113 protein-coding genes, 3 tRNA genes, 1 pseudogene and 1 riboswitch (1 of these 118 running past the window's edge) are annotated in these 110606 nt (G+C 69.5%); of the genes and pseudogenes, 58 read left to right on the top strand and 59 right to left on the bottom strand.

The window, feature by feature from the left end; all coding sequences use genetic code 11:
* On the top strand, positions 1-3240 hold the 3' portion of the coding sequence (locus G5C66_RS19850) for an ATP-binding protein (protein WP_241248697.1). It extends 117 nt beyond the left edge of the window; the window shows 3240 of its 3357 coding nt (coding positions 118-3357); its start codon lies beyond the left edge, outside the window; the stop codon is at positions 3238-3240.
* A 10-nt stretch (positions 3241-3250) separates the two neighbouring features.
* Here the strand turns inward: G5C66_RS19850 and G5C66_RS19845 are convergent, their stop codons facing one another.
* The gene (locus tag G5C66_RS19845; RefSeq protein ID WP_165112648.1) at positions 3251-4372 is read right to left on the bottom strand and encodes a calcium:cation antiporter; all 1122 of its coding nucleotides are present in this window, start codon (positions 4370-4372) and stop codon (positions 3251-3253) included.
* 22 nt (positions 4373-4394) lie between these two features.
* On the opposite strand from G5C66_RS19845, the gene G5C66_RS19840 reads away from it, so the two are divergent.
* The 3 genes from G5C66_RS19840 (at position 4395) to G5C66_RS19830 (ending at position 8324) form a co-directional block, all read left to right on the top strand.
* The gene (locus tag G5C66_RS19840; protein ID WP_478354325.1) at positions 4395-6185 is read left to right on the top strand and encodes a gamma-glutamyltransferase family protein; all 1791 of its coding nucleotides are present in this window, start codon (positions 4395-4397) and stop codon (positions 6183-6185) included.
* Between the two features lie 393 nt (positions 6186-6578).
* The gene (locus tag G5C66_RS19835) at positions 6579-7871 is read left to right on the top strand and encodes an HNH endonuclease (RefSeq protein ID WP_165112647.1); all 1293 of its coding nucleotides are present in this window, start codon (positions 6579-6581) and stop codon (positions 7869-7871) included.
* A gap of 117 nt (positions 7872-7988) precedes the next feature.
* Positions 7989-8324 (top strand): DUF1048 domain-containing protein, encoded by a 336-nt coding sequence (locus tag G5C66_RS19830; RefSeq protein ID WP_165112646.1) that lies wholly within the window; start codon positions 7989-7991, stop codon positions 8322-8324.
* 148 nt (positions 8325-8472) lie between these two features.
* On the opposite strand, the gene G5C66_RS19825 is transcribed toward G5C66_RS19830, so the two are convergent.
* The gene (locus G5C66_RS19825; RefSeq protein WP_165112671.1) at positions 8473-10098 is read right to left on the bottom strand and encodes a GMC oxidoreductase; all 1626 of its coding nucleotides are present in this window, start codon (positions 10096-10098) and stop codon (positions 8473-8475) included.
* Between the two features lie 288 nt (positions 10099-10386).
* Here G5C66_RS19825 and G5C66_RS19820 point away from each other — a divergent pair, with 288 nt between their 5' ends.
* The 12 genes from G5C66_RS19820 to gcvP all read left to right on the top strand — a co-directional run bounded on the left by G5C66_RS19820 (position 10387) and on the right by gcvP (position 22268).
* A complete protein-coding gene (locus G5C66_RS19820; RefSeq protein ID WP_165112645.1) occupies positions 10387-11730 on the top strand; it encodes a CNNM domain-containing protein in 1344 nt (447 codons plus the stop codon).
* On the top strand, positions 11730-12788 hold the full coding sequence (locus G5C66_RS19815; protein WP_165112644.1) for a hemolysin family protein: 1059 nt from the start codon (positions 11730-11732) through the stop codon (positions 12786-12788). Before G5C66_RS19820 ends, G5C66_RS19815 begins: the two co-directional genes overlap by 1 nt.
* 16 nt (positions 12789-12804) lie before the next feature.
* Positions 12805-13497 carry a CDP-alcohol phosphatidyltransferase family protein gene (locus G5C66_RS19810; protein ID WP_338144246.1) on the top strand — a complete coding sequence of 231 codons (693 nt, stop codon included), beginning with the start codon at positions 12805-12807 and terminating at the stop codon, positions 13495-13497.
* Positions 13490-14434 (top strand): DUF881 domain-containing protein, encoded by a 945-nt coding sequence (locus tag G5C66_RS19805; protein ID WP_165112643.1) that lies wholly within the window; start codon positions 13490-13492, stop codon positions 14432-14434. The genes G5C66_RS19810 and G5C66_RS19805 overlap by 8 nt, the downstream gene beginning before the upstream one ends.
* Entirely contained in the window at positions 14431-14763 is a 333-nt protein-coding gene (locus G5C66_RS19800; protein WP_008359542.1) for a small basic family protein, read from the top strand. The genes G5C66_RS19805 and G5C66_RS19800 overlap by 4 nt, the downstream gene beginning before the upstream one ends.
* Positions 14756-16039 carry a DUF881 domain-containing protein gene (locus G5C66_RS19795; RefSeq protein WP_165112642.1) on the top strand — a complete coding sequence of 428 codons (1284 nt, stop codon included), beginning with the start codon at positions 14756-14758 and terminating at the stop codon, positions 16037-16039. Before G5C66_RS19800 ends, G5C66_RS19795 begins: the two co-directional genes overlap by 8 nt.
* A gap of 93 nt (positions 16040-16132) precedes the next feature.
* Entirely contained in the window at positions 16133-16519 is a 387-nt protein-coding gene (gene gcvH / locus G5C66_RS19790) for a glycine cleavage system protein GcvH (protein ID WP_338144245.1), read from the top strand.
* A gap of 100 nt (positions 16520-16619) precedes the next feature.
* Positions 16620-17102 (top strand): FHA domain-containing protein, encoded by a 483-nt coding sequence (locus G5C66_RS19785; protein ID WP_165112640.1) that lies wholly within the window; start codon positions 16620-16622, stop codon positions 17100-17102.
* A gap of 3 nt (positions 17103-17105) precedes the next feature.
* The gene (ftsR, locus tag G5C66_RS19780) at positions 17106-17858 is read left to right on the top strand and encodes a transcriptional regulator FtsR (protein ID WP_206444331.1); all 753 of its coding nucleotides are present in this window, start codon (positions 17106-17108) and stop codon (positions 17856-17858) included.
* A 29-nt stretch (positions 17859-17887) separates the two neighbouring features.
* Positions 17888-18355, top strand: a complete 468-nt coding sequence (locus G5C66_RS19775) for a bifunctional nuclease family protein (RefSeq protein ID WP_165112639.1) — start codon at positions 17888-17890, stop codon at positions 18353-18355.
* 178 nt (positions 18356-18533) lie between these two features.
* Entirely contained in the window at positions 18534-19151 is a 618-nt protein-coding gene (locus G5C66_RS19770) for a MerR family transcriptional regulator (protein ID WP_206444330.1), read from the top strand.
* 77 nt (positions 19152-19228) lie between these two features.
* Positions 19229-19320, top strand: a riboswitch (glycine riboswitch).
* A gap of 86 nt (positions 19321-19406) precedes the next feature.
* Positions 19407-22268 (top strand): aminomethyl-transferring glycine dehydrogenase, encoded by a 2862-nt coding sequence (gene gcvP / locus G5C66_RS19765; RefSeq protein ID WP_206444329.1) that lies wholly within the window; start codon positions 19407-19409, stop codon positions 22266-22268.
* A 77-nt stretch (positions 22269-22345) separates the two neighbouring features.
* On the opposite strand, the gene G5C66_RS19760 is transcribed toward gcvP, so the two are convergent.
* From G5C66_RS19760 to pepN, 4 genes are all read right to left on the bottom strand, one after another.
* The gene (locus G5C66_RS19760; protein ID WP_165112637.1) at positions 22346-23569 is read right to left on the bottom strand and encodes an SGNH/GDSL hydrolase family protein; all 1224 of its coding nucleotides are present in this window, start codon (positions 23567-23569) and stop codon (positions 22346-22348) included.
* Positions 23570-23725: 156 nt separating this feature from the next.
* The gene (locus G5C66_RS19755; protein WP_165112636.1) at positions 23726-26647 is read right to left on the bottom strand and encodes an AAA family ATPase; all 2922 of its coding nucleotides are present in this window, start codon (positions 26645-26647) and stop codon (positions 23726-23728) included.
* Positions 26647-27846 (bottom strand): exonuclease SbcCD subunit D, encoded by a 1200-nt coding sequence (locus G5C66_RS19750; RefSeq protein WP_165112635.1) that lies wholly within the window; start codon positions 27844-27846, stop codon positions 26647-26649. The genes G5C66_RS19755 and G5C66_RS19750 overlap by 1 nt, the downstream gene beginning before the upstream one ends.
* Before the next feature lie 160 nt (positions 27847-28006).
* Entirely contained in the window at positions 28007-30460 is a 2454-nt protein-coding gene (pepN, locus tag G5C66_RS19745; RefSeq protein WP_165112634.1) for an aminopeptidase N, read from the bottom strand.
* Between the two features lie 37 nt (positions 30461-30497).
* Between pepN and G5C66_RS19740 the strand changes: the two genes are divergently transcribed.
* The gene (locus tag G5C66_RS19740; RefSeq protein WP_165112633.1) at positions 30498-30935 is read left to right on the top strand and encodes an OsmC family protein; all 438 of its coding nucleotides are present in this window, start codon (positions 30498-30500) and stop codon (positions 30933-30935) included.
* Positions 30936-30945: 10 nt separating this feature from the next.
* Here the strand turns inward: G5C66_RS19740 and G5C66_RS19735 are convergent, their stop codons facing one another.
* Complete coding sequence (locus G5C66_RS19735; protein ID WP_165112632.1) at positions 30946-32007, bottom strand: S-adenosylmethionine:tRNA ribosyltransferase-isomerase; 1062 nt, start codon at positions 32005-32007, stop codon at positions 30946-30948.
* A complete protein-coding gene (locus G5C66_RS19730) occupies positions 32004-32699 on the bottom strand; it encodes an SDR family NAD(P)-dependent oxidoreductase (protein WP_165112631.1) in 696 nt (231 codons plus the stop codon). Before G5C66_RS19730 ends, G5C66_RS19735 begins: the two co-directional genes overlap by 4 nt.
* Positions 32700-32760: 61 nt before the next feature.
* Between G5C66_RS19730 and soxR the strand changes: the two genes are divergently transcribed.
* A complete protein-coding gene (gene soxR, locus G5C66_RS19725; protein ID WP_206444328.1) occupies positions 32761-33234 on the top strand; it encodes a redox-sensitive transcriptional activator SoxR in 474 nt (157 codons plus the stop codon).
* 27 nt (positions 33235-33261) lie between these two features.
* Here the strand turns inward: soxR and G5C66_RS19720 are convergent, their stop codons facing one another.
* Positions 33262-33990 carry a peptidylprolyl isomerase gene (locus G5C66_RS19720; RefSeq protein ID WP_165112629.1) on the bottom strand — a complete coding sequence of 243 codons (729 nt, stop codon included), beginning with the start codon at positions 33988-33990 and terminating at the stop codon, positions 33262-33264.
* A gap of 189 nt (positions 33991-34179) precedes the next feature.
* On the opposite strand from G5C66_RS19720, the gene G5C66_RS19715 reads away from it, so the two are divergent.
* The gene (locus G5C66_RS19715) at positions 34180-34650 is read left to right on the top strand and encodes a GNAT family N-acetyltransferase (RefSeq protein ID WP_338144244.1); all 471 of its coding nucleotides are present in this window, start codon (positions 34180-34182) and stop codon (positions 34648-34650) included.
* Here the strand turns inward: G5C66_RS19715 and G5C66_RS19710 are convergent.
* The 5 genes from G5C66_RS19710 to G5C66_RS19690 form a co-directional block, all read right to left on the bottom strand.
* Entirely contained in the window at positions 34605-35135 is a 531-nt protein-coding gene (locus G5C66_RS19710; RefSeq protein WP_165112628.1) for a DoxX family protein, read from the bottom strand. The genes G5C66_RS19715 and G5C66_RS19710 overlap by 46 nt on opposite strands.
* A complete protein-coding gene (locus tag G5C66_RS19705) occupies positions 35132-35323 on the bottom strand; it encodes a hypothetical protein (RefSeq protein WP_160023619.1) in 192 nt (63 codons plus the stop codon). Before G5C66_RS19705 ends, G5C66_RS19710 begins: the two co-directional genes overlap by 4 nt.
* Positions 35324-35421: 98 nt before the next feature.
* Positions 35422-36546 (bottom strand): endonuclease/exonuclease/phosphatase family protein, encoded by a 1125-nt coding sequence (locus G5C66_RS19700; protein WP_165112627.1) that lies wholly within the window; start codon positions 36544-36546, stop codon positions 35422-35424.
* A 9-nt stretch (positions 36547-36555) separates the two neighbouring features.
* Positions 36556-37305, bottom strand: coding sequence for a VOC family protein (locus G5C66_RS19695; protein ID WP_165112626.1), 750 nt, complete (start codon positions 37303-37305; stop codon positions 36556-36558).
* A gap of 103 nt (positions 37306-37408) precedes the next feature.
* Positions 37409-37684: a Fe-S cluster assembly protein HesB gene (locus tag G5C66_RS19690; RefSeq protein WP_165112625.1), complete on the bottom strand. Its 276-nt coding sequence runs from the start codon at positions 37682-37684 to the stop codon at positions 37409-37411.
* Positions 37685-37893: 209 nt separating this feature from the next.
* On the opposite strand from G5C66_RS19690, the gene G5C66_RS19685 reads away from it, so the two are divergent.
* Positions 37894-38328 (top strand): SPW repeat protein, encoded by a 435-nt coding sequence (locus G5C66_RS19685; protein ID WP_008359591.1) that lies wholly within the window; start codon positions 37894-37896, stop codon positions 38326-38328.
* Positions 38329-38415: 87 nt separating this feature from the next.
* Here the strand turns inward: G5C66_RS19685 and G5C66_RS19680 are convergent, their stop codons facing one another.
* Positions 38416-38838, bottom strand: coding sequence for a PPOX class F420-dependent oxidoreductase (locus tag G5C66_RS19680; RefSeq protein ID WP_165112624.1), 423 nt, complete (start codon positions 38836-38838; stop codon positions 38416-38418).
* Positions 38839-38989: 151 nt separating this feature from the next.
* Here G5C66_RS19680 and G5C66_RS19675 point away from each other — a divergent pair, with 151 nt between their 5' ends.
* The 3 genes from G5C66_RS19675 (at position 38990) to G5C66_RS19665 (ending at position 41955) form a co-directional block, all read left to right on the top strand.
* On the top strand, positions 38990-40411 hold the full coding sequence (locus G5C66_RS19675; RefSeq protein WP_165112623.1) for an alpha/beta hydrolase family protein: 1422 nt from the start codon (positions 38990-38992) through the stop codon (positions 40409-40411).
* A gap of 65 nt (positions 40412-40476) precedes the next feature.
* Positions 40477-41355: an LLM class F420-dependent oxidoreductase gene (locus G5C66_RS19670; protein WP_165112622.1), complete on the top strand. Its 879-nt coding sequence runs from the start codon at positions 40477-40479 to the stop codon at positions 41353-41355.
* A gap of 96 nt (positions 41356-41451) precedes the next feature.
* Positions 41452-41955 (top strand): DUF5994 family protein, encoded by a 504-nt coding sequence (locus G5C66_RS19665; RefSeq protein ID WP_165112621.1) that lies wholly within the window; start codon positions 41452-41454, stop codon positions 41953-41955.
* Between the two features lie 27 nt (positions 41956-41982).
* Here G5C66_RS19665 and G5C66_RS19660 read toward each other — a convergent pair whose 3' ends face one another.
* From G5C66_RS19660 to G5C66_RS19645, 4 genes are read right to left on the bottom strand one after another with little or no spacing between them, the layout of a single operon-like run.
* Positions 41983-43602: a carboxyl transferase domain-containing protein gene (locus tag G5C66_RS19660; protein WP_206444326.1), complete on the bottom strand. Its 1620-nt coding sequence runs from the start codon at positions 43600-43602 to the stop codon at positions 41983-41985.
* Positions 43493-45316 (bottom strand): alkyl/aryl-sulfatase, encoded by a 1824-nt coding sequence (locus G5C66_RS19655; protein ID WP_241248678.1) that lies wholly within the window; start codon positions 45314-45316, stop codon positions 43493-43495. Before G5C66_RS19655 ends, G5C66_RS19660 begins: the two co-directional genes overlap by 110 nt.
* A complete protein-coding gene (locus G5C66_RS19650; protein ID WP_165112619.1) occupies positions 45316-46500 on the bottom strand; it encodes an acyl-CoA dehydrogenase family protein in 1185 nt (394 codons plus the stop codon). Before G5C66_RS19650 ends, G5C66_RS19655 begins: the two co-directional genes overlap by 1 nt.
* A gap of 1 nt (position 46501) precedes the next feature.
* Positions 46502-48058 (bottom strand): AMP-binding protein, encoded by a 1557-nt coding sequence (locus G5C66_RS19645; RefSeq protein ID WP_165112618.1) that lies wholly within the window; start codon positions 48056-48058, stop codon positions 46502-46504.
* Between the two features lie 111 nt (positions 48059-48169).
* On the opposite strand from G5C66_RS19645, the gene G5C66_RS19640 reads away from it, so the two are divergent.
* From G5C66_RS19640 to G5C66_RS19620, 5 genes are all read left to right on the top strand, one after another.
* Positions 48170-48775 (top strand): TetR/AcrR family transcriptional regulator, encoded by a 606-nt coding sequence (locus tag G5C66_RS19640; RefSeq protein ID WP_165112617.1) that lies wholly within the window; start codon positions 48170-48172, stop codon positions 48773-48775.
* Between the two features lie 177 nt (positions 48776-48952).
* On the top strand, positions 48953-50221 hold the full coding sequence (locus G5C66_RS19635) for an MFS transporter (RefSeq protein WP_338144243.1): 1269 nt from the start codon (positions 48953-48955) through the stop codon (positions 50219-50221).
* Positions 50218-50586: a DUF202 domain-containing protein gene (locus tag G5C66_RS19630; protein ID WP_165112615.1), complete on the top strand. Its 369-nt coding sequence runs from the start codon at positions 50218-50220 to the stop codon at positions 50584-50586. The genes G5C66_RS19635 and G5C66_RS19630 overlap by 4 nt, the downstream gene beginning before the upstream one ends.
* A complete protein-coding gene (locus tag G5C66_RS19625; RefSeq protein ID WP_165112614.1) occupies positions 50583-50846 on the top strand; it encodes a DUF202 domain-containing protein in 264 nt (87 codons plus the stop codon). Before G5C66_RS19630 ends, G5C66_RS19625 begins: the two co-directional genes overlap by 4 nt.
* Positions 50847-50885: 39 nt before the next feature.
* Entirely contained in the window at positions 50886-51398 is a 513-nt protein-coding gene (locus tag G5C66_RS19620; RefSeq protein WP_165112613.1) for a hypothetical protein, read from the top strand.
* 29 nt (positions 51399-51427) lie between these two features.
* Here G5C66_RS19620 and G5C66_RS19615 read toward each other — a convergent pair whose 3' ends face one another.
* The 4 genes from G5C66_RS19615 to G5C66_RS19600 form a co-directional block, all read right to left on the bottom strand.
* Positions 51428-52417 (bottom strand): ATP-grasp domain-containing protein, encoded by a 990-nt coding sequence (locus G5C66_RS19615; protein WP_165112612.1) that lies wholly within the window; start codon positions 52415-52417, stop codon positions 51428-51430.
* Complete coding sequence (locus G5C66_RS19610) at positions 52414-53598, bottom strand: peptidase MATCAP family protein (protein WP_338144242.1); 1185 nt, start codon at positions 53596-53598, stop codon at positions 52414-52416. The genes G5C66_RS19615 and G5C66_RS19610 overlap by 4 nt, the downstream gene beginning before the upstream one ends.
* A 38-nt stretch (positions 53599-53636) precedes the next feature.
* Positions 53637-54143: a pyridoxamine 5'-phosphate oxidase family protein gene (locus tag G5C66_RS19605; RefSeq protein WP_241248676.1), complete on the bottom strand. Its 507-nt coding sequence runs from the start codon at positions 54141-54143 to the stop codon at positions 53637-53639.
* An 89-nt stretch (positions 54144-54232) separates the two neighbouring features.
* Positions 54233-55426 (bottom strand): M20 metallopeptidase family protein, encoded by a 1194-nt coding sequence (locus tag G5C66_RS19600; protein WP_241248675.1) that lies wholly within the window; start codon positions 55424-55426, stop codon positions 54233-54235.
* Between the two features lie 60 nt (positions 55427-55486).
* On the opposite strand from G5C66_RS19600, the gene G5C66_RS19595 reads away from it, so the two are divergent.
* A complete protein-coding gene (locus tag G5C66_RS19595; RefSeq protein WP_165112611.1) occupies positions 55487-55867 on the top strand; it encodes a hypothetical protein in 381 nt (126 codons plus the stop codon).
* Here the strand turns inward: G5C66_RS19595 and G5C66_RS19590 are convergent.
* Both G5C66_RS19590 and G5C66_RS19585 read right to left on the bottom strand, forming a co-directional pair.
* Positions 55864-57225 carry an FAD-binding oxidoreductase gene (locus tag G5C66_RS19590; RefSeq protein WP_165112610.1) on the bottom strand — a complete coding sequence of 454 codons (1362 nt, stop codon included), beginning with the start codon at positions 57223-57225 and terminating at the stop codon, positions 55864-55866. The genes G5C66_RS19595 and G5C66_RS19590 overlap by 4 nt on opposite strands.
* A 103-nt stretch (positions 57226-57328) precedes the next feature.
* Positions 57329-57637, bottom strand: a complete 309-nt coding sequence (locus G5C66_RS19585) for an SbtR family transcriptional regulator (protein WP_206444325.1) — start codon at positions 57635-57637, stop codon at positions 57329-57331.
* A 92-nt stretch (positions 57638-57729) separates the two neighbouring features.
* On the opposite strand from G5C66_RS19585, the gene G5C66_RS19580 reads away from it, so the two are divergent.
* Both G5C66_RS19580 and G5C66_RS19575 read left to right on the top strand, forming a co-directional pair.
* Positions 57730-57975, top strand: coding sequence for a zinc-binding dehydrogenase (locus tag G5C66_RS19580; protein ID WP_338144241.1), 246 nt, complete (start codon positions 57730-57732; stop codon positions 57973-57975).
* Positions 57976-58047: 72 nt separating this feature from the next.
* Entirely contained in the window at positions 58048-58824 is a 777-nt protein-coding gene (locus tag G5C66_RS19575) for a methyltransferase domain-containing protein (RefSeq protein WP_165112609.1), read from the top strand.
* On the opposite strand, the gene G5C66_RS19570 is transcribed toward G5C66_RS19575, so the two are convergent.
* From G5C66_RS19570 to G5C66_RS19555, 4 genes are all read right to left on the bottom strand, one after another.
* The gene (locus tag G5C66_RS19570; protein WP_338144240.1) at positions 58825-59844 is read right to left on the bottom strand and encodes a tyrosine-type recombinase/integrase; all 1020 of its coding nucleotides are present in this window, start codon (positions 59842-59844) and stop codon (positions 58825-58827) included.
* Positions 59845-59930: 86 nt separating this feature from the next.
* Positions 59931-60320, bottom strand: a complete 390-nt coding sequence (locus G5C66_RS19565; RefSeq protein WP_206444324.1) for a DUF1304 domain-containing protein — start codon at positions 60318-60320, stop codon at positions 59931-59933.
* Between the two features lie 97 nt (positions 60321-60417).
* Positions 60418-60762, bottom strand: coding sequence for a TraR/DksA family transcriptional regulator (locus tag G5C66_RS19560; RefSeq protein WP_165112608.1), 345 nt, complete (start codon positions 60760-60762; stop codon positions 60418-60420).
* Complete coding sequence (locus G5C66_RS19555; RefSeq protein ID WP_165112607.1) at positions 60759-61139, bottom strand: MmcQ/YjbR family DNA-binding protein; 381 nt, start codon at positions 61137-61139, stop codon at positions 60759-60761. Before G5C66_RS19555 ends, G5C66_RS19560 begins: the two co-directional genes overlap by 4 nt.
* Positions 61140-61322: 183 nt before the next feature.
* Here G5C66_RS19555 and G5C66_RS19550 point away from each other — a divergent pair, with 183 nt between their 5' ends.
* Both G5C66_RS19550 and G5C66_RS19545 read left to right on the top strand, forming a co-directional pair.
* Positions 61323-62258, top strand: coding sequence for a zinc metalloprotease (locus G5C66_RS19550; protein ID WP_165112606.1), 936 nt, complete (start codon positions 61323-61325; stop codon positions 62256-62258).
* A gap of 179 nt (positions 62259-62437) precedes the next feature.
* On the top strand, positions 62438-63778 hold the full coding sequence (locus G5C66_RS19545; protein WP_206444323.1) for a lipase family protein: 1341 nt from the start codon (positions 62438-62440) through the stop codon (positions 63776-63778).
* Here the strand turns inward: G5C66_RS19545 and ddaH are convergent.
* Positions 63769-64539 (bottom strand): dimethylargininase, encoded by a 771-nt coding sequence (ddaH, locus tag G5C66_RS19540; protein WP_165112605.1) that lies wholly within the window; start codon positions 64537-64539, stop codon positions 63769-63771. The genes G5C66_RS19545 and ddaH overlap by 10 nt on opposite strands.
* 13 nt (positions 64540-64552) lie before the next feature.
* On the bottom strand, positions 64553-65047 hold the full coding sequence (locus G5C66_RS19535) for a GNAT family N-acetyltransferase (RefSeq protein WP_165112604.1): 495 nt from the start codon (positions 65045-65047) through the stop codon (positions 64553-64555).
* 86 nt (positions 65048-65133) lie between these two features.
* Between G5C66_RS19535 and G5C66_RS19530 the strand changes: the two genes are divergently transcribed.
* Positions 65134-65760 carry a class I SAM-dependent methyltransferase gene (locus G5C66_RS19530; protein WP_165112603.1) on the top strand — a complete coding sequence of 209 codons (627 nt, stop codon included), beginning with the start codon at positions 65134-65136 and terminating at the stop codon, positions 65758-65760.
* A gap of 1 nt (position 65761) precedes the next feature.
* Here G5C66_RS19530 and G5C66_RS19525 read toward each other — a convergent pair whose 3' ends face one another.
* The 6 genes from G5C66_RS19525 to G5C66_RS19500 form a co-directional block, all read right to left on the bottom strand.
* A complete protein-coding gene (locus G5C66_RS19525; protein ID WP_165112602.1) occupies positions 65762-66244 on the bottom strand; it encodes a GNAT family N-acetyltransferase in 483 nt (160 codons plus the stop codon).
* 21 nt (positions 66245-66265) lie between these two features.
* Positions 66266-66736, bottom strand: coding sequence for a VOC family protein (locus G5C66_RS19520; RefSeq protein ID WP_165112601.1), 471 nt, complete (start codon positions 66734-66736; stop codon positions 66266-66268).
* Positions 66737-66775: 39 nt separating this feature from the next.
* Positions 66776-67258 carry a DUF6069 family protein gene (locus G5C66_RS19515; protein ID WP_165112600.1) on the bottom strand — a complete coding sequence of 161 codons (483 nt, stop codon included), beginning with the start codon at positions 67256-67258 and terminating at the stop codon, positions 66776-66778.
* Positions 67259-67374: 116 nt separating this feature from the next.
* Complete coding sequence (locus G5C66_RS19510; RefSeq protein ID WP_165112599.1) at positions 67375-69735, bottom strand: ATP-binding cassette domain-containing protein; 2361 nt, start codon at positions 69733-69735, stop codon at positions 67375-67377.
* Between the two features lie 51 nt (positions 69736-69786).
* Positions 69787-70209, bottom strand: coding sequence for a VOC family protein (locus tag G5C66_RS19505; protein WP_165112598.1), 423 nt, complete (start codon positions 70207-70209; stop codon positions 69787-69789).
* A gap of 5 nt (positions 70210-70214) precedes the next feature.
* On the bottom strand, positions 70215-70658 hold the full coding sequence (locus tag G5C66_RS19500; protein WP_165112597.1) for a helix-turn-helix domain-containing protein: 444 nt from the start codon (positions 70656-70658) through the stop codon (positions 70215-70217).
* Positions 70659-70769: 111 nt separating this feature from the next.
* Between G5C66_RS19500 and G5C66_RS19495 the strand changes: the two genes are divergently transcribed.
* Positions 70770-70940: a hypothetical protein gene (locus tag G5C66_RS19495; protein ID WP_165112596.1), complete on the top strand. Its 171-nt coding sequence runs from the start codon at positions 70770-70772 to the stop codon at positions 70938-70940.
* 8 nt (positions 70941-70948) lie between these two features.
* Here the strand turns inward: G5C66_RS19495 and G5C66_RS19490 are convergent, their stop codons facing one another.
* A complete protein-coding gene (locus tag G5C66_RS19490) occupies positions 70949-71617 on the bottom strand; it encodes a response regulator (RefSeq protein ID WP_165112595.1) in 669 nt (222 codons plus the stop codon).
* The gene (locus G5C66_RS19485) at positions 71614-72798 is read right to left on the bottom strand and encodes a sensor histidine kinase (protein ID WP_165112594.1); all 1185 of its coding nucleotides are present in this window, start codon (positions 72796-72798) and stop codon (positions 71614-71616) included. Before G5C66_RS19485 ends, G5C66_RS19490 begins: the two co-directional genes overlap by 4 nt.
* Before the next feature lie 131 nt (positions 72799-72929).
* On the opposite strand from G5C66_RS19485, the gene G5C66_RS19480 reads away from it, so the two are divergent.
* The 5 genes from G5C66_RS19480 to G5C66_RS19460 all read left to right on the top strand — a co-directional run bounded on the left by G5C66_RS19480 (position 72930) and on the right by G5C66_RS19460 (position 77543).
* Entirely contained in the window at positions 72930-73853 is a 924-nt protein-coding gene (locus tag G5C66_RS19480) for an ABC transporter ATP-binding protein (RefSeq protein ID WP_165112593.1), read from the top strand.
* Positions 73850-74695, top strand: coding sequence for an ABC transporter permease (locus G5C66_RS19475; RefSeq protein ID WP_165112592.1), 846 nt, complete (start codon positions 73850-73852; stop codon positions 74693-74695). The genes G5C66_RS19480 and G5C66_RS19475 overlap by 4 nt, the downstream gene beginning before the upstream one ends.
* A gap of 171 nt (positions 74696-74866) precedes the next feature.
* Positions 74867-75820 (top strand): MetQ/NlpA family ABC transporter substrate-binding protein, encoded by a 954-nt coding sequence (locus G5C66_RS19470; protein ID WP_165112591.1) that lies wholly within the window; start codon positions 74867-74869, stop codon positions 75818-75820.
* Entirely contained in the window at positions 75817-76863 is a 1047-nt protein-coding gene (locus G5C66_RS19465) for an ATP-binding cassette domain-containing protein (protein WP_165112590.1), read from the top strand. The genes G5C66_RS19470 and G5C66_RS19465 overlap by 4 nt, the downstream gene beginning before the upstream one ends.
* Positions 76863-77543 carry a methionine ABC transporter permease gene (locus G5C66_RS19460; RefSeq protein WP_165112589.1) on the top strand — a complete coding sequence of 227 codons (681 nt, stop codon included), beginning with the start codon at positions 76863-76865 and terminating at the stop codon, positions 77541-77543. The genes G5C66_RS19465 and G5C66_RS19460 overlap by 1 nt, the downstream gene beginning before the upstream one ends.
* A gap of 10 nt (positions 77544-77553) precedes the next feature.
* Here G5C66_RS19460 and G5C66_RS19455 read toward each other — a convergent pair whose 3' ends face one another.
* The 5 genes from G5C66_RS19455 to G5C66_RS19435 all read right to left on the bottom strand — a co-directional run bounded on the left by G5C66_RS19455 (position 77554) and on the right by G5C66_RS19435 (position 81220).
* A complete protein-coding gene (locus G5C66_RS19455; RefSeq protein ID WP_165112588.1) occupies positions 77554-78345 on the bottom strand; it encodes a methyltransferase domain-containing protein in 792 nt (263 codons plus the stop codon).
* A gap of 47 nt (positions 78346-78392) precedes the next feature.
* Positions 78393-78692, bottom strand: coding sequence for a hypothetical protein (locus tag G5C66_RS19450; protein WP_165112587.1), 300 nt, complete (start codon positions 78690-78692; stop codon positions 78393-78395).
* A gap of 90 nt (positions 78693-78782) precedes the next feature.
* Positions 78783-79559, bottom strand: coding sequence for an SDR family oxidoreductase (locus G5C66_RS19445; RefSeq protein ID WP_165112586.1), 777 nt, complete (start codon positions 79557-79559; stop codon positions 78783-78785).
* 9 nt (positions 79560-79568) lie between these two features.
* Positions 79569-80000 carry a DUF4919 domain-containing protein gene (locus tag G5C66_RS19440; protein ID WP_165112585.1) on the bottom strand — a complete coding sequence of 144 codons (432 nt, stop codon included), beginning with the start codon at positions 79998-80000 and terminating at the stop codon, positions 79569-79571.
* A 197-nt stretch (positions 80001-80197) separates the two neighbouring features.
* Entirely contained in the window at positions 80198-81220 is a 1023-nt protein-coding gene (locus tag G5C66_RS19435; RefSeq protein ID WP_165112584.1) for an LLM class flavin-dependent oxidoreductase, read from the bottom strand.
* Positions 81221-81963: 743 nt separating this feature from the next.
* On the opposite strand from G5C66_RS19435, the gene G5C66_RS19430 reads away from it, so the two are divergent.
* Together G5C66_RS19430 and G5C66_RS26930 are read left to right on the top strand one after the other, a co-directional pair.
* Entirely contained in the window at positions 81964-82650 is a 687-nt protein-coding gene (locus tag G5C66_RS19430; protein WP_165112583.1) for an alpha/beta fold hydrolase, read from the top strand.
* Positions 82651-82675: 25 nt separating this feature from the next.
* Positions 82676-83572 carry a transglycosylase SLT domain-containing protein gene (locus G5C66_RS26930; protein WP_165112582.1) on the top strand — a complete coding sequence of 299 codons (897 nt, stop codon included), beginning with the start codon at positions 82676-82678 and terminating at the stop codon, positions 83570-83572.
* Positions 83573-83737: 165 nt separating this feature from the next.
* Here G5C66_RS26930 and G5C66_RS19420 read toward each other — a convergent pair whose 3' ends face one another.
* Complete coding sequence (locus G5C66_RS19420) at positions 83738-84241, bottom strand: GNAT family N-acetyltransferase (RefSeq protein ID WP_165112581.1); 504 nt, start codon at positions 84239-84241, stop codon at positions 83738-83740.
* A 52-nt stretch (positions 84242-84293) separates the two neighbouring features.
* The gene (locus G5C66_RS19415) at positions 84294-85322 is read right to left on the bottom strand and encodes a zinc-dependent alcohol dehydrogenase family protein (protein WP_165112580.1); all 1029 of its coding nucleotides are present in this window, start codon (positions 85320-85322) and stop codon (positions 84294-84296) included.
* 138 nt (positions 85323-85460) lie between these two features.
* On the opposite strand from G5C66_RS19415, the gene G5C66_RS19410 reads away from it, so the two are divergent.
* From G5C66_RS19410 to G5C66_RS19395, 4 genes are all read left to right on the top strand, one after another.
* Positions 85461-86987: a UDP-N-acetylglucosamine 1-carboxyvinyltransferase gene (locus tag G5C66_RS19410; RefSeq protein WP_165112579.1), complete on the top strand. Its 1527-nt coding sequence runs from the start codon at positions 85461-85463 to the stop codon at positions 86985-86987.
* 172 nt (positions 86988-87159) lie between these two features.
* Complete coding sequence (locus tag G5C66_RS19405) at positions 87160-88005, top strand: glycerophosphodiester phosphodiesterase family protein (protein WP_338144239.1); 846 nt, start codon at positions 87160-87162, stop codon at positions 88003-88005.
* The gene (locus G5C66_RS19400; protein ID WP_165112577.1) at positions 88002-89354 is read left to right on the top strand and encodes an MFS transporter; all 1353 of its coding nucleotides are present in this window, start codon (positions 88002-88004) and stop codon (positions 89352-89354) included. Before G5C66_RS19405 ends, G5C66_RS19400 begins: the two co-directional genes overlap by 4 nt.
* Positions 89355-89596: 242 nt before the next feature.
* Complete coding sequence (locus G5C66_RS19395) at positions 89597-89983, top strand: RNA polymerase-binding protein RbpA (protein ID WP_008359714.1); 387 nt, start codon at positions 89597-89599, stop codon at positions 89981-89983.
* Positions 89984-90047: 64 nt separating this feature from the next.
* Here G5C66_RS19395 and G5C66_RS19390 read toward each other — a convergent pair whose 3' ends face one another.
* From G5C66_RS19390 to kdd, 7 genes are all read right to left on the bottom strand, one after another.
* Positions 90048-90530, bottom strand: a complete 483-nt coding sequence (locus G5C66_RS19390; RefSeq protein WP_165112576.1) for an FxsA family protein — start codon at positions 90528-90530, stop codon at positions 90048-90050.
* A complete protein-coding gene (locus G5C66_RS19385) occupies positions 90527-91279 on the bottom strand; it encodes a polyprenol monophosphomannose synthase (protein ID WP_165112660.1) in 753 nt (250 codons plus the stop codon). The genes G5C66_RS19390 and G5C66_RS19385 overlap by 4 nt, the downstream gene beginning before the upstream one ends.
* A gap of 662 nt (positions 91280-91941) precedes the next feature.
* Positions 91942-92346, bottom strand: a complete 405-nt coding sequence (gene kal / locus G5C66_RS19380; protein ID WP_165112575.1) for a 3-aminobutyryl-CoA ammonia lyase — start codon at positions 92344-92346, stop codon at positions 91942-91944.
* Entirely contained in the window at positions 92343-93083 is a 741-nt protein-coding gene (gene kamE / locus G5C66_RS19375) for a lysine 5,6-aminomutase subunit beta (RefSeq protein ID WP_165112574.1), read from the bottom strand. Before kamE ends, kal begins: the two co-directional genes overlap by 4 nt.
* Positions 93080-94651, bottom strand: a complete 1572-nt coding sequence (gene kamD / locus G5C66_RS19370; RefSeq protein WP_165112573.1) for a lysine 5,6-aminomutase subunit alpha — start codon at positions 94649-94651, stop codon at positions 93080-93082. Before kamD ends, kamE begins: the two co-directional genes overlap by 4 nt.
* Positions 94648-96189, bottom strand: coding sequence for an amidohydrolase (locus G5C66_RS19365; protein WP_338144237.1), 1542 nt, complete (start codon positions 96187-96189; stop codon positions 94648-94650). Before G5C66_RS19365 ends, kamD begins: the two co-directional genes overlap by 4 nt.
* Positions 96186-97229, bottom strand: coding sequence for an L-erythro-3,5-diaminohexanoate dehydrogenase (gene kdd, locus G5C66_RS19360; protein WP_165112572.1), 1044 nt, complete (start codon positions 97227-97229; stop codon positions 96186-96188). Before kdd ends, G5C66_RS19365 begins: the two co-directional genes overlap by 4 nt.
* Before the next feature lie 110 nt (positions 97230-97339).
* Between kdd and G5C66_RS19355 the strand changes: the two genes are divergently transcribed.
* On the top strand, positions 97340-98719 hold the full coding sequence (locus G5C66_RS19355) for a KamA family radical SAM protein (protein ID WP_241248674.1): 1380 nt from the start codon (positions 97340-97342) through the stop codon (positions 98717-98719).
* A gap of 42 nt (positions 98720-98761) precedes the next feature.
* Here G5C66_RS19355 and G5C66_RS19350 read toward each other — a convergent pair whose 3' ends face one another.
* The 3 genes from G5C66_RS19350 to G5C66_RS26925 all read right to left on the bottom strand — a co-directional run bounded on the left by G5C66_RS19350 (position 98762) and on the right by G5C66_RS26925 (position 100736).
* Positions 98762-99220, bottom strand: a complete 459-nt coding sequence (locus tag G5C66_RS19350; protein WP_442940959.1) for an Lrp/AsnC family transcriptional regulator — start codon at positions 99218-99220, stop codon at positions 98762-98764.
* Between the two features lie 77 nt (positions 99221-99297).
* Positions 99298-99999 (bottom strand): PDC sensor domain-containing protein, encoded by a 702-nt coding sequence (locus G5C66_RS19345; RefSeq protein WP_165112570.1) that lies wholly within the window; start codon positions 99997-99999, stop codon positions 99298-99300.
* Positions 99996-100736 (bottom strand): GntR family transcriptional regulator, encoded by a 741-nt coding sequence (locus G5C66_RS26925; protein WP_165112569.1) that lies wholly within the window; start codon positions 100734-100736, stop codon positions 99996-99998. The genes G5C66_RS19345 and G5C66_RS26925 overlap by 4 nt, the downstream gene beginning before the upstream one ends.
* Before the next feature lie 86 nt (positions 100737-100822).
* On the opposite strand from G5C66_RS26925, the gene G5C66_RS19335 reads away from it, so the two are divergent.
* From G5C66_RS19335 to G5C66_RS27105, 8 genes are all read left to right on the top strand, one after another.
* Positions 100823-101893 carry an ABC transporter ATP-binding protein gene (locus G5C66_RS19335; RefSeq protein WP_165112568.1) on the top strand — a complete coding sequence of 357 codons (1071 nt, stop codon included), beginning with the start codon at positions 100823-100825 and terminating at the stop codon, positions 101891-101893.
* A 27-nt stretch (positions 101894-101920) separates the two neighbouring features.
* Positions 101921-103108: an extracellular solute-binding protein gene (locus G5C66_RS19330; protein WP_165112567.1), complete on the top strand. Its 1188-nt coding sequence runs from the start codon at positions 101921-101923 to the stop codon at positions 103106-103108.
* Positions 103105-103965, top strand: a complete 861-nt coding sequence (locus tag G5C66_RS19325; RefSeq protein WP_165112566.1) for an ABC transporter permease subunit — start codon at positions 103105-103107, stop codon at positions 103963-103965. The genes G5C66_RS19330 and G5C66_RS19325 overlap by 4 nt, the downstream gene beginning before the upstream one ends.
* Positions 103962-104774 (top strand): ABC transporter permease, encoded by an 813-nt coding sequence (locus G5C66_RS19320; RefSeq protein ID WP_165112565.1) that lies wholly within the window; start codon positions 103962-103964, stop codon positions 104772-104774. The genes G5C66_RS19325 and G5C66_RS19320 overlap by 4 nt, the downstream gene beginning before the upstream one ends.
* A gap of 24 nt (positions 104775-104798) precedes the next feature.
* Positions 104799-105707, top strand: a complete 909-nt coding sequence (locus G5C66_RS19315; RefSeq protein ID WP_165112658.1) for a 5'-3' exonuclease — start codon at positions 104799-104801, stop codon at positions 105705-105707.
* A 101-nt stretch (positions 105708-105808) separates the two neighbouring features.
* A complete protein-coding gene (locus G5C66_RS19310) occupies positions 105809-106246 on the top strand; it encodes an SsgA family sporulation/cell division regulator (protein ID WP_165112564.1) in 438 nt (145 codons plus the stop codon).
* A gap of 199 nt (positions 106247-106445) precedes the next feature.
* The gene (locus G5C66_RS19305) at positions 106446-107810 is read left to right on the top strand and encodes an MFS transporter (RefSeq protein WP_338144236.1); all 1365 of its coding nucleotides are present in this window, start codon (positions 106446-106448) and stop codon (positions 107808-107810) included.
* A complete protein-coding gene (locus tag G5C66_RS27105) occupies positions 107807-107908 on the top strand; it encodes an MFS transporter small subunit (protein WP_420901748.1) in 102 nt (33 codons plus the stop codon). The genes G5C66_RS19305 and G5C66_RS27105 overlap by 4 nt, the downstream gene beginning before the upstream one ends.
* Before the next feature lie 17 nt (positions 107909-107925).
* Here G5C66_RS27105 and G5C66_RS19300 read toward each other — a convergent pair whose 3' ends face one another.
* Positions 107926-108747, bottom strand: coding sequence for an aminotransferase class IV (locus G5C66_RS19300; RefSeq protein ID WP_165112563.1), 822 nt, complete (start codon positions 108745-108747; stop codon positions 107926-107928).
* 168 nt (positions 108748-108915) lie between these two features.
* Between G5C66_RS19300 and G5C66_RS19295 the strand changes: the two genes are divergently transcribed.
* The 3 genes from G5C66_RS19295 (at position 108916) to G5C66_RS19285 (ending at position 109199) form a co-directional block, all read left to right on the top strand.
* Positions 108916-108988: transfer RNA gene (locus tag G5C66_RS19295), tRNA-Gly, on the top strand.
* Positions 108989-109023: 35 nt separating this feature from the next.
* A tRNA-Cys gene (locus G5C66_RS19290) sits at positions 109024-109094 on the top strand.
* A 33-nt stretch (positions 109095-109127) separates the two neighbouring features.
* Positions 109128-109199 (top strand) — tRNA-Val (locus tag G5C66_RS19285).
* 69 nt (positions 109200-109268) lie between these two features.
* On the opposite strand, the gene G5C66_RS19280 is transcribed toward G5C66_RS19285, so the two are convergent.
* On the bottom strand, positions 109269-110201 hold the full coding sequence (locus G5C66_RS19280; RefSeq protein WP_165112562.1) for a hypothetical protein: 933 nt from the start codon (positions 110199-110201) through the stop codon (positions 109269-109271).
* Positions 110182-110606, bottom strand: a pseudogene (locus tag G5C66_RS19275) (hypothetical protein); the annotation flags it as partial. The pseudogene G5C66_RS19275 and the gene G5C66_RS19280, both read right to left, overlap by 20 nt.

The raw sequence follows: 110606 nt of genomic DNA, 5'->3' as shown, positions 1-110606 counted from the left end.
TCGCCGACCGCGACGCTGCTCACCGGCGGCTCCGGGTCGGGCAAGTCGACCCTGATGGACGCCTACATCGCGCTGATCATGCCCCACACGACGCCCTTCAACGGTGCCTCCAACGGCGGTGTCGTCGGGCGGCCCAGGGGTCAGGACCAGCGCAACATCCTCTCCTACGCCCGCGGCAAGATCGATGAAGCGAAGACCGCCGACGGCACCAAGATCCGGGTGCTGCGCGGCGACGGCCGCGACACCTGGTCGGCGATCGCGATGACCTGGGCCGACCAGACCGGCGCCCGTTTCACCGCCGTCCGTGCCTGGTACGTCCCCGCGTCCGCCAAGAACCTCGACGACGTGACCAAGCTCCGTGCCGTGGCCGAGGCGGGCTTCGACGTACGTGACCTGGAGCCGGCCGCGGCCCACCGGTTCACGCGCACCTCGGTCACCGAGATCGGGCTGACCCCGATCGACACCGACCGCGACTTCACCGCGCGGATCCAATCCGCGCTCGGGATCGGTGCCGCCGGCGACGGGGAGAAGGCCGTCAACCTGCTGGGCCGGATCCAGGCCGGGCAGCAGATCACCACCGTCGACGACCTCTACAAGAAGATGGTGCTCGAGGAGCCCGAGACGCTCGCGACCGCCGACGCCGTCGTGGCCCACTTCGACGAGCTCTCCGCGACCCGCGAGCGGATGGTCACCGCGCAGCAGCAGGTGCGTGCGCTGACCCCGATCCGCGAGCACCGCGTCGCCATCGAGGGTGCCGCCGCCAGGCTGGAGGTCATCGAGGGGATCGGCACCTTCGCCGACGAGACGACGCCCGCCGGCCTGTGGCGGGCCGGCAAGCGGGTGGATCTGCTCAGCGAGCTGGAGGCCGACCTCAGCGCCCGCAAGAGCGCCGCGGAGAAGACGGTGGCCGAGAAGCAGGCGCTGATCGACGCCGCCGAGTCCGAGCGCGACGGCCTCGCGGTCACGGTCGCCGCCTCCGGCGGCCGCCGGCTCGAGGAGGCCACCCGCGAGATCAAGTCGGCCGAGGCGCGAGCCGATCAGGTACGCCGCACCCGCGAGTCGCTCGACAAGGAGCTCGCGGTCCTCGGCGCGGTCGTCACGACGCCCGCCGACTTCGAGACCCTTCAGGCGGCCGCCCAGGAGGCGCTGGTCGACGACGACGCCCGCGCGACCGCCCTCAATGCGTACGCCGGGGCGCGGTCGGCCGAGGCAGAGGCGATCAAGGCGGTCGGCCGGCTCGAGGCCGAGCTCGCCGACGCCGAGAAGACGAAGAACAACATCCCCGAGCCGCTGCGCGCGGCGCGTGCGGTGCTGGCCGAGGCGGCCGGGCTGAGTCCGGCGGAGATGCCGTTCGTCGGCGAGCTGGTCGAGGTACGCACCGAGCACGAGGCTTGGCGCGAGGCGTTCAACCTGGCGCTGGGCGGCTTCGCGACCACGATGCTCGTCGACGCGGCTCACGTCGGCGCCTTCCGAGCCGCGATCGAGTCGGTCCGGCAGCGCACCCGGATCCGCTACGAGGCCGTCCCCACCGGGATGGCGGACACCGCCATCCTCGACGAGGGCACCCTGCCGGGACGCCTGGACTACCGCCGGGGCGTGTTCACAGGCTGGCTCAAGAAGCGGCTGACGGAGCGCCACGGCTACGTCTGCGTGCCGACGCCCGCACTCCTCGGCCAGCACCGGATGGCGCTCACCGTCACCGGCCAGGTCTCGCAGGGGTCGCGTGGAGCCCACGGCGGCCACGGCGCCGGCAACGTGCTCGGCTTCACCAACACCCGTCGCGTCGCCGAGCTCACCGAGCTCCTCGAGAGCGCACGTCGGGACGCGGAGAAGGCGACGGCGGCGGTCGGCGAGGCCGAGCGGGCCATCAAGGAGCTCGACCTGCGGCGTACGTCCTACAAGGCCGTCTCCGCGCTGACCTGGGACCAGGTCGATGTCGAGGGCGCCGAGGCCGAGCGCGACCGGTGGGCCGCGGTGATCGCGGAGGTCACGGCCGACAACCCGGAGATCGCCACGCTCCAGGATCGGCTGAAGAGCGCCCGCGCCAAGGTCGACTCGCTGCGTGAGGGCATCGGCGCCGCGAAGAGCGCGGTCAAGGACCTCGACGAGCGGTGGAGTGACGTGGTCGAGCAGGTCGACCGCGCCAAGGACGCGCTGGAGGAGGCGGCAGCCTCGGGCACCGAGATCGCCCCGGCTCAGGCGGACTACCTCGAGCAGCTCTTCAAGGCCGCCGGAGGCGAGGACGCCGGTCGCCGCGAGGACGCGCTGGCCGAGCTCGACGCGGTCTTCGCCCGGGCCGGCGAGAGCCTCGACGCCGACCGCGCCAGCGCCCAGGAGACGATCGGCGCCGCCCGCGTCCAGCTGCGGCAGACCTTCGAGTCCTTCCTCGAGCGCTGGCCCAACCCCAACCTCCACACCGACCCCGACGCCTCGTACGCCGACTTCGACCGGCTCCTCGACGAGCTGCAGACCAGTGGTCTGCACGAGCTCGAGGTCGAGTGGCGCGACTCGCTGCTCAACCTGTCGGGCAACGACCTCACCAACCTCGACTCGACCCTGTCGCGGGCGGTGCGCGAGATCCGCGACCGGATCGACCCGATCAACCAGATCCTGGCCGAGCTGCCGTTCAACGACGACGACCACCGGCTCCGGATCGACACCCAGGAGGGCCAGTCGGCCGTCCGTGGCCGATTCCGCAAGGAGCTGCGTGCCGTCCGTGACCTCATCGGGCGGGCCTCGACCAACGAGACCCGCGAGCAGGCCTACACCCGGATGTCGCGGCTCATCGACCGGATGCGCCGCACGGCGCCCGACTTCGCCGACCTGATCGACGTACGCAACCACGTCCGTGTCAGCGCCGAGAAGGTCACCGCCGACACCGGTGAGCACGTGGCCCTCTACGACCACATCGGCGAGAAGTCGGGTGGCGAGTCGCAGGAGCTGGTGGCTTTCATCGTGGGTGCCGCGCTGCGCTACCAGCTCGGCGACGCCGGTGCCGAGCGCCCGCGCTACGCCCCGGTCTTCCTCGACGAGGCGCTGATTAAGGCCGACGCGCGCTTCACCGGCCGTGCCATCGGCGCCTGGCGGGGTCTCGGGTTCCAGCTCATCATCGGTGCGCCGAACGACAAGCACAGCGCCATCGAGCCGCACGTCGACGTGCAGTACACCGTGCTCAAGGACGCCGAGGGTCACTCGTTCCCGAAGCTCGAGGTGGGCCTGGAGGAGATCCCGGCGGGGTGAGCGGTGCCGGCTACGGCTGCATCGAGAGGAACAGGAACGCGGCCAGCAGGACCAGGTGGACGAAGCCCTGGAGGGCGTAGACGCGGCCCTGGACGACGGTGAGGCCGGTGACGAAGACGGTGATCACCAGCAGCACGATCTGGGTCGGCTCCAGGCCGAGCACGAGCGGGCCGCTGAGCCAGATCATCGCGACCGCGATGGTCGGGATGGTGAGGCCGATCGAGGCCATCGCCGAGCCGTAGGCGAGGTTGAGGCTGGTCTGCACCCGGTCGCGGGAGGCGTTCCGGACCGCGGCGATCGACTCGGGCGCGAGGACGAGGAGGGCGATCACGACACCGACGACGGCGTAGGGGAAGCCCAGGCTCTTGACGGTGCTCTCGATCGTGGGGGAGAGCACCTTCGCCAGGCCGACCACCGAGACGAGCGAGACCAGGAGCAGGGCCAGGCTGAGGGCGGCCTCGCCCGCCGACGGCGGGTCGGCGTGACCGTCCTCGTCGAGGTCGACCAGCCCCGTCATCCGGCCGTGCTCGTCGCTGGTGACCGGGAGGAAGAAGTCACGGTGGCGCACCGTCTGGGTGAACAGGAAGGCGACGTAGAGCGCCAGCGACGCGATGGCGGCGAAGGCCAGCTGCGAGGGTGAGTACTGCGGCCCCTGGGCCGACGTGGTGAACCTCGGCAGCACCAGGGTGAGCCCGGCCAGGGCGATCACCGTGGCGACCGCCGAACCGGTTCCGGCGGCGTTGAAGCTGACCAGACCGTGCTTGAGGGCGCCGACCATGAGCGCGAGCCCGACGATGCCGTTGAGGGTGATCATCACCGCGGCGAAGACGGTGTCGCGGGCATAGGTGCTGGTGCTGTCGCCACCGCTGGTCATCAGCATCACGATCAGCCCGACCTCGATCACCGTCACGGCGATGGCCAGGATCAGCGACCCGAACGGCTCGCCGACCTTGTGGGCGACGACCTCGGCATGGTGGACGGAGCTCAGCACGGCACCGATCAGCACTGCCGCCACCGCCGCGAGGATCGTCCAGTGGTCGTGGCGGAGCCACGAGAGCACCAGCACCACCAGAGCGAGGATCGGCACGACGACTGACCACTGCAGGCGGCCCCGGACCGCTGGCGCACTCATGAGGTGACCGTAGCCTGAGGACGTGCTCTCGACCTACACCCCTCCGGCCGTGTTCAAGACCCGTCCCGACCTGCTGGGGAGGTTCGGCATGGTCGGCTCGACCCACTGGCTCGCCAGCGGCGCCGCCCAGGCGGTCCTCGAACGCGGCGGCAACGCGTTCGACGCGGTGGTGGCGGGAGGGTTCGTGCTGCACGTGGTCGAGCCGCACCTCAACGGACCGGGCGGCGACCTGGTCGGGATCTTCGCACCCGCCGGCGGCGAGGCGACCGTGCTGATGGGCCAGGGGCCCGCGCCCGCGGGTGCCTCGGCGGACCACATGCGTGCCGAGGGACTGGAGCTGGTCCCGGGCGCGGGCGCGCTGGCCGCTGCTGTGCCGGGCGCGGTCGACGCCTGGCTGATGCTGCTGCGCGACCACGGCACCTGGGAGGTCGGCGAGGTGCTCGCCTACGCCATCGACTACGCCCGCAACGGCCACCCGATCCTGGGCCGCGCGGTCTCCACGATCGCCACTGTCGCCGACCTGTTCCGCGACCACTGGCCCACCTCGGCCGCCCACTGGCTCGTCGACGGCCGGCCGCCCGAGCCCGACACCATGGTCCGCAACGAGGCCTACGCCGCCGTGCTCGACCGTCTCGTCGCCGCCGGCGACGGCGCCGCGACCCGCGAGGAGCGCATCAACGCCGCGCGTGCTGCCTGGGGGAGCGGGTTCGTCGCGGAGGCGATCGAGCGGTTCGTACGCACGCCGCACCGCCACTCCTCCGGAACCGATCATTCCGGGGTGATCACGGCGGCCGACATGGCCGGGTTCTCGGCTGCGTACGAGACGCCGGTGACGACCGAGTTCCGCGGCCACACGATCGCGAAGGCGGGGCCGTGGACGCAGGGGCCGGTGCTGCTGCAGACGCTCAACCTGCTCGAACCGCTCGACGACGCCCTGCTCGACCCGAGCAACCCCGCCGGCGCGCACACGATCCTGGAGGCGACCAAGCTCGCCTTCGCCGACCGCGACGCCCACTACGGCGACGGCGCCGACCCGGAGGTGATCGCGACCCTCCTCTCCAAGGAGTACGCAGCCACCCGCCGCCCCCTGATCACCGACCTCGCCTCCGCCGAGGTGAGGCCCGGGCTGGGCGTCACGGCCTTCCCGCCGCTGCGCGAGAGCTACGACCCAGCCGCCGCGGCGTCCGGGGTCGGGGAGCCGACCGTCTCCAGGGAGGGCGAGACGCGCGGTGACACCTGCCACATCGACGTGGCCGACCGCTGGGGCAACATGATCGCGGTGACCCCGTCGGGTGGCTGGCTGCAGTCCTCGCCGACGATCCCCGAGCTCGGGTTCTGCCTCGGCACCCGGCTGCAGATGACCTGGCTGGAGCCGGGGCTGCCGTCGACGCTGACCCCGGGGCGGCGGCCTCGGACCACTCTCACTCCGACCCTGGTCCTCCGCGACGGGCACGCGGTCACAGCCGTCGGTTCGCCGGGTGGCGACCAGCAGGATCAGTGGCAGCTGCTGTACCTGCTGCGCACTCTCGTCGGTGGCTATTCGCCTCAGCAGGCCATCGACGCGCCTGCACTCCACTCGACGTCGTTCCCCGGGTCGTTCTGGCCGCGTACGTGGGACCCTGCTGGTGCGGTGCTCGAGGATCGGCTCGGTGCTGGGGTTGTCGAGGAGCTGCGGCGTCGTGGGCATGCTGTGACGCTGAGTGGCGGCTGGTCTCTGGGGAGGCTCTCTGCGGTTACTCGGGATCCTGAGACTGGCACGCTTTCTGCTGCCGCTAATCCTCGGGGGGCGCAGGGGTATGCGGTCGGGCGGTAACGTTTCCCGCTGGTCGAGCCGCTTCCCCGCTGGTCGACCCCGCTGGTCGAGCCGCCGGAGCCGCTAGGCGGAGGCGTGTCGAGACCAACACATTTCTCTTCTCGGGAAAGCTCGGTTGAGCGACTGTGTTTTCGGGGCCGGGGTTCGCCGCCGACCCTTGCTTTGATTGTTTCTCGATCCGCCGCCGCGTCAAGGACGGGCTTCGCCCGCCGCTTCGCGGTGGCCTTCGGCCATCCTTGACCCGGCACCTGATCGAGAAAGATTTCGCCTGTATCGGGGCGGCGGCGACAGAGTGGCGCAGCACTCATGTGCCTTTTTCGCTGACGGCGTAATATGGGTCTGACCAGCATAAATGAGTCGCGTCTTGTCGCTGTCTCGCATATAATAAGACGCATGTACGAGACCATCGACCGCCTCCTCGACGGACCACCGCCCGGTGCGTCCGAGGGCGAGTTGGTCGACTGGATCACCCGTCTCGAAGCGGTGAAGTGTCGGGCTGAGGCTGTTCAGGCAGAAGCAGCGGTACGACTCGAGGACGCCGCCTGGACCCGCCAGGCCGAGGCCGGCGTTCCGGCCCGGAAACTCGGCGAGGGCGTCGGTTCGCAGGTGGCGTTGGCGCGGCGGGTCTCGCCGGCCAAGGGTGCCAAGCTGCTCGGGCTGGCGAAGATCCTCCTTACAGAGATGCCCCACACCTTCGCCTTGATGAAGGCCGGCCTGTTCTCGCAGTGGCAGGCCACCATCCTCGCCCGCGAGACCGCCTGCCTGTCGGTGGAGGACCGGCGGGTCATCGACCATGAACTGTGTGCCACCGGACCCGAGGGGGAGCCTGCGAAGGCGGTGGCGATGGGGCTGCGCCAGCTCGAGAACGCCGCCAAGAAGCTGGCCATCACCCTTGACCAGGAATCCGTCGTCGCGCGCGCGGCCAACGCCGCCAAGGACCGTCGTGTCAGCGTGCGGCCGGCGCCCGACACCATGACGTGGCTCGGCGCCCTCCTGCCGGTCAAGGATGGTGTCGCGGTGTTCGCGGCCCTGGACCAGGCCGCCAAGACCGCTGCCGCCGCTGGTGATGAGCGGTCCCGTGGTCAGGTCATGGCCGACACCCTGGTCGCACGGGTCACCGGCCGTGAGACCGGGGTCAAGCCGCGGATCGAGGTCAAGATCGTGATGACGGCCGACGCACTGGCCAACGACGCCGACCAACCGGCGATGGTCGAGGGCTACGGACCCGTCCCCGCCGCCTGGGCACGTGACGCCCTCAGCGATGCGGAGGTATTCGTCCGCAGGTTGTTCACCGACCCCGCCGGACAGTTGGTGGCGATGGAATCCCGGTCCCGCAAAGCCCCTGACGGGCTCGCGGAGTTCGTCGCCACCCGTGACGGGGGGATCTGCCGGACCGTGGGCTGTGATGCCCCGATCCGCAACATCGACCACGTCGAACGCCACGCCGACGGCGGCGCCACCAACGCTGCGAATCTTCAAGGTTTGTGCGAGCGATGCAACCAAGCCAAGGAAGCGATCGGGTGGCAGGCCAGACCAGGACCCGACGGCTCCATCACCACCATCACACCCACCGGCCACGCCTACACCAGCCCGCCACCCGAACCCTGGCGACCAGATCCGCCACCGCTTTCTCCGGGAGAGTTCGCGCTGCGCGACGTACTCCTCGACCATCGCCTCGCGGCCTGACCCAGCGCCGAGGGACTTTCTTCGGATCAGTGCTTGACCTTGACGCTACGTCAGGCCTGCACGCTTCTTCCACAGCCCCAAACAAGGGGCCCGAACCACCGAAGAAGGAGCAACGACATGAACAACATCCTCACCCGCCTCATCGGCGACAAGAAGGACTGGAAGCGCATGGAGGCCCGCGCCGCCGAGCTGCCGACCGACTACCGCACCGTCTACGCAGAGATGAAGAACTACATGTGGCGCTTCACCACCAGCGACGGCATGGACATCGTCGACATCCTCCGCGACATCCTCGACCTCTTCGAGACCGAAGCCGCCACCGGCCGCAAGGTCATCGACGTCACCGGCCCCGATCTGGCCGCGTTCTGCGACGCCCGACTGCCCGAGCAGCACGACGCCTACCGCGACAAGCTTCGGAACAACCTCAACGCGGTCGCCAACAAGCTGTCGTGACGTCCGAAAACGTAAGAGTCCCGCTGGCGTCTCGGGTCACCAGCGGGGCAAGAACAATGTTGCCGCATCACCAAAGAGGTTGTCACCCCTTTTCGAGAAATTCTGCAGAATTTTGCATTGCAGAGTTCTGTGGCTCGTCAGGAGCTGCTCAGATGACCGACCCGACGTCCTTGGCGACGATGTTGTCCATGGCGCGCTCGGCGATGGCGGCGATGGTCATCGAGGGGTTGCAGGCGCCGGTGGTGCCGGGGATGAGAGCCCCGTCGAGGACGTAGAGACCGTCTTGTCCCTGGACCCGGCCGTCGAGGTCGCAGACGGTGCCCATGTTGGCGCCGCCGAGGGGGTGCCAGGTGCTGTTGACGATGGTGTTGGTGTCGATCAGGGCCCCGAGGCCGCCGCTGATCCGCGAGACCCGCTCGTGGATGGCGCGGTAGCTGGCCGAGTCGCCGCCGAAAGGGAAGCGCAGGGTGACCGAGTCGGTCAGCGAGCTGTAGCGGAAGCTGCCGCGGTCGGCGCTGACCCCGAAGCCGACCAGCATCGTGGCGCCCAGGTCGAGGCCGAGGGGGAGGGGCGGCACCGACGCCTGGATGACGGTGTTGGCCGTGGCCGGATCGGCCCAGTCCTGGCTCTGGTAGACGACGGGTCCGCCCTGCGTACCGGTGAGGTTCTCGTCGAAGGGGCGCCACATGTAGATCCGGTCGCCGTTGGTGCCCCAGCCCTGACCGAGCTGCTCGGGCAGGTCCGGGATCGTCCCGGTGGCCGAGGCGCGGACCAGGAGCTTGCTGGTGTTGAGCGAGCCGGCCGCCATCACCAGCGCCCGCGTGGTCAGGATCTTCTGCTCGACCACGTCGCCAGCGTCGTCGGTGCGGTCGACGTGGACCTCCCAGCGCCCGTCGGCGGCACGGGCCACGGACGTCACGTTGTGCCGGGTGGCGACGTTCACGCGTCCGGTGGCCTCGGCCTGCTGGATGTAGGTGACGTCGACGGAGTGCTTGCCGCCGTTGTTGACGCCGAGGGCGCAGTCGCCATTGGTGTAGGACGGCGCCATCTCGCCACGCAGCTCCGCGAGCGCGTAGGACCAGTCGATCGGCATCGGGATCTTCTGCAGGTCGTAGCCCGCGGCCTCGACGCGCTCACCGAACATACGCGAGACCCGGTAGTTGTCCGAGGTGATCAGCTCGTCGGGCGCGGTCGCGGCGCCGAGCATGCGCGCGACGCGCGGGTAGTGGACGCGGTCCATGAGCTCGTAGTCGAGCTCGTTCGGGAACCAGGTGTTGAACACCTCGGCGGAGGGTTGCAGCGTCATGCCCTGGTAGACGAGGGAGCCGCCGCCGACCCCGGCCGCACACATGGCGAGCATGTTCTGGCCGAGGACGGGCTCGAGCAGGCCGACGTACGGGCCGAAGTCCAGGGGAGTGCCGAGCAGTCGCTGTAGCGGTTTCAGGGCCTCGGGTGTGGTGGTGTGGAACAGCGCGCGCTTGTCGAGCGAGCGCACCGTCGGGAAGGTCTGTGCGTCCGGTCCGGTCGGCCAGCGCCGGCCGCGCTCGAGCACGGTGACCGGCACGCCGGCCTCCGCCAGGCGCAGCGCGGCGACCCCGCCACCGAACCCGGACCCGACGACCACGGCCCGATGCTCCTCCCGGACCAGTCGTACGCGGCGGGGCGAGGAGGCCGCTGCCGGACCGGCGAGCAGGCCCGTCGCAGCGGCACCGGCGGCGCCCGCCGCACCGGCCAGGAACGTACGTCTGGAGGTAGACGTGGGCGACGAGGACATGGTCACGGGGGCTCCCTTGGCTCGTGAGGCGTCGGCTGTTGCCGCGTAAGAGTTGACGAACGGAGGGGGTGTGTCAAGGCTCACGGCGCCGATATGGACAACAGTGTCCGGTACGTGACACGGCCGGATGAGCGCGGCCCGGCAACGCAGATGGCGCAACCACGCCCATGTAGGCTGACGGCACTTCCAACAGCTAAGGACGATCTGAACCCCGATGGACGGACCGCAACCCGGCCAATATCCATGCCTCTTGTGTGAACCGAGGCTGCACCGATCGAGGTCGGCCCGGTGACCGAGATCCTGTTCATCTTCCTGGCCCTGCTGCTGGTCGCCGCCTGTGGCGTCTTCGTCGCCGCGGAGTTCTCCCTGGTCACCGTCGACCACTCCCAGGTGGAGATGGCCGCCGAGCAGGGGGACAAGCGCGCCGACGGCGTGCTGCGCGCGATGAAGGAGCTCTCCAGCAACCTCTCCGGCGCGCAGGTCGGCATCACGGTGACCAACCTCGGGATCGGCTGGATGTCGGAGCCTGCGATCGCCGAGCTGATCGACGCGCCGCTGCTCGCCACCGGGCTTCCGGAGGGTGCGGTGACGCCGATCGCGCTGACCGTCGCGCTGATCCTCTCCACGATCGTGACGATGCTCTTCGGTGAGCTCGTCCCCAAGAACCTCGCCCTGGCCCTGCCGCTGCAGACCGCCCGCGTCACCCAGGGTCCGATGCGGGCGTTCACCCGGCTCATGCGTGGTCCGATCAAGGTGCTCAACGGGACCGCCAACGCCATCGTCCGCCGCCTCGGCATGGAGCCGCAGGAGGAGCTGCGCTCCGCGCGGAGCTCGGCCGAGCTCTCCTCGCTCATCCAGCGCAGCGCCCACGAGGGGACCCTCGACGCCGACACGGCCGAGCTCATGGAGCGCTCGGTCGAGTTCGGCACCCGCACCGCCGGCGAGATCATGACACCGCGCGTACGCGTCCACAGCCTCGACCACAACGACCGTGCCGAGGCGCTGATCGAGCTCACCCGGCGTACCGGCAACTCCCGCTTCCCGGTGCTCGACGACAACGAGGCCGTGGTCGGCACCGTGCACGTCAAGGCCGCAGTGGCGCTGCCGGTGCACGAGCGGCCCACTGCCAAGGTCAAGCACCTGATGGTGCCGCCGGTGGTCGTGCCCGACTCGCTGCGCCTGGACCCGCTGATGGCGCTGCTGCGCGCGGAGGGGTTCCAGCTCGCCGTGGTGCTCGACGAGTACGGCGACCAGGCCGGCATCGTCACCCTCGAGGACGTGATCGAGGAGATCGTGGGCGATATCGCAGACGAGCACGACCCGCTCAGCGCCCGCGCCCGGCTCCGCCGCGACGGGGGCTGGTCGCTGTCGGGGCTGCTGCGTCCTGACGAGGTCGAGGACATCACCGGTGTCGCCCTGCCGGAGGGGGAGGACTACGACACCGTCGCCGGGCTGATGCTGAGCCTGCTGGGCCGGATCCCCGAGAGGGGTGCGACCGCCGAGCTCACCGTGCCCGGCAACCCGCCGCCGGACTCCGATGACGACGACGTGTACGCGAGGTACGTGAAGCTGACCGTGGAGGTCATGGACGGGCGCCGGATCGACCGGATCTCGATGCAGGTGATCGGCTGATGTCGACGACGATGGGGCTGCTGCTCGGCCTGGTGCTGCTGCTCGCCAACGGCTTCTTCGTGGGCTCGGAGTTCGCGCTGGTCTCGGCGCGTCGCAGCCAGATCGAGCCGGCCGCGCAGGCCGGGTCGCAGATGGCCCGGATCACCCTGCGGGCGATGGAGAACATCAGCCTGATGATGGCCGGCGCCCAGCTCGGCATCACCGTCTGCTCGGTGCTGCTCCTGGCGATCACCGAGCCGGCGCTCGCCCACCTGCTCGAGCCCGGCTTCGACCTGATCGGCCTGCCCGAGGCCTTCCACCACCCGGTCGCGTTCGTGATCGCGATGCTCGTGGTGACCTACCTGCACGTGGTCGTCGGCGAGATGGTGCCCAAGAACATCGCCCTGGCCGGCCCCGACCGGGCCGCCCTGGTGCTCGGCCCGGCCATCTACGCGGTCGTCTACGTGCTGCGCCCGATCATCGTGGCCTTCAACTACGCCGCCAACCTCTGCATCCGGGCGCTCGGCATCGAGCCCAAGGACGAGGTGAGCTCCACCTTCACCCGCGCGGAGGTGGCTGCGATGGTCGAGGAGTCGCGGGGCGAAGGCCTGCTGGAGGAGGACGAGTACGGCCGGCTGACCGGCGCGCTCGGCTTCACCGAGAAGACGGTCGCCAAGGTCACCATCCCGGTCGCCGACTGGACGATCGTGCCGCGCGGCGCCTCGGGCGCCGACATCGAGGCGGTCTGCGCCTCGACGGGCTACAGCCGGTTCCCGGTCGCCGACGACAACGGCGACCTCGTCGGCTACCTGCACATCAAGGACGTGCTCGAGCCCGACGACGTACGCCGCCGGCAACCGGTCCAGGACAAGTGGATCCGGCCGTTCGCGACGGTCACCCCCGACGACGCGCTCCACGAGGCGCTCGAGACCCTGCAGCGCCGCGGCGCCCACATGGCTCGGGTCGTACGCGAGGACGGCAGCGCCATCGGGCTGGCGACCCTGGAGGACGTCATCGAGGAACTGGTCGGCGAGATCCGCGACGCCGCCCATGCCGATGACTCCACCGCAACCGACTAAGCACTAGGGTTTGTCCGTGCCCAACCGTCGATCCGGTGATCCCCACCTGCGTCCTGGCCGCGACGCCCGGCAGCGACCGCTGGGCTCCGTCGACCGCAACCAGCCCGTGCTCGGCAAGCTGCTCAGCATCCTGCGGCTGCTCTACGCGCCGGTGATGCTGTGGGCGGTGCTGGTCGCGAAGGACGACACCATCGCGCTCGCCGCGTTCGGTCTCGCGGTGGTCACCGACCTCCTCGACAGCTGGCTCAACCGCAAGCAGCTGGGCCGCCGCCGCACGGGCGAGCTGCTCGACGTGGTCGCCAACACCGTCTTCGTCCTGGCCGCGACGTTCGCGCTCTGGCAGATCGACGTGATCCCGTGGCCGATCGCGCTGCTGGTGCCGCTGCGGTTCGTCGGCCTGCTCGCGATGGTCCCGGCGCTGCGCAGCCGCGGGGTGCGTACGCTGCCGGTGCATCTCCTCGGCAAGGTGGCCGCCTTCTGCCTCCTGGCCTCCTTCCCGCTGCTCTACCTCAGCCATGACATCCCCGAGACGCTCGACCTCGGCCTGGAGCCCAGCCTGCCGATCCAGCTGGCGCAGGCGTTCGGCTGGGCGTTCGCGCTGTGGGGCGTCCTGCTGCTGTGGTGGAGCCTGGTCCTCTACGCCCAGGAGGTGCGTCGCCTGATGGCCACCACGCCGCCGCTGGAGAAGGGCGGGGCAGCCCGTGCCTGACCAGATCCCCGGCGAGGACCTGCGCGCCTACGTCACCAAGCCGCTCCTGGACCGCATCACCGACCAGTCGATCGACTCCGACTACAAGGCCGCCGCGGCGCGGCGCGACCCGTCGGAAGAGGAGCCCGGCCGCCGGCGCCGGCCGGGCGTGTGGGCGATGGTGGTCGTCGGGCTCTTCGCGCTGCTGGCCACCACCGCCGCCGTGCAGACCTCGCGCAACGAGGACGTCCGCCAGACCAGCAGGCAGGTCCTGGTCGACCGCATCGAGCAGCGCCAGGACCGGATCGCCGACCTCCACCGCCAGATCGCCGCGCTCCGGGAGGACAACCAGCGCAGCGATGCGGCGCTGAACTCCCTGGGGCTCCGGGCCGAGTCGGCCTCCTCGACCGCGGTGTCGACGGCCGAGAAGACCGGGTTCGCCCCGGTGACCGGTGCCGGGATCCGGATCACCATCGACAACGCCGCCGACGGCAACGAGGGCGGCACCGTCCGCGACTACGATCTCGCCGTGATCGTCAACGGGCTGTGGGAGGCGGGTGCGACCGCTGTCTCCGTCGACGGCCAGCGGGTCACGCCGCGCAGCGGGGTGATCACCTCCGGCGCCACCCTCCGGATGAACGACGTCTCGCTCTCGCCCCCATATGAGGTGTCGGCGATCGGCGACCCGCGTACGCTGGCGGCACGCTTCGCCGAGACGGTCTCGGGCGCGATGATCCACACCACGACGCAGGACTACGGGATGCCCTACGACGTCGAGAACATCGACCGGCTCACCCTCCCCGCGGCGCCGCCAGATCTGCTCGAGCTGACCTACCTCAAGCCCAAGTCCGAGGACGAGGGAGCCAAGCGGCCCGACAGGTCCAAGGGATCGGCGAAGCCCACCGACAACACCGACGAAGACACTGAAGAGAACAGCGAAGGGGACCGCGAAGAATGATCGCCGTCATCGGCCTAGTGATCGGCATCGTGCTGGGACTGTTCTTCCAGCCTGAGGTGCCGGTCGGTCTGGCGCCCTACCTCCCGATCGCCGTCGTCGCCGCGCTCGACGCCGTCTTCGGCGCGCTGCGGGCGTTCATGGACGGCATCTTCGACGACAAGGTCTTCGTCGTCTCGTTCATCAGCAACGTCGTCATCGCCGCAGGCATCGTCTACCTCGGTGACCGCCTCGGCGTCGGCGGCCAGCTCTCCACCGGCGTGATCGTCGTCCTCGGCATCCGCATCTTCACCAACGTCGCAGCCATCCGGAGGCACATCTTCCATGCCTGAGCGGAAGCGGAGGCCGGCGGTGAAGCGGACCGCTGCCAAGCGGACCCCCGCGAAGAAGACCTCGGCCGAGAAGCCCGTCGCGCCCGCGGACGAGCCGGTCACCGACGACGCTGCCACGCCCGAGGTCGAGGACGAAGGTACGCCGCCTGCTGAGCAGTCCTCGGCCGACGAGGCCGTCGAGGCGACCGACGAGACCACGAGCGATGGCGTCGACGAGAGCGACGACACCGACGAGGCTGTCGCTGACGAGGATGTCGCTGACGAGACCGCGGAGGACGACGCCGCTGCGGACGAGCCCGCGAAGGACGATGTCGCTGAAGGTCCCGAGACAGTCGGGGACGCCGAGGAGTCGGAGAACGAGGCCGAGGCGGCCGAGCCCGAGTCCGCCGTCGAGTCCGACGAGACGGACGAGGTCGACGCGGTCGAGGACGAGACACCCGAGACCACAGAGTCCGAGGACACGCCCGAGCCGCAGGAAGCTGTGGACGAGAAGGCCGACGACGCCGAGAAGGTCGATGCGCCTGTCGCTGGCGAGAAGGCCGACGAGCCCGAGGATGAGCCGGCGCCGCTGGTCGGCCGGGCGCGCCTGTTCGACGCGCTGACCCACTTCCGGCGCGGCCAGGTGGCGGTGGCGGTCCTGCTCTGCCTGCTCGGCTACGCGGCCGTGGTGCAGGTCCAGACGAACACCGAGGACTCCACCTACGCCGGCCTGCGCGAGCAGGAGCTGATCGACATCCTCTCCGGCCTGGCCGGCACGACGCAGAAGGCCCAGGAGCAGATCGAGGAGCTCGAGGCGACCCGCGACGAGCTCGAGGACCAGACCCTCCAGCAGCAGACCGCGCTCCAGCGAGCCGAGGAGCAGGTCGACACGCTCCGGGTGATCGCCGGGACCGTGCCGGTCAGCGGGCCGGGCATCACGATCGAGATCGACCCCGGCGCCGACCCGCTGCGGCTGACCGCCCTCCTGGACCTGATCGAGGAGCTGCGTACGAGCGGTGCCGAGGCGATGGAGATCGAGGGTGCCGACGGCGAGGCCGTACGCCTGGTCGCGTCGTCCTCGATCGAGGTCAGCCAGCCCACCCCGGGACTCAACGTCAGCGGCGAGCTGATCAGCCCGCCCTACCGCCTCCAGGTGATCGGCCCGCCCGACACGCTGGCCGGTGCGATCGACTTCTACCAGGGCCCGCAGGACCAGCTCGAGGAGCAGGGCGCGGAGGTCGAGGTCGAGTCGGAGGAGAAGATCGACATCGAGTCGATCCACACCGTGTCCCGCTGAACGTTTCGCCGGTGCGGCGCAGTAGGGTTTCGTCAACCGGCTCGCGGGACGATCTTCCGTAGCCAGACCAGTACGCCTGATGAGGAGATGCCCGTGTACCCCGAGGACCTGAAGTACACCAGCGAGCACGAGTGGCTTCGCAACCCTGGCGAGACCGAGGGCTCCGTACGGATCGGGATCACCAACTACGCCCAGGACGCCCTCGGCGACATCGTCTACGTCTCGATGCCCGCCGTCGGCGACACCATCAAGGCTGGCGAGAGCTGCGGCGAGCTGGAGTCGACCAAGTCGGTCAGCGACATCTACGCGCCGATCTCCGGTGAGGTCGTCGCGGTCAACGCCTCGCTCGACGCCACGCCCGAGCTGGTCAACGACGACCCCTACGGCGGCGGCTGGCTCTTCGAGGTCACCCCGGCCGATCCCGCCGAGCTGGAGAGCCTCCTCGACGCCGCGGCGTACGAGGCGTCACTCGACGCGTAACCGACCGAACACCTGGGCCGACCTGATAGGTTGCGGTTACCATCCCTCAACGTTCACTTGAGGGTGTGTGCCCGGCCCTCGATGAACCTGGAGCTACAAAATGTCCGTGTGCCCCGCTTGCGGCAGCCAGAACCCCGACGAAGCGCGGTTCTGCTCGCAGTGTGGCGTAAGCCTGACCGGGACCGACCAGACCTCGACGATTCAGCTCGGGGCTGACGCCGACACCTCCGACCGGGTGCTCAGCCCGATCGAGGCGGCGACCGTCGAGGCCCTGCCGCGGGGCAACGGGATGCTCGTCGTGCAGCGCGGCCCCGGTGCCGGTAGCCGTTTCCTGCTCGACCAGGACACCGTCGTCGCGGGTCGTCACCCGGACAGCGACATCTTCCTCGACGACGTCACCGTGTCCCGTCGCCACGCCGAGTTCAAGCGCACCGGCGACACCTTCGAGGTCTCCGACGTCGGCAGCCTCAACGGGACGTACGTCAACCGCGACCGCATCGAGCAGGTCGTCCTCAAGGACGGCGACGAGGTGCAGGTCGGGAAGTTCCGGCTCGTGTTCTACGCCGGACACGAAGGGGCGTAGTCGATGGCCGCCGCCGCGATGCCTGACCCACAACGGCCGGCTAGCGACTCGGGGGAGCGGCTCAACATCGGGCAGGTCCTGGATCAGTTGCGTCCGGACTTCCCGACGGTCACCATCCCGAAGATCCGGTTCCTCGAGGACAAGGGACTGATCAAGCCGGAGCGCACGCCCGCGGGCTACCGCAAGTTCTCCCGCCGCGACGTGGAGCGCCTGCGCTACGTCCTGCGGATGCAGCGTGACCATTACCTGCCGCTCAAGGTCATCGGCGAGCACCTCGACGCGATCGACCGTGGCCTCGAGCCGCCGGCGATCGAGCCGACCGTGCCCACCGTCCCGACGGTCGCCCTCACGCCCGACGGCGCGCCGGGGGCGGAGTCGTTCCGGCGTACGGACCACATGCGGATCTCGCGGCGCGAGCTCCTCAAGGTGGCCGAGGTCGACGACGCGCTGCTGACCGAGCTGGAGAAGATGGGCCTGGTGGTGCCGCTGCGCAGCGGTCACTACGACACCGACGCGCTCGCGATCGCGCGCACAGCCAAGGAGCTGGCCGAGTTCGGCATCGAGCCCCGGCACCTGCGCGGCATGAAGGCGGCCGCCGACCGCGAGGTCGGTCTGATCGAGCAGATCGTCGCGCCGCTGCGGCGGCCCGGCAACGCCGGCGCGCAGGGCCGCGCCGAGGAGATCGGCAGCGAGATCGCCGCGCTCGCGGTCCGTCTGCACGCCACCTTGGTGAAGTCCGGGCTCCGCGACCGTTGAGTGCGTGCGCGGGCGGGTAGGCTGGTCCCATGCGCGAGGTCGATGTGCTCGGAGTCCGAGTCGAGATGCCCTCCAACCAGCCGATCGTGCTGCTGCGCGAGGTGGCGGGTGAGCGATATCTGCCCATCTGGATCGGCGCCGTGGAGGCGACCGCGATCGCCTTCGCCCAGCAGGGCGTGGTGCCGCCGCGGCCGCTGACCCATGATCTGCTCAAGGACGTCGTGGAGGCGACCGGCAACGAGCTGACCGAGGTGCAGATCACCTCGGTCACCGACCGCGTCTTCTACGCCAACCTGGTTTTCGCCTCGGGGGTCGAGGTGAGCGCACGACCCTCCGACTCGATCGCGCTGGCGCTGCGTACGGGCACGAAGATCGTGGTCTCCGACGAGGTGCTCGACGAGGCCGGGCTGGCTGTTCCGGCCGAGCAGGAGGACGAGATCGAGAAGTTCCGCGAGTTCCTCGACGAGATCACGCCCGAGGACTTCGAGTCGCATTGAGGGAAGAACCCTCAAGTTCAGCCTGAGGGTTAGCCTGGGCGACACGCCGGAGGGGGTTCTTTGACCAGCGACCTTGCGGCGCTTACCTTGTAGTTGTCTCTGTTGTAACTCCAACGGTGTGGTCCCCCCGCCGCAGCCGTTCATTCCCCGAGTGGAGTTACGCTCAACGGAGTAGACGATGGAGGACATCGTGTTCGACCACGAGCAGAAGCCCGGCCACGGCGCCGACGACGCGCAACGCGCGGCGGAGCAGGCCGACGAGCAGGGCCTTCTCTTCACCGACGATGTCTCGCCCCTGCCGAGCGACACCGGTTACCGCGGGCCGACGGCCTGCAACGCGGCCGGGATCAGCTACCGCCAGCTCGACTACTGGGCCCGCACCGGTCTCGTAGAGCCCAGCGTGCGCGGTGCCACAGGCTCCGGCACCCAGCGGCTCTACTCCTTCCGCGACATCCTGATCCTCAAGGTCATCAAGCGGCTCCTCGACGCGGGCATCTCGCTGCAGCAGATCCGCGCGGCGGTGCAGCACCTGCGCGAGCGCGGCACGGACGACCTGACCCGCGTCACCCTGATGAGCGACGGCGCCTCGGTCTACGAGTGCACCAGCAACGACGAGGTCATCGACCTGCTCCAGGGCGGGCAGGGCGTCTTCGGCATCGCCATCGGCGGAGTCTGGCGCGAGATCGAGGGCACCCTCTCCGAGCTTCCCAGCGAGCGTACGACCGAGGACGGCGAGCAGGTCGCCTCGATGTCGGACGAGCTCGCCGCACGCCGCGCCGCCCGCAACGCCGGGTAGGACTCAGTCGACACCGGGCCTCGGGGCCCCGCGAAGGCGGGACGTCGAGGCCCGGTCCTTTATGCTGGGGTTGCTGACCATCCCGCACGGGAGAGCCCCAACTCGTTGGGGCGCCGAAGGGGCAAATCCTCCCCGGAAACTCTCAGGCACCCACGACTGTGCGGACCAGGCAACTCTGAAGCGGCGACGGTGCGGTGACAGAGGGGGAGGGCTTACGAGTTGTCTTAGATGCCCTCAGGAGCCACTGTGTCCGACATGCCCACCTTGTCCGAGCTCGATGCCGCGTCCCCGTTCGTGGAGCGCCACGTAGGGCTCTCGGCCGCCGACGAGGCAACCATGCTCTCGCGGCTCGGGTACGACTCGGTAGCAGCGATGATGGACGCCGCCGTCCCGGCCGGGATCCGCTCGGTCGAGTCGCTGGACCTGCCCGCTGCTCTGTCCGAGGCGCAGGTCGCGTCGCTGGCGCGCGAGATCGCGGCGTCCAACAAGCCCGGCGAGGCGATGATCGGGCTGGGCTACCACGCCACCGTGACGCCGCCGGTCATCCGGCGCAACGTGCTCGAGGACCCGAGCTGGTACACCGCCTACACGCCCTACCAGCCCGAGATCTCCCAGGGCCGGCTCGAGGCGCTGATCAACTTCCAGACCATGGTCGGCGACCTGACCGGCCTGCCGGTGGCCAACTCCTCGCTCCTGGACGAGGGCACCGCAGCCGCTGAGGCGCTGGCGCTCGTTCACCGGGCCAACCGGAAGGGATCGGGTCCGTTCGTCATCGACGCCGACGCGCTTCCGCAGTCGATCGAGGTCGTGAAGGTCCGTGCCGAGGCGATGGGCCTCGAGGTCGTCGTGGCCGACCTGTCGCAGGGTCTGCCCGAGGGCGACGTGATCGGCGTGCTGGTGCAGTACCCCGGTGCCTCCGGCCGCGTGCCGGACCTGAAGCCCATCGTGGACGCCGCCCACGAGCGGGGTGCGCTGGCCGTCGTCGCTGCCGACCTACTCGCGCTGACCGTCCTGGAGGCGCCCGGCACCCTCGGCGCCGACGTCGTCGTCGGCTCGACCCAGCGCTTCGGCATCCCGCTCTTCTATGGCGGCCCGCACGCCGGCTACATGGCGGTCCACGAGGGGATCGAGCGGCACCTGCCCGGTCGTCTGGTCGGCGTCTCTGTCGACGCCGAGGGCCGACCGGCCTACCGACTTGCCCTGCAGACCCGTGAGCAGCACATCCGCCGCGAGAAGGCGACCTCCAACATCTGCACCGCGCAGGTGCTGCTCGCCGTCGGCGCTTCGATGTACGCCGTCTACCACGGCCCCGCCGGTCTGAAGACGATCGCGACCCGCACCCACCGCTACGCCGCCGTGCTGGCCGCCGCGCTCCGGTCGGCCGGGCTTCCGCTGGTCTCGGACACGTTCTTCGACACGCTGGGCGTCACCGTGCCCGGGCGGGCGGCCGATGTCGTCACCGCGGCGCGCCGCTTCGGCGTTCATCTGCGTCTGGTGGACGCAGACACGGTCGGCATCTCGACCTCCGAGGCGACCACCCGCTCCACCCTGTCGGCCGTGCTCAACGCCTTCGGCGTCTCGGGCGTGGACCTGGAGGAGATCGACCGCACCACGGCCAGCGCGCTGCCCGACGGTCTGCTGCGTACGACCGACTACCTCACCCACGAGGTCTTCAACGCGCACCACAGCGAGACCCAGATGCTGCGCTACCTGCACAAGCTCTCGGCGCGCGACTACGCCCTCGACAAGGGCATGATCCCGCTCGGATCGTGCACGATGAAGCTCAACGCGACCACCGAGATGGAGCCGATCTCCCTGCCTGGCTTCGCCGACCTGCACCCGTTCGTCCCCGCCGAGGACGCCGCCGGCTACGCGCGGCTCGTCGGCGAGCTCGAGGGCTGGCTGGCCGAGGTGACCGGCTACGACGAGGTCTCGATCCAGCCGAACGCCGGTTCGCAGGGTGAGTTCGCCGGCCTGATGGCGATCCGTGGCTACCTCGACGCGCAGGGCGAGGGCCACCGCGACATCTGCCTGATGCCGTCTTCCGCACACGGCACCAACGCCGCCTCCGCCGCGATGGCCGGCATGAAGGTCCAGGTCGTGAAGTCGGCCGAGGACGGCACCGTCGACCTCGACGACCTGCGAGCGAAGCTGGCCGACCACGGCGACAAGGTAGCCGCGATCATGGTCACCTACCCCTCGACCCACGGCGTCTACGAGGAGGGCATCACCGAGGTCTGCTCGCTGGTCCACGAGGCCGGCGGCCAGGTCTACATCGACGGCGCCAACTTCAACGCGCTCCTGGGCTACGCCAAGCCGGGCGAGTTCGGCGGCGACGTCTCCCACCTCAACCTCCACAAGACCTTCTGCATCCCGCACGGCGGTGGTGGTCCCGGTGTCGGCCCGGTCGCGGTCCGTTCCCACCTGGCGCCCTACCTGCCCTCGCACTCGCTGCACCCGGACGCCGCGAAGCGCTCCGGCATCGGCGCGATCTCGGCCGCTCCGTACGGCTCGGCCGGCATCCTGCCCATCTCGTGGGCCTACATCCGGCTCATGGGCGCCGAGGGTCTGACCCGGGCCACGGCGGCCGCCGTGCTCTCGGCCAACTACGTCGCCGCGCGCCTCAACGAGCACTTCCCGGTGCTCTACCGTGGCGAGACCGGGCTGGTCGCCCACGAGTGCATCCTCGACCTGCGGCCGATGACCAAGGAGACCGGCGTCACCGTCGAGGACGTCGCCAAGCGACTCATCGACTACGGCTTCCACGCCCCGACGATGTCCTTCCCGGTCGCCGGCACGCTCATGGTCGAGCCCACCGAGTCCGAGGACCTCGCCGAGCTCGACCGGTTCATCGACGCGATGATCGCGATCAAGGGGGAGATCGACCGGGTCGCCTCGGGGGAGTGGACCGCCGAGACCTCGGTCCTGCGCGGCGCCCCGCACACCTCCCGTGCGCTCGTCGGCGAGTGGGACCGCCCCTACTCGCGCGAGGAGGCCGTCTTCCCCGGCGGCATCGACCCCGACAAGTACTGGCCGCCCGTCGCCCGCATCGACAACACCTACGGTGACCGCAATTTGGTCTGCTCCTGCCCGCCGGTGGAGTCCTTCGCCGAGTAGGCGCCGAGACGTCACGTCGGTCGGCCGAGCCGTCACCCAGGTGACGGCTCGGCCGACCGAAGTGACGGCTCGACCGGTCAGTTGAGGGTCATGACGGGCTCGCCGTTGGCGGTGAGCCCGGTGCCGTGGGTGCAGGTGCCGGACCTCGGCGCGCCGGCGTTGTACGCCTGGCGCAGGCAGCTGCGCAGGGCCAGCTGGCCCCAGTAGTTGGGGTGCAGGCTCTCCTGGATGTAGTAGTTGCCGCTCGAGGTGGAGACGGTGCGGATCTGGTTGACCCACTCGGTCTTGTCGACGGCGCCGGACACCCGCCAGCTCGACAGCCCCTTCTCCTCGAGAAGGCCCACGGTGTTCTCGCACAGACGGCGACCGGCGAACGCGCCGGTGACGTCGACCCGTTTGATGTTGGTCAGCCCGGAGTCGGTGGCCGCACCCGCGATCGTGTTGTTGATCGTCGGCAGGATGGTGGTGTACGCGTAATCTGCGTCCGCGTTCCAGAAACCGCAGCCGCCGGTGTTCTGGCGGGTGTAGCCGGACTCGCTGTAGCGATAGACCGATGAGGTCGCCAGCGGCGAGGGAACGTTCTGGACGATCAGGGTCCACGCGGTGTCCGCGTAGCCGGCGTTGCGCATGGCGGTGCGTACGTTCTGGAAGGCGGTGGCGATCCGCGCGCGCACAGCGGCGACGTTGCTGGACGCCATCGCGTTCGTCACGACCGCGTCGTCCTTGCAATAGTCCTTGCTCCAGGACGGAGAGACCAGGAAGTTCTGGACGCACTGGGTGACGATGCTGCCGAAGTTGAAGTCGTTGCCGCCGATGCTGATCGCCACCGCCTTGACGTTCTGGCTCGCCGCGAAGCTCTGCAGCATGAGGGCCTGGCCCTGGTTGCCGCCGCTGGCGTAGAAGTCGATGCCGGGCTTGAAGTAGCCCTCGCGGGTCGTCGTGGTGGCGACCGTCGCGCCCGAACAGGCGAGGTTGAGCCCGTTCACGCCACCGCCGATGTACGCCTCGGCCGCCGTGCTGCGGTGGCATCGGTTGATCGTCTCCGCGGTGTGCGTGGCGTTGTCGAAATAGGTCGCGCTGCCGCCTGCGTCGATGAGCGACTCACCGGAGTTGGTGTTGCCGGCCCAGCGTCCGGCCTCTCCGGAGATGTAGCTGTCTCCCACCGTGACGAGCCACGGGGTGCCGGCGCCGGGGCCGTCGGCGTGGGCGGGCGAGGCCACCAGCGATGTCGCCGAGAGCAGGGACGCGGGGAGCAGAAGGGTGGCGGCGACCTTGGCGACGCGGGTGGTGAGACGGGGCACGGAAACCTCCGGTTGGTCTGGGACAGGCTTCCGCGGCGCGGAGCCGCCTCAGATTAGTGACGTACGTCACTCCGGGGAACGGCTGGACGGTAATACATGTCGATCCGAAGGTTAATTCTTCGGTGATGTCGTCGCGCGACCCAAGATCTTCCGGCCTCAGGCGCCGAGGACCTGAAGGGTGGATCCCTCCCGGCCCTTGGTGACCGCCAGCTGGGTGGGGATGCGTTCGCGCATCTCGGTGACGTGGCTGACGACGCCGATGATGCGGCCGCCTTCGCGGAGGGTGTCGAGGACGTCGAGGACGTCGTCGAGGGTGTCCGCGTCGAGCGAGCCGAAGCCTTCGTCGACGAAGAGGGTGTCGAGCATCTGGCCGCCGGCCTCGTTCATGATCACGTCGGCCAGGCCGAGCGCCAGGGCAAGGGAGACGACGAAGGTTTCGCCGCCTGACAGCGTGGCGGGGTCGCGCGACTCGCCGGACCAGTCGTCGCGGACCAGGAGCGCGAGGCCGCCGCGGCGGTCGCCGGCGCCCTTGGCGGCGGAGTGCTCGAGGGCGTAGCGCTGGTCGCTCATCTTCGCCAGCCGCTCGTTGGCCGCCGCGACGACCTGGGTCAGGCGGTAGGCGACGACATAGGCCGAGAGGCTCATCTGGAGCTGGTTGTCGCTGCTCTTCCCCTCGGCGAAGGCGGCGATCCGGGCGGCGACCTCGAGATCGTCGCGTACGGGCGCCCAGGCCGAGAGCGCGCGGGTCAGGTCGCGCTGCAGCGAGTCGAGACGGGCAGCGCGGTTGGCGGCGGTGTCGGCAGCCGAACGGGCGACGTCGGCGGCTTCGGCGGCCTTGCGATGGGCGAGGGAGAGCGCCGGCAGGTCGGGCTCGTCGGTGGCCAGGATCTCGGCGGCGCCCGGGGAGTCGAGGGTCGCCCGCGCGGCCGCCAGACTGTCGGCGTACGTCTTGATCTGGCTGTTCAGGGCGGCGACCTGGTCAGGCGGGAGCGCGGCGGCGAGGGCGCTCTCCGGGCTGTCGAAACCCGCCCGGACCGCGGTCGCGGTGAGGGTGCGCTCGGCCCCGGCGAGCGCTTCGGCAGCGCGGGTGGCGGCCTCGAGGTGCTCGAGGGCGGTCGTTGCCGCCCGGTGGTCACGGTCGAGGGTGGCGAGCAGGGCGTCGAGATCGGGGTGCTCGTCACGGACGCCGCTCAGCTGCTCCTCGAGACGCTCCCGTTCCTCGGTGAGGTGACGGAGCGTGGTCTCGAGCTCGGCGGCGCGGGTCTCGAGCTCGGTACGGAGCGCGGCGGAACGCTCCCGAGCCTGCTCGGCGGCGGCGAGCTCGGCGCGCAGCCCGGGCTCGCGGGCAGCCGTACGCTCCAGACCCGCGAGGCGCTCGGCCAACGACTCGGCCGGCTCGTCGCTCTCTCCGGCGGCCTCCCGGGCGAGGTGGAGACGGGTGGTGAGGTCGCGCACGTGCTGGTCGCGGGCATGCTCCTCGGCGCTGGCGTTGTCGTAGGCCGCCTGCGCGGTCTTCTCCGCCGCGGCGTCGGGCGCTCCGTCGGCCGGCGAGGCCTTGTGGGGGTGTTCGTGGGAGCCGCACACCGGGCAGTCCGCGCCCACCGCGAGGGCGCCGGCGAGCTCGGCGGCGATGCCGTCCAGCCGCGCCTGACGTACGTCGAGATAGTGGGTGCGCGCCTCCATGGCGGCCGTCCGCGCCGACTCGTGCCGGGCTCGGGCATCGGCGAGCTCCCGGGTCAGTCGGCTGACCTCGGTGACGGCGGTGACCTGGGCGCGGAGCACCGGGATCGCCGCGGCCGCCTCGGTCGCCTCGGCGAGCTCACCGGTGAGGGTCTCGGTCTGCTGCGGCAGCTCCTCGGCGAGGCGTGCCTGCTCCTGTGTCTGGGCGAGCACGCGGTCTCGCTGCGCACCGGCGGTCGCGAGCTCCCGGGCGACCTCGCTGAGGCGGCGCTGGACCGGGACGAGCGCGCGGGCCTCAGCCAGGCGGGTCGAGATCCGGTCGACGGCCGCCTTGGCCTCAGCCAGGGTCAGGTCGCGCGGCGCCAGCGCGGCTGCTGAGGCGTGCTCGCGGCGGGCCTGGTCGGCGAGCTCGCTGACCCCGGCCACGGCCTCGGCACGCTGGGCGGCCTCGACGCGGCGTACGCGTTCCTCCTGCTCGTCGGCGGTTGCGACGAGACGGCTCTCGGCGGCCGCGGCGGCGCGGAGCCCGCGCTGCTTCTCGGCCATTGCACGGGCCTCGTCGAGTGCTGCGAGGGTATCCGCCTCGGCGGCCAGCGCCTCCATCGCGGCGCCCGAGGTCACCGCCTGAGCCTCGGTCGCCTCGTCGGTCAGAGCCCGTGCCCAGGCGGCGATGGCGCCGTCGCCGGCGGGAAGACCGAGATCGTGGACGTCCCAGTCGTCGGGAAGGGTGACGGCCGCGGTCTCGCTGATCCGGCTGACCACCTCGGCGACGCCGGCGTTGAGCTCCTCCGAGCGCCGCCGGAGCTCGACGCGGCGCTCCCGCAGCCAGCGCTCGACGTCGGCGAAGCGCTCGGTGCGGAAGAGCCGCTCGAGCAGCCGCTTGCGCTCCTCGGCACTGGAGCGGAGGAAGGCCTGGAAGCGGCCCTGGGGGAGCATCGCGACCTGCACGAACTGGGTCAGCGTCATGCCGAGAAGGTCGGAGACCAGGTGGCCGGCCTCGTCGAGCCGGGTGGTGAGGGTGCGCCGCTCCTCGCCGACCAACTCCATCAGCACAACGGATGCCTGTTGGGTCGTGGTGCCGGAACCGCGCCGTTTGGGTCGCTCCCACGACGGGGAGCGGGTGATGCGGAAGCGCCGCTGGGCGAGGGTCGCCTCCAGCACGACGCGGGTGGCGACCTCGGCCGGAGCCCGGTCGCTGCGCAGCCGCTTGGCGACGGAGCGGTCGCCGGGCACGTCCCCGTAGAGCGCGAAGCAGACCGCGTCCAGGACGCTGGTCTTGCCGGCGCCGGTGGCGCCCGAGAACAGGAAGAGACCGGCCTCGGAGAGCTGGTCGAAGTCGACGTTCACCGTGCCCGTGAACGGGCCGAACGCGGTCACCTCCAGATGGTGGAGGCGCATCAGAAGAGCACCTCGAGCCACTCCTCTTCCTCGGCGTCGCCGGCCGCGGAGTTGAGGGTGTCGACCTCCGGGTCCTCGCAGCAGGCGTCGACCGCGGTCTGCAGCAGCGCCAGCTCGGCCTTGCCTGCGCGCTCTCCGCGCAGCTCGGCCACGAACTCGGTCACCAGGTCGATGTCGCGCCGAGGCTGGGACGGGTCGGGCCGGGACAGCGCACCCAGCACCGGCGCGGTGGACTCGAACCCCAGCACGAGGGTGTGCGGGAAGCGCCGGCGCAGCCGCTCCATCGCCTGCGCAGGGCGGATCCGGTCGGTCAGGGTGATCTGCAGCCAGGACTGCTCGTGGACCTCGTGACGCGGGTCGCTCAGCAGCTCCTCGAGCGTGCCACGCAGGCGGGCGAGCTTGCGCGGCACCGGCGCCTCCACGAACTCGCTGGCCACGAAACCCGACTCGTCGAGGTCGATGAGCCAGGAACCCTTGAGGTGGTTGGCCTCGGAGAAGGAGTAGGCCAGCGGCGAGCCGCTGTAGCGCACCGTCTCGGTGATCGTGTGGCGTCCGTGGAGGTGGCCGAGGGCGGCGTATGAGACGTCCTCGAAGAGGCTGGCCGGCACCATCGAGACCCCGCCGACGGAGATGTCGCGCTCGGAGTCGGAGGGCTCCGCGCCGGTGACGAACGCGTGCGCCATCACGACGCTGCGGCCGCCCCTGCCATCGAGGTCGGCGCGGACCCGGCGCATCGCCTCGCCGAGCGCGGCTTGGTGAGAGCGCGACTCCAGGCCCCAGGCCGCCCGTGCGGCGTCGGGGTCGAGGTAGGGGAGACCGTAGAAGGCGACCTCGCCGTGCTCGTCGGGGAGCATCACCGGACGGCCGACGCCGGCCAGGTCGGTGCGGATGAAGATGCCGGCGGCATCGATCAGCTCGGACCCGAAGCCGAGCCGCTGGGCGGAGTCGTGGTTGCCGCTGGTGATCACGACCTTGGCCCGCGAGGCGGCCAGCCGAGCCAGGGCCTCCGAGGCGAGCCTGACCGCGTCGACCTGCGGAAGCGCACGGTCGTAGACATCACCCGAGACGCACACCACGTCGACCTCTCCCTGCTCCACCACGGAGAGGAGATGGTCGACGTACGCCGCCTGGTGCCCGAGCATGCCCTCCCTGTGGAAGGACCGGCCCAGGTGCCAGTCGGAGGTGTGCAGGATCCGCATGAAACGAAAACTATCGGTGAGCACGGACATTCGAGCCTGCGACCCGCGACGAAGTCGCGGGTCGCAACGCGAGAAGGTCGAGCGAGCGCAGCGGGTGAGCTTGCGAACCCGCGAAGCGGGTCGAGACCCAGTAGTGTCCGAGGAGGCAGCGCGCGCTCCGTCAGCGGCGCGGGTAGGTGACCTTGACGGCCAGCTGCCGCTGCAGGTTGTCGGCGGCATCGGACACCCGCCGGCGTACGCCTGGGTCCAGATCCAGCTCGATGACCGCCCGCGCGGCAGCGAGGGTCTCCTCGGTCACCGACCCGCTGGGGAAGAACGCCTCCGCGGCCTCGGCCAGGCTCCAGCCCGAGCGCTTCTCCGAGGTGGCGGGAAGCTCGGTGAAGTAGCGCTCGACATAGTCGGCGGTGAGCTCCGCGGGGCCGGTCCAGAACGCCCGCCCGGCGGCGAGGATGTCGTAGTTGGGCAGGTCGGTCTCACCGGTGAACACCGACCAGCCGTACGCCTTCGCCTCCGCGTCGGGGATGCTGACCAGCGCGCCGTTGAGGTGGATGCGGGCATCGTTGGCCGGTTCGGCGTCGTAGGCCGCCTGCAGGTCCTCCCGAGACGCGAAGCCGTTCTCGGCGAGCTTGGCGAGGATGCGCCAGCGCAGGTCGAGGTCGGTCTCGATGCCGGCCGGGGGAGCGGCCAGCCACTCGCGCAGCAGCGTCTCGGAGGTCGCCGAGCGGATCGCCGCACGGTAGGCCGACAGCTGCAGCTCCGAGCCGGGTGCGACCTCCTCGAGCTTGCGCAGAGCCGCCTCGTGGAGCCGCTCACGAGCCCCGGAAGGTGCCAGCGGCACCACCGATCCGAAGAGCCATGGCATGGTGCGCCGCGGGCTGTCCTCGACGTCCTCGATCGGCAGCGACGCCTCGGCGATGTCGATGACGTCGGCGGGGTCGACCGCCGCGTTGAACCAGGCGCTGCGCAGGTTGTTCCACACCCCCGCGCGCAGACCGCCGTCGGTGATCGACGGCAGGGCACCCTTGAGCGCCTGGACCGTCTCCCAGTCGGGGATCGCCGCGGCCCAGGTGTCGTCGTACGGGTCGAGCACGACCGCGTTGGCGGCGACCTGGAGCGGCGTCTGGTCGCCGGTCACGGTGATGTCCTCGACGGTCCACTGGGTGCCGTTGAGGATCGCCGCACGGAAGGTGTGGGACCGGTTGGCGGGGTGCAGCGAGGGAGCGGTGCGGTTGACGACCATCTTGGCCGGGTCCCAGGAGAGCGTGTCCGGGCCGGCGGTGAGCAGCCACTGGGAGGTGAAGGTGTCGAGGTCGAACTCGACCCCCGCCTCGGCCGCGGCACGCGCCCAGGAGGCGAACAGGTCGTGCATCGTCGCGTTGCCGAACCGGTGCCGGGTGAAGTGGTCGATGGCGCCCGCGAAGAAGACGTCGTCGCCGAGGGCCGCGGCCAGCTGGCGCAGGATCGCGGATCCCTTGGAGTAGGAGATCCCGTCGAAGTTCTGCAGCGCGGAGACGGCGTCCTCGGCACCGTTGCCGGCGACCGAGTGGGTCGAGCCGCGCTGGTCGGCGGTCAGTCCCCACTGGCGGCGGGCGTAGGACATGTCGGCCCAGGCGTCGTCGTACGCGGTCACCTCGGCCGTCACCCGGTTGCCCATGTATTCGGCGAACGACTCGTTGAGCCACAGGTCGTCCCACCACTGCGGGGTGACGAGGTCGCCGAACCACTGGTGAGCCATCTCGTGGGCGACCGTGGTGGCGCGCTGGATCCGCATGCCGCGGGTCACCCGCGAGGTGAAGACGAGCGGGTCGCGGAAGGTCACGCAGCCCGGGTTCTCCATCGCGCCGGCGTTGAACTCAGGCACGAACGCCTGGTGGTAGTTGCCGAACGGGTAGCGGATGCCGAAGAGCCGGTGGAACTCGTCGAAGCACTGCTTGGTGAGGGTGAAGAGCTCCTCGGCGTCCTTGTCGAGGTCGGCGGCGATGCTCTGCCGCGAGCTCAGCGACAGCGGGATCCCGTCGTGCTCGTCGTGGATCATGTGCCACGGGCCGGCGACGAGCGTGACGAAGTACGTCGAGAGCGGCTGGCTCCGCTCGAACTCCCACTCGCCGGGCGACGTCTGCGTGCCCGGCGCGTTGCCGATCACCGTCCAGTCGCGAGGCGCGGTGACGTGGAAGGTGTAGGGCGCCTTCAGGTCGGGCTGGTCGAAGCAGGCGAAGATCGTGGGGGCGGCGTCCATGAAGCACATCCCGTAGACGTACGCCCGCCCGTCGGCCGGGTCGACGCTGCGGTGCAGCCCCTCGCCGTCGTTGCGGAACGGCATCGTCGCCTCGACGACGAGCTCGTTGGCGCCTTCCACCGTGGTGATCGGGAGGCGCCCCTTGGCGAGCGTGGCCGGGTCGACCGGGCTGCCGTTGAGGCTGATCCGCGCGACCGAGACCGGCTTCAGATCGACGAACGTCGGCCCGCCTTTCGAGGTGAACCGGATCGTCGTCACCGAGTGGAAGGTCTCCTCGTTGGAGGCCAGGTCGAGACGTACGTCGTAGTCCTCGATCTTCAGCAGACCGGCACGGGCGGTGGCCTCGTCACGGCGCAGGGGCAGGCTCTGGGTGCTCACGTCGCACAGGCTAACGGGCAGATGGCACTCTTACCCCATGACTTCTGATGCGGCAGACCAGCGCTCGGTATCTCTGGAGAAGATCGGCGAGCACCGCTTCCGTGCGACCAACGTGCGCGGCGGCACCGTGGTGATCGGCCACGGCGACGACCCCGACTTCACCCCGGTCGAGCTCCTCCTCGCCGCACTCGCCGGCTGCAGCGCCCTGGACGTCGACTTCATCACCGGCAAGCGCGCCCCGATGGAGACCTTCGAGGCCCTCGCCGCGGCCACCAAGATCCGCGACGAGCAGGGCAACCGCCTCGTCGACATCTCGGTCACCTTCGACATCACCTTCCCCGAGGGCGAGGCCGGCGACGCTGCCCGCACCGTCCTCCCGGACGCGATCAAGAAGTCCGAGACCCGGCTGTGCACCGTCGGCCGCACCGTCTCCGTCGGCACCCCCGTGAGCTACGGCGAGGGCGCCCTGTCCTGACCCTCGGCTCTCAGGGGAGCAGGAGGGCCGAGTCGCCGAACTCGTGCCACAGGTAGCCCTCGGCGACAGCCGCGTCGTAGGCCGCCTGGGTCAGCTCGGGACCGGCGACGGCCTCGACGAGCAGCAGATGGCTGGCCTGCGGGTCGTGCCACCCCGTGATCAGCCCGTTGACGACGTACGGCGGGTTGGCAGGTGTCACGACGCGGTCGGTCCACCCGCTGGCCGCCCTGACCGCGCCGGTCGCCGGGACGACCGCCGACTCCAGGGCCCGGGTGACCGTCGTGCCGGCCGCGACGATGCGGCCACCGGCGTACCTGGTCTGCTCCACCAGCCTGGCCGTGGTCTCGGAGACCTCGAACCACTCGGCGCCGGGTGCCTCGCCGGCCTCCTGGGAGGAGACGCCGGTGTGCAGGGTGACCGGTGCGATCTGGATGCCGCGGGTGACCAGCTCGGTGACCAGCGGATGGGTGAACGGGCGAGCCGCCGAGGGCATCTCGGCGCTCCCCGGGCGGTGCCCGAAGACGGTCTGGTAGGCGTCGAGCGGGTAGCGCCGGTCGAGGTAGCCGTACGCGATCGGCCGGCCGGACCGCGCCAGCTCGGCGTCCACGTCGCCGGTGACCTCCGCGCGCCACAGCCGGTTGCCCTCGCCGGTGGGGGAGGACGGACGGCCGTCCGGGTAGGGCTCGACCAGGGTCACCCGCAGGCCCGCGGTCACGACCACGTCGCCCTCGGCCGCGTCGAGCACGGACCGCGAGGCGTCCGGCGCGGAGCGGATCTCCACGGCCCAACCGGCGTCGAGGCGCTGGGCGAGATGGAGCACGACGCGCCCGCGCCCGACCATGTCGGCGTCGAGCTGACGTGCCTCGGTGACCGAGTCGTTGACCACGACCAGGTCGCCGGGGGAGAGGTGGTCGGCAATGTTGCGGAACCGGGCATGTCGGACGCCGTCCGGGGCTGCCACGAGCAGGCGTACGCCGTCGCGCTCGAGGCCGCGCCACTCCGCGGGTGCGGGGGCGGTGGTGTCGTCGGGGAAGGGGAACGTGGTGGTCGGCCGTTCGGCGAGCATGGTCATCGGGTTGCTCCTACTGCGAGGTCGGCGGCGCGGTAGCGCCCGGAGGGCTCGTCGCCGGTGAGCAGCGCGAGCAGGTGCGGAACGACCGATTCCGGGAGCGGGCGGTCGGAGATGTCCTCGCCGGGGAAGGCGGCCTGGTGCATGGCGGTGCGCATGTCGCCGGGGTCGACGGCGTACGCGCGGATGCCGTTCTCCTCGCCGAGGGTGAGGATCAGGTGGTCGAGCGCGGCCTTGCTGGCTGCGTACGTCCCCCAGGTCGGGTAGTGCTCGACGGCCGCGTCGCTGGAGATGCCGACGAGGGTGCCGCGTGAGGCGATCAGGTAGGGGAGGAGTCGCTGGGTGATCGCGAGCGGAGCGAGCAGGTTCGTCTCGAGCACATCCGAGAAGAGGCTCTCGGGGACCTCGGCCAGGGGAAGCATCGGGCCGAGCTCGCTGGCGTTGTGGACGAGCAGGTCGAGGCGCCCGTGCCGCGCGACGGCGGCCGCGATGGCGTCCTGATGGTCCCCGTCGCGTACGTCGCCGGCCAGCGTGGTCACCCGAGGGCTGGCCGGCAGGGCGGTGTGGAGGCGGTCGGCGTCGCGGGCGTCGGTGACGACGTTCCACCCCTTGTCGATGAGCGTCGTGGCCAGGGCGAGCCCCAGCCCGGCGGAGCCGCCGGTGACGACGGCTACTTCGTTGTGTGATCGGTTCATGCTCGCTAGCATTCAACCTAAAGTGAACTTGAGATCAAGGGCTGCGACAGAAAAGAGTGACATGGACACCCACGACCTGCTCACGATGGGCGAGGTGACCCGCCGCAGCGGCTATGCGGCCTCGGCGGTGCGCTACTACGAGAGCCAGGGCCTGATCCAGGCCCGGCGATCGGCCGGGGGACAGCGTACGTTCGAGCGCAGCGTCCTGCGCCGCCTCGCCTTCATCCGGGCGGCGGCCAACGTCGGGCTGTCGCTGGACGAGATCAAGGCCGAGCTCGACTGCCTGCCGGGGGACCGGACGCCCACCAAGGCCGACTGGGCCCGGATGTCGAAGCATTGGCGGCGCCGCCTCGAGGAGCAGATCCACGCCCTCGAGCGGCTGCGCGACAACCTCGACTCCTGCATCGGCTGCGGCTGTCTCTCGCTGCAACGATGCCGCATCTCCAACCCCAACGACGCCGCGGCCGCGCAGAGCGCCGGCGCCGCGTACCTCCCCAAGGTTCTGCGCCGCGACCCACCCCGCCGCCGAGCCTGACCCCCGGCCGGTCTCGGCGAGGAGTGATCAGCCGACGGTGATCGTCTCGAACTCGACGGGCGTCTTGGGCGCGCCGGTGCCGTCGGCACCGGCCTCGGCCACGCCTGCCTCGCCGACCTTCTGGAGGGTCTTGATGCCGGCCTCGTCGAGGGTGCCGAAGACGGTGTAGGCGGGCGGGAGCTGGGTGTCGCCGAAGACCATGAAGAACTGGCTGCCGCCGGAGTTGGGCTGGCCGGTGTTGGCCATCGCGAGGGTGCCGGCGGGGAAGGTGTCGCCGTCCTTGAACTCGTCGGGGATCGTGTAGCCCGGGCCGCCGGTGCCCTGGCCGGTCGGGTCGCCGCACTGCAGCAACGCGAAGCCGGGGTTGTTGCCGAGACGGTGGCAGCTGGTGCCGTCGTAGTAGTCCTGCGAGGCCAGCGAGAGGAACGAGTTGACGGTGCAGGGCGCCTTGTCGGCGTCGAGGGTGATCGCGAGCGGGCCGACGGAGGTGTTGATGGTAGCGGCGACCTTGCCGGTGTACTGCGCGGTCTTCTGCGGCTGGTCGACCTCCTTCGAGGCGCCCATCGGGTCCTCGGCGTAGTCGCACTCGGTCGATCCGGCCTTCACGATCGACTTCCAGTCGCTCGACTCGCTCGACTTCGGGCCCTTGCTCTCCTGCGCGGCGCCCGAGTCCCCGGAGTCGCCGGAGGAGCCACAGGCGGAGAGCGTCAGGAGCAGGGCAGCGGCGGCAGCGGCCGGAAGCGTACGAGTCAGCATGCCCAGATGCTAGGGGAGCCGCCCGAATCCTCCCGCGACCGACCCCGCCCGGCGATGCCGCCGGCATCCGCCACCAGCCTCGGAGCCGCGCACTATCGCACAGCCTGGTTGCCGACCGCGATACTGCACCAGCCGCACCGCACCGACCCGCCACGACAGGGGAGGGGCTTGCTCGGTTACCCTCCAGCCGTGCCACTGCTCTCCCTGCGCTTCGAGCTCGACGACCTGACCAGGCCCGAGGTGATCCGGATCCTCGAGGAGCATCTCGAGGACATGTACGCGGTGACGCCGGCCGAGTCGGTGCACGCGCTCGACCTCGAGGCGCTGAAGGTGCCCGAGATCGCGTTCTGGTCGGCCTGGGAGGGCTCGGAGCTCGTCGGCTGCGGCGCGTTGAAGTCGCTTGGTGAGGGCGACTACGAGCTCAAGTCGATGCGTACGACGGCCGCCGCCCGTGGCCGGGGCATCGCGACGGCGATGCTGCGCCACCTCATCGAGCAGGCCAGGTCACAGGGTGGCCGCCGGGTTCTCCTGGAGACCGGGACGGAGGCGTTCTACGAGCCCGCCCGGCGTCTCTACGCGGGCAACGGCTTCACCGAGCGCCCGCCGTTCGGCAGCTACGTGCTCGACCCCAACTCGGTCTTCTTCGAGCTCTCGCTGTAGTCCGCTTCGGGAGGGGTGCCCCGACGGAAGAGGAGATCGTCGAGAGCGAGCTTGGTGCGGCGCACCAGGATCAGGTAGACCGCGATCGCCAGCCAGCCCAGGTCGCGCAGCGTGTCGGCCAGGTAGGTGGGGTCGGCCGAGGCGCCGCCGCCACCGCCGAAGCAGCCGCACTCGATGTTGAGCCCGCGCGCCCACGCCGCGGTGATCCCGACGATGAAGGAGCACAGACCGAGCGCGGTCGCCACTGCCGCCGTCCGGGTGAACAGTCCGAGGATCAGCAGGGCGCCGAGCACGACCTCGGCGATCGGCATCGCGATGGCGTACGCCGGAGCGAGCTGCCACGGCAGCAGCTGGTAGCCCCGCACCGCCTGCTCGGTCATCGCCGGCTCGGGCAGCTTGGCCAGCCCGGCGGCGAGGAACACGAAGCCGAGGTAGACGCGGCCGGCGAGACCGATCCAGCCCAGCAGGTCTGCACGGGTCCTCATGAGAGCACCACCCAGGACGTGCGCAGCACCCCGAAGACGACGAAGGCGGCCACGACCGCGTAGCCGGCCCACAGCAGCGGCGCCGGGGAGACCTCGTCCCGGATCTCTCGTCGCACGAACCACACCCCGAGCGCCAGCACGGCCACGGAGACCGCGACCAGCCCGACGACGTACCACACCTCGTTCACCTCGCCAGCGTGCCACAGCCGAGGCCCGCAACCACCGCTCTCACGCCCGCCTTCAGCGCATCTTCAGGCTCGCAGGCGGACTTCTCAGGATCCGGCGGTCACAGGTCGGTGAAGTCGGCGTAGAGACACGCGTGATCGGAGGCCGCGTGCTGCTCTGCGGTCAGGGTCGGGAACAGGTCCCACGGGTCCTTGGTGCGCGGCCCGTGCCACACGCCCTTGCGGAAGACGCCACCGCCGGTCTGCTTCGCGCGCAGCGCGGGGGAGAGGAGCAGGTAGTCGATCTTGTCGTCCTCGTTGCCGGAACCGTACGTTCCGCGGCGGTGGTTCCAGTCCCAGTTCTCGTGCTCGCTGGCGTCGACGAGCCCATCGACGGAGAGCAGCGGCCTCAGTGACTCGCTGCCCGGGGAGTCGTTGAGGTCGCCGGCGATGCAGATGTGCTCGATGCCCTCCTCGAGCAGCCCGCGGTAGATCTCCGCGACCCGGGTGGCCTGCCGGCCGCGTCGCTTGGCGCCCAGCGGGTCGCCCTTCTCCGAGTAGCCCTTGGACTTGAAGTGGTTGGCCAGCACGACGATCCGCGCTCCACCCGGGGTGTCGAGGTGGTATTCGCAGCAGTCGCGGGAGAAGATCACGCCCTCCTCGTCGCGGTCGAAGATGTGGGTGCGGATCTGGGCGAGGCGGTAGCCGTCGCCGACCATCACGCCGACGTCGATGCCCCGCTCGTCGTTGCCCTCCACGACCATCACCTGCTCGTACGCCTCCGCCCCGACCTCCGGCAGCAGCGTCTGGGAGAACATGTGCAGCCCCGGCCGGTCGTCGGCCTCGACGACCACCGCCACCTCGGCGCGGAGCTCGGCGAACACGCGCGCGGTGTTCTCGGTGGCCACCTCGTCGACGGCCGCGGTCTTGAGCTCGATGAAACCGACCCAGTCGTTGCGACCCTTCGCGACCAGCTGCACGTCGCCCGACCGCGGCCGCTTCAGGAGCGCGCCGCGCATCTTCCGCAGTCGCGCGAACTCACCCTCGTCGCTCTTCAGCAGGCCGAGCTTCCCGAGGTTGTCGAGGATCTCCTGCTCGTTGCCCGCGTAGCTGGGCTGCGCCAGGAGCGTGGAGGCGCGGGAGTGGGCGGCCAAGACCGTACGCCGCGTCTTGGCGTCGGCGGCCTCGCTGTCCATGGCCTTCGGCCGCGCGAAGAGGTTCTCGACGTTGAACGAGGCGAGGCGCATGCCTCCAGGCTAGGCCACCTTCCCGGTCACCGGGTCGCGATCGGTGAGGCAGTAGACCTGCCCGTACGGAGCGCGCATCACCGTCCACCACTCGAAGACGCCGACCGTCTCGGCGCCGAGCGCCTCGTGCCGACAGGTCTCCGAGGCCCGGTGGGCGACGGCGAGGTCGGGATGTGCCCGGACCTCGCCGGTCTCCTCCTCGAGACGCTGCAGCAGGATCCGCAGCCCGCCGTGCGGGTCGGGGTCGGCGAGGCGTACGAACTCATGGGCCGTGGCCTTCTCCGGGGTCCGACCGGTGACCGCGGCCCAGAAGGCCACCTCCTCGTCCCAGCGGTCGCGGGGGATGTCGATGCAGATCTGGTCCACGACCCGCTCGGGCTCCGAGCGTGCGAAGCGCGGCGCGGACCCCTCGCCGATGGTGTGACAGAAGAGGAGCCCGCCGGGGGAGCGCATCACCGGCACACCGTCGTACGTCCAGGCCGGCTGCGCCCCCAACGAGGTCGACCGCTCGACGGCGGCCTCACGATCCGTGGCGTCGAGATCGATGTGGATCCTCGGCTCGCCGTCGCCGAGGGCCTGCATCTTCAGCCAGGGATCGCCGGTCTGCGGCACCAGGGTGAGGAACTGTCCGTCCTCGCCGCGAGGCGGCGAGATCGCCCATCCGGTGGCGGCCGACCAGAACCCGACCGCCTCCTCCCACCGCGGGCGCGGGACGTCGAGGAAGAGATGGAACCAGGCAGGTACGCCAGCGCTGCTCATGTCCGCCGACCCTACGCGTACGGCAAGGCATGTGCAGGCACACAAAGAGACACGCCGGGACACACCGCGAGCGCGGCGCGTCCCGGCGTGTCCGGGGTGGGGATCAGCCCTGCTGAGAGATCCCGAACTGTACGTTCCCGGAGGCGTCCATCCCGGCGTCGAGGATCTTGTCGTCGAGCTCGGCGGCGGCGCCCTGGTCGAGGAAGACCCGTGCGCCCTCCTGCTCGATGACCTGGTCCTGGGCCTCGGCCTCGGGGACCAGCGCGGCGCTCAACGCACCGTCGGGTTCTGCGTTGGAGGCGAGCCGGAGGCCGGCGCCCTGGGACTGCTCGGAGATCGAGCGGACGATCGTGGTGGCGTTCTCGGTCAGCTGAAGCATGTCGAGATCTTCCGTGGTTGGGTTCGGAGTACCCGCTCCACCATTCCTCACAGATCGGCCTCGTTCAAGCCCGAGGCTCCGCGGGGCCCGCAACCAGGCCGTTGGGAGCCGCGATTTCGGCGGGGTCAATCGGGGCCTCCCGGGCCTAGAATGTTGGCCGAGGACAGTCGTTCTTCCTTTGGCATTTGGGCTGAGGAGGTGAATTCAAAATGTCGTCTGAAAACCTGTCCATTCAGGAACACCCCGACATCGCGGCACTTCGGGACCGGTTCGATCTGACCGGCTCCTCCGCCACCGCTCAGGTGGTCGACGGGGTCACGATGTTGGCCGGCCTCTATCTGGCAGTCTCGCCGTGGATCGTGGGCTTCAACACCACGGCATCACCGCTGATGATGAGCAATCTGATCATCGGCCTGACGGTCGCTCTGCTGGCGCTCGGGTTCGCGTCGGCGTTCGGCCGCACACACGGTCTGGCCTGGACCGTTCCGCTCATGGGGGCATGGGCGATCGTCTCGCCGTGGCTCATGAACGGCGTCGACACGACCGGAGGGATGATCGCCTCCAACGTGATCGTTGGAGCCGTCATCATGCTGTGCGGGCTCGGCTCGTCCGGGTTCGGCACGTTCTTCAATCCGCGGAGGTAGCGTCCACGGAACCGTCCCGAATCGACCGGCCGAGCGAGGAGCGCTCGGCCGGCCTCAGGTGCCTCGGATGGGCTCCGTTGACCGCGCTCAGCCGATGTCCGCGCCGTACACCTTCGTGACGGCGATCGTGATGAGCACGCGGCGGTCCTTGACCATCACCTCGCGGTATTCGTCCCAGTCGGGGTGCTCTCCGGCGCCGCGGCGGTAGTAGTCGACGAGCGCGTCGACCTCCGGTCCGTTCGGATCGGTGCCGGGACCGGTGAGCGTGACGGTGCCCTCGGCGGTGGCCCAGGAGCGCCCACCCGGTCCGTCGACCTCGATCGCCGCCCGCGGGTCGCGGCGGAGGTTCTTCGTCTTCACCAGGCCCTCGCGGGTCGAGATCAGGACCTCGCCACGCTCGCGGTCGTAGAACTGCCACACCGGCGAGAGCTGCGGCAGCCCGTTCGCCTTGATCGTGGCCAGGATCGCATGTCGGGTCGTGGCGAGCAGGTCGTGCGGGTCGAACGTCATGGTGGAGCGCCTCCTCATCGGGCGTTGCCCATCTGGTCGTTGCCTTCTAGAAGGCAACCGGACGCGACTTCCTTCCCCGGTTCCAAATTCGGAGGTGCGTCCGCCTCGGGTGGGCTAGGTTGCCGAGAACCCGCACCGAAGGAGACCCCACATGCGTGCACTGATCGGCCGGATCCTGGTGGCGATGGGACTGATGTCCCTGCTCGTCGCCGCACCCGCCACCCCCGCGACCGCTGCCGAGGACGACATCCTCGACCGCCTCCTCGCCATCGACGGCGTCAGCCTGATCCAGGAGAAGCCCGTCACCGGCTACCGCTACTTCGTCCTGAGCATGACCCAGCCGGTCGACCACCGGCAGCCCGACGGCGAGACCTTCCAGCAGCGCTTCACCGTGCTCCACAAGGACACCGCCCGCCCGACCGTGTTCCACACCAGCGGCTACAACGTCTCGACCAACCCCGGCCGCAGCGAGCCGACCCGGATCGTGGACGGCAACCAGGTCTCGATGGAATACCGGTTCTTCACCCCGTCGCGGCCTGACCCGGCCGACTGGGACGACCTCGACATCTGGCAGGCGGCCAGCGACCAGCACCGCATCTTCAAGGCGCTCGAGCCGATCTACTCCGCCAACTGGCTCGCCACCGGCGGCTCCAAGGGCGGTATGACCGCGACCTACTTCGAGCGCTTCTACCCCCAGGACATGGACGGCATCGTCGCCTACGTCGCGCCGAACGACGTCGTCAACCGCGAGGACTCCGCCTACGACGACTTCTTCGCCACCGTCGGCACCGAGGACTGCCGCAACCGGCTCAACGGCGTCCAGCGGGAGGCACTCGTCCGCCGCGAGGCGCTGAAGGCGAAGTACGCCGACCTGGCGGCCGCCGAGGGCTACACCTTCGACACCGTGGGCAGCCTGGATGCTGCGTACGAGATGGTGGTGCTCGACTACGTCTGGGCCTTCTGGCAGTACGCCGGCACCTCCCAGTGCGCGAACATCCCGGCTGACGCGGCGACCGCCACCGACCAGGCGATCTGGGACTCGATCGACTACTACTCGGGCTTCAGCTTCTACACCGACCAGGGCCTGAGCCCCTACACGCCGTACTACTACCAGGCCGGCACCGAGCTGGGCGCGCCGACGATCGGCTTCCCGCACATCGAGGGCGAGCTGATCCGCTACGGCTACCAGCCGCCGCGCAGCTTCGTCCCGCGCGAGATCGACATGCGGTTCGACCCGTCGGCGATGCGTGACGTGGACTCGTGGGTGCGCAAGCACGCCCACCAGATGCTCTTCGTCTACGGCGAGGCCGACCCGTGGGGTGCCGAGCGCTTCCGCCCCGGATACTTCGCCGAGGACTCCTACGTCTTCACCGCCCCGGGCATGAACCACGGCGCCAACGTGGCCGGTCTGGTCGCCGACGAGCGTGAGCTAGCCACCGCCCGGATCCTGGAGTGGGCCGGTGTCGCGAGCGCCGCGGTCGAGGCCGACGCGGCGAAGGCGAAGCCGCTGGCTGCGTACGACGCGAAGCTCGACAAGCGCGACCTGCGCGAAGAGCGGCGGATGCGTCCGTGAACCGACGCTGAACTGAAGAAAAGGGCCTTGTCTTCGAGCGCGCTCGAAGCCCTAGCGTCTGAGGTATGGATCTTGGACTCCACTACTTCACCTTCACCCACCCCGAGTGGGAGAAGACGCTCGCCGACAAGCTGACCGAGACGGCCCGGATCGCTGACGAGGGTGGCGTCGACCTGCTCACCGTCATGGACCACTGGTTCCAGATGGAGCAGGCCGGCGGCCCCTTCGAGCCGATGCTCGAGGGCTACACCACGCTGGGCTACCTGGCCGGGATCACCGACAACGTACGTCTCAGCCTGCTCGTCACCGGAGTGACCTACCGCCACCCGGGGCTGCTCGCCAAGACCGTCACCACGCTCGACCGGCTCTCGGGCGGCCGTGCGCTGCTCGGGATCGGCGCCGCCTGGTACGAGCGCGAGCACCAGGGCCTCGGTGTGCCCTACCCGCCGACCGCCGAGCGGTTCGAGCGTCTGGAGGAGACCCTCGAGATCTGCCGCCAGATGTGGTCCGACAACGACGGCGCCTACGAGGGCAAGCACTACCGGCTCGCCGAGACGATCTCGCTGCCGCAACCGGTCAACGGCACGGTCCCGGTCCTGATCGGCGGCGGGGGAGAGAAGAAGACCCTCCGCCTGGTCGCCAAGTACGGCCAGGGCACCAACCTCTTCGGCGCGGCCGGCCCCGAGGCGGTCGCCACTGTCAAGCACAAGCTCGACGTGCTGCGCGGCCACTGCGACGACCTCGGCACCGACTACGACGCGATCGAGAAGACCATGCTCTTCCAGGGTCCCGCGGTCGAGGACCCGGACGCCTTCCTGACGTCCATGGAGGAATACGCCGCCCTTGGCATCACGCTCGTGGGGCTGATGCCGACGCCGTACGTCGACCCGGTGCCGTGGGCCACTGCTGCGGTCGACCTCGTGCCCCGGCTGCGGGAGATCTAGGCGGTTGGGTTCGACCCGACAGCGAGGTACACTTATGTTAACCAAGCTGTCGGTTTGGCTCGCCGAGCTCGCAGGGCAGCACGAAGGGTGGACGTCATGACGACGTCACCGATCCAAGAGCATCCGACCGCCGTTCGAGCCGAGCTTCGGATCCGACTCGACAACAGCTTTCAAGCGGGGCCGGTCGACGGCGCCTGGTGGCCGCAGTCGCGCGACCTCCAGACAGAGGCCGCCGATCTGGTCGACCACTTTCCCCACCGCATCGGCCGCATCTCGCGACTGTTGTTCTCCAGGCCCGACTGGGACTCGATCGTGGGCCAACCGAGCATCCGCAAGATCCGTGCTGCCCGTGGAATCGTCAAGGTCGGCTCGTTCCCGTCCGACGACACCCACATCATGATCTTGGCGATGGCGACCGGTGACCGGCTCCGCCTACTGGTGGTGCCTCACGACACCGCGCCCGAGCTCGCCGCGAGGATCATGGAGCAGGCCGCCGACGACCGAAACACCCACCGCCCGGCTCAGCTGTTGGGGCTCTCCGGGCCCGACCAGAGCCAGATCGGTGAGCAGATCTGGGACGACGACGGCGGGGCCTCGTAGCAGCGGGCAACCGCGGAGTGGTCATTGTCACGACCGACCGCCGGCCATGGCTCGACGCAGGGTCGCGGCCACGACCGCGCGGGTCTCGGCGGGGTCGATGACGTCGTCGATCTCGAACACCCGCGCGGCATTGAGCGCGCTGGCCTGCTTGCGGTACTCCTCGGTCAACGTGGCGACCCGCTCCTCGCGCTCCGCCTCGGGCATCGCGGCGAGCTCGGTGGCCATGGAGAGGCGTACGGCGCCCTCCAGGCCCATCGGGCCAAGGTGGGCGTCGGGCCAGGCGACGGTGAGCAGCGGGCGGTGGGTGCTCCCGCCGAGCATCGCCTGCGCGCCGAGCCCGTAGCCGCGGCGCAGGATCACCCCGACCATCGGGGTGGACAGCTGGGCGCCGGCGACGACCATCCGTGAGGCGTGCCGGACCAGACCGCCACGCTCGGCCTCGGGGCCGACCATGAACCCCGGGGTGTCGACGAGCGAGACCAGCGGGAGGCCCCATCGGTCGCAGAGCGCGAGGAACTCGGCGGCCTTGACCGAGGCGTCGCTGGTGAGCGCTCCGGCCAGGTGGGTCGACTGGTTGGCCACCACGCCGACCGCGATCCCGTCGATCCGCGCCAGCGCGGTGACCAGCTCGGGAGCGAACGCCTCACGCAGCCAGATGACCGAGTCGTGGTCGGCGAGCGTCTCGACGACGGGGCGTACGTCGAAGGCCTCCCGGTCGTTGTGGGGGAGGATCGTCCGCAGGGCGGCCTGGTCGACGGCCTCTCCGCTCTCCGCGCTCGGTTCGAGGCAGGAGAGGACGCTGCGTACGGCCTCGACGGCGGCCGCCTCGTCCTCGACCAGCACGTCGATGACACCGTTGGCGGCCTGGTCCTTCACCGGCCCGATCTCCTCGGGGGCGAACGTCCCTAGCCCACCGCCGGCGATCATCGCCGGGCCGGCCATGCCGAGGTTGGCGTCGGGCGTGGCGATGCGGAGGTCGGCGCAGCCGGCCAGGACGGCGTTGCCGGCGAAGCAGCGCCCGGAGACGACCGCGATCCGCGGCACGACCCCTTCGAGCTCGCCCCAGAGTGCGAACGAGCCGACGTCGAGCGCGGAGACCAGCGGGATGTCGGTGTCGCCGGGTCGACCACCGCCGCCCTCGGTGAAGAAGACGGTCGGCAGCCGCATCCGCCCGATGATCTCGATCAGCCGGTCCGACTTACGATGCCCGCGCATGCCCTGGGTGCCGGCCATCACCAGGTAGTCGTAGGACAGCACCGCGCACGGCTTCCCGCCGATGGAGGCGGTGCCGCCGATGATTCCGTCGGCGGGAGTCTCGACGACGAGCTCGGCCAGGCCGCGACGCTGCTCCTGGGCCGCGGTGATGAACCTCCCGTACTCGACGAACGAGCCGGATCGACCAGATCGGCGATGTTCTCCCGAGCCGTACGCCGCCCCTTGGCGTGCCAGCGGGCGACCTTGTCGGCCCGCGCCGCGTCGGTGGTCAGGAAGCGGCGGGCCTGCAGCTCGGTGAGCCCGGTCGCGGGTGTGTCGTCGGTCACGCGGACACGATAGGGAACGCCGGGTCGGGCGCCTCGAGCGCCCCCAGCAGCTGCTGGAGCACGCCGAGGTCGCCGGAGTGCTCGATCCCGTCGAGACTCCGTGCACCGAGCAGGCCGGCGAGCTGTGGTCGGGTGAGCGTCAGCGTCAGACCGGCAGCCGGGTCCGCGGCGCCGTCGCGGCGGTGCACGAGTACGCCATTGCGCAGCCGGGCATGCCACCAGCCGCCCTCAGGAGAGTCATCGTGATCCAGCAGGTGCCAGTCGATGCGCAGATCGAGGTCCCAGGCACGAGGGCCGTCGAGCCGGATGGCGAGGGAGTCGAGCAGCTGCGACACCGAGAGCGCGGCGAGCAGACCCCGACCGCCTCCGCGTGGCGGGACCTTCGGGCCGTCGAGGAGCTCGCGGGCACCAGTGAGATAGACGTTGCGCCAGGTGGAGTTCTCCGCGCCGTACCCCAGCCGGGTGTAGACCTCGGCCAGCAGTGTCCGCGCCGCGCTCACCGAGGGGTCGGCGAAGACCACGTGGTTGAGCAGAGTCGCGGCGAACCGCAGGTCGCCGGTCTCCCCGCTTGCGACGAGCGCCGTGGCCTGCTCCACGGCGGCATCCGCGCCACCGAGGAGCCGCACCCAGTGCTCGCCCTCCTCGGCCGGGGGCAGCTCCCACAGATGGGCCGGGTTGGCGTCGTACCAGCCCAGGTAGCGCTGGTAGATCCCCTTCACGTTGTGGCTCAGCGAGCCGTAGTAGCCGCGGGTGGAGGGCTGTGCGTCGAGCGCCGGTGGGAGGACGAGCTCCTCGGCGATCTCCTTCGGCCTCAGGCCACGGTTGATGAGACGCACGGTCTGGTCGTGCAGGTAGGCGTAGACGTCGCGCTGGCCGGCGAGGAAGGACTCGATCCGCTCCGCACCCCAGGTCGGCCAGTGATGGGTCGCGAACGCGACGTCGGAGCGCCCGGCGTACAGGTCGATCGCCTCGGTGAGGTAGCGCGCCCACAGCCGTGCGTCGCGCACCTCCGCGCCACGCAGGGTGATGATGTTGTGCAGGGAGTGGACGGCGTTCTCGGCCAGGAGCAGCGCCCGCCGGCCGGGTAGGTAGATGTTCATCTCCGCCGGGGCCTCGCTGCCCGGGGTCAGCTGGAACTCCATCTCGACGCCGTCGATCACGCGCGTCTCGCCGGTGCGGGTGATCGAGTCGGTGGGTGCGGCCGGCCCGATGGTGCCCGACGCGAGTCGTGGACCCAGACCGCAGCCGAGGTGTCCGTCCGGAGCGATGGGCAGCATGCTGCCGTACATGAAGGCTGAGCGCCGGTTCATCGCCGGGCCGACGTAGACGTTCTCCGAGACCGCGTGCTCCAGGAACCCCTCCGGCGCGAGCACGGGTACGTCACCGTCGCTCGCCGCGAGCACGGCGGCGATCCCGCCGAAGTGATCGGCGTGCGGATGGGTCAGCACCACCCCGGTCACCGGCCGCTCGCCACGGTGCTCGCGGTAGAGCCCCAGCGCGGCCGCCGCGGTCTCGGCGGTGGTGAGGGTGTCGATGACGACGATCCCGCGCTCGCCCTCCGCGATCGTGAGGTTGGCGAGGTCGAGGCCACGCACCTGGTAGATCCCGTCGGTGACCTCGAACAGACCCTGCAGCGAGGTGAGCCGGCTGTGTCGCCACAGCCCGGGGTGGGCGGTGTCCGGCGCGGGGTAGTCGAGGAAGGCGTCGGCGTCCGCGTCGAACACGACCGTGCCATCGGCCTTGGTCACGAGACCGGGCTCGAGCGCGGCGACGAAGCCGCGGTGGGCGTCAGCCCCCTCCTGGGTCAGCTGGTCGGTCATCATGCCCCCAGCGACTTCACGAGATCACGGATGACGCCGTTGCGCTGGATCTCCGAGGAGCCGGTCAGCACCCGGAACATCCGCAGCCGCCGCCAGATCACCTCGATCTCCGCGCCCCGGACCATCCCGGCCTTGCCGTGCAGCTGCAGTGCCGCATCGGCGATCTCGAAGGACCGCTCGGCCACGAACAGCTTGCACATGAACGACTCGATCCGCGGCCGCCTGCCGGCGTCCAGGTCGGCCAGCGCGTCGTAGGTCATCGACCTGGCGGCGTAGTAGTCGGTGGCCATGTCGGCGAGCCGGTGCTGGATCGCCTGCTTCTCCAGGAGCAGCCCGTCGAAGACGGTGCGGTTGGCGGCGTGGTCCAGCGCCAGCGCGAGCGCACGGCGGGCCGCGCCGAGCGCGGTCGGGCAGTGCAGCAGCCGGTTGGCGGTGACCCGGCCGAGCGCGATCCGCAGCCCTTGACCGATCTCACCCAGCAGGTTCTCCTGCGGCACGAAGCAGTCCTCGAGCACGATGTCGCTCTCGATGTTCTGGCCCGACAGCGGCAGGTCGCCGGGCAGCACCCGGCAGCCGGGGGAGTCGAGGTCGACGAAGAACGCGGCGTACGACTCCTCCTCGCCGGACATCCGAGCCACCAGGATCGCGAAGTCGGCGAAGGTGCCGCCGGTGCTGAACACCTTGTGCCCGCTGACCAGGAAGCCGCCCGGGGTCGGGGTGGCGGTGGTCCGCATCCGGCGTACGTCGGAGCCGGCGTCGTCCTCGGTCATCGAGAAGCAGCAGGCGCGCTCGCCGCGTACGACCGGCATCAGGTACTTCTCGATCTGGTGCTCGGTCGCGTGTTCGAAGATCGCTCCGACGCGGAGCGGTCCGCCCATGTCGCCGAGCACGCTGGTGGCGAGCTGGCGGCCGGAGGCGCCGATCTCCTCCTTGAGCGCGGCCAGCTCGGTGTAGCTCAGACCTTGGCCGCCGAGCGAGGTGGGTAGGTGGATGCCGTAGAAGCCGAGCTCGCGGCTGCGCTGCCACACCGGCTCCAGCATCGAGCGGTCCAGCGGCGTCTCCGGGGCCAGGCCGAGGCCGCGCTCGTAGTCGGCGAGCTCGCCGTCGAGGTAGTCGCGCAGCCGGGTGACCAGCTCGTCCAAGCGCGGGTTTTCGGGATAGCACGGGGTGAGGGAGAAGGTCATCTCAGCCGACCTTCCGCTCGGCGCCGGCCCAGTCGCGCTCGCGCAGGGCCCGCCGGTCGACCTTGCCGTTGCGGTTGAGCGGGAGCGCGTCGGCGAACTCGACGATCCGGGGCACCTTGACACCTGAGAGCCGGGTGCGGCAGAAGTCGCGCAGCTCCTCCTCGGTGGCGGTGGTGCCGGCGACGAGGGAGACGTACGCCTTCACCGTCTCGCCCCACTTCTCGCTGGGCACCCCGACGACACAGGCCTCGCTGACCGCCGGGTGCTCGTAGAGCGCGGCCTCCACCTCGGAGCAGTAGACGTTGTAGCCGCCCGAGATGATCATGTCCTTCTTCCGGTCCACGATGAAGACGAACCCGTCCTCGCGGATCCGACCCAGGTCGCCGGTGTGCACCCAGCCGTCGCGGAAGGTCTCGGCGGTCGCCTCCGGGGCGTGGAAGTACTCCCGTACGCAGTCCGGACCGCGCGCGACGATCTCGCCGATCTCGCCGGCCGGCAGCGGGTTGTGGTCGTCGTCGACGACGATCACCTCGGTGTCGTAGACCGGACGGCCGCAGGAGAGCAGCAGCTCCGGGTCGGACTCGATGCCTCGGACGACGTCCTCGGAGCTGAGGAAGGTGATCGCGCTCGTCGTCTCACCCTGCCCGTAGCCCTGGTTGACCACCGGGCCGAACGCCTCGACCGCCTCGCGCAGCCGAGCCGGGCTGACCGGGGCGCCGCCGACGGTGACGCTCTGCAGGGCGGAGAGGTCGCGATCGCGCAGCGTGGGGGAGGCGAGGATCAGGTTGAGCATGACCGGCACGACGAAGGTGTGGGTCACCCGCTCGCGCTCGAGGGTGTCGAGGTAGGCCTCGACCTCGAACGCCGGCAGTACGACCACGGCTGCGCCGCGGAAGAAGCAGCCGAGGATCACCATGCCGCTGGCGTGGGTGATCGGTCCCGGGGCGAGGTAGACGGCGTGGTTCGTGAGCGAGCCGTAGGGGTTCATCGCCAGCTTGCGCATGTTGGCCAGCCGGTTGCCGACGGTCTGCACCGCCGCCTTCAGGGTGCCGGTCGAGCCGGAGGTGAAGTTGAGGACGGCCGGATCGTCCTCGTCGACGTCGACCGCGACCGGGTCGGTGGAACCCTCGGCGAGCAGGGCGTCGTACGCCGTCGCGCCGGTGTCCCGGTTGTCGAGGTCGACGACCAGGCAGTCCAGGCCGTGGGCGTCGACGATCTTGCGGACCAGCTCGAGGTGGGCGCCGCAGGTGAAGACGACCCTCACGGCGGCGTCGAGGAGCACGTGCTCGACCTCCGCGGCAGCGAGCCGCGCGCTGATCGGCACTCGGAGCGCACCCGCCTTGCAGATCGCCATCTCCGCGACGACCAGCTCGCCGCGGTTGGTGGCCAGGGTGGCGACGGGAGTCCCCGGTGTGCAGCCACGGGCGATCAGGGCGGCCGCGAGCCGGTTGGTGTCGTCCTCGAGCTCGCGGTAGGTCCATCGGTCGGTGCCGGAGACCAGGGCAGTGGCGTCGGGGGTGAAGGTCGCGGTGCGGGTCAGATAGCCACCGAGATTCACGGGTGCCCTCCTGGTGGTCGGGGGTCGCTGCTGTGAGCGCGGTCACGGGAGATCATAGACAGCATGTCCAGAAACAGTCCAGCCGTTCGGCAAAGTGCTAGAACAGTGCCCATGACGGTGGTTGAGGACCGGCGCAGCCGGCGAACGCGAGGAGCGCTCCGTGACGCGCTCGTCTCCCTGGTGCTCGAGCGTGGCTACGCCGCGGTGACGGTGGAGGACATCGTCGCCGCCGCCGACGTCGGCAGGGCGACGTTCTACACGCACTTCAGGGACAAGGAGGCGCTCTACGACCACGTGGTGTCCTCGGTGCTCGAGGAGCTCGAGGAGCGACTGGCGGAGGTGCTGGCGCCCGAGGACGCCGGGTTCACCGGGCAGCCGGTGGCCGAGGTCTTCCGGCATGCGTCCGAGCGGCCCGATGCGTACCGGATGATCCTGCGGGGTGAGGGCGACGGCCGCGGCCTGCGGGCCTTCGAGGACGCCTGGAGCGCCACCGCGCACGAGACGTTCACGGCGCGGGTGAAGGCGAATGCCGTGCGTCCGCGGGTGGATCTCCAGGTGCTGGCTCGCGCGTGGGTGGGTGAGCAGATGGCGGTGCTGTTGTGGTGGCTGGACGCGCCGGAGCCGAGGCCGGCCACCGACCAGGTCGTCGAGACGCTCGTCGAGCTCTCGCGTCGCGGGCGCTTCTGGGCGACGGGATTCGACCCCGACAGCCGCTGACGTGAGCACGGGTCGCGGTGGGTTCTTGGACGCGATGTCTTGTGTGGCGCGGGTCACTCGGCCTACAGTCAGACGTGACGACCGTTACTAGACATTCTGTCTAGCATCCTGAAGGGCGGATCTCCGTTGTCCTACCGCACCCTGCTCACCGAGTACCCAGTTGGAGCACGCCGCCGTGTGCTCCTGGCTGTCGTCGTGCTCGCCCTGTTCATCTCGGCGTTCGAGGGCCAGCTGGCTCCCGTGCTGCCGCTGCTGCTCGACGACCTCGGGATGTCGCTCAAGACGTACGGCCTCATCACGGCCGCGTCGCTGATCTTCGGCGCCGTCGCCGGCTACCTCGGCGGCGAGCTCGCTGACCGCGTCGGCCGGGTGAGGATCCTGGTCCCGTTCATGTTCCTCTCCGCCGCTGCCTGCCTGTTCATGGCCACCGCGGACTCGGTCGTCCACTTCGCGACCGCCCGGATCGTGCTCGCGTTCGTCGAGGGCGTCGCCGTGGCCGGCACCCAGCCGCTGATCCGCGACTTCACTCCGCGCATGGGTCGCGCGCAGGCGTTCGCGTTCTGGAGCTGGGGCTCGGTGGGCGCCAACTTCTTCGCCGCAGCCGTCGCCTCGGCGACCCTGGGGATCTTCGGCAACGAGTGGCGCTCGCAGCTGTTCATCATGGCCGGCGCCGCGCTGGTCGGAGCGACCGTCGTCGCCCTCACCCTGCGCGACCTCGCGCCCGAGGTCCGCCGTGCCGTGCGCCTGACCGAGCGCGAGGCCCACGCCGTCGAGGTGCCGCAGGGCAGCAAGGGCCTGAGCCTGCTCGTGGCGCGCCGCGTGTTCTGGACGCACGTGCTCGCGATGTCGTTCCTCTACGTCCTGCTGGCCACGATGAACGCCTACGCCCAGACCATGCTCGTGCAGCAGTTCGGCGTCTCGGTCCTGGCCGCCTCGGCGATGACGATGGTCTTCTGGCTGAGCAATCTCGCGATGAGCCTGGTCTTCGCCCGCCTCTCGGACCGTACCCAGCGCCGCAAGGCGTTCATGGTCGGCGGGGGCGTCGCCGCGGCTGTCTTCCTCGGCGCCTTCCTGGCACTCATGGGTCGGGGGAGCGAGGCGCCCTCGACCGTGGTGATCGTCCTCTTCGTCGGCATCGGCGTGTCGCTGGCAGCGACCTTCGGGCCGTGGATGGCGAGCTTCTCCGAGCACGTCGAGGAGGTCCACCCCGACATCCAGGGGCGTGCCTTCGGCCTCAACCATCTGCTCAACCGCACGTTCATCCTGGCGACTGTGCTCTTCGCGCCGCGCGTGGTCGAGGCGACCGGTGGCTGGGAGCGCTGGATGACGGTCGCGTGGGTGGGGACGGTCCTGTTCACCATCACTGCGGCACTCGTCCCCGGTGTGACCGGCCGCCGCCCGCGGCTCGATGCGGGCGCTGAAGCCGTCACGCAGCCCGCCTCGTGAGCCGCGCGGATCGCGGTCGGCTGGACAGCTGGCTCTACAGCGAGACCGAGGAGCCCGACGTCAGGTTCACCCTGGCCAACGAGCGTACGTTCCTGGCCTGGATCCGCACCTCGCTCGCGTTCCTCGCCGTCGCGGTCGCCGTCGACACCCTGGAGGTCGGCGGCAGCACGGCGCTGGACGTGCTCGCCCCGCTCAGTCTCGCGGTCCTCGCGGCGGGCTGCGCGGCCTGGTCCTGGTGGAGCTGGGTACGCAGCGAGCGCGCGATCCGCAGGCGCGACGCCCTCCCGACCCGCCGGGCGCCGCTTCCCCTGGTGCTCGGGGTGCTCGGGTCAGTCGCGCTCGTCTCGATGGCACTGCTGGTGTGAACGGGGGAGACCCGGGGCTGCAGCCGGAGCGGACCGAGCTCGCCTGGCGTCGTACGCACCTCGCTCTCGTCGTCGCCGCGCTGGTGGTGGTCCGGCATCCGGTGGCCGGGGACCAGCTGTGGCTGCGTCTCGGCGCGGCGCTGGCGGTCGCGGCACTGGCTGCGTACCTGCTGCTCGGGCGCCGGCGGGTCGCTGTCACCGCTGCGGTCGCGGCCACGATCGCCCTCGTCGAGATGGTCGGGATCGCCGGCTTACGGTAGCCCTTGAAATCGCACGACGAGCGGCGTAAGCATGATTACATGCTTACAAACGAGTTGCGCGGGTGGTTCAGCGGACGGCTGCCCGATGGTGTGTACGACGAGATCGTCGATGTGGTGGTCGACCGCGAGGAGATCACCGTCGTCGGGCGGATCAAGGAGCCGAAGACCGCCGAGGGCGCTTCGGACGAGGAGCGGGCGGCGGCCAACGAGGGCAGGGCGAGCGAGTTCCGTGAGCGCACGCGCGAGGACCGGATGGCCGTGGCGCGCCAGGCTGAGCGACGCTTCGACCGCAAGGTGTCCTGGGGCGTGGAGGTCGGGGGAGAGCGGCACATGTTCACCACCGTCTCCGCGCCCGTGATGACCCGGCTGCGCCAGCCCGAGCGCAAGGTCCTCGACCTGCTCGTCTCCGGCGGCGTCGCCCGCAGCCGGAGCGATGCGCTCGGCTGGTGCGTCAAGCTCGTCCAGCAGCACTCCCACGAGTGGCTCGACGAGCTCCAGGAGTCGCTGGTCAACGTCGAGCGCGTGCGCGCGAACGGACCAGACAAGAGCTGAGGCGCCGGCCGCCCTTGCACGGCCTCGGCTCAGCCGCAGGCGCGCTCCTGGAGGGCCTCGATGACAACCGGGCAGATGTCGGTCTTGTAGAGCCACTCGATGCTCTGGATGCCGCCCGGACTGTCGGCGTTGATCTCGAGCACCTTGTTGCCGACCACGTCGATCCCGACGAAGAACAAGCCGTCGGCCGCCAGCTTGGGACCCATCGTGTCGACGATGTCCTTCTCGCGCGCGCCGATCTCGAGCGGCTTCATCCGCCCGCCCTTGCTGATGTTGGCGCGCGGGTCGTTGCCGTGGGAGACGCGCCGGAACGCGGCGTACGCCCCATCGACCTCGATCAGCTTCCCGTCGAGCAGGAAGATCCGAGAGTCGCCCTCCTCGCCGCCGTCCACGAACTCCTGGGCGATCGCGTAGCCGTCGGCGAAGACCGCTTCGGTGATCTGGGCCAGGTTGGTCTCGTTCTCGTCCTCGACGACGAAGACGTTGCGTCCCTTGCCACCGTAGAGCGGCTTGACCACGGACTTGCCCACATCGGCGACGAACCGTTTGATCGCCTCGGCGTCACGGGTGACGAGGGAGCGCGGCCGGATCTCCTGGGGGAACTCCTCCAGATAGAGCTTGCTCGTCGCGCGGCTCAGCGTGACCGGGTCGTTGACCACCGTGACACCGCGAGCGGCCAACATCTGGCCGAAGACGGTGCCGAGCGGGCCGGCCCAGGGTCGTTCCTGCATCTCGGTGGCCTCTTCGTTGCGCAGGAACAGCGCATCCAGCGAGTCCATCACCATGCGCTCGGCGTCCCGTTCCTTCATCCGGGTCAGGAAGGTCTCGAGCGTGTCGCCGTCCTCGAACTCGGCGCGGCGTGCACGAGCGACGAGCTGCTGGCTCGTGTCGAACTCGACATCGCCGGCGCCGACGTACCAGACCTGGTGCGAACGCTGGGCGGCCGCCCTCGCGAGTCGCGTGGTCCCCATCTCAGGGTGCTCGACGGCTATCTCGTTGACGAAGAACGCAAGCTTCATCTCTCCCCATCTCCTTCGTAGAGGTCGGTGACTCGCAAGCCATCGGCCATCCGGTCCAGGCGTTCCCGCGCGCCGGGCACCTCGAGCCATCGCGGGCGCACCCACGGTGGCTCCAGTACGCCGCGATCGAGCAGGTCCTGCACCAGGTCGACGTGGTCCAGCGCGAGCTTGCCGACGAGGAGCACGTCGAGATCGACGCCCGAGGCGACGGCCTCGAGGATGCGGCTGATACCGCGCAGGTAGATCGCGTCGCGCACCATCCCGCCGGCGACGACGACTCGGACCGCAACCGACCAGGCGGTCCGCCGGGGGATCCGGTGCTTGCTCTCCAAGGTCTCGAAGATCTCCATGAAGGTCGCGCCCGCGATCAGGAGGTCGACGGCGACGACCCGTGCCGCCAGCACCCGCAGCCGCCGCGGATCCAGGCCGCCGGTGACGTACTCGGAGATCAGGGCCAGGCCCTCCTGCGTCTCGTCGTAGCCGGGCAGACCGATCGTCAGCATCTTCAGCGGCTGCCTCGCGCCGTTCTGATAGGTGACGACGTGCGTACCGACCTCGTGATGAAGCAGCGGCTCGACCCGGTCGGCGCGAAAGGTCCCGGCCTCCGGGATGAGCAGGTGCCCCTCCGAGGACACCATCAGCTCGGAGACGTCCTCGCGCACCTCGACCTCCACAGGAAACTCGGGGTACGCCGCCCGGTAGTGCTCCAGCTCGTCGCGCGCCGCATCGGCGAACGCCCCCGACGTCACGTTCCCACGAGCCGGGGCCGGCGGCTCGATGTCGGCGAGCAGCTGCTCGGCCGATGACACGAGGCTGGGGGAGGGGTCGCCGAAGAGCTGCCGCGAACCGTGGACGAACTTGGTTGTGTCACGGTCCTCCAGAGCGGTGATCTGGCGCGCGATCTCATCACGCTTGGCCCGGAACAAGGAGTGCAGCGCCGGGTCCGCGACGTCCTCGATCTCGAGGTTGTAGAGTTCGCGACGCACCAGGTCAGGGTCGAAGTCGAGCTCTCGGAGCCGCAGCGTCGGTGCCACGGTGAAGTCGCTCCGTTTGAAGTCGTCCCACGCCTCCGCTCCGTTGAGCGGGGTGAGGTTCAGCAGCACGTCGACCTGACGCTCGATCTCGGTGAGTCGGGCGTCGATGCCGAGAGCGGGCTCGATCTCTTGAGTCGAAGCAGTCACACCCAAGCGGGTACCCAGACCCCGAGGCGATCATTCCCTCACCGGTTGCGCTCGGCGCGCTGCCGGACCAACTCCTCGACCTGCGTCGGAAGGGTCGTCTCGAAGTCGATCAGCTTCGCCCAGGTCGGCGTGACGACGATGCGCACCATGCTGTCGTACAGCGACCGCACCTCGGCCTCCCAGGCGACCCGCTGCTCGGCCGTCATCTCGTAGGAGCCGTTCATCTCGAGGTACTCCTCAGGGATCCCGTCGACGACATCGAGCTCGGCGGTGCCGCGGATGAGCAGCATCTTCGGCGGGTGCACCTCGGTGTCGATGGTCAGGGCGACCGCCGGGTTGTGGCGCAGCGAGACGAGCTTGGGGGAGTTCGTCGTGGTGCACATGACCACCTGTGAGCCGTTCCAGGTGAACGCGATCGGGATGTTCCTCGGGGTGCCGTCCTTGGCGACGTACGCCAGGCGGGTGAGGTCGCGCGCCAGGAGCTCGCGGCTCAGCGGGCGGCTCAGCACCTCTTCGATCTCGTCGGTCTGCATGGTGTTGGACATCGGGTTCTCCTCGGTTCCGGCGACCCGGTTGGTCGCTCTCACCCCATGGACGGAGCCGTTCGCAGGTTCTCTACATCGCCGGCAGAGTCCTAGCGCAACGACTCCAGGGCCAAGAGCGCGAGTGCGGCTGCCTGGTCGCCGAGAACGCTGTCGTCGAACGCGGCGTCAGGGGAGTGGTTGGGGGCAGCGCCGTCGCCAGGGGCCGCGCCCAGCAGGACCATGGTGGTCGGGACCTGCTGGCTGATGAACGAGAAGTCCTCGGCTCCCATCGTCGGTCGGGGCACCTCGACCACCCGCGGACCGAAGGCACCGCGCAGTGTCTCCATCGCACGTCGGGTGACTGCCTCATCGTTGACGACGCTCGGGTAGCCGGTGTCGAGCGCGGCCGTCGCGTCCAGCCCGTGCGCCCTCGCGATGCCCTCCACGAGGCGGGGGAGTTCCTCCTCGATCCTGGACAGCGTGTTCGGGTCGACGGTGCGTACGGTGCCGGTCAGCTCCACCGACTCGGGGATCACGTTGTCGACGCCGGTGCCCGAGGTCAGGTTGGTCACGGAGATGACGACGGGGTCGAAGGAGTCGAATCGGCGCGCGGTGTAGGTCTGCAGGGCCAGCACGATCTCGGCCGCGATCGGGACCGGGTCGAGCGCCTCGTGAGGTCGGGAGCCGTGCCCGCCGCGACCGGCGAGGTCGATCCTCAGGTGTGTCGAGCTCGCCGTCACGGTGCCGGGCCTGGTGAGGAAGATCCCGCGCGGCGCGTTGCCGACATGGATCGCGTACGCCGCCACCGGTCGGCTCCCGGCCGCGTCGAGGACGCCCTCGTCGATCATCAGCCTCGCGCCGCCGTGACCCTCCTCGCCGGGCTGGAACATCAGGATCACGCTTCCAGCCAGGTCAGAACGGTGCTCGGCGAGCAGGCGCGCGGCGCCGATCAGACCGGCGACGTGCAGATCATGACCGCAGGCATGCATCGCTCCGTTGGTGGAGCGATAGGGGACATCGGCCGCTTCGGTGATCGGCAGCGCGTCCATGTCGGCGCGCAGCAGCACCGTCGGCCCGGGCTGCGCGCCGCGCAGGACCGCGGTCACCGACGACAGCGATCGCCCCTCGGTGATCTCCAGGTCGAGGCCGGACAGCGCCTCGATCACCGTGCGCTGCGTCGCGGGCAGGTGAAGCCCGAGCTCCGGTTCGCTGTGGATACGTCGCCGGAGCTCGACGAGCTTCGGGACGAGCGCGTCCGCAGAGGCGACGATTCGTCCCGGGAGATCCACGTTTCTGGACATCATGTCCGGAAACTATCAGACGATGAGGGGCCTGATCACCCATCCGTCCGACAAGATGGATCCATGGACTCTGAGAGTGCGCGGCGCTCGGCCGCCGTCGTCGGAATGGCCACGCTGCCGATCGGGGCTGCGATCCTCTTCAAACCGGAGTGGGTGGGCCGGACGCTGAAGCTCGGCGACCATCCCACAGCGCTGCGCGTGATCGGCGCAGCAGACCTGGCGCTGGTGCCCGGGTTGCTCGCCGGCCGACGCAGGCTGCCGTGGATGGTGGCCCGGGCCGGGCTCAACGTGGCGATCGCGGCGTACTGCACTCATCTCGCGCGCCAGGAGGGCAACATCGGGCCCAAGGTCGCCGCCTCGGCGCTCGTCTTCGCGACCGCCGCCGACGCGCGCACGATCCTCGCCCTGCGTGAGGGTGAGGATCGTCCCGGCGCTGTCTCCTAGGGCGTGATGTTCTGGTTGTGACCGAACAGGTTCCCCGGATCGTAGGTCCGCTTGACCTCCCTGAGCCGCGCGTAGTTGCTGCCGTAGGTGTCGGAGACACGGCCCTGGTCGTCGCCGGACATGAAGTTCACGTACCCGCCGGCCTCGGAGTGCGGCGTGAGGGCGTCGGCGTAGTCACGCACCCATGCGATGTTGGCGGCGTCGTCCGCGGCGTCCGGCCAGGCCGAGACGATCACCGTCGAGAACGTCGCGTGCCGGTAGCCGAACGCCGTGTCCGTCGCGCCGACACGCGCGGCGGCGCCGTTGATGGGGTACAGGTGCATCGTCGAGCTCGGGTTCGGCGCCTTCGGGCCGTGCGTCAGGTGCACATCGATGGCCTCGTCGGTCAGCTCGGTGACGTAGTTGCCCTTCCAGTAGCTGCGTACGCCACGGGGGAACAGCTCGTCGAACGCGCTGTTGAGCCACGGGTACGGCATCGGCGAGACCAGCTCACCGACCCGCGGGGCGAGGTCGCGGAACGGCTGCATCGCCGCCTCGCCCTCCTCGACCGGGCCGCTCCAGTGGACGATGGCCACACAGAACGTGTCGCCATGGCGCTCCTCCGGCAGGAAGGGCAGGGGAGGGGCGACCTGGAACGCCGGGAAGCCGCCGCAGCGCTCGTCGGCCTCGGTCACCCAGGTGCGGAAGAGGCGCAGCAGGTCACCGGCGTACTCCAGCTCGTAGAAGAAGATGCCGACGACCACCTCGTCCACCGGGTGCAGGTCGAACTCGAAGGTGGTGACGACCCCGAAGTTTCCGCTGCCACCGCAGAGCGCCCAGAACAGGTCGGCGTTCTCGGACGCGCTGGCGCGACGGTGCTGGCCGTCGGCGGTGACGACGTCGGCCGACCGGAGATTGTCGATCGAGAGACCGAAGCCCCGGGTGAGGTAACCGATGCCGCCACCGAGCGTCAGCCCGCCGACGCCGGTCGTCGAGACGATCCCGCCAGGCGCGGCCAGGCCGTGCGCGTGGGTGGCCTCGTTGAGGTCGGCCAGGGTGGCGCCCCCGCCCACGCGAGCAGTTCGTGCGGCGGCGTCGACGTCGACGGTACGCATGGGGGAGAGGTCGATGACCAGGCCGTCGTCGATCGTCCCGAAACCCGGTGCACTGTGCCCGCCGCCGCGCACGGCGAGCGGCAGACCGGTGTCGCGGGCGAAGTTCACCGCAGCGATGACGTCGGCGACGTCCTCGGCCGGCACGACAGCGGCTGGACGACGGTCGATCATCCCGTTCCAGACGGCCCGAGCGGCGTCGTAGTCGGAGTCCTCGGGCGCGATGGCCCGGGTGACGTTCTTGCGAAGCTCGTTGATGGATGTCATGACGCCAGCGTCATCCTCCACCACGGCGCCGATCTGTCCGAGTCCGCCACATCATCGAGTTCCGGTACAGGTTCCCGATGTGGTCGTCAGCGAGTGTCGGATCTCATCCGGTCGGGTGAGGCTGTTGTGGTCGGAGACCGTCGAGGAGGATGTCGAGCAGTCGGTCTGCAATACCGGTGCTGCCGGGCTGTCGCGTGACGGTGAAGATGCCGATGAGGGCGGCGGAGATCTCTTCGGGGGTGACGTCCGGGCGGAGGTCGCCCGCCGTGACACCGGCATCGAGGATGGTGGAGATCGCCGCCAGGAGCTCGTCCCTGGTTCGAGCATGGGCGAGGTCGCCGGAATCGATCATCGACAGCAAGGTGGCATGCATGCCGTTCTTCGCGGCGATCCAGGTGCCGAACAGGTCCATTCATCATCGCAGCGCCACGGACGGGCTCTCCTGTTCGACCAGCTCCCGCGCTCCGACCGGGTCCGAGCCGCGGAGACGGCCGCATCTGCACCGTGGCGACCGCCCTCGAGGGCGCGCCTGCGGCCAATGGTGCGAAAGCCGGACCCGAGGCGCTTCGCCGTATCGCACGCCTGGTCGCCGCCGGTGACCTCCGTGTGCCGATCGCGGCAACCTTTCCTGTCGAGGAGATCCGGAAGGCCGTCGAGCTGCAGGCCGGGCGGCGCGTGCGCGGCAAGATCGTCATCGACCTGTCTGCTGCGAGGGGAGTCTCGATGGGATCCGACTCAAGGTCGGATTGACATAATGTGCATTATCGGCGACGTAGCCAGATCTGAGCTGGGAAGCCATCGGGGGCGTTAGAGTGCGCTGCTGTGGCAGATGACTTCGACCCGGTGGCACACAATCGCGTCGCCTGGGACGTGCTGGTGGACAACGACAACGAATGGTCTCGGCCGGTCGGTCCGGAGATCGTCGCCCGGGCGCGCGCCGGCGACTGGTCCGTCGTTCTCATCGGCCACGAGCCGACGCCACGCGACTGGCTTCCGGCCGACCTGAGCGGCGTCCGGGTGCTCTGCCTGGCGTCCGGTGGCGGTCAGCAGGGACCGATCCTGGCGGCTGCTGGCGCCACGGTCACCGTTTTCGACAACTCGCCCAAGCAGCTGGCGCGCGACGACGAGGTGGCTGCTCGTGAGGGTCTGACGCTGCGTACGGTGCTCGGCGACATGCGCGACCTGGGTGTCTTCGGCGACGCTGAGTTCGATGTCGTCGTGAACCCGGTGTCGAACCTGTTCTGTCCGGATCTGACGCCGGTCTGGAACGAGGCGTTCCGGGTGCTGCGACCTGGCGGGACGCTCCTGACCGGGTTCATGAACCCGGACGTCTACATCTTCGACGAGGTGGCGCTCGACCGAGGCGAGCTCGTCGTACGCCACCGGCTTCCGTTCAGCTCGCTCGATCTCTCCGAGGCCGACCGCAGGCGGGCCTATGGGGACGGCCCGATCGAGTACAGCCACTCGCTGACCGCGCAGATCGGCGGGCAGCTGGCCGCCGGCTTCAACCTGACCCACCTCGTCGAGGCGCCGCACCACGCCGACGCCACGGCGAGACACCTGTCCGGATACATCGCCACCCGTTCGGTCAAGTCCTGATCACTCAGGCGGCTCGAACGCGTCCGCCGTCTCCCGCAGCACCTCGCGGGCCGGAGACAGCAGCACGGCGTCGCGGGTGTCGGACGCGGTCGCCTTGACGTAGATCCCGGTGGTCTTGAGATCCTCGTGACCGAGCAGGCCCTGAACCGCCGGCACTGGTACGCCGGAGCGGATCAGCCCCTTGGCTGCGCTGTGCCGGAACGCGTGGGCGGCTTCGCCAGGCTGCTTCGGGACGCCGGCGAGACGGATCCAGGTCTCGACCAGATGGTTGAGCGCACCGGGACGCAGCTGCTTGCCGGAGGTCAGCACGAACAGGTGATCCGCCGGGTCACGTGCGCCGAAACGTGCCTCGAGCTCGGTCAGATAGAGGTCGACGGCGTCCACGGCCTCGGGCGGCAACGGAAGGTTGCGCTGCTTGTCGCCCTTGCCGATGACCCGCACCAGCGTCTCGCCGTCGGGCTCGCGTCGGATGGAGCCGACGGCGAGCCCGCACAGCTCGGCAGCGCGCACGCCGGTGGTGACCAGGACCGCGAAGATCGCCCGATCGCGGGCCGGCCAACGGCGCCGGTCGGTGCCGTCACGTGGCGTCGAGGCCACCCGCGCCAGCCGGCGGAGCTCGTCGACGCTCCAGCCGGCGGGCAGCCTGCTGGGGCGTTCGGGTGCCTCGATACGCAGCGTCGGATCCACCAGGAGGTGTCCCTCGAGCTGCAGCCAGTGCGTGAACAGCCGCAGCGTGCCGACCCGGCGCTGGCAGGTCGCCGCGGCCGAGCTCTCCCGCAGAGACCTGTAGGCGATGCGTACGTTCTGGTCGGTCAGCGCCGAGATCGGGACCAGCGCCAGCACGTCGGCGTCGGGCTCGCCGCCCGCGTCGACGTGCAGCTGCCGGGCCCAGGCGGCGATGTCCTGCCGGTAGGCGTCGCGCGACTTGTCGTTGAGACCGCGGCGGGTCAGCGTGGCCCGGTCGGTCAGGAAGTCCTCGACGACATCACCGAACATCACTGCATCGTCAGGTACGCTCACATCCCCCGATATTACAGTCTTTTCGAACATTTCTGCGATAGGGGGTACTATCACGGAAACCGATCGCTGCTGGGCCTACCTCGGGCTCACGCCAGCGAGCCGACGAGCATCGCTAGCACCGCGAGCAGCGGGATGACGCCCTGCTTGAGCGCCGCGCCGCGCTTGTCGGGCGAGGACACGAGCAGCACTGCTGCGGCCGCAGCCATCGACCCGGCACCGGCGAAGACCAGTGCGGTGCCCGCGGCATCGGAGCCCACGGCGACCAGGACGATGCCCACCGCGGTCACGATCGCCAGGAACAGGTTGTAGAAGCCCTGGTTGTAGGCCAGCTCCTTGGTGGCCTCGGCCTCCTCGGCGCTCGTCCCGAACACCGCGCGCGTCTTCGCGCTCGTCCAGGTCAGCGACTCCATCACGAAGATGTAGACGTGCACCAACGCGGCAATCCCGGCGAGAACCAACGCCACAGCGATCATCATGTGCTGAGACTAGCCGCGTCAGAAGCGCACCGGGGACAACTTGGTCAGGGGTGTCTGCGAGAGTGCGCTTCACCACCTCTCCCCCGTGTTCCTGCCCTCAGCGTCCCGAGGCGCACGTGATGCAGGTGCGGGCCGCCGGCCGTGCCTCGAGACGGCCCTCGCCGATCGGTTCGCCGCAGCGCTCGCAGATCCCGTACGTCCCCTGGTCCAGCCGTCGCAACGCGGCGTCGACCTCGTCGAGATGCTTGCGCACCTGGCGTACGACGGCCTGGACCTGGGACCGCTCGAAGGCGATCGTCGCGCCCTCGGGGTCGTGCTCGTCGTCGGCGTTGGTGTCCCGCGAGGCCGCGACGACGGCGTCGAAGTCGTCGGTCAGGTCGGCGAGCCGACCGAGGGTCTGTCGGCGCTCGGTCTCCAGGCGTTCGCGGGCTTCCTCCGTCATCGGTTCATCGGGTGGTCCGGTCCGGGGCCGTCGGGATGGGTGAGGTCGTAGGCCGCCGAGACCTTCTTCGGTACGCAGAGCCGCCAGGCGTCGACGACGAACTCGCACGCCTCGATCGGGTCCAGTGCGGCCAAGGACGACTCGACCCAGTTGAACCGCATCTCCGACTCGCGGGGCATGTGGAACTTCTCGGGCGCGCCGGCGACCAGGCCGGCGCGCTCCTCCTTCGGGAACCCGAAGCCCATCTCGGTCTCGTCCAGGGAGAACGCGACGTAGACGATCGAGCCGACCCGGAACTTCAGTCGGCCGCGTACGAAAACCTCATAGGACCGCTCCAGGCTCGAGCCGAGCCAGCGCACGTCCTCCACGGTTGCCATGCTCCGGAGCGTACCCATGTCTCGACGGTGACGGCGTCCGTTACGGATCAGTTAAATCCCTCCGGACATGGACAAATCTGTGAACGTTACATTCCCGTGCAACGAAATTTGGTGTTGAGTCAGCGTTCGAAATCCGGGCCCCAGACCCCGTGGTCCCGGACTGAGTGAGAGGACCCTCATCACATGACGTTGAACCGTTCAGCTCGCATCGCGGCCACGGCGATCAGCCTGGCGCTGGGTGCCGCCTCGGTGGCCATGACCGCCGTCCCGGCAGCGGCGTGGGCGCCGCAGGAGTCGAAGGCTGCCTGCCTCGAGCCGGCCGGCCATGACGAGGCCGACGCCGCCCGAGGTGGATCCGGCGGCGACCACCGCGATATCTCGGCGGCGGAGCAGAAGCGGATCGAGGCCCGCACCGCGGCGATCCTGGCCAAGAAGGGCAGCAGCGCCACGCGCACCGCGGCCACCGTTCCCGTCTACTTCCACAAGATGCTCGGCACGGACGGTTCCGGCGACGTGACCCAGGCGCAGATCGACGCGCAGATCGCCGAACTCAACCAGGACTTCGCGGGTCAGGAGCTCCCCGGCACGGCTGCGGACACCGGCTTCACGTTCACGCTCGCCGGCGTCGACACCTACTACAACAACCAGTGGCACAAGGACCGCCAGTCGACGACCTACCGCTCCCAGACCCGCCTGGGTGGCAAGAACGCGCTCAACATCTGGCTCGTCGACTTCGGCTACCTCGGCATCGCGACGTTCCCGTGGGACTACTCGCGCAACCCCAGTATCGACGGTATCCGCGTGCAGTACTCCTCGCTTCCTGGCGGGTCGGCCACCAACTACGACCAGGGCAAGACCGCGACCCACGAGGCCGGCCACTGGTTCGGGCTCTACCACACCTTCCAGGGTGGGTGCACCGCGACCAACGACGAGGTCGAGGACACCCCGGCTCAGGCGAGCTCGACCTCGGGCTGCCCTGCCGGCCGTGACTCCTGCAGCCTGCCGGGCCTCGACCCGATCCACAACTACATGGACTACAGCTACGACAGCTGCTACAACCAGTTCACCCCGGGTCAGAGCATCCGGATGGACCAGATGTGGGCGGCCTATCGGGCCTGATCGTCGAGACTGATCATCACCGCTGCTCGCCTGGCGCCTCCCGTGGGACTCGCCGGGCGAGCAGCTGCCGTTTTCGGTGTACGAATGTTGACTGAAACTCTTGCTGGGGTGACTAGGCTCACATTACTCTTCAGTAACTCGGGACGAAGCGGTCCCGCCGACCGTGAGGAGAGTCCCCCATGTCTCAGCACGCATCAAAGATGTTCGTGGCCACCGCACTGGCCGTCGCCGCGGTCACCCCGGCCGCCCTGGCAGCACCCGCCGAAGCCGCCGAGAGCGGCACCACCGTCGTCTCTCGCGGAGTCGAGATCCCGGCCTTCTACAACCCGCCGGCGACCCTCCCGGAGACCGACGGTGAGCTGGTCCGCACCGAGCCGCTGCGCCTCGGTGTCGGCCTCACGATCCCCGGCATCGGGTCGCTGCCCGGCACCGCGACCCGGGTCATGTACAAGACGACCGACAACAACGGCGCGCCCGCCGCGGTGACGGGCGCCTACATCGAGCCGTTCGCCGCCTGGAACGGCGCCGGCGACCGTCCGCTCGTTGTCGTCGCGCCCGGAACCATGGGCCAGGGCGACCAGTGCTCGGCCTCCCTGGGCCTGGAGCGTCCGATCATCTTCAACGGCAGGACCGTCTCGGTCGGCTACGAGGACATCGGGATCTACCGCCTGCTGGTGCGCGGCGTCGCGGTGATGGTGACCGACTACGTCGGGCTCGGTGCCACCGACCGGCTCCACACGTACGTCGACCGCATCGACGGTGGTCACGCCGTCCTCGACGCCGCCCGTGCGGCGCTCCGTGTCCCGGACGCCTCGGTGACCAGCGGGTCGCGGGTGGCGCTCTACGGCTACAGCCAGGGTGGTGGAGCGACCGGGTCGGCCTCCGAGCTCGCCGCGACCTACGCGCCCGACGTCAACCTCGTCGCCGCCTACGTCGGCGCTCCCCCGGCCGACCTGCGGGCGACGGCGCTCGGCATCGACGGGTCCGCGCTGGTGGCGGCGCTCGGCTGGACCATCAACGGTCTGGCCCAGTCGAATCCGGAGCTGCAGCCGATCCTCGACGAGAACCTCAACGCGAAGGGGAAGGCGGCGCTCGAGGATCTGTCGACGGCGTGCGTCGGCGACGGCATCGCCCGCTACCCGTTCCAGCGCAGCACCGCATGGACCACGACCGGCGAGAGCCTCGACGACATCATCGAGCGCGAGCCCGAGGTGCAGGCGATCATGGCCGACCAGAAGCTCGGGAACCAGGCTCCGCAGATTCCGGTACGTCTGGCCACGGGCACCCAGGACGACATCGTCCCCCACGAGCAGTCCCGTCAGCTCGCCGTCGACTGGTGCGCGCAGGGAGCGAAGGTGACCTATCAGGCGGTCGTGCTGCCCAACCTCGGCGACGGGCTGATCACCAACCACGTCACCCCGCTCCTGGTCGACCAGACCGCCGCGGTCAACTGGATCACCGACCGGGTCGGCGGCGCGGCGGCCGGATCCAACTGCGCGACGCTGCCGAGTCAGCCCTGAGCGGCACGCAGGCGCACGGACAGGCAGGTGACGCAGCCTTCGAGCTTCTCGAACTCGGAGATGTCGACCGCCACGACCGTGTAGCCGCGCTCCTCGAACATCGCTCTGCTCTGCGGTGCCGAGGCGGCCATCAGCAGTGTCTGGTCGTCGAGGACGACGACGTGGGAGCCCGACTCCTCCGGGACCGGCAGGAACCGGGCTCCCCACACGGCCGGGTCGTCGACCAGCGGCTCGTGGCCGATCACGGTGCCGTCGGGCAGCGCGGTGACGGCGGACTTGAGATGGAGCACCTTCGACACCGGGACGGCGACGACCTCGGCGCCCAGCGGTCCGAGCAACGCACGGAGCTGGGCGATCCCCTCGGCGTTCGTGCGCCCGCCCTCCCCCACCAACACGGTGTTGCCGTGCTTGAGCACGTCGCCGCCGTCGAGCGTGCCGGGGTCCTCGATGTGGGCGATCCGGTATCCCCGCGCCCGGACGGCCTTCTCGGCGGCGTCGATCTCCGGACGCCGCTCCGGTGCCCCCGGTCGGCTGATCACGGCCAGGTCGCCGAAGACGACCATCGTGTCCTCGACGAAGACGGAGTCCGGGCAGTCGTCGGCGGGATCGACCTCGTGGGTGGTCCAGCCTGCGGAGCGCATCGCGGTGACGTACGCCTCCCACTGCTCGGCCGCGAGGTCGACGTCGACCGGGCTCCGCTCGATGTGGGTGACGAGGCCATCGGCGAGTCGGGGTGAGGGGCGGCGTACGAGAGCGTGCATGGCTGAAGTATCCCTACCCGATCCAGAACCGGAGCTCGTCCCCCAGCTGCTCGTCGATCACGCCGCCGTTCTTCTCGATCACACGGCGCGACGGCTCGTTGTCCGGAGCGCAGGTGAGCAGCGCCCGGGAGATGCCGTGCTCGCGAGCCTTCTCGAGACCGAGGCCGAGCATGCGGGTCGCGTGGCCCTGACGCCGCCAGGGAGCGACGACGTGGTAACCGATGTGGCCGCCGTCGACGGCGAGCTCGGGCGTCAGCGTGTGGCGGACGACCAGGGTGCCGAGATAGTGCTCGCCGGAGACGTACCAGTAGACCGTCGACATCACGTCCCAGCGCTCCTTGTCGTGGTCCCTGGCGGCGACGTAGGCGTCGAAGTCCTGGCTGGCCGGGCCGAGCCAGTCGGTGTCGGTGCCGCGCAGGAGGCAGTCGGCCTGTTCGCCGGTGAGGTAGGAGGTGCGTACGGCCGTCGTCGGACGGACCAGGCGAGGTGGTTCGGGAAGCGTGATCATCGCCGGTCAGGCAACCACACGGTGTGCCTTGAACGCACCAGGTTTTGGACGGGATGCGGGCTAGATTGCGGGCTAGATTGAAGGCCATGAGCCAGCACGAGGGACGCGAGATGTTCGAGCCGGAGTCGTGGGACGAGCGCTACGCCGGCGAGGAGAAGGTCTGGAGCGGCAACCCGAACGCCCAGCTCCTCGCCGAGGTCGCCGCGCTGACACCGGGCACGGCGCTCGACGTCGGCTGCGGCGAGGGCGGTGACGCCATCTGGCTGGCACAGCAGGGCTGGACGGTCACGGGTGCCGACTTCTCGGCGAACGGGCTCGCTCGGGCGAAGCGGCACGCCGAGGAGGCAGGGGTGGCGGAGCGTACGTCCTGGTGGCAGGTCGACGCCCGCACCTTCGATGCCGAGGGCCGAGAGTTCGACCTGGTCACGTGCCACTTCCTGCACACGCCCGACCGGAGCATGGTGGAGGTCGCCGGGCGCCTGGCCACCGCGGTCGCCCCCGGCGGCCACCTTCTCGTCGTCGGTCACGCGCCCTCGGAGGTCTTCGCACGCCACAGCCATCACGACGCGATGTTCCTCGCCGCGGATCTGGTCCCGGGGCTGCCCGAAGGTTTCGAGCCGGTCGTGGTCGAGCAGCGCCCGCGCCTGACCATCCGCGACGGGGTCCCGGTCGAGATCGACGACTCGACGCTGCTCGCGCGACGTACGCGCTGAGTCAGCCGCGGACCATACGTCGGTGGAGGCCGAGCGGCTCGGGCTTGGTCTCGCCGTCGAACACGAACCCCTGACGTTCGTAGAACGCGGTGGCCCGCTGGTTGCCGTCGAGAACCCAGAGGTACGCCGCCGCTGACCCGATCGCGGCCGAGAGCAGCCGATGGCCGAGGCCGGTGCCGTAGCTCTCCGCACGGACGTAGAGCGCGGAGAGCTCGAGTTGGGGCAGCCCGGTCTCGGTGTCGCGACCCGGGCCGGCGCTCGCGAAGCCGAGCAGCCGCCCCGGCTCGTCGGCCTCGGCCACGAGGGTGGAGAACGGGCCGGTCCCGAGGTTGGTCCGCCACCGGTCGATCCTCGTCGCCCGCTCGGAGCGGCGCTCGACGAAAATCGAGTCCGGCATCAGGCCGGCGTACGCCTCCTCCCACACGTCGAGGTGGAGGTCGGTCAGCGCTTCGGCGTCATCGGCGACGGCCGCTCGGATCAGCATGCGGTGAGGATAGGAAGAACCTCAGTCGAGGCACCACTCGTTTCCCTCGGGGTCCTGCATGACGATGAAGCCGTTGCTCATCGGCGGCTCGGGCTCGAAGCGGCGTACGCGGGTGGCGCCGAGGGCGACCACCCGCTCGCACTCCGCCTCCAGCGCGGCCATCCGCTCCTCCCCCTCCAGACCGGGAGCGGCCCGGACGTCGAGGTGGACGCGGTTCTTGGCGGTCTTCGACTCCGGAACGCGCTGGAAGAAGACGCGCGGGCCGTCGCCCGTGGGGTGGACGATCGCGGAGTTGTTGTTGCGCTGGTCGGCGGGGACGCCGATGCGCTCGAGGAACTCGTCCCAGGCGTCGAGGGGATCGGTGCCCTCGGGGACCTCGACTCCCGGGGGTCCGGGGTGGACGTAACCGAGGACGTCGCGCCAGAACTCGGAGAGTGCACGCGGGTCGTGCGCGTCGAAGGTGACCTGGACGGTTCGTGTTTCAAGAGCCATGGCTCCACCATGGCATCGAAACAGGACGGTCTGCGTCCGCTATCGACGGTGAGCCGGAGTCGGCAGCCCGAGACCGCGGCGCTCCTCCATCCGGACGGCGATCAGCGGGACGACGATCGCGGCCGCGACGACGTGGGTCAGGCACAGCGCGCCGACGAAGGTCAGGTCGAACTCGAAGAAGGGCAGCACGTCGGGGACCAGGGAGAGCCCGGTCAGCACGATCATGGTGATCTGGAAGGTCGAGCGCGGCATCTTGGCCACCCGGATCATCACCTCGGCGATGATGATGCCGATCAGCGAGCAGTAGACGGTGAGCATCGGGAACGCCGCGAGCGGCACGACGCCGACGCTGCTGCCGAAGTCGACCCCGGCTGCCTTGGCGATCACGGCCATCAGCGTCGTCGTGATCGCGGCGACGGCGGTGGCCACCAGCCCACGCGGCCACACCGGTGCCGGCCGTTCCCGCACGGGCGTGATCTCGACCGCCGTGGTCCGCCTGTGCTCGGGAAGGTAGAGGGTCATGCTCGGGTGCTCCTTGATTGATGCTGCAACCAATTCACACTAAGCGTGACGCCCTGCCTCCACCGCATCCAGATGGCCGCAACCGGGCGTGATTCGCACCACCCGCTACGTCCGGGTCACGCCCCGACGTACGCCGCCAGGTGCTCGCCGGTCAACGTCGACTTCTTCGCGACGAGCTCGGCGGGCGTACCTTCGAAGACGATCAGGCCACCGTCGTGACCGGCGCCCGGACCGAGGTCGATGATCCAGTCGGCGTGAGCCATCACGGCCTGGTGGTGCTCGATCACGATCACCGACTTGCCGGCGTCGACCAGCTTGTCGAGCAGCGCGAGCAGGTTGTCGACGTCGGCCAGGTGAAGACCGGTGGTCGGCTCGTCCAGGACGTACGTCCCGCCCTTCTCCCCCAGGTGCATGGCCAGCTTGAGCCGCTGCCGCTCGCCACCGGAGAGGGTGTTGAGCGGCTGGCCGAGCTTGAGGTAGCCGAGGCCGACATCGCTCATCCGCTCCAGGATCTTGGCGGCGGCAGGCACCTTCGACTCGCCCTCGGAGAAGAAGTCGTGGGCCTTGGCGACCGACAGGTCGAGCACCTCGGCGATGTTGAGCCCGCCGAGACGGTATTCGAGCACCAGCGCCTGGAACCGCTTGCCGCCGCAGTCCTCGCAGGGCGAGGCGACGGTCTCCATGAACCCGAGCTCGGTGTAGATCATCCCGTTGCCCTTGCAGGTCGGGCAGGCGCCCTCGGAGTTGGCCGAGAAGAGCGCCGGCTTGACCCCGTTGGCCTTCGCGAACGCCTTGCGGATCGGCTCCAGCAAACCCGTGTAGGTCGCCGGGTTGCTCCGGCGTGACCCCTTGATCGCGCTCTGGTCGACGAACTCGACGTCCTCGCTCGCGGGGATGGAGCCGTGGATCAGGGACGACTTGCCCGAACCGGCGACGCCGGTGACGACCGTCAGCACGCCGAGCGGGATGTCGACGTCGACGTTGCGCAGGTTGTGGGAGGTCGCCCCCCGGATCTCCAGCTGCCCCTTCGGCGTGCGGACGCTCTCCTTGAGCGAGGCCCGGTGGCCGAGGTGGCGCCCGGTGAGGGTGTCGGCCTTCGCGAGCCCCTCGTAGGTGCCCTCGAAGCAGATCGTCCCGCCGTCGCTGCCCGCGCCCGGGCCGAGGTCGACGACGTGGTCGGCGATCGCGATCGTCTCGGGCTTGTGCTCGACGACCAGCACGGTGTTGCCCTTGTCGCGCAGGTCGAGCAGCAGTTTGTTCATCCGCTGGATGTCGTGCGGGTGGAGCCCGACGGTCGGCTCGTCGAAGACGTAGGTGACGTCGGTCAGCGCGGAGCCGAGGTGACGGACCATCTTCGTACGCTGCGCCTCACCGCCGCTCAGCGTGCCGGAGGGCCGGTCGAGGGAGAGATAGCCCAGACCGATCTCGACGAACGAGTCGAACAGGTGCAGCAGCCCCGCCACGAGCGGCGCGACGCCCGGCTCGTCGATGGTCCGCAGCCACTCCGCGGCGTCGGTGACCTGCATCGCGCACACGTCGGCGATCGACTTGCCGCGGATCTTCGAGGAGAGTGCCGACTCGTTGAGGCGGGTGCCGCCGCAGGCCGGGCACGGCTTGAAGACCGCCGCCGCCTCGACGAACTTCTTGATGTGGGGCTGCAGCGCCTCGACGTCCTTGCTGAACATCGACTTGCGGATCTTCGGGATTAGGCCCTCGTAGGTCGCGTTGATGCCCTCGAGCTTGATCTTGCGGGGCTCGGCGTAGAGCAGATCGTGGCGCTGCTCCTCGGTGAGGTCCTTGATGGGCACGTCCTCGGGCACGACCACCTTGAACGCGGCCACCATCCACCCGTCGGCGGTGTAGCCCGGCACCAGGATCGCTCCGTCGACCAGCGACTTCGACTCGTCGATGATGACCGAGAGGTCGAGGTCGGAGATCGTCCCGCGGCCCTCGCACTCGGCACACATGCCCCCGAGGTAGATGGCGTCCTTCACGACGGTCTTCTCGCCCTTGGGGCCGGTCATCACCCCGCTCGCGCGGGTGGTGGGGATGTTGAAGGAGAACGCGGTCGGGCCGCCGATGTAGGGGTCGCCGAGCCGGCTGAAGAGCGAGCGCAGCATCGCGTGGGCGTCGGTGACGGTGCCCAGCGTCGAGCGGGGGTTGGCACCGAGCCGCTCCTGGTCGACCAGGATTGCCGTGGTGAGCCCCTCCATGGCGTCGACCTCAGGTCGCGGCAAGCTGGGCATGAAGCCCTGGATGAAGGTGGAGTAGGTCTCGTCGATCAGCCGCCGCGACTCCGCCGCGATCGTGCCGAAGACCAGCGACGACTTCCCCGACCCCGACACCCCGGTGAACACCGACAGCCGGCGCTTGGGGATCTCGACCGAGACGTCCTTGAGGTTGTTCTGCCGGGCGCCCTGAACGCGGATCAGATCGTGCGAGTCGGCGTCGTGCGCGGCCGTGCTGGGTTGGCTCATGGCGGTCAGGCTAGCCGGAGGATTGAACCCGGGCGTGCACATTTTCCCGGCTCACCTGATCTGCTGGAGACGGACCATGTTGCCCGCGGGATCGCGGAAGGAGCAGTCGCGCATCCCCCAGTCCTGGTCGGTCGGCTCCGACATGATCTCGCCCCCGGCGGCATCGATGCCGGCCTGGATCTTCTCGAACGCGGCGTCGACGTCCGGGGAGGAGAGCATGAGGCTGGCGAAGGTGCCCTTGGCCATCATCTCCATGACGACCCGGCCCTCCTCCTCGGTGATGTTCGGGTCGGCGAGCGGCGGGTAGAGCACGACGCTCACGCCCGGCTGCGACGGCGGGCCGATGGTGAGCCAGCGCATCGCCTCGTACCCGACGTCCTTCCTCACCTCGAAGCCGAGCAGGTCTCGGTAGAACCTCAGCGACGCTTCGGGGTCGGTGTGCGGGAGGTAGCTGTGGCAGATGTTGATGTCCATGGCCCTTACGTTATGTAGGGGTCCGGCACCTTCGCTTCTCGATTCCTGACCGGTCTGGTGACCTGCTTCGAGACGCAGGGTGGGATACCTGCACCGCCGTTGGTGGCCCTGGTGCGGTAGACGCTCGGCGGCATCCCGACGAGCTCGCTGAACCGGGTCGAGAACGTGCCCAGCGACGAGAAGCCGACCTCGAAGCAGATGTCGGTGACGCTGAGGTCGCCGCGCCGCAACAGGGTCATCGCCCGCTCCACCCGGCGGGTCATCAGGTAGGAGTAGGGCGGCTCGCCGTAGGCCTTCTTGAACTCCCGGCTCAGGTGACCTGCCGACATGTGCACGCCGGCGGCCAGCGCCTCGACATCGAGCGGCTGCGCGTATTCCCGGTCGATGCGGTCCTTGACCCTCCGCAGCAGCTTCAGGTCGCGCAGGCGCTGCTCCTGGTCGGTCGTCACGGTCCGATCCTCCCATTTTGATGAATCTGCCGCGTGTCGAAGAAAAAGTGTCGAAATCGCGCGCGCACACTCGTGGAGTAGGTGAAGGCACAACACGGATAGGAGAAAGTCATGTGGGACACGGTTCAGAACCCCGAGAGCACCAACGTACGCAGCTTCCCGATGTCGCACTTCCTGCCGTGCCCGCGGTGCGGACACGAGGTGCACACCTACTTGGCCTGCAGCGACACCTGCTCCTGCGCCCCGGTCGTCATGCCCGGCAGCATCCCGCTCGCCGCCTAGATCACAGGCTAGATCTTCAGGCCCGACTCGATCGCGAAGACGACCAGCTGGGCGCGGTCGCGGGCATGCAGCTTCACCATCGCGCGCGAGACGTGGGTGCGTACGGTGTCCGGGCTGACCACGAGCTCGGCAGCGATCTCGGCGTTGGAGCGGCCGGTCGCCACCCAGGCGACCATCTCCCGCTCACGCTCGGTGAGATCCCCCAGCCGCGGGTGCGGGTTTGCCGCCCGGCGCGATGACCCGAACTCCTCGATCACCCGCTTCGTCACCGTCGGGGCGAGCAGCGAACCGCCGTCGGCCACGACCCGGATGGCATCCAGCAGCGCGGTCGGCTCGGCGTCCTTGAGCAGGAACCCGCTCGCTCCCAGCCGCAGCGCCTCGAAGACGTACTCGTCGAGCTCGAACGTCGTCAGCATCACCACGCGTACGTCCTTCAGCGAGGCGTCGCGGGTCACCTGCTCGAGCATGCCGAGGCCGTCGAGGACCGGCATCCGGATGTCGCAGAGCACGACGTCGGGATGGGTGCGCCGCAGCATCGGCAGCGCCGCACTGCCGTCGGAGGCCTCGCCGACGATCTCGAGGTCGGGCTCGGCGCCGATCATCGTCGCCAGGCCCATCCGGACCAGGGGCTGGTCATCGACCAGAGCAACCCTGATCACCTGATCTGTGCTGCTCATGCCAGCCCCTCCGCGCCACCCGCCGAGGACCCAGAAAGCGGGATGGAAGCCCGCAGCCGGAAGCCCCGTACCTCCGGCCCCGCCTCTAGGGTGCCCCCAAGTGCCTCCACGCGCGACCTCATTCCCACAATTCCCATCCCAGGACGCCTTTCTTTGCTCGACATGTCCGATCCCCGCCCGTCGTCGCGGACCGTCACGACCATCTCGGTCGCGGTGGTCGAGACGACCGAGACCTCCGCCCGGGACGCTCCGGCATGGCGCAGCACGTTGGTGAGACCCTCCTGGACCACGGCGTACGCAGCCCGTTCCGCCTCCGCCGACGCCGCGTCGACCTCGAGCCGGAGCGAGACGTCCAGGCCGCCGGAGCGCACCCGCTCGACCAGTGCGGGCAGGTCGGCCAGGCCGTGCTCGGGCGCCCGCTGCGCAGGCTCGGTGCCGGGCTCCGTGTCGGTCAGCCGGGCCAGCTGCCGGCGCAGCAGGTCCAGCGACTCCTTGCTCTCGGCGCGGATGGCCTCCAGGTTGCGGCGGGCCGCCTCCGGGTCCCGGTCGAGGACGTGCAGCGCGGCGCCGGCCTGCATCGCGATGACCGCGAGCCCATGGCCGACGCCGTCGTGCAGGTCGGCGGCCATCCGCAGACGTTCGTCGCTGACCGCGCGGCGCTGACGCTGGGCGCGGGCCTCGTTGCGGGAGCGCAGCGCGCTGGCGACGGCACCGCTCGCGGCGATCACCGCGGCCTGCCCGAACGCCTGCCACATCGAGAGGTCACCCTCCGGGCCGGCGTCGGGTCCCCACGGTCCACGTCGGGGACCGCTGCCGAAGTCGGGAGTCTCCGGGTTGAGCAGGATTCCGGCGGCCACGAGCGCCGCGGCCACGACGGCCCACCCGATCCAGCGCCTGGTCGGCTGTGACAAGGCCACCGCGAAGGTCACCACCGGCACCGCCATGAAGATCGGGCCCTCGGCGTAGCCCGCCGCGAAGTAGGTGCCCGCGCACAGCCCGCTCACCGCGAGCATCCAGCCGGGAGGCCGCTCCAGGACCACCGGGAGCACGGCCAGGAGGGCGAGCAGAACGCCGACGGGGGCCGGCCAGCGCGTCTCGACCTGGGCGTTGCTGCCCAGCGTGCCGACCAACTCCACCACGACGACCAGCCACGGGAGCCAATGGCGACGGATCCGGGACATGGACACACCGTAGTTGGAGCAGAGGCGGGAGACGTACGACAAATGCGCGCAACGGCCTACGCAGATCTGCGTAACCCGGAGCAGCGCCCGGGCCGACGTCAACCAGCGCAGTTCGGGAGAGCGTGGGAGGCATGAGAGAACTCGTGGTTGAGACCGACGGGCTGACCAAGCGGTACGGCGACAGGCTCGCCGTCGACCGGGTCAGCATGACCGTCATGCGTGGCGAGGTGTACGGCTTCCTGGGCCCCAACGGAGCTGGCAAGACCACCACCTTGCGGATGATGCTCGGCCTGATCCGGCCCACCGCCGGATCGGCCAGCGTCCTGGGCCGGCCCGCCGGCCGACCCGACGTCACCGCCCGGATCGGCGCCCTGATCGAGGGCCCCGGCTTCTACCCGTACCTGAGCGGACGCGACAACCTCCGCACGATGGCCCGCTACCAGGGTCTGCCGAACACCGAGGTCGACCGTGTCCTGGAGATGGTCGACCTGGCCGGCCGAGCGAAGGACGCCTTCAAGGGCTACTCGCTCGGGATGAAGCAGCGCCTCGGCGTCGCCGCCGCTATGCTCGGCTCCCCCGACCTGCTCGTGCTCGACGAGCCCACCAACGGGCTCGACCCGGCCGGCATGGCCGACATGCGAGCCCTCGTCGTCTCGCTCGCCGAGGCCGGCCAGACCGTGATCCTCTCCAGCCACATCCTCGCCGAGGTGCAGGAGATCTGCGACCGCGTCGGCGTCATCAACAACGGGCGGCTGCTGCGCGAGTCGACCGTCGCCGACCTGCGAGGTGGCGCGACCCTCCGGGTCCGAGCCACCCCCGAGGACGCGGCCCTGGCCGTCCTCATGCGGATGGCCGGCGACGAAGGCGTACGCCGCATCGGCAACGAGACGCTCGAGGTCGACCTGCCGGCCACCGCGACCCCTGACGTCGTACGTCAGCTGGTCACCCATTCCATCGACGTCCACGAGGTCGCCGTCGCGGAGCGTTCCCTGGAGGACGTCTTCTTCGAGATGACCGGCAACCGAACCAACTCCGGGCAGGAGCTCGTGTCATGAACGCCATCGTCAACAGCACCCGAGCCGAGCTGCTCCGTCTGCGCAAGTGGTCGGCGATCTGGGTGATCGTCGGCGCCTGGCTGGCGCTCTCGCTCTCCTTCGGGTACGTCTTCAACTACGTCGCCTACAAGACCGGCGACGACAACTTCGCCGGTGACGGCGCCACCGACGCCCAGCTCCTCGCCGAGCTGATGCCGAGCGCGATCCCGGACGTCATCGTCAGCGGCCTGCCGATGTTCGGCGGCGCACTTGCGATGGTGGTCGGCGCGCTAGTCGCCGGCAACGGGTTCGGCTGGGGCACCTGGAAGACCGTCTTCACCCAGGGACCGGGACGGCTCGCCGCCGTCGGCGGCTCGCTGGCCGCGGTGACCATCTTCATCTTCGCGATGATGACCGCCACGCTGGCGCTGTCGGCGGGTGTCTCGGTCGTGATCGCCGCGACCGAGGGACAGACGATCTCCATGCCCACCATGGGCGATCTGGCGGAGTCGTTCGGTGCTGGGTTCCTGGTGCTGGAGATGTGGGCGCTGCTCGGGTTCCTCGTCGGGGTGCTGGCCAAGGGGCCGGCGCTCGCCGTCGGGCTGGGTCTGGTCTGGTCGCTGGTGGTCGAGAACCTGCTGCGCGGCGTCGGCAGCCTGCTCTCGGGCATCGAGACCGTCACCGACGCGCTCCCGGGCACCGCAGGCGGCTCGCTGGCCGGCGCCATCATCGGCGGGCCCAACGGGACGCCGGGAGTCCTCGACGCGATCTCCGGCGAGCGGGCGCTGGTCACCGTCGCCGCGTACGTCCTCGTCGCGGCGGTCGCCGCGGTGGTCGTGATGAGGCGGCGCGACCTCGCCTGACCTCGGGAAACATGTCGCTAGCACACGCCGGGACGGGTCCGTGACACGTCTCGGCGTGTGATCGACAATCGGGATGTGATCCTCGTTAAGTCTACTGTTTTGGTGGACAACAACCCGCTGTCCACCCGCTCTCATCGTCGAGACACTCCCGTCTAGAAGAGGTTCCCACCCGTGTCCTCCAACACGCCCGAGCCCACCCCGCTCATCGAGGCTCCACTGATTGATCCCCCCAAGGCCAAGCTCCCGCTGATCATCGGGATCGTCGTCGCCGCCGCGGTCGTGATCGGCGGCCTCGCCTTCTTCCTCACCCGCGACGACGACTCCGCCGGCGACCTGACCAAGGTCACCATCGGCGTCGTCGGTGCCGACGACCCCTACTGGAAGACGTACCAGGACGCCGCCCGTGAGGAGGGCATCGACCTCGAGGTCAAGAACTTCGGCGACTACAACCAGCCCAACCCGGCACTGTCCGAGGGCGAGCTGGATCTCAACCAGTTCCAGCACATCATCTTCCTGGCCGACTACAACGTCCAGAACGACGACGACCTGGTCCCGCTCGGCTCGACCGCGACCTATCCCCTGGGCCTGTACTCCTCCAAGTACAAGAGCCTCGACGACATCAAGGCCGGCGAGACCGTCATCGTCCCCGACGACGAGACCAACCAGGCCCGCGGCCTGGTCCTGCTCCAGTCCGAGGGCCTGATCGAGCTGACCGACGGCGGCACCCCCTTCAGCACCGTCAAGGAGGTCGACACGGCCGCCTCCAAGGTGAAGATCAAGGCCGTCCAGGCCTCGATCACCGCCTCCTCCCTCCCCGACGTCGCCGCGGCGATCATCAACAACGACTTCGTCGAGGACGCCGGGCTGAAGTTCGAGGACGCGCTGGCGACCGACGACCCCGCCGACCCGAAGGCGCTCCCCTACGTCAACATCTTCGCCGTCCGTGCCGAGGACAAGGACAACGCGACCTACAAGAAGCTCGTCGAGATCTTCCAGACCAACGAGGACGTGCAGCAGGGGGTCTACGAGACCTCCGGGAACACCGCCGAGCTGGTCAAGATCCCGGTCGAGGACCTGCAGAAGTCCCTCGACGACACCGAGAAGCAGGTCGAGGAGCGTCAGTGACGCACTCGGCCACCGTTGCGGAGCCGCTGGTGCGGCTCCGCAACGTCACCAAGACCTATCCCGCGGCCAAGGGGCGCTCCGAGGTGCGCGCAGTCGATGACGTCGACTTGGACATCGCCGCCGGCGACGTCCAGGCGATCGTCGGCTACTCCGGGGCCGGCAAGTCCACGCTGGTACGGCTGCTCAACGGCCTCGAGCCGGCCACCTCCGGCTCGATCCAGGTCGGCGGCACCGAGCTCGTCGGCCTTCACGAGCGCCAGCTGCGGCCGATCCGGCTGGGGATCGGGATGATCTTCCAGCAGTTCAACCTCTTCGAGTCACGTACGGTCTGGGGCAACCTGGCCTACCCGCTCCAGATCGCTGGTGTGGGCAAGGCCGAGCAGCAGCGCCGGATCTCCGAGCTGCTCCACTTCGTCGGGCTCCCCGACAAGGCCCACACCTACCCGCGCAACCTGTCCGGCGGGCAGAAGCAGCGCGTCGGCATCGCCCGCGCGCTGACCACCAACCCCTCGCTGCTGCTCGCCGACGAGGCCACCAGCGCTCTCGACCCGGAGACCACCCACGAGGTGCTGCGGCTCTTGACGCGGGTCAACGAGGAGTTCGGCACCACGATCGTGGCCATCACCCACGAGATGGAGGTGGTCCGCGAGCTCGCCGACCACGTCGCGGTCATGGAGAACGGCCGGATCGTCGAGTCCGGCGCCGTCTACGACGTCTTCTCGGCGCCGCAGCAACCGGTCACCCGGCGCTTCGTCGGCACCGTCGTCGACGACGAGCCCTCCCCCGACGCCCTGGCCGCGCTGCGGTCGCGTCACCCCGGCCGGTTCGTGAAGGTCGAACTGCGCGAGGGCGGACCTCGCCAGACCGACATCTTCGCGGTCCTCCTCGAGCGCGGAGTCTCCTTCGAGCTCGTCTTCGGCGGCATCGAGGAGATCCAGGGCGCGACCTTCGGCAACCTCACGCTCTCCCTCGACGGCCCCGCGACCTCGGTCGACGAGGCCGTACGCGAGCTGGCCGCCCTCGTCACCACCAAGGAGGTGTGATGCTGACCGCGCTCCCCACCGACACCCGGCTCGGCGAGCTGTGGCCCGACATCTGGCAGGCCACCGGCGAGACGCTGCTCATGGTCGCGCTGACGATGCTGATCGGCGGCACCCTGGGCCTCATGCTGGGGCTCGGGCTCTACCTGACCCGCAGGGGCGGCCTCTATCAGAACGTCGTCGTCTCCACGATCCTCAACGTGCTGGTCAACTTCTTCCGGCCGATCCCGTTCATCATCTTCATCGCCGCCGTCCAGCCGGCCGCACGGCTGATCGTCGGCACCGGCATCGGCACTCCGGCCGTCGTGTTCTCGCTGGTGCTGGCCGCGATGTTCGGCATCGCCCGGATCGTCGAGCAGAACCTCGTCTCGGTCCCGCCGGGCGTCATCGAGGCGGCCCGCGCGATGGGGGCCACCCGTGCGCGCATCGCCGCGACCGTGGTCATCCCCGAAGCGATGGCACCGGTGATCCTCGGCTACACGTTCGCGTTCGTGGCGGTCGTCGACATGTCCGCGGTGGCCGGCCTGATCGCCGGTGGTGGCCTGGGCAGCTTCGCCCAGACCTTCGGCTACCGCCAGTACGACCCGACCGTCACCTGGGTCTGCGTGCTCATCCTGGTCGCGCTGGTGCAGGTCATCCAGCTGCTCGGCAACACGCTCTCGTCGCGGATCCTGCGCCGCTGATCCAACACCGTCAGGCGCGAGCCAGGATCTCGCCGTGGAGGACGGAGAACCAGCCGTCCTCCGCCTCGGCCCACGACCGCCACCCGTCCGCGACCCGGGCGAGGTCGGCGGTCGTGGCGTCTCCGGAGTCGACGAGCTGGCGGGCGACCGCGGAATCGGTGAACCGGTCGGCCCACATCCCGCCCCACCATGCCCGGTCCTCGGGGTCGGCGAAGCACCACGTGCTCGAGGAGCCTTCGATGTCGGTGAAGCCGGCGGCCCGCGCCCACGAGACCAGTCGCCGGCCCGCGTCCGGCTCGCCTCCGTTGGCCCGCGCGGCCTGCTGGTAGAGCCGCAGCCACTCGGTCAGCTCGCTCGACTCCGGCCACCAGACGAAGCCCGAGTAGTCGCTGTCGCGCACGGCCACGATGCCGCCGGGCCTGGTGACCCGCCGCATCTCCCGCAGCGCCTGCACCGGGTCGGCCACGTGCTGCAGCACCTGGTGCGCGTGGACGACGTCGTACGCGTCGTCCTCGATGCTCAGCGCGTGCACGTCCTCGACCCGGAAGCCGATATTGCTGACTCCCACGGCCGCAGCTGCCTGCCGGGAGAGTGCGAGCTCGCTCTCCCCGATCTCGGTCGCGGTCACCTGAGCGACCCGGCGGGCGAGGTCGAGGGTGATCGTGCCCGGCCCGGCGCCCACGTCGAGCAACCGCTGCTCAGAGCTCAACCGTGGCAGCAGGTACGCAGCGGAGTTCTCCGCCGTACGCCACCTGTGCGAGCGCAGCACCGACTCATGATGGCCGTGGGTATAGGTCGACACACGCCGACCCTACGCGGGCAATCCCGAAAAGTGAGACGTGAATATCGTTATACGGACAAGCGCGGCAGCGCCGTGTCGGTGCAGCCCATCCGTCGCCGGGCGAACAGCACCCCGCCCACGAGCCCGCCGAGGAGCAGCGTGTTGACCACGATCACCACGCCGGTCTCGAACGGCGCCGCGCCACCACCCGGCCGCGCGTCCTCGGGCGCCACCTCGTGACGCTCGAACACGACCTGTTCCTGGTCGGAGACCTGCGGCTCGTCGGCCCTCGCCGAGCCCAGCGCCGCGGAGGCGACGACGAGGGCAGCGATCCCGGCGAGCAGAATTCGCAAGGTGCGACTCATCATGCTTCCGAGAGTGAGCGCCGGCCTCGTCGGGAACCCGACGCACACCGTCCCTATCGGCAACAACCCGGTGAACAATCAGGACAGGTCGCTTCAGGTCGAGATCCGTCGGTTGAGCATTCGGCTGGCCCAGCTCGGGGTGACCCCGGACAGGCCGAGCAGCACGCGCGCCTTGGTGCCGACGCCGCGGTGGACGCCGCCGAGGAGGCCGTGCCCGCTGGTCGCGGCCGCATAGACGGACGCGGCGACGTCGTCCGGGGTGAGAGAGACTTTGAGCCGTCGCAGCGACGGAAAGTCGTGGCCCCACACCATCGAGGTGTCGGTGAAGAGCGGCCACAGGGCCGTCACCGTGATCCCGTCGCCGGCCCATTCCAGGTCGAGGGCCTCGGAGAGGCCGCGTACGGCGAACTTCGTGGCGGAATAGATCGCCATCCCGGGCTGGCCGTAGATCGCCGAGGCAGAGGCCAGGTTGACGACGTGGGAGCCCCGCTTCAGGAACGGCCGCGCGAGGTGGCAGCCGTTGACGAGCCCCTTGACGTTGACGTCGATGACCGCCTGCTGCCGGTCGAGCGGGAGGTCGGCGAACGCGCCGATCTGGATGATGCCCGCGTTGTTGACCAGTACGTCGAGACTGCCCCCGGTCTCGGCGGCGAAGCCGTCCAGGGCCGCCTGCCAGGAGATGGCGTCACGCACGTCGAGGGTGCCGGTCACCGCCTCCCCTGCCAGCGGCTCGATCTCGGCGGCCAGGGACGCCAAGCCGTCGAGGTCGATGTCGTAGGCGCCGACGAGCCATCCTTCGCGGGCGAAGCGCAGGGCGGTCGCTCGGCCGATGCCGGCGGCCGCCCCGGTGATCAGAACGGAGCGGGGCACGGTGTTGGGTCAGCTCCTGGCGAACTCGGTGCTGGTGTCGAAGAACCAGACCGTCGAGTCGGTGCACACGATCCGGTCGAGCTTGCCGACCGCGACCTGCGAGCGCGGCGTCTTGCCGGAGGCCAGCACGACGTCATAGGCGTCGCTGGTCCGCAGCACCGACCACGGTTCGGCCTCGGTGCCCTCACCGGTGCTGATGATGCTGTCGAGAGCCGCCTGCGCCAGGATCGACTCGCGCTGAGCCTGCTCGAGGTTGCCGAGGCCGCGCTGGGCGTCCGCCAGGGCGGCGTGTGCCGAGGGGCTGAAGATCGCACCGGGCATGAGTGCGTGGACCGCAGCAACCGCGCCGGCGTAGTCGCCGACCGACATCATCGGGGCGACCAGCTCGGTGATCTCGAGATCGGGCCGGAAGTTGGGAGCCTCGAGGATCGCTTCGCGCAAGGCTCTCAATGACTCCGGGCCGGGTTCGCGAAGATAGACGTCAAGCAGCTCTGCGTACGTGGCCAACAGGGTCCCCCTTGAGTAACGGTCGCCGTGCACGGTAGCCAATTGCGCGGGCACGTGGGGCGGTTGACAACGATTATGCGCCCTTTTGTGACCCGGAAGTTGCGCGATCCGCAGGTTACTACCGCCAGCCCCTATCGCCAGCCGAGCCCCGGTGCGACGTGGGTCAGGATGCTCTCCAGGACGTGGGCGTTGTAGTCGACGCCGAGCTGGTTCGGGACGGTGAGCAGCAGCGTGTCGGCGGCCTGGATCGCCTCGTCCTCGGCGAGCTCCTCGATGAGGACGTCGGGCTCGGCGGCGTACGAACGTCCGAAGATCGCACGGGTCTGGTCGTCGATGTTGCCGATCTGGTCCTTGGTCTGCCGGTCGAGGCCGAAGTAGCGGCGGTCGTCGTCGTTCACAAGGGCGAAGATCGAGCGGGAGACCGAGACCCGCGGCTCGCGCTCATGACCGGCCTCCTTCCACGCCTCACGGTAGGCCTCGATCTGCTCGCGCTGCTGGATGTGGAACGGCTTGCCGTTCTCGTCGTTCTTCAGCGTAGAGCTCTGCAGGTTCATCCCGAGACCGGCGGCCCAGCGGGCGGTCGCCAGCGAGCTCGAGCCCCACCAGATCCGGTCGCGCAGCGTCTCGGAGTACGGCTCGACCCGCAGCTTGCCGGGAGGGTTGGGGAACATCGGCCGTGGGTTGGGCTCGGCGAACTGCACACCCTCGATGATCTTGAGGTAGGTCTCGGTGTGCGCGCGGGCCATGTCCGCCTCGGTGGCGTTCTCGCCGGGCTCGTAGCCGAAGTAGCGCCACCCCTCGATGACCTGCTCGGGTGAGCCGCGGCTGATCCCGAGCTGCAGGCGCTCGCCGGAGATCAGGTCGGCCGCCGCGGAGTCCTCCGCCATGTAGAGGGGGTTCTCGTAGCGCATGTCGATGACGCCGGTGCCGATCTCGATCCTCGACGTGCGGGCGCCGATCGCGGAGAGCAGCGGGAACGGCGAGGCGTACTGACGGGCGAAGTGGTGGACCCGGAAGTACGCGCCGTCGACGCCGAGGTCCTCGGCGGTGACCGCGAGCTCGATGCCCTGCAGAAGCGCGTCTCGTGCCGACCTCGTCTGCGAGTAGGGCGACGGAGTCCAGTGGCCGAAAGACAAGAATCCGATGTTCTTCACGGGTAGTAGAACCCTCAACAGTCGTCCGAGATTCCCTCGGACCGGCGGCGCGGCGGGGCCTGGCCTGGTCTGACGCGAGGACCGGGACCTTCGCCTCTGGCCGTTCTGCGCTCCGGAACTGTCTCCGGGACGACACCACCTTGTCGGTGGTCGGGTGCCGGTCTGCGTTCTGCTTTCAATCCGGCAACACGCCGAGAGGGCCGTCGTACGGGCTGTAAAGCGGACGTCCACACGGCATCAACAGCAGCTCCTTATGAGTTTATCTATCGGTCGACCGAATAATCATATCGGTCGACTGACCAGGGAAAACAATGTCTCGGCGTGTTGTCGCAGCCCTTCCGAAGTCGCGGATTATCGTGTTACATATCAGGCAGCTTCACCGATGCAGTTTCACCGATATAAGGCCGACCAACATTCTCTGGGGGATGAATTAGTTATGTGGGACACCGTTGAGGTGCAGAGCTTCACGCTTTCTCACGACATGCCGTGCCGCGACTGCGGTCACGCACGTCACCGGTTCTTGCCGTGTGACGCCGACTGCGACTGCCGCGCCCACGAGGTTGCGGAGCTACTGGAGGTCGCCGGCGCTCGCTGAACGACCTGACGTCAGCTGTCTCGGGCGTCCAGAACGATGGCCACCGCGATGCGGTGGCCATCGTTCTTTTGTTCGAAATTCGGGGGATTCGGGAACAGTCCCTGAGTCACGGAAGCAGATCGTCCGCAATCGGGCGGAGGATCGTCTCATGGACATCGTTCTGGTTCCCGGCCTCTGGCTGGACGCATCCTCGTGGGATCTCGTGGTCCCCCATCTGACCGACGCCGGCCACACCGCGCGGCCGATCACCCTTCCCGGCCTCGAGTCGGCCGAGACCGACCGGTCCGGTGTGCACGTCGCCGACCAGGTCGCGGCCGTGGTGGCCGCCATCGACGAGGCGGAGGGTCCCGTGATCCTCGTCGGGCACTCGATGGGCTGCGCGGTGGCGGGTGTCGCGCTCGACGCTCGCGTCGACAAGGTCTCGACCGTGGTCTACGTCGGCGGCTGGCCCGCGGAACCGGGCATGATCCCGGCACGGAACTTCCCGACCGACGGCGCCGACCTGCCGCCGGTGCCGTGGGAGGAGTTCGAGGAGGCAGACGTACGCGACCTCGACCGCGCCACCTTCGAGGCACTGCTGCGGCCCTCCCCCGCCAGCCTGACCACCGAGCCCTTCGAGCCGAGCGACGAGCGTCGCTACTCCGTCCCGGCGGTGTTCGTCTGCCCCGAATACCGCGCCGCCGACCTGCAGGAGTGGGTCGCCGACGGCAACGAGTCGGTCGCCGCCATCCCGAAGCACAAGGACGTCACCTACGTCGACCTGCCCACCGGCCACTGGCCGCAGCTGTCCAAGCCGGCCGAGCTCGCGGACATCATCGCTCGGGCCGGCGCGTAGTCGAGCGTCGGGTAGCGTCGGGTGCGTGCGCACTCGGCTTTCCGCCCTGACCGCCATCACCGCCCTGTCGGCCCTCGTCGCCGGCTGCGGAGGCGAGCCGTTGTCCGACCCCGTCCGCGGCCCGTCGGCATCGTCCCCGGCGGCGACGGCGTCGCCGCTCCCCTCGCCGGCAGCGACCTCGCTCGAGGACCCCTCGGTGCCGCTGGCCGAGCGCCTGACCCAGGCGTTGGCGACGGTCGCCTCCGGGAAGCCCGGATCCGAGGAGGTGCGTGAGGCCGCGCTGTTCGAGCAGACGACCGCACGCAACCTCGCCCGAGGCTCGAGGGCCAAGGCCGACACCGTACTGGGCGCGCTCGGACGCGGCGATCGGGCCCAGCTCGAGTCGGACATCGCGGCAGCGCGCGAGCTCACCGCGATGACCGACCCGCAGCCGAAGCTCCCCGACTGGCGGATCCTGACGCCGCCGACCCCGGACGAGCTCAGGCCGATCTACCGCAGGGCTCAGCAGGAGACCGGGACGCCGTGGGAGTACCTCGCCGCGGTCCACCTGGTCGAGACCCGCATGGGCCGCATCCGCGGCACGAGCACCGCCGGTGCCCAGGGGCCGATGCAGTTCCTGCCCCCGACCTTCGCCCAGTACGGCGCCGGCGGTGATATCAACGACCCCGGCGACGCGATCATGGCCGCCGGGCGCATGCTCGCCAACAACGGTGCCCCGCGCGACATGGCCGGCGCCCTGTGGGCCTACAACCACTCCGACCGCTACGTGGCGGCGGTCAGCGCCTACGCCGAGCAGATGAGGCGGTCCCCCGCGGCGTACGACCTCTACTGGCACTGGCAGGTCCTCTACCGTCACCAGGACGGCACCATGCTCCTGCCCGAGGGTTACCCGGGCGAGAAGGCCGTGCGGATCGCCGACTGACGACTAGGCCGTGTCTCCCAAAGACACGGCGGCCGCGAGCGGCGTTTCGGGCCGATCTGGCAAGGCGTCCGCCGCGAAGGCATCCTGGAGGCTGTCGAGTGGCGGCAACGCAGCCAGATCGGATGCGAAACGTCGCGTAGCGGGCGTGGATTTGGGAGACACGGCCTAGTAGGGGCGCTCGACGGCGTACTGGACGAGGCTGACGTCCTCGCCGCGGTAGGTGTCGGTGCCGTGGCGACCGGTCTCGATGAAGCCGGTGGCGTCGAAGAGCTTCTTGGCGCGGTCGTTGGTCTCGTGGGTCTCGGCCCAGATCCGGGTCAGGTCGAGGACGGAGAAGCCGTAGGTGAGCGCGGTCTTGATGGCGCGCTGGCCGAGGCCCTGGCCCCAGCGCGAGCTGGGGCCGATGGCGATGCCGAGCTCGCGGGTGTCGGGGGCGAGGCCGTGGAGATCGGCGTAGCCGACGACCTCCTCGTCGAGCTCCACCGCGAGCCGGATGAGCTCGGGCGGCGGAGCCTCGATCAGGCGACGCCAGTGCCGGAGGTGGCCGTCGCGGTCGCGTTCCGGCCAGCCGTTGGCGATCCGGAACTCCTCGTCACGGGCCCAGTCGGCGTAGACGTGTTCGTCGCCCGGTGACAACGGGCGCAGGCGCATGGTGTCGGTGCGGGGCATCGACCGAGTGTCGCAGACCGGCGGCCCGGCCGATCCCCCGCCCGGGATCCGTTCAGTAGGTGAGCTGGACCTTGATGGCGAGCCGCTCGTCCATGAGGCGGTAGCCCTCGGCCGCCTCGGAGAAGGGCAGCGCCTTGTCGAAGACCAGACCGGGGTTGATCGTGCCGTCGAGCGTGAGGCGCAGGAGGTCGGGGAGGTAGCGGCGTACGGGCGCCATCCCGCCCTTGAGGCCGACGTTGGTGCGGAAGAGGGCGTTGACCGGGAGGTTGACGTCGTGCGGGACGCCGACGAAGCCGACGGTCGCACCGGGGCGGGCCACCTTGGAGGCGGTCTTGAAGGACTGGTCGGTGCCCACGCACTCGAGGACGTAGTCGGCCCCGATGCCGCCGGTGAGCTCGCGTACGGCCGCCTCGCCCTCCTTGCCGCGGGCAGCGACGATGTCGGTGGCGCCGAACTTCTTGGCGATCTCCTGACGCGACTCGTGGCGCGACATCGCGACGACCCGCTCGGCGCCGAGCTGAGCGGCGGCGAGGACGCCGCACAGGCCCACCGCGCCGTCGCCGACCACGACCGCGGTGCCGCCCCGGGCGCCGGAGCCGAGACCGGACATGACCGCGGCGTGCCAGCCGGTGGCCATCACGTCGGTGAGCGCGAGCAGGTCGGGGTACATCGACGGGTCGGGCGTCTCGTCGAGCTTGACCAGGGAGCCGTCGGCCTGGTTGACGAGGGCGTACTCGCTCTGACCGCTGACCGTGAAGCCGAGGTTCTCGCAGACCGACTGGACGCCGGCGAGGCAGTGCGGACAGGTGTTGTCGCAGTGGTCGAACGGGACGATCACGAAGTCGCCCGGCTTGAAGTCGCGTACGTCGGCGCCGACCTCCTCGACGATGCCGATGCATTCGTGGCCGATGGTGCGGGGCTCCTCGATCTCGCCGTTGGCACCGCGGTAGTTCCACAGATCGGAGCCGCAGATGCACGAGCCGACGACCTTGACGATGGCGTCGGTGGGCTGCTTCACGGCCGGATCGGGTACCTGGGTATAGCGGATGTCGCGCACCCCGTGGATCGTCGTCGCATGCATGGTGGCATCCTGTCACCCGGCGTACGAGATGTTGCACACGGTGGCCATTCCAGGAGCCAGGCAACAACCCTGAAACGAAACGCCGACACTTCGCGGGGAATCCAGGCTTATCTCATATATGAGTTACGGTGGTGCACCATGACCGACGGATACAAGGGTCGTATCGGGAACCTGATTCGCGATGCGCGCAAGCACAAGGGCCTCACTCAGGCACAGCTCGCTGACCTTCTCAACACCAGCCAGAGTGCGATCAACCGCATCGAGCAGGGGCAACAGAACCTGTCCCTGGAGATGATCGCCCGGGTCGGTGCCGCGCTCGACTCCTCCCTGGTGGACATCGGGGCCGGCCCGACGCACCTGCGCGTCACCGGTCCGACGACGCTGTCGGGTGAGATCACCGTCAAGACCTCCAAGAACGCCGGTGTGGCGCTCCTGGTCGGCTCGCTCCTCAACCGTGGCCGTACGACGCTGCGCAAGGTCGCCCGCATCGAAGAGGTCAACCGCATCATCGAGGTGCTCAACTCGATCGGCGTGCAGACCCGCTGGCTCAACGACGACAACGACCTCGAGATCGTCCCGCCGAAGGAGCTGCGCCTGGACGCCGTGGACGAGGCCGCCGCCCGCCGCACCCGTTCGGTGATCATGTTCCTCGGCCCGCTGCTGCACCGCCTGGACACCTTCGAGCTGCCCTACGCCGGCGGCTGCAACCTCGGCACCCGCACCGTCGAGCCGCACATGTCCGCCCTGCGGCCCTTCGGCCTCGAGGTCAAGGCGACCGACGGCGCCTACCACGCGAGCGTCAACCGGGAGATCCAGCCGGGTCGCCCGATCGTGCTGACCGAGCGTGGCGACACCGTCACCGAGAACGCGCTGATGGCCGCCGCGCTGCACCCCGGCACCACCGTCATCCGCAACGCCTCGTCCAACTACATGGTCCAGGACCTCTGCTTCTACCTGCAGAAGCTGGGCGTGGAGGTCGAGGGCATCGGCACCACCACGCTGCGCGTCACCGGCCGCGAGGTCATCGACGTCGACGTCGACTACGCGCCGAGCGAGGACCCGATCGAGGCGATGTCGCTGCTGACCGCTGCGATCGTGACCGACTCCGAGATCACCATCAAGCGCGTGCCGATCGAGTTCATGGAGATCGAGCTGGCGACCCTGGAGGAGATGGGCTTCAACTACAGCCTCTCCGAGGAGTATCTCGCGCTCAACGGCAAGACCCGGCTGGTCGACATCGACACCAAGCACTCGGTCCTGCACGCGCCGCTGGACAAGATCCACCCGCTCCCCTTCCCCGGTCTCAACATCGACAACCTGCCGTTCTTCGCCGCGATCGCCGCGGTCGCGCAGGGTCAGACGCTGCTGCACGACTGGGTCTACGAGAACCGCGCGATCTACCTGACCGAGCTCAACAAGCTCGGCGGCAACGTCACGCTCATGGACCCTCACCGGGTGATGATCGAGGGCCCGACGCACTTCTCCGGCACCGAGATCGTCTGCCCGCCGGCGCTGCGTCCCGCGGTCGTCGTGCTGCTCGCGATGCTCGCCTCGAAGGGCACCTCGGTGCTTCGCTCGACCTACGTCATCGCCCGCGGCTACGAGGACCTGGCCGAGCGGCTCAACCAGCTCGGCGCCAACATCACCGCCTTCCGCGACATCTGAGCCAGGTGCTCGCGTGCGAAGCCGCGAGCACCGTCGGCGAAGAGATCGAGCAGCCCCGCCTCTGCGCTGCGAAGCAAGCAGACGGGACGGGCGTGTCGAGATCTACGCTGTGAGTTGACATGAGCCCCGATGCTCATGTGAGCCGGCCCTCACGGGTGGTTAGATGCTCCCCGTGAGGGAGCAGCAACGACGCGTACGCGCCTATGCGCACCGTGGTGGAGCGCTCCATCCCGACCTGGTCGGGATGGAGAACACCATGGAGGCGTTCCGGCATGCGGTGGAGCTCGGCTACACCCATCTCGAGACCGACGTGCACGTCACCCGTGACGGTGTCCTGCTCGCCTTCCACGACGAGGCGCTCGACCGGGTGACCGACGTCAGCGGCCTGATCGCCGAGATGACGTACGCCGAGGTGCAGGCCGCCCGCATCGGTGGCCTGCACGGCGTGCCGACCCTGGCCGAGCTCTTCGCCGCCTTCCCCGACGTCACCTTCAACATCGACCTCAAGTCGGACGGCGCGGTGACCGCCGTAGCCGAGCTCCTCGCCGCGACCGGCCACGAGGACAAGGTCATCGTCGGCTCGTTCTCGGTCCGCCGGCTGAAGGCGTTCCGGCGTCTCACCGAGGGACGCGTGCGCACCTCCGCCCATCCGCGGGAGGTGCTCGCCTACCTGCTCGCCCCGACCACCGGGATCGCGAAGCGGCTCGTCGGGTCCGGCTTCGACGCCTTCCAGATCCCCCACCACCACCGTCTCCGTGGCCCGCTGTCGATCCGGGTGGCCTCACGCGGGTTCGTACGCCGCGCCCACAAGGCCGGCAAGGAGGTCCACGTCTGGACCGTCGACGATCCGGCCGAGATGGAGCGGTTGATCAGGCGCGACGTCGACGGGCTGATGACAGACCGTACCGACGTCCTGAAAGCGTTCCTGGAGGAGCGCGGCCTGTGGGAGGCTGAGCCGTCTCGGGATGAGCCCGTCGCTGAGTCTGACAAAGAGAGCAATGAGGAGCCCGAGAAGTGACCACATCAGCCGGGATCGGCGACTTCAGGCCGCTGGAGCGGGCGCGGGAGCAGAAGGGCTGGTTCTTCACAGACTGGGCCGTCTCCGCCTTCCAGACGACGGTCGCCGGGGTGCTGTTCGCGCCCTATCTGATCGAGATCGCGAAGGCCGCCGCGGTCGACAACCGGATCGACGTGCTGGGGCTCTCGATCGCCCCCGGCGCCCTGCCGTCGTACGTCATCACCTTCTCGACCCTCCTCTCGGCCGTCATCTACCCGCTGGTGGGTGCGATCGCCGACCGCACGTCGCGCAAGCCAGACCTGATGGCCGGGTTCGCCTGGGCCGGCGCGCTGTGCGCGGCACTGCTCTTCTTCATGACCGGCGACAACTGGTGGTTCGGGTCCATCATGTTCATCATCGCCAACCTGTGCGCGGGTGCGGCGGTCGTGGTGAGCGACTCGATCCTCCCGCTGATCTCGACGGAGAACGAGCGCGACCGGGTCTCCTCGATCGGCTGGGCATACGGGTACGCGGGCGGCGGGCTGCTGCTCGCCGTCAACTTCCTCCTGGTCACCTTCGCCGACCCGCTCGGGCTCGGCACCGCGCTGGCTGTGCGGATCTCGATGCTGTCGGCCGGGCTGTGGTGGGCGGGATTCATCATCATCCCGTGGCGCCGGATCCGCCGGCACGAGCCTGCCGACGTCGAAGACGTCTCCGGCGGGGTGGTGGCGCGCTCGTTCGGGCAGCTGTTCGCGACGCTGAAGGAGCTGCCGCAGTACCCGGTCGCGCTGACCTTCCTGCTGGCGTACCTCTTCTTCAACGACGGCATCCAGACGGTGATCAGCTCGGCGTCGACCTATGGCGTCGAGGAGCTGGGCTTCGAGACCGGCACGATGCTCGGCATCTATCTGCTGGTGCAGTTCGTCGCCGTCGGCGGAGCGGTCTTCTTCGGCCGGCTGGCGAAGAGCTTCGGTGCCAAGCGGGTGATCCTCGGTGGCCTGGGCGGCTGGATGCTCATCGTGGTGGTGGCCTACTTCGTGCCGGAGGGGTCCCTCGCGCCTCTGCTCGTGGTCGCGGTCGGGATCGGTCTGGTCATGGGCGGCACCCAGGCGCTCGCGCGGTCGTACTTCTCGCTGTTCATCCCCGCCGGCAAGGAGGCGGAGTACTTCAGCCTCTACCACGCCATGGACCGAGGCACCTCCTGGCTCGGCACGCTGGTCTTCGGGCTCGTCTACCAGCTCACCGACTCCTACCGGCCCGCGATCCTGGCGCTGATCGCCTTCTTCGTGCTCGGAGGTGCGCTGCTCGCGCTGGTGAACACGGCGAAGGGCATCGAGCAGGCGGGCAACCGGGCGCCTGAACGGGTGTGAGAGCGCCCCAGGCGGCTGGCGGTTTCGGGACACAGTCTGCTCAGGACTTTCTCAGGGGGATCCGCAGGTCAGACGGGCCCTGTGTCGAACAACACGGCGAGGATCGCGACAATTCACGGAATCATCACCTCCTCTGTACCGTTGTTGGTGTGAAGAGGCCTGACCGGCCTGCGTCATGAGTCCGCAGACCGCTTCGCTCTTCAGCTCATTCAACGGGGGACGATCGACTCAGGAGGTGCTTCATGGCCGAGCGCACGTTGCGCGGCGCCCGACTGGGCGGACAAAGTTTTGAGGACGAACGCGGCATCGAGTTCGCGGGCCGCCAGCAGGTGGCCTACCGGTGCCCGCAGGGCCACGACTTCGAGATCACGATGTCGGACGAGGCCGAGGTTCCGGCGATCTGGGAGTGCCCGCGCTGCGGCATGGAGGCTCTCAACCTCTCCGGCGCCAAGCCGGAGGAGAAGGCCGAGAAGCCGGCCCGTACGCACTGGGACATGCTCCTGGAGCGGCGCTCGGAGAAGGAGCTCGAGGACATCCTCAAGGAGCGCCTCGACCTGCTCCGCGGTGGCGAGATCGGTCCGGCTCACCTGCACCGCAAGGGACCGGGCAAGAAGAAGGCCAACGCCTGACTTCTGACACAGCCAGATACGCCGACGGCGGCCTTCCAGCTCGGAAGGCCGCCGTCGGCGTATCTCAGGCGATGTTGTCCTTGTCGATGACCTCGCCGGTGACGATGTCGTCGTTGCGGGGCCTGTCGCCCGGGCCGAAGGTCGAGGGCATCGCGGCCGTGACGAGGCGCTTCTGCACGAGCTTGGCCAGGATGCGCCGGAAGAACGGCCGGGTGAACGGCAGGATCAGCACGATGCCGAAGATGTCGGTCACGAACCCGGGGCTGAGCATCAACGCGCCGCCGAGCAGGATGAGCGCACCGTCGGCGATCTCGTTGGACGGCAGCTTGCCCGAGGAGAGCGCTGTCGTCAGCGCGTTCCAGGCGCGGGAGCCCTCGCGGCGCATCAGCCAGGCACCGAAGATCGAGTCGGCGACCAGCAGCAGGATCGTCCACCACACCCCGATGACCTGGCCGACCTGGATGAGCACGAACAGCTCGGCCAGCGGCATCACCAGGAAGAGCAGCACCAGCACCCAGGAGAACCTGCGGCGGCGTGTCGTGGTCATCGGCGGCCTCCCACGAGTCGGTCGAGCCCGAGTCGGCGCAGCACGCGGAGCAGCTGGTCGCGACGCTCGGCCAGGCCCCAGCGGGTCACCCGGCGCATCGATTCGGCAGCGACCGCAGGGCTCATCTTCGACTCGCCCCGGACCCGCTCGATGAACTGGATCGGGACCTCCTTGACGGTGAGGCCGGCCCGCAGCGTACGCGTCACCATCTCGGTCTGGAAGACGTAGCCGGTCGACTCGACGCTGTTGAGCTGCAGCTTCTCGAGGGTCGTGCGCCGGAAGAGGCGGTAGCCCGCGGTGGCGTCGTGGACGCCGATGCCGAGCAGCAGCCGGACGTAGAAGTTGCCGCCCACCGACAGCAGCCGCCGAGACAGCGGCCAGTTGACCACGGAGCCGCCGCGGACCCAGCGGGCGCCGATCACCAGATCGGCGGAGGTGAGTGCCTCCAGGAGCTTGTGGAGCTCCTCGGGCTGGTGGGAGCCGTCGGCGTCCATCTCCCCCACGACGTCGTAGCCCTGCTCGAGCGCCCACCCGAAGCCGTGCAGGTACGCAGCCCCGAGCCCGGCCTTCTCGGTGCGGTGGAGCACGTGGATCTGCTCGTCGTTGTCGGCGAGCTCGTTGGCGATCGTGCCGGTGCCGTCGGGCGAGCCGTCATCGACGACCAGCACGTCGACACGCGGCTGCGCCTTGCGCAACCTCCCCACGATCCAGGCGAGGTTGTCCGCCTCGTTGTAGGTCGGGATCACCATCACCGCCCGGCCGATCTCGGTCCAGGGTGGAAGCTGCTCGTTCGTCACGTACGCCGGCCTTGTCAAGGAATGGGGTGGAAGTCACAGGATATCCGCCCCCCGCCCGAACCCAAGATCCCCAGTGATCAGGGATGTCGGGCGGGCAGACAGAAACGTCGCGCCACGACCCAGCGCCGGAGCGTCCCTCGTCTGGACGCAGCGTAGTGAGGAGCGCCAGCGACGAACGAAGCGAAGGAAGACGAGGGTCAAGCGGAGGCGCTGCGCGAATTGCGAAGCAATCGCAAAAAGTACAGAGCGCGGGAGGACGAAGACGATCTTCGGGCCGTTCCGATCCCTGCTGGATGCAGGGAGACGATCGTTGTCTAAGGGCGCCTTTGCCCTCCCGCGTTGCCCTCGCGGCCGTTGACCGCGCCCGATAAAACGGGACGAAGGTATGCCTGGCGCGACACCCCCCGACCCGAACCGCCGAGCGCCGGTCCGCCTACCGCAACTCTGCCTGGGCGAACGCTGCCACCATCACCCGCTGGCTCCGCGTAAGTCAACACCGCACTGACCTGCGGAAACACATGTTTCCGCAGGTCAGCAACAGCCTGCTGGGCGCGAAAAACCGAAGAATTCTCGAGGAACCTCGGCGTGTCGCGTGCGCGTATCCGTTACGGCGATCAGGGAACGACGACGGTGCCTCGTGCGGAGGTGGCGAGGATCGGCTCGGACAGTATCTCAGCAGCCCCGGGACGGGCCTCGGTCGCGGCTCCCCGAGCCACGACGTACACGGCGAACTCCATCACCCGGGACCGCCGCCCGGCCTTGATCAGCTCGCAGGTGATCTCCAGGACGTCGCCGGCACGGACGGGTGCCTTGAACTGGACGTCGTCGTAGGAGGCGAACAGGCCCTCGTCGCCGTCGGTGAGGATGCACATCTCGGTCGCGACGTCGCCGAAGAGCCCCAGGCTGTAGGCGCCGTCGACGAGGTTGCCGGCGTAGTGGGCGTGGGAGTAGGGGACGTAGCGGCGGTGGACGACCTTGGTCCCGATGCTGGGCCCGTGCTCGGGCGAGGGCGACGTCATGCGGCGGGCTCCTTCGAGGTGGTGCGGTGGACGAGGTAGGAGGCGACCTCGGCAGGGGTGGTGCCGCGGCCGAAGATGCGGTCGACGCCGAGCTCGGCGGTCATCGACTCGTCGAACCGTGGCCCGCCGACGACGAGGAGCGGCCGCTCCCCCGCCGGATAGGCCTCGCGGAAGGCCGCGGACATCTCCCGGGTGTTGAGCAGGTGGGCGTCGCGCTGGGTGACGACCTGGGAGACCAGCACGGCGTCGGCGCGCCGGGTGACGGCGGCCTCGACGAGAGCGGGCACGGAGACCTGGGCACCGAGGTTCACGACCTCGATCTCCTTGTAGTACTCCAGCCCCTTCTCCCCCGCGAACCCCTTGATGTTGAGGATCGCGTCGATGCCGACGGTGTGGGCGTCGGTGCCGATGCAGGCGCCGACGACGACCATCGGGCGCCGCAGCGTCTCCTTGATCACCGCGTTTGCCTCCTTCGGCGTCAGCAGCGGGAAGTCGCGCTCGACGACCTGCACCTTGTCGGTGTCGACGAGGTGGTTCACCTGCCCGTAGACGACGAAGAAGGTGAAGTCGTCGCCCATCGGCTTGGAGTGGACGACCATCGCCGGCTCCATGCCCATCTTGTTGGCCAGCTGCAGTGCGGCGCCGTCGGCGACCTTGCTGTGCTTGATCGGCAGCGTGAAGGAGACCTGCACCATCCCGTCGCCGGTGGTGTCGCCGTACGGCCTGATGATGCTCATTCGTTGCCCTCCAAGCTCTGCTTGTCTAGTTCGGCGCTGGCCGGGTTGTAGTACGCCTCGGACTTCTCGGCCACGCCCTCGAGACCCTTGCCGGCGCCGGCGGGCCGCTTCATGAGGCCGAAGGTGCCGTCGGCGATGGCGTCCAGGAGCCCGTTGGGCTCGTCGATGATCTTCCCGAGCAGGTCGATCGACTCCCCCAGCACCTCACGCGCCCGGTTGGCGATGAACCCGTCGGGAGCCGGGTGGAAGTCCTCGCCGAGGCGCCCGGCGGCGTCCATGACGTACCGGACGTTCTGCAGGGCCAGGTCGCGATCGGAGAGCCAGGGCGTCACGACCGCCTCGGTCATCATCCCGACGAGCAGGATGCCCTGGTCGGTCATCGCGCCGGCGAGGTTGAAGAACCCGTCGAGCAGGTAGCCCTTGAAGATGTCGCCGGTCATGTGCCGCGTCGGGGGCATCCACTTCAGCGGCGCGTCCGGGAAGATCGTCTTCGCCAGCAGTGCGTGCGCGAGCTCGAGGCGGAAGGAGTCCGGTACGTCCGGGTTGATCTCGAAGGCGTGGCCGAGACCCAGCTGCCAGTCCTCGAGGCCGGCCTCCTTGGCGAAGTACTCGTTGAGCAGCTGTGAGGTGGTCACCGTGTGCGCCGCCTCGACCGCGTCGGCGGTGGTGAGATAGTTGTCCTCGCCGGTGTTGATGATGATCCCCGCGCGGGCGTGGATCTGGCGCGAGAGCCGCTGGTCGACGAACGTACGCACCGGGTTGATGTCGCGGAACAGGATCCCGTACATCGAGTCGTTGAGCATCATGTCGAGGCGCTCCATGCCCGCCAGCGCCGCGATCTCGGGCATGCACAGCCCGCTCGCGTAGTTGGTGAGGCGTACGTAGCGGCCGAGCTCTCGGCTGGTCTCGTCCAGTGCCGCGCGCATGAGCCGGAAGTTCTCCTGCGTCGCGTACGTCCCGGCGAACCCTTCGCGGGTGGCGCCCTCGGGCACGTAGTCGAGGAGCGACTGGCCGGTCGAGCGGATGACCGCGATGATGTCGGCGCCCTCACGGGCGGCGGCCTGCGCCTGCGGGATGTCCTCGTAGATGTCGCCGGTCGCGACGATCAGGTAGATCCAGGGCTTGCGGGGCGCGTCGCCGATCTCGGCGATCATCCGCTCGCGGGCGACCCGGCTCGCGTCGAGGCGGGCGATGCCGACCCCGACCGCCTCACGGGCGTGCTTGGCTGCGAGCTCGGCCTCGGCGCCTTCGGGCAGGCGGAAGGTCACCTGGCCGGCCGCGGCCTCCTCGGCGAGCCGGGACAGGTCGTTGCCGTGAGCGGCCAGCGCGTGCCACACCGGCAGTGCGATGCCGTGCTCCAGACCGATGTCGGCCCGCACCGCGTCGACCAGGTGGTTCACCCACGGGGTGCCGTCCGGGTCGGCGCCGGCGAGGCCGGCCAGCCGCAGCGTGGCCCGCTCGACGGCGACGGTGGTGTGCTTCGTGGCCATCTCGACGATCGGCTCGCCTGCCTTGGCGGCCAGCGCGCGGGCCTGGGCGATCGTGCGTGGGTCCAGATCGAGTCTCACCGGACACCCTCCTTCTCGAATACGGTCCTGCCGTCGACGACGGTCTGCAGGCACGGCGTGGTGACGTCGGCGACGTCGGGTGAGGTCAGGTCGGGGAACGCGGTGCGGTCCCACACGGCGTACGTCGCGCGCTGGCCGACCGCCAGCGTCCCGGCGTCGTCGATGCCGGCTGCGTACCAGCCGCCGGCGGTGTGCGCCGCGAACGCCTCCTCCGGGGTGATGCCCTGGTCGGGCGTGTGGTGGTGCACGGCTGCGTGCACGGCCGCCCAGGGGTCGAGCGGTGTGACCGGCGAGTCGGAGCCGAAGGCGATGCGCACGCCGGCGTCGAGCAGGGTCCGGAACGGGTTCATCTCCTGCCAGCGCTCCCCCAGGCGGGCGGCGTACATCCGGTCCGAGCCGCCCCAGAGCCCGTCGAACATCGGCTGCATGCTCGCGATCACCCCGAGGTCGGCGAAGATCTCGATCGCCGTCGGTGAGGGCAGCTCGCAGTGCTCGAGCCGGTGACGCGCTGCCCGCAGCACCTCGGGGCCGAGCGCCCGCGCGGCGAGCCGGAACGCCCGCGCGATGTTGTCGATCGCCTGGTCGCCGATGCAGTGGAAGCCGGCCTGTACGCCGCGGCGGGTGCAGCCGATGATGTGCTCGGCCATCTGCTCGGGGTCGAGGTAGGCGTGACCGCGGTGGCCGGCGAGGTCGGCGTAGTCGCTGGTCAGCGCCGCGCTGCGGGATCCGAGCGAGCCGTCGGCGGTCAGGTCCCCGGCCAGGCCGGAGATGTCGTCGAGCCGCTTCAGGTCGTCGAAGCCGAGGTGAGCGCCCCAGTAGTAGGTGCCGTGCATGCCGGCCGCGGCGGCCTCGGTCTGCACCGCGATCAGGTCGGACTCTGGGCCGATCGTCGGCCCGGAGTTGTCGTGGAAGGCGCCGATCCCGAGCGCGGCCATCGCTGCCAGACCAGCTCGTGCGCGCCGCTCGGCATGATCCGCCGGGACGAGCGTCTCCAGCGCGGGCAGCAGCGCACGGAGGGCCTCCAGCGCGAGCAGCCCGTCGGCCGACCAGCCCGGCAGCCCGGCGATCCCGGGGACCTCGGCCAGCAGGGTGCCGGAGATGACGGCGGAGTGGCCGTCGATGCGCTTGAGGTAGGCCTTGCGCCCGCCGGCGGCACGGTCGATCTCGGCAGCGGTCGGCACCGCCGGGTCGGACCAGAGCGTCTCGTCCCAGCCCTGGCCGAGGACGAAGCCGTCGGGCCCCAGGCCGGAGGCGTACGCAGCGACCTTGTCGAGCACTGCCTCGCGGCTGGTCACCCCGACCAGGTCGAGGCCGAGGAGCTGGTCGCCGGTCTCGACGACGTGGACATGGCTGTCCACGAAGGCCGGCGTCACCAGTCGTCCGGCGAGGTCGACCTCCTCGTCGGGAGTCGTGTCGTAGGTGTCGGGGTCGGTGCCGGTCCAGACGATGCGCCCGTCCTCGACGGCCATCGCCGAGACCGGCTCGCCCGTAGCCAGGCCGGTGTGGATCACACCGTTGCGCAGGAGGATGCGGGTCACGACGCCAGTCTGCCCTCGAAGAGTGACCGGACACCGGGGTTGGCGCGCAGAAGATCGAGCGCGTACGCCGCATGGCCGGGGACGTAGCCGTTGCCGACGAGCATCGTGACGTCGGCGGCGAGACCTTCGGCGCCCAGCGCAGCGGCGGAGAAGGAGGTCGCCATCGAGAAGAAGACGACGGTGCCCTGGTCGGCGGTGGCGAGGATGGCGCCGCCCTCGCAGCCGGGGACGTCCACGCAGACGACCGTGACGTCGGCCGGGCCGCCGGCCTTGGCGACCGCGTCGCGCAGGGCGACCGGGTTGCGGGCGTCGGCGACGACGACCTCGTCGGCGAGGTCCGCCTCGCGAAGGCGTGACGCCTCGGCCTCGGTCGGGACGATGCCGATCAGGTGGCCGGCTCCTGCGTCGCGGGCGGCCGCCAGCGACAGCGACCCGGACTTGCCGCCGCCGCCGATCACGGCGACGACTCCGCGCCGATAGCGCTCCGAGACCCGACGGGTCAGGGCCGGGGCGCCGCACACGTCCATCACCGACAGCGCGAGCTCCGGGGCGAGGTCGTCGGGCAGGACCGCAGCGATCGAGCGGCCGAACAGGATCGCGTAACCGTCGCACGGCACCTGCTCGGAGTCACCACCCCAGCCGGCGAGCCCGTCCTCGATCACCAGCGGGGTCAGCGTCAACGACACCAGGGTCGCGACCCGGTCGCCGACCTTCAGCCCCAGCGGCGACTCCGGGCCGACCTCCTCGACCACACCGACGAGCATCCCGCCCGAGCCGGTCACCGGGTTCTGCATCTTGCCGCGGTCGGCGACGATGTCGAGCACCTCGCGGCGTACGGCATCTCCGTCGCCGTCGTGCGCGGACTCGAGCTGCCGGAACGAGGCGGCGTCCAGGTTCAGCCGCTCCACGCGGATCCGCACCTCGTCGGGCCACAGCTCCTTGCGGATGTCGAGTCTGCGGGCCGCCTGAGGCAGCGGCAACGAGCCGCCCACTGGCTTGTCGAGCACCCGGTGCAGGCCTGTCGGGTCAGAAGTGGTCATCGTCGTACGCCTCCTTGCGTGCATCTCACGGCGGACCCTACCAGCGATCGATGGAAGAATTGCGGCCTAGTCTTGCAATCACCGGAGGATCTCCCGCTATGGTGGAGAACATGACGGCAACCATCGAGCCTACGACCCGCGACGGACAGCCCTACGCCTACCAGCGCGTTGAGCTGGTCGAACCCGACTGGACCCGTTTCCCGGGATGGGCCGACGTGACCGAGGAGCAGTGGCGCGACGTGCAGTGGCAGCGCGTCAACTGCATCAAGAACGTCCGTCAGCTGCGTGCCCTGATGGGCGATCTTCTCGACGAGCGGTTCTACGCGGACCTCGAGAAGGACATGGCCGAGCGGGCGACCATGTCGATGCTCGTGCCGCCGCAGATGCTCAACACGATGGTCCCCTCGGGTGCAGACGCCGGCGAGGAGTTCACCGCCGCCTTCTACGCAGACCCGATCCGGCACTACATGATCCCGGTCTTCTCCGACCGTCGCACCGACTGGCCCTCCCACCCGCAGGCGAGCCGTGACTCGCTGCACGAGCACGACATGTGGGTCGCCGAGGGGCTGACCCACCGCTACCCGACCAAGGTGCTCGCCGAGCTGCTCTCCACCTGCCCGCAGTACTGCGGCCACTGCACCCGGATGGACCTGGTCGGCAACTCGACCCCGGTCATCGACAAGCTCAAGCTCACCGGCAAGCCGGTCGACCGCCACGAGGCGATGCTCGACTACCTCCGCAACACCCCGCAGGTGCGCGACGTGGTCGTCTCCGGCGGCGACGTCGCCAACCTCCCGTGGCCGCGGCTGGAGGATTTCCTCACCAAGCTGATGGAGATCGACAACATCCGCGACATCCGGCTGGCCACCAAGGGTCTGGTCGGTCTCCCCCAGCACTGGCTCCAGGAGCCGCTCCTGGAGGGGATGAACCGGGTGACCACGATCGCCCGCGAGCGCGGCGTCTCACTGGCGGTCCACACCCACGCCAACCACGCCAACTCGGTCACTCCCCTGGTCGCCGAGGCGTCGAAGGCGCTGCTGGCAGCAGGGGTGCGGGACGTACGCAACCAGGGAGTGCTGCTCGCCGGCGTCAACGCCGACAGCCATTCGCTGCTCGACCTCTGCTTCCGCCTCCTCGACGGCGCGCAGATCATGCCCTACTACTTCTACATGTGCGACATGATCCCGTTCTCGGAGCACTGGCGGGTCTCGGTCGCCGACGCGCAGCGGATGCAGCACGACATCATGGGCTATCTGCCCGGGTTCGCCACCCCGCGCATCGTCTGCGACGTACCATTCGTCGGGAAGCGCTGGGTCCACCAGCTCGCCGACTACGACACCGAGCGCGGCATCTCCTACTGGACCAAGAACTACCGCACCTCGATCGAGGCGTCCGACCCGGAGGCGCTCACCAGGACCTACGAGTACTACGACCCGATCCACACCCTGCCCGAGTCGGGCCAGGAGTGGTGGCGCACCCACGGGAAGTGACCGTGATCCGCCCGGCCCCGCAGCCCACGCCCAGATTCGGGCTCAGTGGGTCAGGGTCGGGCGGTTCTCGTAGTAGGTGTACATCGCGATCGTGGTCCGGGTGGACACGTTCGCGACCGAGCGGATCCGGCCGAGCAGCTCCTCGAGCGCCTCGGGCGTGGCCACCCGCACCTTGAGCATGTAGGACTCCACGCCCGCGATCGACCAGCAGGCCTCGACCTCGTGGAGGTCGGCGACGCGCTCGGGGCAGTCGTCGGGCTGCGACGGGTCCATCGGCTGCACCGCGACGAACGCGGTCAGCGGCACGCCGATCGCGGCGTAGTTGACCGTCGCGCCGTAGCCGGTGATGAGGCCACGCTGCTCGAGTCGCTTGACGCGCTGGTGCACCGCCGAGGTCGACAGGCCGGTCGCCTTGCCCAGGTCGGTGTAGGACATCCGACCGTCCTCCGCCAGCAGCTGGAGGATTTTACGGTCGGTGGCCTCGATCTCAGGTGCAGTCACGGCGATAGCGTACCCACAACAGCAATATCTCCGCCGCATCGTCCAAAAAACTAGTTGATGTCGAAAGATTTACGGCATCAGGCGGGCCAGCCGGCGATCGGCTTCGGTGCTCCGTGACCGTCGGCGGTGGCCTGGACGACGGCGAGCAGCCTGCCGCCCGGGGCCGCGTCGGGAACCGTGCCCAGCGCCTCGCCGGTGGCCCGGTGCGGGTCCGCGGAGACGACCACTCTGCCGTGCGCGTTGACCAGCGTGCCGCGCACCTCGCGCAGGCCGGGCAGCAGCATCCGCTCGAGGGTCTCGACCGTGGTGTCGGCGCCGGCGACACCGACCAGGCGGCCGTCCGCGTAGACCGGCAGCGTCGTGGTCATGACGTATTCGTCGGCGCAGACGAAGTCGACGTACGGACCGGCGACGTGCAGCTGCCCGGTGCGCTCCGGGACGCGGAACCACGACTGGCGGGTGTAGTCGATGGCGTCCCTCGTGCCGGGCACCTCGGCCTCGCCGAGGAAGTCTCGGCCCGGCCCCTGCCACCAGGCCAGGTAGAGCCGGCGATCGCTGAGCGCGTCCGGGGCGGCGACGAACCCGCCGCCCAGCAGGTTCTGGTCCTGGAGGAACGCCAGCGTGCCCGCCTCGACGTGCGTCCGGAGGTGGTCCGAGTCGACCGGGCCGGCGGCGAAGAGGGCGCCGACCTCGGCGCGGACCCGCTCGAGCTCGGTGAGGATGGACCCGAAGTGCTGCTCGATCCGGACGGCACAGTCGGCGGACACATCGATGTTCACTGGCGTACCACCTCGTGGATCTCGGTCAGACGTTCAACGGCGTGGGTCACGTGGTCGCGTACGCTCGTGCGGGCCGCGGCGACGTCGCCCGACCCCAGTGCGGCGACCAGCGCCCGATGCCGTCCGGCGGAGGCCTGACGGAAGTCCGGCTCGCTCAGCGGCACTCGCAGCAACGTACCGAAGTCGGCCTCCTGACGCACCACCTCTCGGGTGAGACGCGCCGACTGCGTCAACGCGGCGACGGAGAGATAGAGCTCGCTCTCCGCGTCGCGCCACCGGCCGACGTCCTCCTCGTCCACAGGGACCAGCAGATCCTGGAGGTCCTCGACCTCGTCCGGAGCGGCCCGTTCCGCGGCGAGCTCGGCGCAGCCGGTCACCACCACCAGATAGAGACTCGCCCGGTCGCGCAGCTCCACGCGCGACATCGTGGCGAGCCGACCCTTCACGACGTCCCCGGGATCGGGCGCGCGCACGAACGAACCGCCGCCACGTCCGCGCGTCGTCACGACCAGGCCCTGCGCCCGCAGCGAGACCAGCGCCTCCCGGGCGGTCACGGTCGCCACCCCGAGCATCTGGGCGAGCTCGAGCTCGCTCGGCAGCCGGTCACCGTCGGCGAGGACGCCGGAGCGGATCGCCTCCGCCAGCCGGTTCTCGACACGTACGGCTCTGCCTTCGTCGCCGATCGGCGCGAAGATCGCCGACCGGGCGCGCGAGGTGATCGCACGGGGGTTGGCCACGATCGGGCTCCTCCTTCGAGTGGGTTCACGAAGAACTTACGCAGAAGGTCTTTAAAATCTAAGATCTGGTTCCATATGATTCAACAATGCGACCGACCGAATCTCCGCAGATCCAGCTCGACGCCGTGTCCAAGGCGTACGGCGACGTGATGGCCGTCGACGCTCTCGACCTGACCATCGGCGACGGCGAGTTCTTCTCGATGCTCGGGCCCTCCGGCTCCGGCAAGACGACGGTGCTGCGCCTGATCGCGGGCTTCGAGCGCGCGGACTCCGGCACGATCCGTCTCGGCAGCGAGGACGTCACCGCGCTCGCCCCGTTCGACCGCGACGTCACCACCGTCTTCCAGGACTACGCGCTCTTCCCCCACCTCAACGTGCTGGAGAACGTCGCGTACGGGCTGCGCGTCCGTGGCGTCGGGAAGGCCGAGCGGAGCTCCCGCGCACGGGAGGCGCTGGCGATGGTCCGGCTCGACCACGTCGCGGCCCGGAAGCCGACCGAGCTCTCCGGCGGGCAGCGGCAGCGGGTCGCGCTGGCCCGCTCGATCGTCGTACGTCCCAAGGTGCTGCTCCTCGACGAGCCGCTCGGCGCGCTCGACCTCAAGCTCCGTGAGCAGATGCAGGTCGAGCTCAAGCAGATCCAGCGCGAGCTGGGGATCACCTTCGTCTTCGTCACCCACGACCAGGAGGAGGCGCTGACCCTCAGCGACCGGATCGCGGTCTTCGACAGCGGCCGGATCGTGCAGCTGGGCACGCCGAAGGAGATCTACGAGCGGCCGACGTCCCAGTACGTCGCCGACTTCGTCGGCACCTCCAACGTCTTCGACGAGGAGATCGCCAAGCGGGTGCTGAAGATGGAGGGCGCCTTCGCCCTGCGGCCCGAGAAGATCCTGCTCTCCCCCGCGACCGCGACCGCCCCGGCCGGCGCGATGACCGCCGCCGGGGTGATCACCGAGTCGATCTACATCGGCACCGGTCATCGCGTCCACATCGAGCTCGAGGACGGCACCAGGCTGGTCGCCCTCGAGCAGAGCCGCGGCGCCCTGCACCCGGATGCCGCCGAACCAGAGTCTCGGGGCGACCGCGTGGTCGCCTCCTGGTCGCCGGGCGATCTGGTCCCTCTGGGCACCGGCTCGTCCCGTGCCGTGCAACACCGATGAGCCAGAACCCACCAGAGAGGTTTGATCATGCGCACCATCCCAACCAGGTACACCGCCACCCGCACCCTTGGCGGAGCGGTCGCGGCACTGTCCCTGATCACGCTCACCGCCTGCGGCGGTGACAGCGGGAGCGAGTCGACCGGCGCGGTCGAGAAGCTCGGCGAGAACGAGGGCGAGGTCTCGATCCTCGCCTGGCCCGGCTACGTCGAGGACGGCTCGACCGACCCGAAGGTCGACTGGGTCTCCGGCTTCGAGAAGGAGACCGGCTGCCAGGTGACCTCCAAGGTCTACGGCACCTCCGACGAGGCCTTCAACCTGGCCAAGTCCGGGGAGTACGACGTCGTGGCCGCCTCCGGCGACCTCACCCTGCGGATGATCGCGGCAGGCGAGGCGGCCGAGGTCAACACCGACCTGATCCCCAACTACGAGGGCATCTACGACTTCCTCAAGGACCGCGAGTGGAACACCGTGGACGACAAGAACTACGGCATCCCGCACGGCTACGGCGCCAACCTGCTGATGTACAACACCAAGGACGTCACCCCGGCCCCGACCTCGTGGAAGGCGGTCTTCGAGGACGCGCCGAAGCACAAGGGCAAGGTCACCGCGTACGACTCGCCGATCTACATCGCCGACGCCGCCGTCTACCTGATGGCTCACCAGCCCGACCTGGGCATCGAGAACCCCTACTCGCTCGACGAGAAGCAGCTGGACGCGGCCGTCGAGCTGCTCAAGACCCAGCGGGCCTCCGTCGGTGAGTACTGGTCCGACTACACCAAGACGCAGGCCTCGTTCGAGACCGGTGACACCGTGGTCGGCACCACCTGGCAGGTCATCGCCAACCTGATCGACCCGAAAAAGGCCTCCGTCGAGGCGATCCTCCCCTCCGAGGGCGCGACCGGCTGGAACGACACCTGGATGATCTCGTCGAAGGCGAAGTCGCCGAACTGCGCCTACGCCTGGCTCAACCACATCTCCGACCCGAAGATCAACGCCCAGGCGACCGAATACTTCGGTGAGGCCCCCAACTCCGACAAGGCCTGCGAGTTCGCCTCCGAGGGCCACTGCGAGACCTTCCACGCCGGTGACGCGGAGTACGCCGAGAAGATCTGGTTCTGGAACACGCCGATCGAGAAGTGCCTGGACGGCCGGACCGACGTCAAGTGCACCGACTACCAGGACTGGACCAAGGCCTGGGCAGAGATCAAGGGGTGACCTTGAGCTCCATCAGCAGCACGCTCAGCAGGAGGCCGGGCATCCGCCTCGGCCTCCTGCTGGCCGCTCCCCTCACGTGGCTCGTGCTCGTCTACGTCGTCGCCCTGGCCGCGCTCCTGGTGACGGCGTTCTGGACGATCGACTCCTTCACCAACGAGCTCGAGCGCACCTTCACCCTCGACAACGTCCGCGAGATCACCGGCGAGGCGCTCTACCGGTCCGTCACGCTGCGCACCCTCGGGGTGGCGCTCCTGGTCACGCTGATCGACTGCGCGATCGCGCTGCCGGTCGGCTTCTACATGGCCAAGGTCGCCTCTCGGCGCTCCCGTCACCTCCTGGTGATCGCGTTCCTGATGCCGCTGTGGGCGTCCTACCTCGTCAAGGCGCTCGCCTGGCGCTCGCTGCTGTCCAACGGCGGCCTGCTGGACTGGGCCGGCGGCCTGGTCGGGCTCGGCTCGCCGGGATTCGGCTTCACCGCGATCGTGCTCACCCAGGCGTACATCTGGCTTCCGTACGTCATCCTGCCGGTGTACGCCGCCTACGAACGTGTCCCCGACTCGCTGCTCGACGCCGCCGGTGATCTCGGCGCCCGGCCGGCGCTGACGTTCCGCACCGTGGTGCTGCCGCTGGTGGTGCCCGGCCTGGTCGCGGGGTCGATCTTCTCGTTCTCGCTGACCATGGGTGACTACATCACGGTCAACATCGTCGGCGGTGCGAACCAGATGCTCGGCAACCTCGTCTACATCAACTCGGGGTCGAACCTGCCGCTGGCCGCCGCGATCGCGCTCATCCCGATCGTCGTGATCATGATCTATCTGGCGTTGGTGCGCCGGACCGGAGCTCTGGAGAACCTATGACCATCTCGCGATCGACCCGGCGCCTGCTCGCCGTGGTGACCGGCCTGGTGCTCGCGGTGCTCTACGCGCCGCTGGCCCTGGTCGTGGTGAACTCGTTCAACACCTCCCAGGCGCTGACCTGGCCGCCCAGCGGCTTCACCACGCAGTGGTGGCAGCGGGCGGCGGTCAACCCGGGAGCGCACGACGCGATCCTCACCTCGCTGACGGTCGCGGCCTGTGCCACGGTGCTCGCGCTCGTCCTCGGCACCCTGCTCGGCCTGGCGATGCAGCGCTACTCCTTCTTCGGCAAGGACACCGTGAACCTGCTGGTGGTGCTGCCGATCGCCCTGCCCGGCATCGTCACCGGCATCGCCCTGTCCAACGCGTTCTCGTCGATCCTCGGCGTACGTCTGGGGTTCTTCACGCTCGTGGTGGCGCACGCGACGTTCTGCATCGTGACCGTCTTCAACAACGTGCAGGCCCGGCTGCGGCGGATGGGTGGCAACCTCGAGGAGGCCTCCGCTGATCTGGGAGCGGGGATGTGGACCACCTTCCGGCTGGTCACGCTTCCCCAGCTGCGCTCGGCGCTGCTGGCCGGCGGGCTGCTGGCCTTCGCGCTCAGCTTCGACGAGATCATCGTGACGACGTTCGCCGCCGGCCCCGGTGTCACCACCCTGCCGGTCTGGATCCTGACCAACCTGTTCCGCCCCGGTCAGGCGCCGATCGTCAACGTGGTCGCGGTCGTGATGATCGTCGTCTCGGTCGCGCCGATCTGGCTCGCCCAGAGACTCTCGTCCGACCCGACCGACACGACGCGGGCGATTCATTAGGCTTCACTCGTGGCTGAACCTCGAATGCTCCTGCTGGACACCGCGTCGCTCTACTTCCGGGCCTACTTCGGTGTGCCCGACATCAAGGCCGAGGACGGCACCCCGGTCAACGCCGTCCGCGGTCTGCTGGAGTTCATCTCCCGGCTGGTCAACGACTACTCCCCCACCGACCTGGTGTGCTGCTGGGACAACGACTGGCGCCCGCAGTGGCGGGTCGACCTCATCCCGTCCTACAAGGCGCACCGGGTCGTGGTGGAGCGCGAGACCGCTCCGGACGTGGAGGAGGTTCCCGACCCGCTGGAGGTCCAGGTGCCGATCATCCGCGAGGTGCTCGCGGCGGCCGGGATCTGTGTCATCGGCGCCGACGGCTACGAGGCCGACGACGTCATCGGCACCCTCGCCACCAACGCGGGGATGCCGGTCGACGTCGTCACCGGCGACCGTGACCTCTTCCAGCTCGTCGACGATGCCGCCGGCGTACGCATCCTCTACCCGACGCGAGGTGTCGGTGACCCGGATCTGGTGGACGAGAAGTGGGTGCTCGCCAAGTACGGCATCACCGCCGCGCAGTACGCCGACTTCGCCACCATGCGCGGTGACACGTCTGACGGCCTCCCGGGGGTGAAGGGTGTGGGCGAGAAGACCGCGGCCAAGCTGCTCGAGCAGTACGGGGACCTGGAGGGGATCGTCGCCGCCGTCGCCGACCCGACCACGTCGCTCACCAAGGCGCAGCGCCAGAAGTTCATCGACGCCGTCGACTACCTGGCGGTCGCGCCGCAGGTCGTGGCGGTCGCCCGGGACCTCCCGCTGGACCGCACCCGTACGGCCCTGCCCAGTGCTCCGGCCGACCCGGAACGCCTGCACGAGCTGGCCGCGACCTACAACCTCGCCTCCCCTGTCGCCCGCCTGGAAGCCGCCCTCGCGCGGGTGTGATCAGGGCCTCCACAACTCAGTTCAGAAAGTTCGTGGAAACGGCATCATCAGCCGCGTACCGCTCCGTCTCCTTGGCAAGACCACCAAGAAGGAGCGGACGAATGAGCGACATCAAGCACCCGGCAGTGCAGCAGGACATCAAGATCTCGTGCCTCGACCCCTGGGGCCGCACGGTGGAGGTGCCGACCACCCTCGGCTACCGCGAGAGCGACCCGTACGCGGTGAGCCTGACCTTCCACTCCAGCGCCGGTGACGTCGAGTGGGTCGTCTCCCGCACCCTGATGCTGCAGGGCCTGGCCGCCCCCGCCGGTGAGGGCGACGTGAAGATCTACCCGAGCATCGACGAGGATGCGAAGGCCGTGGCCGTCTTCGACTTCAGCTCCCCCGACGGTCGCCTCATCGCGACCGCCGACTCGCGCGAGGTGCAGATGTTCCTCGGCAAGTCCTTCTCGGCCGTCCCGGTCGGCTCTGAGAGCCAGCACATGGACCTCGACGCGCTGATCGCGGACCTGCTGGGCAGCTCCTTCGACGCTGAGTAGGCACTCCGCCCGCCTTCTCATTCGTCAGCGCACCCTCCCGTCCCGGACGTCCCGGACGTCCGGGACGGGAGGGTGCGTGCTTTTCGCTGGCCGGAAGCGAACCCTCGCCGTTGCCACGTCAACTGTGGTAGTGATGTGCGTCACCCGCACCCCCTCGGAGGTCACAGTGCTGCCAGCTTTCCTTTCTCGCGAGCGAACGGTGGCCGGTCCCGGCTTCAGCCGCTGGCTCATTCCGCCTGCTGCTCTCGCCGTCCATCTCTGCATCGGCCAGGTGTACGCCACCAGCGTCTACAAGACCGCCCTGGTCGAGCACTTCGACACGAGCCAGACCGCGATCGGGGTGATCTTCTCGATCGCGATCGTGATGCTCGGCCTCTCGGCCGCGGTGATGGGCACCTGGGTCGACCGCAACGGACCGCGCGCGGCGATGACCGCGGCCGCGGTGTTCTGGGCCTCCGGCTTTTTCATCGGTGCCCTCGGCATCGGCACCGGTCAGCTGTGGCTGGTCTACCTCGGCTACGGCTTCATCGGCGGCATCGGTCTCGGGATCGGCTACATCTCCCCCGTCTCCACGCTGATCAAGTGGTTCCCGGACCGGCCGGGCCTGGCCACCGGGATGGCGATCATGGGCTTCGGCGGCGGCGCGATGATCGCCAGCCCGCTGAGCGGCCGGCTGCTGGCGCTCTACGACCCGTCCTACACCGGTGACGCGACCACCGTCCCCGACGGCCACGCGGTGATGATGCTGTTCCTCACCCTGGGCGTGGTCTACCTGGTCTTCATGTCCTTCGGTGCCGCCACCGTCCGGGTCCCACCGGAAGGCTGGACACCCGCCGGCTGGGACCCCGCCAGCGTGAAGGAGAAGAAGCTCGTCACCACCGCCAGCGTCTCGGCGAACAACGCGATCCGGACGCGGTCGTTCTGGCTGGTCTGGATCGTGCTCTTCTGCAACGTCACCGCCGGGATCGGCATCCTCGAGCAGGCCGCCCCGATGATCCAGGACTTCTTCCGGGACGGTGGGGTCTCGTCGGTCAGCGCTGTCGCGGCGGGCGGCTTCGTCGGGCTGCTCTCGATCGCCAACATGGGTGGGCGGTTCATCTGGTCCTCGACCTCCGACATCATCGGCCGCAGGCCGATCTACATGATGTACCTCGGGGTCGGGCTGGTGCTCTACCTGCTGCTGGCGACGGTCGGCAGCGCCTCGATGGCGCTGTTCGTGCTGCTCGCTGTGGTGATCCTGTCGTTCTACGGTGGCGGCTTCGCGACCGTCCCCGCCTACCTGCGCGACCTCTTCGGCACCTTCCAGGTCGGCGCCATCCACGGCCGCCTCCTGACCGCCTGGTCGGCCGCCGGCATCGCCGGGCCGCTCATCATCAACGCGTTCCTCGACGCGCAGGGCGAGCCTGGCACCCTGACCGCGGCCGCCTACCGGCCGGCGCTGCTCACCATGGTCGGTCTCCTGGCGATCGGCTTCGTCGCCAACCTCCTGGTCCACCAGGTCCCGGAGAGGTTCCACGAGCCGACGTCCGCCGATCGCCCTGAGTCCGAGAGGAGCGCAGCATGAACGCCAAGATCGCAGCCGCCTGGGCCCTGGTCGGGATCCCGCTGGCCTACGGGGTCATCGAGACGCTGCGCCGGGCGGCGCAGCTCTTCACCGGCTGACCCCTGTTCGTCGGTCCTCAGAGACCGAGCAGGCTCGGCTCGTTCGTACGCCACGACTCCTGCGCCGCCTGGGTCACCGGGCCGTGCGGGAGGGTGCGCGTGCCCCATTCCGTCACGGCCTGCACGTCGCGCAGGCTGGAGGTGAGGAAGACCTCCGTGGCGTACTCCTCGACCTCGGCGAGCGGCTCGTCGGTCTCCTCGGCGCCGAACCACTCCAGCACCAGGGCGCGGGTGATGCCGGCCAACGGGCCGCTGGAGAGCGTCGGGGTCTTCAGCGCCCCGTCGAGCACGTAGAAGATGTTGCTCCCGGTGCCCTCGCACAGGTCGCCCACGGTGTTGGCGAAGATCGCCTCGCTGGCCCCGTGCTTGCGGGCCTCGGCGAGCGCGATCACGTTCTCGGCGTACGACGTCGTCTTCAGGCCGCTCGTCGCACCGTGCTCGTTGCGGCGCCACGGCACGCTGACGACCTTGGTCTCGGTCGGGTTGGGCTCGGCGTCCTCGAGGCCGATGATGACCGTGGGCGGAACCTCCGCGCGGGCGGACCCGAACGGCGCCGGCCCGCCCGTGACGGTGATCCGAAGACGCCCGTACGCCGTCGGGGCCGCTCCGAGCACGGCCTCCACGCCCTTGGCGATGAACCCGCGGTCGAGTGCGGGCAGCCCGAGGCCGGTCGCCGACCGCTCCAGGCGGTCGAGGTGAAGCGCGAGCGCGAACGGCTGGTCCTCGATCACCTTGAGCGTCTCGAAGACGCCGTCGCCCACCACCAGACCGTGGTCCCGGATGGAGACCGCCGGGGCGGCCGGGTTGTCGAGAAGCTGACCATCGATCCACGCGCGCATGCCGCAACTCTAAGACGTCCCTGGTCAGAGGCCGGAATGCGCGCCGAAAGGGCCCCGCGGGTTGCTGGCGAATGACACGAAGGTGACCCCCGATTTGGCCTCCGGCACGGGCTCCGTTAATGTTCTTCTCGTCGCCAAGGGCACGGGAAACCGGGCCGGAAGCAACAAGCGGACGTAGCTCAGTTGGTAGAGCGCAACCTTGCCAAGGTTGAGGTCGCGAGTTCGAGCCTCGTCGTCCGCTCGGAGTAGGTCTCCACCGGAGGCATTGCCTCCAGCGGTGGGTTGGCCGAGAGGCGAGGCAACGGACTGCAAATCCGTGTACACGGGTTCAAATCCCGTACCCACCTCGAAGCACCACCCTGATATAAATGAATAACCACGGACGATTGGCGCAGCGGTAGCGCGCTTCCTTGACACGGAAGAGGTCACTGGTTCAAACCCAGTATCGTCCACCGAGAAACCGGCCCTGATATGCGGAGACGCAGTTCAGGGCCGGTTCTGCATTTCCCTGCTACTCGGAGCTAACAGCTGCGCGTCGGTCGGATCTCTCGCGACGAGCTGGGGACGAACTCCAGCCGCAGGCCGTCGGTCCGTGGGAGGACGATCGCGCGACCTCGCTCGGGCGTCCAACGTTCCGGGAGCAGGACGTACTGGTCGCCCGCGTACAGCACCAGCACCAGCCCGTCGTAGCGAAAGCCGAAGGCGGCCTCGGCGCCTGGGCAGGACAGCTCCCGCACACCGACCTGGTCCAGATTGAGGCGCGATGCGCTGTAGACGATCACCTTCGGGTGGCCGGAGATGTTCTGGACGAACTCCTGCGCACGGGTGGTGCCCACCGCGGCGGCGTAGTCGTTCGCGGCCCAGAAGAGGCTCAGGGCGACGATGGCGAAGACCGCCGACCACTCGGTCCAGGGCTTCCAGTGGTCCCGGGGTTCGGGGGTGGGACCAGGTCGTACGGCGCGCCGTCGGTGCGCCGCGTACCAGAGCAGCAGGACACCGGCCGCGAGGCACAGCGGCGCCACCGCCAGCGACTGGTTGAGCGGCGTACGCCACAGGATCCGCGACAGCCCGTTCACGACCAGCAGCAGCCCGACTCCGGCCGCGGCAGGCGTCGCGATCGGAGCGATGCGGTCGCGGATGCGTGCATGGAGGCGTTCTGGGAGCATCGTGGGGACCCATACCGCCGTCAGCCCGAAGACAGCGGCCACCGTGATCGGTACGAACAGGCCGTCGACCGCGCGCATCAGGTAGTCCTGCGTCGTCAGCCCCAGCAGGGTGGAGTTCACCCCGAAGTAGTCGAAGAACCAGTACGCGTGGGACCAGCCGAAGTAGAAGAAGACCGCGGTCAGCAGGCTGGTCGGCGCGATGATCTCCGCAGCGATCCGCCCCAAGCGGGAGAGCCCGACCGATCCGTCTGCGGTCGCGTCCGGACCGTCACGAGGTGGAGTCGCCATCGGACGTGTCGTCCTCATCGACACCGTCGTCTTCCTCGGTCCCGTCGTCCTCCGTCACGTCATCCGTAGGAGACGGGTCATCACACGGCTGGGTGCCCGCCAGGATCAGCACAGATGCGCCGCGCTCGACGGAGGAGCCCTGCTCCGGATCGGTGCGTACGAACTGGCAGACACCGAAGTTGGGATCTGCCTCGACCACGCGGATGTCGATGCAGAGCTCGCCGCCGCACTGCTCGCGCACGCTCGCCTCGATCTCCGCGTGCACCTCGTTCAGCGGTCTGCCCTGGTCCTGCACGATGCTGGGGATGTTGATCGGCGCCCCTTGGCCGCCGCCACCGTTGCCTCCTCCCCCGTTGCTTCCTCCCCCATTGTCGCCGCCCCCGCCGTCACGAACACCCGTGGGAG

Origin of the sequence: Nocardioides turkmenicus, from assembly GCF_011045035.1 — a bacterium.
In the GTDB taxonomy this organism is placed as follows: domain Bacteria; phylum Actinomycetota; class Actinomycetes; order Propionibacteriales; family Nocardioidaceae; genus Nocardioides; species Nocardioides turkmenicus.
Note: the sequence above shows the minus strand (reverse complement) of the source record. Positions and strands in the feature narration are given on the sequence as shown.

Excerpts from the sequence above, each read along its gene's own strand:
- G5C66_RS19735 (WP_165112632.1), bottom strand. The coding sequence starts at position 32,007 with ATGACCATGCTCGCCGAACGGCCGACCACCACGTTCCCCTTCCCCGAC.
- G5C66_RS19545 (WP_206444323.1), top strand. The coding sequence starts at position 62,438 with ATGTCTCAGCACGCATCAAAGATGTTCGTGGCCACCGCACTGGCCGTC.
- G5C66_RS19495 (WP_165112596.1), top strand. The coding sequence starts at position 70,770 with ATGTGGGACACGGTTCAGAACCCCGAGAGCACCAACGTACGCAGCTTC.
- G5C66_RS19600 (WP_241248675.1), bottom strand. The coding sequence starts at position 55,426 with ATGATGTCCAGAAACGTGGATCTCCCGGGACGAATCGTCGCCTCTGCG.
- G5C66_RS19690 (WP_165112625.1), bottom strand. The coding sequence starts at position 37,684 with ATGCTTCAGCTGACCGAGAACGCCACCACGATCGTCCGCTCGATCTCC.
- G5C66_RS19685 (WP_008359591.1), top strand. The coding sequence starts at position 37,894 with ATGTCGTCTGAAAACCTGTCCATTCAGGAACACCCCGACATCGCGGCA.
- G5C66_RS19695 (WP_165112626.1), bottom strand. The coding sequence starts at position 37,305 with ATGAGCAGCGCTGGCGTACCTGCCTGGTTCCATCTCTTCCTCGACGTC.
- G5C66_RS19700 (WP_165112627.1), bottom strand. The coding sequence starts at position 36,546 with ATGCGCCTCGCCTCGTTCAACGTCGAGAACCTCTTCGCGCGGCCGAAG.
- G5C66_RS19750 (WP_165112635.1), bottom strand. The coding sequence starts at position 27,846 with ATGCGGATCCTGCACACCTCCGACTGGCACCTGGGCCGGTCCTTCCAC.
- G5C66_RS19390 (WP_165112576.1), bottom strand. The coding sequence starts at position 90,530 with ATGACCACGACACGCCGCCGCAGGTTCTCCTGGGTGCTGGTGCTGCTC.
- G5C66_RS19505 (WP_165112598.1), bottom strand. The coding sequence starts at position 70,209 with ATGGACATCAACATCTGCCACAGCTACCTCCCGCACACCGACCCCGAA.
- G5C66_RS19330 (WP_165112567.1), top strand. The coding sequence starts at position 101,921 with ATGCGCACCATCCCAACCAGGTACACCGCCACCCGCACCCTTGGCGGA.
- G5C66_RS19335 (WP_165112568.1), top strand. The coding sequence starts at position 100,823 with ATGCGACCGACCGAATCTCCGCAGATCCAGCTCGACGCCGTGTCCAAG.
- G5C66_RS19520 (WP_165112601.1), bottom strand. The coding sequence starts at position 66,736 with ATGGCTCTTGAAACACGAACCGTCCAGGTCACCTTCGACGCGCACGAC.
- G5C66_RS19485 (WP_165112594.1), bottom strand. The coding sequence starts at position 72,798 with ATGTCCCGGATCCGTCGCCATTGGCTCCCGTGGCTGGTCGTCGTGGTG.
- G5C66_RS19650 (WP_165112619.1), bottom strand. The coding sequence starts at position 46,500 with ATGACCTTCTCCCTCACCCCGTGCTATCCCGAAAACCCGCGCTTGGAC.
- G5C66_RS19515 (WP_165112600.1), bottom strand. The coding sequence starts at position 67,258 with ATGACCCTCTACCTTCCCGAGCACAGGCGGACCACGGCGGTCGAGATC.
- soxR (WP_206444328.1), top strand. The coding sequence starts at position 32,761 with ATGGACACCCACGACCTGCTCACGATGGGCGAGGTGACCCGCCGCAGC.
- G5C66_RS19730 (WP_165112631.1), bottom strand. The coding sequence starts at position 32,699 with ATGAACCGATCACACAACGAAGTAGCCGTCGTCACCGGCGGCTCCGCC.
- G5C66_RS19770 (WP_206444330.1), top strand. The coding sequence starts at position 18,534 with ATGGAGGACATCGTGTTCGACCACGAGCAGAAGCCCGGCCACGGCGCC.
- G5C66_RS19680 (WP_165112624.1), bottom strand. The coding sequence starts at position 38,838 with ATGACGTTCGACCCGCACGACCTGCTCGCCACGACCCGACATGCGATC.
- kal (WP_165112575.1), bottom strand. The coding sequence starts at position 92,346 with ATGACGTCGCCCTCGCCCGAGCACGGGCCCAGCATCGGGACCAAGGTC.
- G5C66_RS19835 (WP_165112647.1), top strand. The coding sequence starts at position 6,579 with ATGTACGAGACCATCGACCGCCTCCTCGACGGACCACCGCCCGGTGCG.
- G5C66_RS19315 (WP_165112658.1), top strand. The coding sequence starts at position 104,799 with ATGCTCCTGCTGGACACCGCGTCGCTCTACTTCCGGGCCTACTTCGGT.
- G5C66_RS19800 (WP_008359542.1), top strand. The coding sequence starts at position 14,431 with ATGATCGCCGTCATCGGCCTAGTGATCGGCATCGTGCTGGGACTGTTC.
- G5C66_RS19490 (WP_165112595.1), bottom strand. The coding sequence starts at position 71,617 with ATGAGCAGCACAGATCAGGTGATCAGGGTTGCTCTGGTCGATGACCAG.
- kdd (WP_165112572.1), bottom strand. The coding sequence starts at position 97,229 with ATGACCACTTCTGACCCGACAGGCCTGCACCGGGTGCTCGACAAGCCA.
- G5C66_RS19825 (WP_165112671.1), bottom strand. The coding sequence starts at position 10,098 with ATGTCCTCGTCGCCCACGTCTACCTCCAGACGTACGTTCCTGGCCGGT.
- G5C66_RS19560 (WP_165112608.1), bottom strand. The coding sequence starts at position 60,762 with ATGACGGAGGAAGCCCGCGAACGCCTGGAGACCGAGCGCCGACAGACC.
- G5C66_RS19300 (WP_165112563.1), bottom strand. The coding sequence starts at position 108,747 with ATGCGCGCGTGGATCGATGGTCAGCTTCTCGACAACCCGGCCGCCCCG.
- G5C66_RS19310 (WP_165112564.1), top strand. The coding sequence starts at position 105,809 with ATGAGCGACATCAAGCACCCGGCAGTGCAGCAGGACATCAAGATCTCG.
- G5C66_RS19620 (WP_165112613.1), top strand. The coding sequence starts at position 50,886 with ATGCTTACAAACGAGTTGCGCGGGTGGTTCAGCGGACGGCTGCCCGAT.
- G5C66_RS19845 (WP_165112648.1), bottom strand. The coding sequence starts at position 4,372 with ATGAGTGCGCCAGCGGTCCGGGGCCGCCTGCAGTGGTCAGTCGTCGTG.
- G5C66_RS19460 (WP_165112589.1), top strand. The coding sequence starts at position 76,863 with ATGCTGACCGCGCTCCCCACCGACACCCGGCTCGGCGAGCTGTGGCCC.
- G5C66_RS19430 (WP_165112583.1), top strand. The coding sequence starts at position 81,964 with ATGGACATCGTTCTGGTTCCCGGCCTCTGGCTGGACGCATCCTCGTGG.
- G5C66_RS19605 (WP_241248676.1), bottom strand. The coding sequence starts at position 54,143 with ATGTCCAACACCATGCAGACCGACGAGATCGAAGAGGTGCTGAGCCGC.
- G5C66_RS19480 (WP_165112593.1), top strand. The coding sequence starts at position 72,930 with ATGAGAGAACTCGTGGTTGAGACCGACGGGCTGACCAAGCGGTACGGC.
- G5C66_RS19320 (WP_165112565.1), top strand. The coding sequence starts at position 103,962 with ATGACCATCTCGCGATCGACCCGGCGCCTGCTCGCCGTGGTGACCGGC.
- G5C66_RS19415 (WP_165112580.1), bottom strand. The coding sequence starts at position 85,322 with ATGCATGCGACGACGATCCACGGGGTGCGCGACATCCGCTATACCCAG.
- G5C66_RS19710 (WP_165112628.1), bottom strand. The coding sequence starts at position 35,135 with ATGAGGACCCGTGCAGACCTGCTGGGCTGGATCGGTCTCGCCGGCCGC.
- G5C66_RS19795 (WP_165112642.1), top strand. The coding sequence starts at position 14,756 with ATGCCTGAGCGGAAGCGGAGGCCGGCGGTGAAGCGGACCGCTGCCAAG.
- G5C66_RS19565 (WP_206444324.1), bottom strand. The coding sequence starts at position 60,320 with ATGATGATCGCTGTGGCGTTGGTTCTCGCCGGGATTGCCGCGTTGGTG.
- G5C66_RS19355 (WP_241248674.1), top strand. The coding sequence starts at position 97,340 with ATGACGGCAACCATCGAGCCTACGACCCGCGACGGACAGCCCTACGCC.
- G5C66_RS19815 (WP_165112644.1), top strand. The coding sequence starts at position 11,730 with ATGTCGACGACGATGGGGCTGCTGCTCGGCCTGGTGCTGCTGCTCGCC.
- G5C66_RS19510 (WP_165112599.1), bottom strand. The coding sequence starts at position 69,735 with ATGAGCCAACCCAGCACGGCCGCGCACGACGCCGACTCGCACGATCTG.
- G5C66_RS19595 (WP_165112611.1), top strand. The coding sequence starts at position 55,487 with ATGGACTCTGAGAGTGCGCGGCGCTCGGCCGCCGTCGTCGGAATGGCC.
- G5C66_RS19615 (WP_165112612.1), bottom strand. The coding sequence starts at position 52,417 with ATGAAGCTTGCGTTCTTCGTCAACGAGATAGCCGTCGAGCACCCTGAG.
- G5C66_RS19670 (WP_165112622.1), top strand. The coding sequence starts at position 40,477 with ATGGATCTTGGACTCCACTACTTCACCTTCACCCACCCCGAGTGGGAG.
- gcvP (WP_206444329.1), top strand. The coding sequence starts at position 19,407 with ATGCCCACCTTGTCCGAGCTCGATGCCGCGTCCCCGTTCGTGGAGCGC.
- G5C66_RS19775 (WP_165112639.1), top strand. The coding sequence starts at position 17,888 with ATGCGCGAGGTCGATGTGCTCGGAGTCCGAGTCGAGATGCCCTCCAAC.
- G5C66_RS19785 (WP_165112640.1), top strand. The coding sequence starts at position 16,620 with ATGTCCGTGTGCCCCGCTTGCGGCAGCCAGAACCCCGACGAAGCGCGG.
- G5C66_RS19590 (WP_165112610.1), bottom strand. The coding sequence starts at position 57,225 with ATGACATCCATCAACGAGCTTCGCAAGAACGTCACCCGGGCCATCGCG.
- G5C66_RS19665 (WP_165112621.1), top strand. The coding sequence starts at position 41,452 with ATGACGACGTCACCGATCCAAGAGCATCCGACCGCCGTTCGAGCCGAG.
- G5C66_RS19420 (WP_165112581.1), bottom strand. The coding sequence starts at position 84,241 with ATGCCCCGCACCGACACCATGCGCCTGCGCCCGTTGTCACCGGGCGAC.
- G5C66_RS19555 (WP_165112607.1), bottom strand. The coding sequence starts at position 61,139 with ATGGCAACCGTGGAGGACGTGCGCTGGCTCGGCTCGAGCCTGGAGCGG.
- G5C66_RS19475 (WP_165112592.1), top strand. The coding sequence starts at position 73,850 with ATGAACGCCATCGTCAACAGCACCCGAGCCGAGCTGCTCCGTCTGCGC.
- ddaH (WP_165112605.1), bottom strand. The coding sequence starts at position 64,539 with ATGCACGCTCTCGTACGCCGCCCCTCACCCCGACTCGCCGATGGCCTC.
- G5C66_RS19450 (WP_165112587.1), bottom strand. The coding sequence starts at position 78,692 with ATGATGAGTCGCACCTTGCGAATTCTGCTCGCCGGGATCGCTGCCCTC.
- G5C66_RS19585 (WP_206444325.1), bottom strand. The coding sequence starts at position 57,637 with ATGGACCTGTTCGGCACCTGGATCGCCGCGAAGAACGGCATGCATGCC.
- G5C66_RS19395 (WP_008359714.1), top strand. The coding sequence starts at position 89,597 with ATGGCCGAGCGCACGTTGCGCGGCGCCCGACTGGGCGGACAAAGTTTT.
- G5C66_RS19640 (WP_165112617.1), top strand. The coding sequence starts at position 48,170 with ATGACGGTGGTTGAGGACCGGCGCAGCCGGCGAACGCGAGGAGCGCTC.
- ftsR (WP_206444331.1), top strand. The coding sequence starts at position 17,106 with ATGGCCGCCGCCGCGATGCCTGACCCACAACGGCCGGCTAGCGACTCG.
- G5C66_RS19740 (WP_165112633.1), top strand. The coding sequence starts at position 30,498 with ATGACTTCTGATGCGGCAGACCAGCGCTCGGTATCTCTGGAGAAGATC.
- G5C66_RS19535 (WP_165112604.1), bottom strand. The coding sequence starts at position 65,047 with ATGATCACGCTTCCCGAACCACCTCGCCTGGTCCGTCCGACGACGGCC.
- G5C66_RS19530 (WP_165112603.1), top strand. The coding sequence starts at position 65,134 with ATGAGCCAGCACGAGGGACGCGAGATGTTCGAGCCGGAGTCGTGGGAC.
- G5C66_RS19410 (WP_165112579.1), top strand. The coding sequence starts at position 85,461 with ATGACCGACGGATACAAGGGTCGTATCGGGAACCTGATTCGCGATGCG.
- G5C66_RS19830 (WP_165112646.1), top strand. The coding sequence starts at position 7,989 with ATGAACAACATCCTCACCCGCCTCATCGGCGACAAGAAGGACTGGAAG.
- G5C66_RS19280 (WP_165112562.1), bottom strand. The coding sequence starts at position 110,201 with ATGGCGACTCCACCTCGTGACGGTCCGGACGCGACCGCAGACGGATCG.
- G5C66_RS19755 (WP_165112636.1), bottom strand. The coding sequence starts at position 26,647 with ATGCGCCTCCACCATCTGGAGGTGACCGCGTTCGGCCCGTTCACGGGC.
- G5C66_RS19385 (WP_165112660.1), bottom strand. The coding sequence starts at position 91,279 with ATGGTGATCCCGACCTACAACGAGGCGGACAACCTCGCCTGGATCGTG.
- G5C66_RS27105 (WP_420901748.1), top strand. The coding sequence starts at position 107,807 with ATGAACGCCAAGATCGCAGCCGCCTGGGCCCTGGTCGGGATCCCGCTG.
- G5C66_RS19525 (WP_165112602.1), bottom strand. The coding sequence starts at position 66,244 with ATGCTGATCCGAGCGGCCGTCGCCGATGACGCCGAAGCGCTGACCGAC.
- G5C66_RS19720 (WP_165112629.1), bottom strand. The coding sequence starts at position 33,990 with ATGCTGACTCGTACGCTTCCGGCCGCTGCCGCCGCTGCCCTGCTCCTG.
- G5C66_RS19675 (WP_165112623.1), top strand. The coding sequence starts at position 38,990 with ATGCGTGCACTGATCGGCCGGATCCTGGTGGCGATGGGACTGATGTCC.
- kamE (WP_165112574.1), bottom strand. The coding sequence starts at position 93,083 with ATGAGCATCATCAGGCCGTACGGCGACACCACCGGCGACGGGATGGTG.
- G5C66_RS19550 (WP_165112606.1), top strand. The coding sequence starts at position 61,323 with ATGACGTTGAACCGTTCAGCTCGCATCGCGGCCACGGCGATCAGCCTG.
- G5C66_RS19655 (WP_241248678.1), bottom strand. The coding sequence starts at position 45,316 with ATGACCGACCAGCTGACCCAGGAGGGGGCTGACGCCCACCGCGGCTTC.